This is a genomic window from Sphingomonas pseudosanguinis, assembly GCF_014196255.1.
Classification (GTDB): domain Bacteria; phylum Pseudomonadota; class Alphaproteobacteria; order Sphingomonadales; family Sphingomonadaceae; genus Sphingomonas; species Sphingomonas pseudosanguinis.
Map to the genome: position 1 here is coordinate 227,040 of NZ_JACIDH010000002.1, position 113,024 is coordinate 340,063.

The 113,024-nt window shown below is 66.2% G+C and carries 108 protein-coding genes and 1 tRNA gene (3 of these 109 running past the window's edge); 60 read left to right on the forward strand and 49 right to left on the reverse strand.

The window, feature by feature from the left end:
• On the reverse strand, positions 1-2 hold a 2-nt sliver of the coding sequence (locus GGR48_RS05145; protein ID WP_183950811.1) for a sensor histidine kinase. It extends 1,564 nt beyond the left edge of the window; a 2-nt sliver of its 1,566-nt coding sequence is all that appears in the window; only part of the start codon is in view: it crosses the left edge, with 2 bases visible at positions 1-2; the stop codon falls past the left edge of the window.
• Positions 1-678 carry the 5' portion of a response regulator transcription factor gene (locus GGR48_RS05150; protein ID WP_183950812.1) on the reverse strand. The gene continues 30 nt to the left of window position 1, outside the view, so only the first 678 of its 708 coding nucleotides appear in the window; its start codon is at positions 676-678; its stop codon lies beyond the left edge, outside the window. Before GGR48_RS05150 ends, GGR48_RS05145 begins: the two co-directional genes overlap by 32 nt.
• Before the next feature lie 205 nt (positions 679-883).
• Here GGR48_RS05150 and GGR48_RS05155 point away from each other — a divergent pair, with 205 nt between their 5' ends.
• Positions 884-2,491, forward strand: coding sequence for a phosphoenolpyruvate carboxykinase (locus GGR48_RS05155; RefSeq protein WP_183950813.1), 1,608 nt, complete (start codon positions 884-886; stop codon positions 2,489-2,491).
• Between the two features lie 137 nt (positions 2,492-2,628).
• Here GGR48_RS05155 and GGR48_RS05160 read toward each other — a convergent pair whose 3' ends face one another.
• Positions 2,629-3,078 carry an NfeD family protein gene (locus GGR48_RS05160; protein ID WP_183950814.1) on the reverse strand — a complete coding sequence of 150 codons (450 nt, stop codon included), beginning with the start codon at positions 3,076-3,078 and terminating at the stop codon, positions 2,629-2,631.
• Positions 3,075-4,052 (reverse strand): SPFH domain-containing protein, encoded by a 978-nt coding sequence (locus GGR48_RS05165; protein ID WP_183950978.1) that lies wholly within the window; start codon positions 4,050-4,052, stop codon positions 3,075-3,077. The genes GGR48_RS05160 and GGR48_RS05165 overlap by 4 nt, the downstream gene beginning before the upstream one ends.
• A 127-nt stretch (positions 4,053-4,179) precedes the next feature.
• On the opposite strand from GGR48_RS05165, the gene guaB reads away from it, so the two are divergent.
• From guaB to GGR48_RS05180, 3 genes are read left to right on the forward strand one after another with little or no spacing between them, the layout of a single operon-like run.
• Positions 4,180-5,637: an IMP dehydrogenase gene (gene guaB / locus GGR48_RS05170; protein ID WP_183950815.1), complete on the forward strand. Its 1,458-nt coding sequence runs from the start codon at positions 4,180-4,182 to the stop codon at positions 5,635-5,637.
• Positions 5,638-5,655: 18 nt separating this feature from the next.
• Positions 5,656-6,837 carry an RsmB/NOP family class I SAM-dependent RNA methyltransferase gene (locus tag GGR48_RS05175; RefSeq protein WP_183950816.1) on the forward strand — a complete coding sequence of 394 codons (1,182 nt, stop codon included), beginning with the start codon at positions 5,656-5,658 and terminating at the stop codon, positions 6,835-6,837.
• Positions 6,838-6,868: 31 nt separating this feature from the next.
• Positions 6,869-7,369 (forward strand): tetratricopeptide repeat protein, encoded by a 501-nt coding sequence (locus GGR48_RS05180; protein ID WP_183950817.1) that lies wholly within the window; start codon positions 6,869-6,871, stop codon positions 7,367-7,369.
• 203 nt (positions 7,370-7,572) lie between these two features.
• On the opposite strand, the gene rsmA is transcribed toward GGR48_RS05180, so the two are convergent.
• Genes rsmA through GGR48_RS05200 form a run of 4 tightly spaced genes read right to left on the reverse strand, consistent with a single transcriptional unit; the run spans position 7,573 to position 13,078 of the window.
• Positions 7,573-8,397, reverse strand: a complete 825-nt coding sequence (rsmA, locus tag GGR48_RS05185) for a 16S rRNA (adenine(1518)-N(6)/adenine(1519)-N(6))-dimethyltransferase RsmA (RefSeq protein ID WP_183950818.1) — start codon at positions 8,395-8,397, stop codon at positions 7,573-7,575.
• Between the two features lies 1 nt (position 8,398).
• Positions 8,399-9,400, reverse strand: coding sequence for a 4-hydroxythreonine-4-phosphate dehydrogenase PdxA (gene pdxA, locus GGR48_RS05190; protein WP_420854054.1), 1,002 nt, complete (start codon positions 9,398-9,400; stop codon positions 8,399-8,401).
• A gap of 8 nt (positions 9,401-9,408) precedes the next feature.
• Entirely contained in the window at positions 9,409-10,791 is a 1,383-nt protein-coding gene (locus tag GGR48_RS05195) for a peptidylprolyl isomerase (RefSeq protein ID WP_240455978.1), read from the reverse strand.
• Positions 10,792-10,849: 58 nt separating this feature from the next.
• Complete coding sequence (locus GGR48_RS05200) at positions 10,850-13,078, reverse strand: LPS-assembly protein LptD (protein ID WP_183950821.1); 2,229 nt, start codon at positions 13,076-13,078, stop codon at positions 10,850-10,852.
• Between the two features lie 180 nt (positions 13,079-13,258).
• On the opposite strand from GGR48_RS05200, the gene GGR48_RS05205 reads away from it, so the two are divergent.
• The 4 genes from GGR48_RS05205 to GGR48_RS05220 all read left to right on the forward strand — a co-directional run bounded on the left by GGR48_RS05205 (position 13,259) and on the right by GGR48_RS05220 (position 16,347).
• Positions 13,259-14,725, forward strand: coding sequence for a leucyl aminopeptidase (locus tag GGR48_RS05205; RefSeq protein ID WP_183950822.1), 1,467 nt, complete (start codon positions 13,259-13,261; stop codon positions 14,723-14,725).
• Positions 14,726-14,747: 22 nt separating this feature from the next.
• Complete coding sequence (locus tag GGR48_RS05210) at positions 14,748-15,188, forward strand: DNA polymerase III subunit chi (protein WP_183950823.1); 441 nt, start codon at positions 14,748-14,750, stop codon at positions 15,186-15,188.
• A gap of 218 nt (positions 15,189-15,406) precedes the next feature.
• Positions 15,407-15,829, forward strand: coding sequence for a nucleoside-diphosphate kinase (ndk, locus tag GGR48_RS05215; protein WP_007403624.1), 423 nt, complete (start codon positions 15,407-15,409; stop codon positions 15,827-15,829).
• Complete coding sequence (locus tag GGR48_RS05220) at positions 15,829-16,347, forward strand: GNAT family N-acetyltransferase (RefSeq protein ID WP_183950824.1); 519 nt, start codon at positions 15,829-15,831, stop codon at positions 16,345-16,347. Before ndk ends, GGR48_RS05220 begins: the two co-directional genes overlap by 1 nt.
• A gap of 10 nt (positions 16,348-16,357) precedes the next feature.
• Here the strand turns inward: GGR48_RS05220 and GGR48_RS05225 are convergent, their stop codons facing one another.
• The 4 genes from GGR48_RS05225 to purM are packed head-to-tail and all read right to left on the reverse strand — an operon-like array spanning position 16,358 to position 18,939.
• Positions 16,358-16,957, reverse strand: a complete 600-nt coding sequence (locus tag GGR48_RS05225; RefSeq protein WP_183950825.1) for a hypothetical protein — start codon at positions 16,955-16,957, stop codon at positions 16,358-16,360.
• Positions 16,954-17,241 carry an MmcQ/YjbR family DNA-binding protein gene (locus GGR48_RS05230; protein WP_183950826.1) on the reverse strand — a complete coding sequence of 96 codons (288 nt, stop codon included), beginning with the start codon at positions 17,239-17,241 and terminating at the stop codon, positions 16,954-16,956. The genes GGR48_RS05225 and GGR48_RS05230 overlap by 4 nt, the downstream gene beginning before the upstream one ends.
• On the reverse strand, positions 17,238-17,816 hold the full coding sequence (gene purN / locus GGR48_RS05235; RefSeq protein ID WP_183950827.1) for a phosphoribosylglycinamide formyltransferase: 579 nt from the start codon (positions 17,814-17,816) through the stop codon (positions 17,238-17,240). Before purN ends, GGR48_RS05230 begins: the two co-directional genes overlap by 4 nt.
• On the reverse strand, positions 17,806-18,939 hold the full coding sequence (purM, locus tag GGR48_RS05240) for a phosphoribosylformylglycinamidine cyclo-ligase (protein WP_183950828.1): 1,134 nt from the start codon (positions 18,937-18,939) through the stop codon (positions 17,806-17,808). The genes purN and purM overlap by 11 nt, the downstream gene beginning before the upstream one ends.
• A gap of 59 nt (positions 18,940-18,998) precedes the next feature.
• Between purM and GGR48_RS05245 the strand changes: the two genes are divergently transcribed.
• The 4 genes from GGR48_RS05245 to GGR48_RS05260 are packed head-to-tail and all read left to right on the forward strand — an operon-like array spanning position 18,999 to position 24,539.
• On the forward strand, positions 18,999-20,258 hold the full coding sequence (locus tag GGR48_RS05245; RefSeq protein WP_183950829.1) for a heavy-metal-associated domain-containing protein: 1,260 nt from the start codon (positions 18,999-19,001) through the stop codon (positions 20,256-20,258).
• Entirely contained in the window at positions 20,255-20,863 is a 609-nt protein-coding gene (locus GGR48_RS05250; RefSeq protein WP_183950830.1) for a P-loop NTPase family protein, read from the forward strand. The genes GGR48_RS05245 and GGR48_RS05250 overlap by 4 nt, the downstream gene beginning before the upstream one ends.
• Positions 20,864-20,883: 20 nt before the next feature.
• Positions 20,884-23,049 carry an RNA degradosome polyphosphate kinase gene (locus GGR48_RS05255; RefSeq protein ID WP_183950831.1) on the forward strand — a complete coding sequence of 722 codons (2,166 nt, stop codon included), beginning with the start codon at positions 20,884-20,886 and terminating at the stop codon, positions 23,047-23,049.
• Positions 23,050-23,066: 17 nt separating this feature from the next.
• Positions 23,067-24,539, forward strand: coding sequence for a Ppx/GppA family phosphatase (locus tag GGR48_RS05260; RefSeq protein ID WP_183950832.1), 1,473 nt, complete (start codon positions 23,067-23,069; stop codon positions 24,537-24,539).
• Here GGR48_RS05260 and GGR48_RS05265 read toward each other — a convergent pair.
• Positions 24,526-24,813, reverse strand: coding sequence for an I78 family peptidase inhibitor (locus tag GGR48_RS05265; RefSeq protein ID WP_183950833.1), 288 nt, complete (start codon positions 24,811-24,813; stop codon positions 24,526-24,528). The two genes, GGR48_RS05260 and GGR48_RS05265, sit on opposite strands and share 14 nt — an antisense overlap.
• On the reverse strand, positions 24,810-25,988 hold the full coding sequence (rnd, locus tag GGR48_RS05270; RefSeq protein WP_183950979.1) for a ribonuclease D: 1,179 nt from the start codon (positions 25,986-25,988) through the stop codon (positions 24,810-24,812). The genes GGR48_RS05265 and rnd overlap by 4 nt, the downstream gene beginning before the upstream one ends.
• A 168-nt stretch (positions 25,989-26,156) precedes the next feature.
• On the opposite strand from rnd, the gene aspS reads away from it, so the two are divergent.
• Positions 26,157-27,962, forward strand: a complete 1,806-nt coding sequence (gene aspS / locus GGR48_RS05275; protein ID WP_183950834.1) for an aspartate--tRNA ligase — start codon at positions 26,157-26,159, stop codon at positions 27,960-27,962.
• A 96-nt stretch (positions 27,963-28,058) separates the two neighbouring features.
• Here aspS and GGR48_RS05280 read toward each other — a convergent pair whose 3' ends face one another.
• Positions 28,059-28,715: a carbonic anhydrase gene (locus GGR48_RS05280; RefSeq protein WP_183950835.1), complete on the reverse strand. Its 657-nt coding sequence runs from the start codon at positions 28,713-28,715 to the stop codon at positions 28,059-28,061.
• 149 nt (positions 28,716-28,864) lie between these two features.
• Between GGR48_RS05280 and lipA the strand changes: the two genes are divergently transcribed.
• Together lipA and GGR48_RS05290 are read left to right on the forward strand one after the other, a co-directional pair.
• Positions 28,865-29,788, forward strand: coding sequence for a lipoyl synthase (gene lipA, locus GGR48_RS05285; RefSeq protein WP_183950836.1), 924 nt, complete (start codon positions 28,865-28,867; stop codon positions 29,786-29,788).
• A complete protein-coding gene (locus GGR48_RS05290; protein WP_183950837.1) occupies positions 29,788-30,246 on the forward strand; it encodes a type II toxin-antitoxin system RatA family toxin in 459 nt (152 codons plus the stop codon). Before lipA ends, GGR48_RS05290 begins: the two co-directional genes overlap by 1 nt.
• Here GGR48_RS05290 and GGR48_RS05295 read toward each other — a convergent pair.
• Genes GGR48_RS05295 through GGR48_RS05305 form a run of 3 tightly spaced genes read right to left on the reverse strand, consistent with a single transcriptional unit; the run spans position 30,207 to position 32,394 of the window.
• Positions 30,207-30,707, reverse strand: a complete 501-nt coding sequence (locus GGR48_RS05295; RefSeq protein WP_183950838.1) for a CinA family protein — start codon at positions 30,705-30,707, stop codon at positions 30,207-30,209. The two genes, GGR48_RS05290 and GGR48_RS05295, sit on opposite strands and share 40 nt — an antisense overlap.
• On the reverse strand, positions 30,707-31,237 hold the full coding sequence (locus GGR48_RS05300) for a hypothetical protein (protein ID WP_183950839.1): 531 nt from the start codon (positions 31,235-31,237) through the stop codon (positions 30,707-30,709). Before GGR48_RS05300 ends, GGR48_RS05295 begins: the two co-directional genes overlap by 1 nt.
• A complete protein-coding gene (locus tag GGR48_RS05305) occupies positions 31,234-32,394 on the reverse strand; it encodes a bifunctional 2-C-methyl-D-erythritol 4-phosphate cytidylyltransferase/2-C-methyl-D-erythritol 2,4-cyclodiphosphate synthase (RefSeq protein ID WP_183950840.1) in 1,161 nt (386 codons plus the stop codon). Before GGR48_RS05305 ends, GGR48_RS05300 begins: the two co-directional genes overlap by 4 nt.
• A 91-nt stretch (positions 32,395-32,485) precedes the next feature.
• Here GGR48_RS05305 and dusB point away from each other — a divergent pair, with 91 nt between their 5' ends.
• From dusB to hflX, 7 genes are all read left to right on the forward strand, one after another.
• Positions 32,486-33,487 (forward strand): tRNA dihydrouridine synthase DusB, encoded by a 1,002-nt coding sequence (dusB, locus tag GGR48_RS05310; RefSeq protein ID WP_183950841.1) that lies wholly within the window; start codon positions 32,486-32,488, stop codon positions 33,485-33,487.
• On the forward strand, positions 33,471-34,538 hold the full coding sequence (locus GGR48_RS05315) for a two-component system sensor histidine kinase NtrB (RefSeq protein ID WP_183950842.1): 1,068 nt from the start codon (positions 33,471-33,473) through the stop codon (positions 34,536-34,538). Before dusB ends, GGR48_RS05315 begins: the two co-directional genes overlap by 17 nt.
• Positions 34,535-35,992: a nitrogen regulation protein NR(I) gene (gene ntrC, locus GGR48_RS05320; RefSeq protein WP_183950843.1), complete on the forward strand. Its 1,458-nt coding sequence runs from the start codon at positions 34,535-34,537 to the stop codon at positions 35,990-35,992. The genes GGR48_RS05315 and ntrC overlap by 4 nt, the downstream gene beginning before the upstream one ends.
• A gap of 52 nt (positions 35,993-36,044) precedes the next feature.
• Entirely contained in the window at positions 36,045-38,291 is a 2,247-nt protein-coding gene (locus GGR48_RS05325) for a sensor histidine kinase NtrY-like (protein WP_240455976.1), read from the forward strand.
• Between the two features lie 6 nt (positions 38,292-38,297).
• Complete coding sequence (gene ntrX / locus GGR48_RS05330) at positions 38,298-39,674, forward strand: nitrogen assimilation response regulator NtrX (RefSeq protein WP_183950844.1); 1,377 nt, start codon at positions 38,298-38,300, stop codon at positions 39,672-39,674.
• 142 nt (positions 39,675-39,816) lie between these two features.
• A complete protein-coding gene (gene hfq / locus GGR48_RS05335) occupies positions 39,817-40,308 on the forward strand; it encodes an RNA chaperone Hfq (protein ID WP_240455975.1) in 492 nt (163 codons plus the stop codon).
• The gene (hflX, locus tag GGR48_RS05340; RefSeq protein WP_183950846.1) at positions 40,305-41,597 is read left to right on the forward strand and encodes a GTPase HflX; all 1,293 of its coding nucleotides are present in this window, start codon (positions 40,305-40,307) and stop codon (positions 41,595-41,597) included. The genes hfq and hflX overlap by 4 nt, the downstream gene beginning before the upstream one ends.
• Here hflX and mazG read toward each other — a convergent pair.
• The 10 genes from mazG to radA form a co-directional block, all read right to left on the reverse strand.
• Positions 41,578-42,315 (reverse strand): nucleoside triphosphate pyrophosphohydrolase, encoded by a 738-nt coding sequence (gene mazG, locus GGR48_RS05345; protein ID WP_183950847.1) that lies wholly within the window; start codon positions 42,313-42,315, stop codon positions 41,578-41,580. The two genes, hflX and mazG, sit on opposite strands and share 20 nt — an antisense overlap.
• Before the next feature lie 137 nt (positions 42,316-42,452).
• Positions 42,453-43,022, reverse strand: a complete 570-nt coding sequence (locus GGR48_RS05350) for a TIGR02281 family clan AA aspartic protease (protein WP_183950848.1) — start codon at positions 43,020-43,022, stop codon at positions 42,453-42,455.
• Positions 43,019-43,783: an MBL fold metallo-hydrolase gene (locus GGR48_RS05355; protein WP_183950849.1), complete on the reverse strand. Its 765-nt coding sequence runs from the start codon at positions 43,781-43,783 to the stop codon at positions 43,019-43,021. Before GGR48_RS05355 ends, GGR48_RS05350 begins: the two co-directional genes overlap by 4 nt.
• The gene (locus GGR48_RS05360) at positions 43,780-44,556 is read right to left on the reverse strand and encodes a TatD family hydrolase (RefSeq protein WP_183950850.1); all 777 of its coding nucleotides are present in this window, start codon (positions 44,554-44,556) and stop codon (positions 43,780-43,782) included. Before GGR48_RS05360 ends, GGR48_RS05355 begins: the two co-directional genes overlap by 4 nt.
• Entirely contained in the window at positions 44,556-46,112 is a 1,557-nt protein-coding gene (gene metG, locus GGR48_RS05365) for a methionine--tRNA ligase (protein ID WP_183950851.1), read from the reverse strand. The genes GGR48_RS05360 and metG overlap by 1 nt, the downstream gene beginning before the upstream one ends.
• 45 nt (positions 46,113-46,157) lie before the next feature.
• Positions 46,158-46,487 (reverse strand): DUF423 domain-containing protein, encoded by a 330-nt coding sequence (locus GGR48_RS05370; protein WP_183950852.1) that lies wholly within the window; start codon positions 46,485-46,487, stop codon positions 46,158-46,160.
• A gap of 2 nt (positions 46,488-46,489) precedes the next feature.
• Complete coding sequence (locus tag GGR48_RS05375; protein ID WP_183950853.1) at positions 46,490-48,241, reverse strand: cation:proton antiporter domain-containing protein; 1,752 nt, start codon at positions 48,239-48,241, stop codon at positions 46,490-46,492.
• Positions 48,241-48,681 (reverse strand): iron-sulfur cluster assembly scaffold protein, encoded by a 441-nt coding sequence (locus tag GGR48_RS05380; protein WP_183950854.1) that lies wholly within the window; start codon positions 48,679-48,681, stop codon positions 48,241-48,243. The genes GGR48_RS05375 and GGR48_RS05380 overlap by 1 nt, the downstream gene beginning before the upstream one ends.
• Complete coding sequence (locus tag GGR48_RS05385; RefSeq protein WP_240455974.1) at positions 48,678-49,232, reverse strand: CvpA family protein; 555 nt, start codon at positions 49,230-49,232, stop codon at positions 48,678-48,680. The genes GGR48_RS05380 and GGR48_RS05385 overlap by 4 nt, the downstream gene beginning before the upstream one ends.
• Positions 49,233-49,295: 63 nt before the next feature.
• The gene (gene radA / locus GGR48_RS05390; protein ID WP_183950856.1) at positions 49,296-50,669 is read right to left on the reverse strand and encodes a DNA repair protein RadA; all 1,374 of its coding nucleotides are present in this window, start codon (positions 50,667-50,669) and stop codon (positions 49,296-49,298) included.
• 97 nt (positions 50,670-50,766) lie between these two features.
• On the opposite strand from radA, the gene GGR48_RS05395 reads away from it, so the two are divergent.
• The gene (locus tag GGR48_RS05395; protein ID WP_183950857.1) at positions 50,767-51,912 is read left to right on the forward strand and encodes a glycosyltransferase family 4 protein; all 1,146 of its coding nucleotides are present in this window, start codon (positions 50,767-50,769) and stop codon (positions 51,910-51,912) included.
• A gap of 3 nt (positions 51,913-51,915) precedes the next feature.
• Here the strand turns inward: GGR48_RS05395 and GGR48_RS05400 are convergent, their stop codons facing one another.
• Positions 51,916-52,206: a DUF2218 domain-containing protein gene (locus GGR48_RS05400; protein WP_183950858.1), complete on the reverse strand. Its 291-nt coding sequence runs from the start codon at positions 52,204-52,206 to the stop codon at positions 51,916-51,918.
• Positions 52,203-52,799, reverse strand: coding sequence for a PadR family transcriptional regulator (locus GGR48_RS05405; protein WP_420854053.1), 597 nt, complete (start codon positions 52,797-52,799; stop codon positions 52,203-52,205). Before GGR48_RS05405 ends, GGR48_RS05400 begins: the two co-directional genes overlap by 4 nt.
• Before the next feature lie 117 nt (positions 52,800-52,916).
• Here GGR48_RS05405 and GGR48_RS05410 point away from each other — a divergent pair, with 117 nt between their 5' ends.
• From GGR48_RS05410 to GGR48_RS05470, 13 genes are all read left to right on the forward strand, one after another.
• Entirely contained in the window at positions 52,917-54,263 is a 1,347-nt protein-coding gene (locus GGR48_RS05410; RefSeq protein WP_183950859.1) for a replication-associated recombination protein A, read from the forward strand.
• On the forward strand, positions 54,244-55,107 hold the full coding sequence (locus GGR48_RS05415; RefSeq protein WP_420854052.1) for a hypothetical protein: 864 nt from the start codon (positions 54,244-54,246) through the stop codon (positions 55,105-55,107). The genes GGR48_RS05410 and GGR48_RS05415 overlap by 20 nt, the downstream gene beginning before the upstream one ends.
• 19 nt (positions 55,108-55,126) lie before the next feature.
• Positions 55,127-55,201 (forward strand) — tRNA-Thr (locus GGR48_RS05420).
• Between the two features lie 52 nt (positions 55,202-55,253).
• Positions 55,254-55,949 (forward strand): endonuclease/exonuclease/phosphatase family protein, encoded by a 696-nt coding sequence (locus GGR48_RS05425; protein ID WP_183950861.1) that lies wholly within the window; start codon positions 55,254-55,256, stop codon positions 55,947-55,949.
• Entirely contained in the window at positions 55,949-58,231 is a 2,283-nt protein-coding gene (locus GGR48_RS05430) for a patatin-like protein (RefSeq protein ID WP_183950862.1), read from the forward strand. The genes GGR48_RS05425 and GGR48_RS05430 overlap by 1 nt, the downstream gene beginning before the upstream one ends.
• A 101-nt stretch (positions 58,232-58,332) precedes the next feature.
• Positions 58,333-58,635: a lipopolysaccharide assembly protein LapA domain-containing protein gene (locus tag GGR48_RS05435; protein ID WP_183950863.1), complete on the forward strand. Its 303-nt coding sequence runs from the start codon at positions 58,333-58,335 to the stop codon at positions 58,633-58,635.
• A 4-nt stretch (positions 58,636-58,639) separates the two neighbouring features.
• Positions 58,640-59,314, forward strand: coding sequence for an orotidine-5'-phosphate decarboxylase (pyrF, locus tag GGR48_RS05440; RefSeq protein WP_183950864.1), 675 nt, complete (start codon positions 58,640-58,642; stop codon positions 59,312-59,314).
• Positions 59,315-59,349: 35 nt separating this feature from the next.
• Positions 59,350-59,991 (forward strand): phosphoribosylanthranilate isomerase, encoded by a 642-nt coding sequence (locus GGR48_RS05445; RefSeq protein WP_183950865.1) that lies wholly within the window; start codon positions 59,350-59,352, stop codon positions 59,989-59,991.
• Between the two features lie 48 nt (positions 59,992-60,039).
• Positions 60,040-61,272, forward strand: coding sequence for a tryptophan synthase subunit beta (trpB, locus tag GGR48_RS05450; protein ID WP_183950866.1), 1,233 nt, complete (start codon positions 60,040-60,042; stop codon positions 61,270-61,272).
• The gene (gene trpA / locus GGR48_RS05455) at positions 61,269-62,081 is read left to right on the forward strand and encodes a tryptophan synthase subunit alpha (protein WP_183950867.1); all 813 of its coding nucleotides are present in this window, start codon (positions 61,269-61,271) and stop codon (positions 62,079-62,081) included. Before trpB ends, trpA begins: the two co-directional genes overlap by 4 nt.
• Positions 62,078-62,932 (forward strand): acetyl-CoA carboxylase, carboxyltransferase subunit beta, encoded by an 855-nt coding sequence (gene accD, locus GGR48_RS05460; RefSeq protein ID WP_183950868.1) that lies wholly within the window; start codon positions 62,078-62,080, stop codon positions 62,930-62,932. The genes trpA and accD overlap by 4 nt, the downstream gene beginning before the upstream one ends.
• A gap of 85 nt (positions 62,933-63,017) precedes the next feature.
• On the forward strand, positions 63,018-64,337 hold the full coding sequence (locus GGR48_RS05465) for a bifunctional folylpolyglutamate synthase/dihydrofolate synthase (RefSeq protein WP_183950869.1): 1,320 nt from the start codon (positions 63,018-63,020) through the stop codon (positions 64,335-64,337).
• Positions 64,338-64,428: 91 nt separating this feature from the next.
• Entirely contained in the window at positions 64,429-64,857 is a 429-nt protein-coding gene (locus tag GGR48_RS05470) for a DUF6628 family protein (RefSeq protein WP_183950870.1), read from the forward strand.
• Here the strand turns inward: GGR48_RS05470 and GGR48_RS05475 are convergent.
• A complete protein-coding gene (locus GGR48_RS05475) occupies positions 64,847-66,175 on the reverse strand; it encodes an AmpG family muropeptide MFS transporter (protein ID WP_183950871.1) in 1,329 nt (442 codons plus the stop codon). The two genes, GGR48_RS05470 and GGR48_RS05475, sit on opposite strands and share 11 nt — an antisense overlap.
• Positions 66,176-66,241: 66 nt before the next feature.
• Positions 66,242-66,673 carry a response regulator gene (locus GGR48_RS05480; protein ID WP_183950872.1) on the reverse strand — a complete coding sequence of 144 codons (432 nt, stop codon included), beginning with the start codon at positions 66,671-66,673 and terminating at the stop codon, positions 66,242-66,244.
• A gap of 109 nt (positions 66,674-66,782) precedes the next feature.
• Here GGR48_RS05480 and GGR48_RS05485 point away from each other — a divergent pair, with 109 nt between their 5' ends.
• Positions 66,783-68,306 (forward strand): pseudouridine synthase, encoded by a 1,524-nt coding sequence (locus GGR48_RS05485; protein ID WP_183950873.1) that lies wholly within the window; start codon positions 66,783-66,785, stop codon positions 68,304-68,306.
• Positions 68,306-68,842, forward strand: a complete 537-nt coding sequence (gene rsmD / locus GGR48_RS05490; RefSeq protein ID WP_183950874.1) for a 16S rRNA (guanine(966)-N(2))-methyltransferase RsmD — start codon at positions 68,306-68,308, stop codon at positions 68,840-68,842. Before GGR48_RS05485 ends, rsmD begins: the two co-directional genes overlap by 1 nt.
• On the opposite strand, the gene GGR48_RS05495 is transcribed toward rsmD, so the two are convergent.
• The 3 genes from GGR48_RS05495 to GGR48_RS05505 form a co-directional block, all read right to left on the reverse strand.
• Positions 68,833-70,107, reverse strand: a complete 1,275-nt coding sequence (locus tag GGR48_RS05495) for an MFS transporter (RefSeq protein ID WP_183950875.1) — start codon at positions 70,105-70,107, stop codon at positions 68,833-68,835. The genes rsmD and GGR48_RS05495 overlap by 10 nt on opposite strands.
• A 62-nt stretch (positions 70,108-70,169) precedes the next feature.
• The gene (locus tag GGR48_RS05500; RefSeq protein WP_183950876.1) at positions 70,170-71,810 is read right to left on the reverse strand and encodes an inorganic phosphate transporter; all 1,641 of its coding nucleotides are present in this window, start codon (positions 71,808-71,810) and stop codon (positions 70,170-70,172) included.
• Between the two features lie 121 nt (positions 71,811-71,931).
• On the reverse strand, positions 71,932-72,255 hold the full coding sequence (locus GGR48_RS05505; protein WP_183950877.1) for a UrcA family protein: 324 nt from the start codon (positions 72,253-72,255) through the stop codon (positions 71,932-71,934).
• Positions 72,256-72,468: 213 nt separating this feature from the next.
• On the opposite strand from GGR48_RS05505, the gene GGR48_RS05510 reads away from it, so the two are divergent.
• Positions 72,469-74,766 (forward strand): ATP-dependent helicase, encoded by a 2,298-nt coding sequence (locus tag GGR48_RS05510; RefSeq protein WP_183950878.1) that lies wholly within the window; start codon positions 72,469-72,471, stop codon positions 74,764-74,766.
• Between the two features lie 86 nt (positions 74,767-74,852).
• Positions 74,853-75,446: a glycine zipper 2TM domain-containing protein gene (locus tag GGR48_RS05515; protein ID WP_240455973.1), complete on the forward strand. Its 594-nt coding sequence runs from the start codon at positions 74,853-74,855 to the stop codon at positions 75,444-75,446.
• A 65-nt stretch (positions 75,447-75,511) separates the two neighbouring features.
• On the opposite strand, the gene GGR48_RS05520 is transcribed toward GGR48_RS05515, so the two are convergent.
• Positions 75,512-75,871 carry a hypothetical protein gene (locus GGR48_RS05520; protein ID WP_420854050.1) on the reverse strand — a complete coding sequence of 120 codons (360 nt, stop codon included), beginning with the start codon at positions 75,869-75,871 and terminating at the stop codon, positions 75,512-75,514.
• 94 nt (positions 75,872-75,965) lie between these two features.
• A complete protein-coding gene (locus GGR48_RS05525; RefSeq protein ID WP_183950879.1) occupies positions 75,966-78,083 on the reverse strand; it encodes a prolyl oligopeptidase family serine peptidase in 2,118 nt (705 codons plus the stop codon).
• Between GGR48_RS05525 and GGR48_RS17915 the strand changes: the two genes are divergently transcribed.
• Both GGR48_RS17915 and GGR48_RS05530 read left to right on the forward strand, forming a co-directional pair.
• Entirely contained in the window at positions 78,031-78,171 is a 141-nt protein-coding gene (locus tag GGR48_RS17915; RefSeq protein ID WP_206362460.1) for a hypothetical protein, read from the forward strand. The genes GGR48_RS05525 and GGR48_RS17915 overlap by 53 nt on opposite strands.
• 99 nt (positions 78,172-78,270) lie before the next feature.
• Complete coding sequence (locus GGR48_RS05530) at positions 78,271-79,095, forward strand: alpha/beta fold hydrolase (RefSeq protein ID WP_183950880.1); 825 nt, start codon at positions 78,271-78,273, stop codon at positions 79,093-79,095.
• Between the two features lie 57 nt (positions 79,096-79,152).
• On the opposite strand, the gene GGR48_RS05535 is transcribed toward GGR48_RS05530, so the two are convergent.
• Together GGR48_RS05535 and eno are read right to left on the reverse strand one after the other, a co-directional pair.
• On the reverse strand, positions 79,153-79,467 hold the full coding sequence (locus tag GGR48_RS05535; protein ID WP_409786992.1) for an FtsB family cell division protein: 315 nt from the start codon (positions 79,465-79,467) through the stop codon (positions 79,153-79,155).
• A gap of 32 nt (positions 79,468-79,499) precedes the next feature.
• Positions 79,500-80,780, reverse strand: a complete 1,281-nt coding sequence (gene eno, locus GGR48_RS05540; protein ID WP_183950881.1) for a phosphopyruvate hydratase — start codon at positions 80,778-80,780, stop codon at positions 79,500-79,502.
• 160 nt (positions 80,781-80,940) lie between these two features.
• Between eno and GGR48_RS05545 the strand changes: the two genes are divergently transcribed.
• The 5 genes from GGR48_RS05545 (at position 80,941) to GGR48_RS05565 (ending at position 84,633) form a co-directional block, all read left to right on the forward strand.
• Positions 80,941-81,492: a hypothetical protein gene (locus GGR48_RS05545; protein WP_183950882.1), complete on the forward strand. Its 552-nt coding sequence runs from the start codon at positions 80,941-80,943 to the stop codon at positions 81,490-81,492.
• 5 nt (positions 81,493-81,497) lie between these two features.
• The gene (locus GGR48_RS05550; protein ID WP_183950883.1) at positions 81,498-81,842 is read left to right on the forward strand and encodes a phage holin family protein; all 345 of its coding nucleotides are present in this window, start codon (positions 81,498-81,500) and stop codon (positions 81,840-81,842) included.
• Positions 81,839-82,087, forward strand: a complete 249-nt coding sequence (locus tag GGR48_RS05555; protein WP_183950884.1) for a phosphatase — start codon at positions 81,839-81,841, stop codon at positions 82,085-82,087. Before GGR48_RS05550 ends, GGR48_RS05555 begins: the two co-directional genes overlap by 4 nt.
• A 55-nt stretch (positions 82,088-82,142) precedes the next feature.
• The gene (locus GGR48_RS05560) at positions 82,143-82,601 is read left to right on the forward strand and encodes a hypothetical protein (protein ID WP_240455972.1); all 459 of its coding nucleotides are present in this window, start codon (positions 82,143-82,145) and stop codon (positions 82,599-82,601) included.
• Between the two features lie 253 nt (positions 82,602-82,854).
• Positions 82,855-84,633, forward strand: a complete 1,779-nt coding sequence (locus GGR48_RS05565; protein ID WP_240455971.1) for a DUF885 domain-containing protein — start codon at positions 82,855-82,857, stop codon at positions 84,631-84,633.
• A 39-nt stretch (positions 84,634-84,672) separates the two neighbouring features.
• Here GGR48_RS05565 and GGR48_RS05570 read toward each other — a convergent pair whose 3' ends face one another.
• The 7 genes from GGR48_RS05570 to cyoA are packed head-to-tail and all read right to left on the reverse strand — an operon-like array spanning position 84,673 to position 91,423.
• The gene (locus tag GGR48_RS05570; RefSeq protein ID WP_183950985.1) at positions 84,673-85,206 is read right to left on the reverse strand and encodes a response regulator transcription factor; all 534 of its coding nucleotides are present in this window, start codon (positions 85,204-85,206) and stop codon (positions 84,673-84,675) included.
• Positions 85,206-86,516 (reverse strand): ATP-binding protein, encoded by a 1,311-nt coding sequence (locus GGR48_RS05575; protein WP_183950887.1) that lies wholly within the window; start codon positions 86,514-86,516, stop codon positions 85,206-85,208. The genes GGR48_RS05570 and GGR48_RS05575 overlap by 1 nt, the downstream gene beginning before the upstream one ends.
• On the reverse strand, positions 86,513-87,226 hold the full coding sequence (locus GGR48_RS05580) for an SURF1 family protein (RefSeq protein WP_183950888.1): 714 nt from the start codon (positions 87,224-87,226) through the stop codon (positions 86,513-86,515). The genes GGR48_RS05575 and GGR48_RS05580 overlap by 4 nt, the downstream gene beginning before the upstream one ends.
• Positions 87,226-87,633, reverse strand: a complete 408-nt coding sequence (gene cyoD / locus GGR48_RS05585; protein ID WP_183950889.1) for a cytochrome o ubiquinol oxidase subunit IV — start codon at positions 87,631-87,633, stop codon at positions 87,226-87,228. Before cyoD ends, GGR48_RS05580 begins: the two co-directional genes overlap by 1 nt.
• Complete coding sequence (cyoC, locus tag GGR48_RS05590; RefSeq protein WP_183950890.1) at positions 87,630-88,268, reverse strand: cytochrome o ubiquinol oxidase subunit III; 639 nt, start codon at positions 88,266-88,268, stop codon at positions 87,630-87,632. The genes cyoD and cyoC overlap by 4 nt, the downstream gene beginning before the upstream one ends.
• 3 nt (positions 88,269-88,271) lie before the next feature.
• The gene (cyoB, locus tag GGR48_RS05595; protein ID WP_183950891.1) at positions 88,272-90,266 is read right to left on the reverse strand and encodes a cytochrome o ubiquinol oxidase subunit I; all 1,995 of its coding nucleotides are present in this window, start codon (positions 90,264-90,266) and stop codon (positions 88,272-88,274) included.
• An 11-nt stretch (positions 90,267-90,277) separates the two neighbouring features.
• Positions 90,278-91,423 carry a ubiquinol oxidase subunit II gene (cyoA, locus tag GGR48_RS05600; RefSeq protein WP_183950986.1) on the reverse strand — a complete coding sequence of 382 codons (1,146 nt, stop codon included), beginning with the start codon at positions 91,421-91,423 and terminating at the stop codon, positions 90,278-90,280.
• Positions 91,424-91,661: 238 nt separating this feature from the next.
• Between cyoA and GGR48_RS05605 the strand changes: the two genes are divergently transcribed.
• From GGR48_RS05605 to GGR48_RS05615, 3 genes are all read left to right on the forward strand, one after another.
• Entirely contained in the window at positions 91,662-92,996 is a 1,335-nt protein-coding gene (locus GGR48_RS05605) for an MFS transporter (RefSeq protein ID WP_183950892.1), read from the forward strand.
• A 130-nt stretch (positions 92,997-93,126) separates the two neighbouring features.
• Positions 93,127-93,552, forward strand: coding sequence for a DUF2147 domain-containing protein (locus tag GGR48_RS05610; protein WP_240455970.1), 426 nt, complete (start codon positions 93,127-93,129; stop codon positions 93,550-93,552).
• 70 nt (positions 93,553-93,622) lie between these two features.
• Complete coding sequence (locus tag GGR48_RS05615) at positions 93,623-93,895, forward strand: DUF1488 family protein (RefSeq protein ID WP_183950893.1); 273 nt, start codon at positions 93,623-93,625, stop codon at positions 93,893-93,895.
• On the opposite strand, the gene GGR48_RS05620 is transcribed toward GGR48_RS05615, so the two are convergent.
• Together GGR48_RS05620 and GGR48_RS05625 are read right to left on the reverse strand one after the other, a co-directional pair.
• Positions 93,896-95,944: a hybrid sensor histidine kinase/response regulator gene (locus GGR48_RS05620; protein WP_183950894.1), complete on the reverse strand. Its 2,049-nt coding sequence runs from the start codon at positions 95,942-95,944 to the stop codon at positions 93,896-93,898.
• Positions 95,945-95,989: 45 nt separating this feature from the next.
• Complete coding sequence (locus tag GGR48_RS05625; RefSeq protein WP_183950895.1) at positions 95,990-97,795, reverse strand: glycoside hydrolase family 15 protein; 1,806 nt, start codon at positions 97,793-97,795, stop codon at positions 95,990-95,992.
• Positions 97,796-97,943: 148 nt separating this feature from the next.
• On the opposite strand from GGR48_RS05625, the gene GGR48_RS05630 reads away from it, so the two are divergent.
• From GGR48_RS05630 to GGR48_RS05675, 10 genes are all read left to right on the forward strand, one after another.
• Positions 97,944-99,077 (forward strand): Gfo/Idh/MocA family protein, encoded by a 1,134-nt coding sequence (locus tag GGR48_RS05630; protein WP_183950896.1) that lies wholly within the window; start codon positions 97,944-97,946, stop codon positions 99,075-99,077.
• 95 nt (positions 99,078-99,172) lie between these two features.
• Positions 99,173-99,433, forward strand: coding sequence for a DUF2934 domain-containing protein (locus GGR48_RS05635; RefSeq protein WP_183950897.1), 261 nt, complete (start codon positions 99,173-99,175; stop codon positions 99,431-99,433).
• Between the two features lie 105 nt (positions 99,434-99,538).
• Entirely contained in the window at positions 99,539-101,641 is a 2,103-nt protein-coding gene (gene glgX, locus GGR48_RS05640) for a glycogen debranching protein GlgX (RefSeq protein WP_183950898.1), read from the forward strand.
• Entirely contained in the window at positions 101,638-103,332 is a 1,695-nt protein-coding gene (gene treZ / locus GGR48_RS05645; RefSeq protein ID WP_183950899.1) for a malto-oligosyltrehalose trehalohydrolase, read from the forward strand. The genes glgX and treZ overlap by 4 nt, the downstream gene beginning before the upstream one ends.
• Entirely contained in the window at positions 103,329-105,224 is a 1,896-nt protein-coding gene (gene malQ / locus GGR48_RS05650) for a 4-alpha-glucanotransferase (RefSeq protein WP_183950900.1), read from the forward strand. Before treZ ends, malQ begins: the two co-directional genes overlap by 4 nt.
• Before the next feature lie 23 nt (positions 105,225-105,247).
• Complete coding sequence (treY, locus tag GGR48_RS05655; RefSeq protein ID WP_183950901.1) at positions 105,248-107,644, forward strand: malto-oligosyltrehalose synthase; 2,397 nt, start codon at positions 105,248-105,250, stop codon at positions 107,642-107,644.
• On the forward strand, positions 107,641-108,228 hold the full coding sequence (locus GGR48_RS05660; RefSeq protein ID WP_183950902.1) for a DNA-3-methyladenine glycosylase: 588 nt from the start codon (positions 107,641-107,643) through the stop codon (positions 108,226-108,228). The genes treY and GGR48_RS05660 overlap by 4 nt, the downstream gene beginning before the upstream one ends.
• A gap of 93 nt (positions 108,229-108,321) precedes the next feature.
• The gene (locus tag GGR48_RS05665) at positions 108,322-108,510 is read left to right on the forward strand and encodes a hypothetical protein (protein ID WP_183950903.1); all 189 of its coding nucleotides are present in this window, start codon (positions 108,322-108,324) and stop codon (positions 108,508-108,510) included.
• Positions 108,511-108,600: 90 nt separating this feature from the next.
• On the forward strand, positions 108,601-109,227 hold the full coding sequence (locus GGR48_RS05670; protein ID WP_183950904.1) for a retropepsin-like aspartic protease family protein: 627 nt from the start codon (positions 108,601-108,603) through the stop codon (positions 109,225-109,227).
• 86 nt (positions 109,228-109,313) lie between these two features.
• Positions 109,314-112,433 carry a response regulator gene (locus GGR48_RS05675; protein WP_240455969.1) on the forward strand — a complete coding sequence of 1,040 codons (3,120 nt, stop codon included), beginning with the start codon at positions 109,314-109,316 and terminating at the stop codon, positions 112,431-112,433.
• A 357-nt stretch (positions 112,434-112,790) separates the two neighbouring features.
• Here GGR48_RS05675 and GGR48_RS05680 read toward each other — a convergent pair whose 3' ends face one another.
• A protein-coding gene (locus tag GGR48_RS05680; RefSeq protein WP_183950905.1) for an ATP-binding protein crosses the window boundary here: on the reverse strand, positions 112,791-113,024 show its end. It continues 1,092 nt past the right edge of the window; only the last 234 of its 1,326 coding nucleotides appear in the window; its start codon lies beyond the right edge, outside the window — the gene reads right to left on this strand; it ends in the stop codon at positions 112,791-112,793.

Here is a 113,024-nt window from a genome sequence, read left to right on the forward strand (position 1 = left end):
ATAGAGCGTCTCGATGGCGTCGAACTCGGCGTCTACCTGGCGGAACTTGCGGCGCAGGCGCTTGATGTGGCTGTCGATCGTGCGATCGTCGACATAGATGTCGTCCTGATAGGCGGCATCCATCAACTGGTTGCGGGTGCGCACGATGCCGGGGCGCTGCGCCAGCGTTTCGAGGATCAGGAACTCAGTGACGGTCAGCGTGACCGGTTCCCCCTTCCACGTCACCTTGTGCCGCGCCGGGTCCATCGCCAGCTGCCCCCGGCTGAGCGGCCCCTGCGTCTCCGCGGTGGGCGCGCCGGGCATCTGGCTGCTTCCTTCCGAGCGACGCAGGATGGCGCGGATGCGTGCGATCAGCAGGCGCTGGGAAAAGGGCTTGGCGATATAATCGTCCGCACCCATCGCCAGGCCGAGCGCCTCGTCGAGCTCGTCGTCCTTGCTGGTCAGGAAGATGACCGGGATCTGGCTCTTCTCGCGCAGCCGGCGGAGCAGTTCCAGCCCGTCCATGCGCGGCATCTTGATGTCGAAGATCGCCAGGTCGGGCGGATTGTCGATCAGCGCCTTCAGCGCGGCTTCGCCATCGGCATAGATACGGGTCAGAAACCCCTCCGCCTGAAGCGCGATGGAGACGGAGGTCAGGATGTTGCGGTCGTCATCGACCAACGCGATCGTCGCGGTCATGCGGGGGACTTTCCGGGCAAGCGATCGGCCATGGCCCTCGGTTAGGCCAAAGCGGGACACGGCTCAACCGTCTTCGCATGACGAGGTGTTTGACGTGTTAAACGTTTCGGCTAATAGGCGATCCAGCGCATACGTATTCACATGCGATAACAAGGGCGTCACGCGGCTCGACCCACGGGCGCCAAGGGGAATGAGGACGCTTCAGATGAACGAACGGATTCCGGAAATCGGCCTTGAGGCACAGGGGATCGAAACCCGCGCCACGTTGCACTGGAACCTCGTCACCGCGCGGTTGATCGAGACGGCGGTGGCGCGCGGCGAAGGCAAGCTCTCCGCCGATGGCCCGCTGGTTGTCGAGACGGGCGAGCATACCGGTCGTTCAGCGCAGGACAAGTTCATGGTCCGCGACGACGAGACCCGCGACACCGTCTGGTGGGGCAAGACCAACAAGCCGATGAGCCCGGACGATTTCGCCGCGTTGAAGGCCGATTTCTTCGCAGCACTCGGCCAGAAGGAAGACCTGTTCGTTCAGGACCTGTACGGTGGCTCGCAGCCCGAGCACCGCGTCCGCGTTCGCGTCGTGACCGAGTTCGCCTGGCATAACCTGTTCATCCGCACGATGCTCGTCCGTCCCGAAGAGCATGAGCTGCGCAAGTTCGCCGCCGAATACACCATCATCGATCTGCCCAGCTTCCGCGCCGACCCCGCACGCCATGGTTGCCGCTCGTCGACGGTGATCGCGGTCAACATGACCGAGAAGCTGATCCTGATCGGCGGCACGCGCTATGCCGGTGAGATGAAGAAGTCGGTCTTCGGCCTGCTCAACTATCTGCTGCCAACTACCGGCGTGATGCCGATGCACTGTTCGGCGAATATGGGCGCGGACGGTTCGACCGCAGTGTTCTTCGGCCTGTCGGGCACCGGTAAGACCACCCTGTCGGCCGATGCCAGTCGCACGCTGATCGGCGACGACGAGCATGGCTGGTCGGATACGGCGGTCTTCAACTTCGAGGGCGGCTGCTACGCCAAGATGATCCGCCTGTCGCCCGAGGCCGAGCCGGAAATCTTCGCGACGACCAAGCGCTTCGGCACCGTCCTCGAGAATGTGGTCATGGACCCGGTCACCCGCCAGCTCGACCTGAACGACAACAGCCTGGCCGAGAACAGCCGGGGTGCCTATCCGATCGACTTCATCCCCAATGCGTCGAAGGACAATATGGGGGGCGTGCCGCGCAATATCGTGATGCTGACCGCCGACGCCTATGGCATCCTGCCGCCGATCGCGAAGCTGACGCCCGAGCAAGCGATGTATCACTTCCTGTCGGGCTATACCGCACGCGTCGCGGGCACCGAGATCGGCGTGACCGAGCCGGATGCGACCTTCTCGACCTGCTTCGGTGCGCCGTTCATGCCGCGTCATCCGTCGGTCTATGGCAATCTGCTGAAGGAACGCATCGCCAAGGGCGGCGTCGATTGCTGGCTGGTCAACACCGGCTGGACCGGCGGCAAGTACGGCGTCGGCAACCGTATGCCGATCAAGGCGACCCGCGCGCTGCTCAACGCCGCGCTCGACGGCAGCCTGAACCAGGTCGAGTTCCGCACCGACCCGAATTTCGGTTTCCAGGTGCCGGTCTCTGTGCCGGGCGTCGACGGGGCGATCCTGAACCCGCGCGATACCTGGGCCGACAAGGCGGCCTATGACGCGACGGCGGCCAAGCTGGTCGACCTGTTCAACGAGAATTTCAAGCAGTTCGCCGAGCATGTCGACGAGGGCGTCCGCGCGGCGGCGCCCAAGGTGACGGTCGCGGCATAACGCTGACTGAGGGAAAGCGTTCTGGGGAGGGCGCTTTCCCTTGGCCTTCGACTACGCTCAGGCTGAACGGGGTTGGTACATAGCCCTACAATCCGTTCAGCCTGAGCGAAGTCGAAGGCCACGCCCCAACGTCAGCCTCAATCCGACAGAGGCTCGACCAGCAACACCCCATTATCGACATGCGCGACCCGCAACCGGGTCCCCGCTTCGGCATCCGCCCCCCGCACCGGCCATTCGCCATCGCCCAGCCTTGCGCGCCCCTCGCCACCGACGATCGGCATCGTCACCGTGACCACCTGCCCGCCCAAGCGGCGCACCGGCTCGTTCAGGACGGGCGCATCGCTGTCGACCGGGAAATCGCGATACCAGCGCCGCCCGATGACGACGCACACGATGCTCCAGACCGCGAATTCGACAAGCTGGAGCACCGGCGGCAGATCGGGGATCGCCCAGACGGTCAGCGCCGTCACACCCGCCGCGACCGCCAGGAAGATCAGGAAGACCCCCGGTACGAACAGCTCGGCGATGCCCAGCGCCAGTCCCCCGGCCAGCCACAGCGCGGCGGGATCGAGATCGCCGATCGTCACGAACCGGACTGGTCGAACGGCCCCGGCTTGGTGGTGGCGCGGGGTGTGGTGACGGTGCCGGATTTGTGGGAGGCCAGCGCGTCCTTGGCCAGTTCGCCGATGCCGCCGAGCGTGCCGATCAACTGCGTCGCCTCGACCGGGAACAGGATGGTCTTGGCGTTGGGGCTGGTCGCGAACTTGCCGACCGCCTCGACATATTTCTGCGCGACGAAATAGTTGATCGCCTGCGTGCCCCCTTGCGCGATGGCATCGGACACGACGCGAGTCGCCTTGGCTTCCGCCTCGGCCGCACGCTCGCGCGCTTCGGAGTCGCGATAGGCCGACTCGCGCCGCCCCTCGGCCTCCAGGATGCGGGCCTGCTTCTGTCCCTCGGCGCGCAGGATTTCCGAGGCGCGCGACCCTTCGGCCTCGAGGATGTTCGCACGCTTCTCACGCTCGGCCTTCATCTGGCGCGCCATGGCGTTGACGATGTCGACCGGCGGCCGGATGTCCTTGATTTCGACACGGGTGATCTTCACGCCCCAGGGCGTCGTCGCATGATCGACGACATTCAGCAGCCGCGCGTTGATCTCGTCACGCTTGGACAGCGTCTCGTCGAGGTCCATCGAACCCATGACCGTGCGCAGGTTGGTAGTCACCAGGTTCAGCAACGCGACATAGAGGTCCGACACCTCATAGGCCGCCTTGGGTGCATCCAGCACCTGGAAGAAGACGACCCCGTCGGTCGAGATCATCGCATTGTCCTTGGTGATGATCTCCTGCCCCGGAATGTCGATCACCTGCTCCATCATGTTCACGCGGCGGCCGACACGGTAGAAAAAGGCGGGATAGAAATTGAAGCCGGGCACGGCGGTGCCGGTGTAGCGGCCGAAATGCTCGATGGTGTATTGATAGCCCTGACGGACGATCTTGATCGACATCATCAGATATAACAGCACCAGCAGCACGGCCAGCGCGGCGACGATCAAACCCATCGACATCTCTCCCAATCCATCGATCCGGAACGATCCTAGCATGGCGGTGCAGCAAGGGCCTAGCGGGAACGGCTTGCTTTGGTTACATGGCCCGCCACTTGTTCCCTCCGCAGGATTTGGCAGCCCCATGGATATCCGCCTCGGCCTCACCTTCGACGACGTGCTCCTCATACCCCAGGAGTCCGACGTTCTGCCGAGCAGCGCGGACACGCGCACGCAACTCACCCGCTCGATCGCGCTCAACATCCCCGTTCTGTCGGCGGCGATGGACACGGTGACCGAGGCCGACATGGCGATCGTCATGGCGCAGCTGGGCGGCATGGGCGTGCTCCACCGCAACCTGACCGTCGAACAGCAGGTCGCCGCGGTCCGTCAGGTCAAGCGGTTCGAAAGCGGCATGGTCGTCAACCCGATCACCATCTCGCCGACCGCGACCCTGTCGGAGGCGCAGGCGCTGATGGCGCGGCACCGGATCAGCGGCATTCCCGTCGTCGAATTCGACGGTCGCCTGGTCGGCATCCTGACCAACCGCGACGTGCGCTTCGCCGAAAATCCGAACCAGCCCGTATCCGAGCTGATGACGCATGAAAATCTGGCGACGGTGAAGGTCGGCGTCGGTCAGGACGAGGCGCGTCGCCTGCTCCACGCGCGCCGGATCGAAAAGCTGCTGGTCGTCGATGACAGCTATCGCTGCGTCGGCCTGATCACGGTCAAGGACATCGAAAAGGCCGTCACCTATCCGTCCGCGACCAAGGATGCCGCCGGCCGCCTGCGCGTCGCCGCCGCCTCGACGGTCGGCGAGAAGGGCTTCGAGCGGACCCGCGCGTTGATCGAAGCGGACGTCGACTGCGTCATCATCGATACCGCCCATGGTCACAACCGCGACGTGGCGCGTGCGGTCGAGGCGGCCAAGAAGCTGTCCGACACCGTCCAGGTGATCGCCGGCAATGTCGCGACCGCCGCCGCCACCCGCGCGCTGATCGATGCGGGCGCGGATGCGGTGAAGGTCGGCATCGGGCCGGGGTCTATCTGCACCACGCGCGTCGTCGCGGGCGTCGGCGTGCCGCAGCTGACCGCCGTGATGGACTGCGCCGAGGAAGGCTGGAAGGCCGGTGTGCCGGTTATCGCCGATGGCGGTCTGCGCACCTCGGGCGACTTGGCCAAGGCGCTGGCCGCCGGTGCCGGCGCGTGCATGGTCGGCTCGCTGCTGGCGGGGACCGAGGAGGCACCGGGCGAGACGTTCCTGTATCAGGGCCGCGCGTACAAGTCGTATCGCGGCATGGGCTCGGTCGGCGCGATGGGTCGTGGTTCGGCGGACCGCTATTTCCAGGGCGACATCAAGGATCAGATGAAGCTGGTGCCCGAGGGCATCGAGGGTCAGGTCGCCTATAAGGGGCCGGCGCGCGACGTCATTCATCAGCTGGTCGGCGGCATCAAGGCGGCGATGGGCTATACCGGCTCGGCGACGCTGAAGGATCTGCGCGAGCGGGCGCAGTTCGTGCAGATCACTGGTGCGGGTCTGAAGGAAAGCCACGTCCATGACGTGACGATCACGCGGGAAGCGCCCAATTATCCGACCCGCTGATCCAACGGACATCCGTTCATGACGCCCGCTGCCCGCACCCAGGCGGCGATCGAGTTGCTCGACGCCATTATCGCCTCCGCTGCGGCGGGCGGCGCGGCCGCCGACACGCTGATCGCCCGCTATTTCGCGACGCGCCGCTATGCCGGATCGAAGGACCGGCGTGCGGTGCGCGAGCTGGTCTATGCCGCCATCCGCCATGCCGGCCCCGTGCCGGCGAGCGGGCGGGCGGCGGTGCTGACGCTCGCCGACAGCGATACTGCGCTGGCGGACAGTTTCGACGGGTCGACCCACGGGCCGGCTCCGATCGAGCCGGCGGAACCGCGTGCGGCGGGCGGTGTCGCGCCAGCCTGGCTGGTGGAGGCGCTCGACCGCTCAGGGCTGACCGAAGCGCAACAGGCGGCGCTTATCGACCGCGCGCCGCTCGACATACGGGTGAACAGCCTGGCGACCACGCGGGAGGCGGTGCTGGCCGAATGGTCCGACGCCGTACCGACGCCGCGAGCGCCCCTCGGGCTGCGGCTGCCCACCGGTACGCCGGTCGAACAATCGGAGCTCTACCGCGCCGGATTGATCGAGGTGCAGGACGAGGGCAGCCAGCTCGTCGGTGCGGCGCTGGCAGCAAAGCCGGGCGAGTGGCTGGTCGATCTTTGCGCAGGGGCGGGCGGCAAGACGTTGCAGATCGGCGCGGCCATGGACAATCGTGGCGCGCTGCTGGCCTGCGACATCGACCGCGCGCGGCTTCAGCGCTTGGCCCCGCGCGCCGAGCGTGCCGGGGTGACGATCGTCGAAAGCCGGTTGCTCAATCCGGGACGCGAGCGCGAGATGCTGGCCGACTGGGCGGGCAAGGCCGATGGCGTGCTGATCGATGCGCCCTGTTCCGGAACCGGCACCTGGCGGCGCAACCCGGAGGCGCGCTGGCGGCTGACCCCCGATCGGCTCGACCGTTTGCGCGCCATGCAGGCGCAGGTGTTGTCGGTGGGTGCCGGACTGGTGAAGCCCGGCGGCCGGATGGTCTACATCGTCTGCTCGCTGCTCGACGCGGAAGGTCGCGATCAGGTCGACGCCTTTCTGGCGGCTAACCGGGCTTGGTCGGTGGAAACGCCGACCGTGGGTACGCCGCATGGCGCCGGGCATCGGCTCGACCCGGCCACGCATGGCACCGACGGGTTTTTTGTCGCCTGCCTCCGGGCGCCATGCTAGCGTTCACCCAGTGCCCAGTCCGGAGTTCCTCATGCGTTTGACGTCCATGGCCGCCGCGGCCGCGCTGGCGGTGGTTTCCGTTTCGACCTCGCTCAGCGGACAGCGCCCCGATACCCAGATCGACGCGCGTTCGATGCAGTTGCTGGAACAGGGCCGGGCGCAAAAGGCCGCCGGCAATCTCGACGGCGCGACCGATACGCTGGAGACGGCGGTCACGGTCGATCCGCGTAACCGTGCTGCCTTCATCCTGCTCGCCGAAGTAGCCGGCGCGCGTGGTTTGCCGGGCAAGGCGATCCGGCTGTATCGCGAAGCCCTGCTGCTCGACCCCAATGACCTGCGCGCGCTGCGGGGTCAGGGCGAGGCGCTGGTCCAGCGTGGCGCCGTGGCGCTCGCCAAGGACAATCTGACGAAGATCAAGACCCTGTGCAAACAGGACTGCGCCGACGCGACCGCGCTCGCCGCCGTCATCGCCAAGGGGCCGCCGCCGGTGACGACCGCGCAGGTGGAAACGAAGGTGCCGGCGAAAAACTGAGAGCGGGCGGTGTCGGGGAAATTCCCCCCACCTCCGTTCAGCCTGAGCGAAGTCGAAGGCCACGCTTTACCATTGCGGCCAAGTATGGCGGAGCGGCGCTGACATCCCTTGGCCTTCGAATTCGCTCAGGCCGAACGAAGGTGGGGAAGCGGGTCGGTCACATTATTCGCGTGAGCGACGGCCAACGCCTCCCCGATCGATGGTTACCCCAACGCCCGTGCCAGGGCGACGAACTCCGCGACCGACAAGGTCTCCGCCCGACGTGCGGGGTCGATGCCGATCGACTCCAACGCCTCGACGGCACCCGCAACCGGCTTCAGGCTCTGGCGCAGCATCTTGCGGCGCTGGCCAAAGGCGGCGGCGGTCAACCGCTCCAGCGTCCGGAAGCTGACGCCCTCGGGTGCCGGCGCGGGCGTGATATGCACGACCGCCGACATGACCTTGGGCGGCGGCGTGAAGGCCGAGCGGTGGACCGGCATCGCGATCCGCGCCTGGCTGCGCCACTGGGTCAGGACCGCCAGCCGGCCATAGGCGGACTGGTCGGGCGCAGCGACGATCCGCTCGGCGACTTCCTTCTGGAACATCAGCGTGCAGGATTTCCACCAGGGCAACCACGCCCCGGACAACCAGCCGACGAGCAGCGGCGTGCCGACATTATAGGGCAGATTGGAGACGATGTGCGGCTGTCCCTCGAACAGCTCGGGCGCATTGATCCGCAGGGCGTCGCCCTCGATTACCCGCAACCGCCCCGGAAAGGCGTCGGACAATTCGGCCAATGCCGGGATGCAGCGCCGGTCACGCTCGATCGCGGTGACGCGACCGCCGGCCATCAGCAGCGCGCGCGTCAGGCCGCCCGGACCGGGGCCGATCTCCAGCACCTCCTGATCGGCCAGGTCGCCCGGAATGGCGGCGATGCGCGCGAGTAGCTGTCCGTCGAACAGGAAATTCTGGCCAAGCGACTTGGAGGCCGACAGGCCATGGCGCGCGATGACCTCCCGCAAGGGGGGCAGGGGCGTGACAGGGTCCATGTCAGTTCGCCAGCGCGGCCCGGCGACGCGCGGCGTCCCCCGCCATGGCGATCGCGGCGATCATCGCACCGGGATGCGCTTGGTCCTGCCCTGCGATACCGAAGGCGGTGCCGTGATCGGGTGAGGTGCGGACGATCGGCAGACCCAGCGTGATATTGACCCCCTCGTCGAAATGCAGCGTCTTGATGGGGATCAGCGCTTGGTCGTGATAGCAGCAGAGCACCGCGTCATAGGCGGTGCGCGCACGCGGGTGGAACAGCGTGTCGGCCGCGAAGGGCCCGGTCGCATCGATCCCCTCCGCACGCAGCTGCGCGATGGCGGGTTCGATCAACTCGATCTCCTCGCGCCCGATCGCGCCGCTTTCGCCGGCATGGGGGTTGAGCCCGGCAAAGGCCAGGCGCGGTGTGGTGATCCCGAAATTGCGGCACAGACCCCGCGCCGTCGCGCGGCCCTTGGCTACGATCAGTTCGACCGACAACAGGCCCGATACCGCCGCCAGCGGAACATGGGTGGTGATCGGCACGACGCGCAGGGACGGCCCGGCCAGCATCATCACCGCATTGGCGCCCGCGACACCGCAGCGCTCGGCGACGAATTCGGTCTGGCCGGGATGGGTGAAGCCGATATCGTAAAGCTGCGCCTTGCTGACCGGCCCCGTGACCAGCGCCGATGCCGCATCCGACCGGACGAGGCCGACCGCCAGTTCCAGCGCATGGAGCGCACACCGCGCGCCCTCGACATCGGGCTGGCCCGGCGTGATCTCGCCGGCATCGTCGACCGACAGGATCGGCAGCGCCTGGTCGAAGACCGACACCGCCGCACCGATGTCGCTCACCCGCGCGGTCGGGCCGTTCCATACCCTCTCGATCGCGCGGGCGTCGCCCACCGCGATGAAGGGGGGCAGCTGGGCGTCATGCCGTGCGGCCCAGGCCTTGGCGATGATCTCCGGCCCGATACCGGCGGGATCGCCCATCGAGATCGCCAGAGGCCAGGTCATGGTCATCGCGTCGCTCACCGATACTCGATGACCGCGTCACGGCGGAGATCGCGCATCTTCTGATTGGCGCGCAGATTGACCCGCTGCTGCTCGACCTGGTTCTGGATCTGGTCGCTGGTCGGCAGGTTGCCCGAACGCGGTTCCTCGCGGTCGCACAGCACCAGCGAGCGGACGCCCTGTTCCGGCGAGCCGAAGGGCGGCGTCGCCTGGCCGATCTGCATCTTCAGCAGAATTTCCTGGAGCGGGGCGGGCAACTGGCGGATCGTGACCTGATCATTGTCGACCACTTCCGCCTTCAGCGTCGTCGCCACGCGCTGCACATCGCCGCAGCCGCGAATGGCCTGGGTCGCCTTGGCGAAGTCGGCCGCGCGCGCGGTCGCCTGCGCCTGGGTGGTGCCGGCGGGGAACTTGATCGTCAGCTGCTTGAGCGACAGGCGCGAATCGCGCGGGTCGGCGGTCAGCACCTGACGCTTGTCGGTCAGGTACAGGATCGAGAAGCCGCCCGGAATCTGGATCGGGCCGGCGACCTGGCCGACCTGCATCGACTGCACCGCCGCCTGCAGCTCGGGGGGCAACTGCGCGCCGCGTACCCAGCCCAGATCGCCGTTCACCGCGCGCGTCGACGCCTCGGAAAAGCTGCGCGCGAAATATTCGAAGGGCTGCTGACCCTTCTGGATCTCGGCGATGATCTGGCGCGCATTGGCGAAGACCTGCTGCTGCGTGGCTTCGTTGGCGGAGAGGAAGATTTCCTTGAGGTTATATTCCTCGGTGCCCTTCGCCGCTTCCAGACGGGCGCGGATGGCGTTCACCTCTTCGTCGCCGACATTGACGTACGGCTCGACCCGCTTGCGCAGATAGCGCGCCCAGGCCAGCTCGCCCTCGATCTGGCGGCGCATCGAGCGATCCGACGATCCCGCGTCGCGCAGGAAGGCGCTCATCTGCTTCGGCATCTTGCCGAACTGCTGCGAGAAGCGGGCATAGGCCTGATCGATCTCGGGCGCGGTCACCGTGATCTCGGCGGTCTTGGCCTCCTGGATCTGTAGCGTCTCGTCGATCAGCTGGCGCAGGATCTGCATCCGCAGACGATCGCGATCCTCGGGCGACAGCTTGGTCACGTTGTTCAGCGCCATGGCCAGCGCCATGCGCTGGTCCAGGTCGGTGCCGGTCAGCACCGTGTCGTTGACGATCGCGGTCGGCTTGCGAACATTGGGGTCCAGCTTGCCGAACAGCTGAAGATTGGACGGAATGTTCAACCCGCCGGTTTCGGGCACCGTCTGATCGGCCACCGTCTGCGCCACCGCACCCGCCGCGACCGCCGCCAGCATCATGGCGGCCGCCCCGCGGAAGAAACGGCCCTTGTTACGAATGTCCTGCTTCACCGTGTTTGTGATCCTCATCACGCCTGCATGGGGCGCGTAACCGTCGCGATATGGGTCGAGCATGCTGAATAGGGGCTTAGCGACCGAGATTGGTGAACGCCAGCGTCAACAGGAAGCTGTTGCCCGCGCGCGCGTCGCCGGTGTTCACGTAATCGCGCCGCCAGGTAAAGCCCAGGCGAAGGCAATCATCTTCATATTGCACGCCCACCCGGTGGCGGATCGGATCGAAACCATCGGACAGCGACAGCGAATCTTCGGACCGATCGGTCAGATCGACGACCGTCGACCCGAAGGCCGACCAGAAGCGCGCGAACTGCACGCGGCCGGTCAGCCGGATTTCCTCGCGGTCCTGCAAATCCTCGATCGAGGTGAAGATGTTGCGGTTCAACCGGATATAGCCCGCCTGGACATAGGTCGCGCGCGAACCGACCGTCGCGTCGATCTCGTTGCGGCGTATCGCGAAACTGTCCTTGTCGATCCGGAAGCGGTGGGTCAGCGAGACGAAATCGCGGAACCGCACCTCGGTACGCCCGACGATGTCCGACCAGCGATCCGACAGACCGGTGCCCGGATAGAGGATCGTCGGTCGGTCGTTCAGGCGGAAGCTCTGCCCCACCAGCGTATCGACGGTGAAACCGGGTAGCGTCAGCGCCCATTGCGCGCCGTACGTGATGCGCGTCGAATCCTCGAACCGGTCATAGCCGGGGAAGCGATTGAGCGCGAAGAGGTTGGAGTCCTCCAAGTCGACGGCGCGCGCATCCTCGTTGGGGATTTCGATGTTGCGGATCTTAGGGCTGGCGACGATCTGAACGCGCGGGGTGAAGCGCTGGGTGCCGCCCCACAATTCGCCGACGAACGGCCATTTCACATCGACCGCCAGCGCCCCGATCGCGCGGCCCTGAAAGCCCTCCAGTCCCTGATAGACCAAAGGCGTCGAGACGATGTTGTTGGAATTATAGGCATCGCCGCGCGCATAGGCGGTGAAGGTCACCTCCTGGCCCCAATTGGTCAGGCGACGCAGGTCCCAGCGCATGCTGGCAAAGGCGCGCTGCGTATCCTGTCCCTCGGTCCGGCTGATGGCGAGCGTATTGAGCTGCATCTCGAACTTGCCGCCGAGCAGGCCGTCGTCGAAGCGGCGGCGATAGTCGATCTCTGGCAAGGCGATCGGCTGCTGACCCTGGGGATCGTTGACGCGTAGCGTCTGCACGTACCAGCCGTTGATCGCGAAATAGCTGTTCTGGTCGATCCGTTCCAGGCTGGCGGTGGTGCGCAGCCGGTCGTCGCGCGAAATATCGTAGCGGCGCAGGAAGGTGCGGTCGGTCGTCAGGCGAAGCGATCCCGACAGACTCCATTCGGGCGAGAACTGGAACCGCCCGACACCGTCCAAATAGCCGCGAAACGCCTGGGTCGTGTCGGTCGGGTTCAGCGTGTTCAGGTCGTCGCTGCGCCGGCTGGCGGTCGCATAGCCCGTGATCCGATAGGCGCCGAGCGAATTCAGCGCTTCATATTGCGCCTCCATCATCGGCAGCACGGCGGTGAAGACGTGCGGCGTCACGGTCACGCCGCGATTGGGGGCGAGCCGCCAATAATAGGGAACCGCCACCTCGACGCCGTTGACGCGGTCGAGCCGGATGTCGGGCGTCAGGAAACCGCTGTCACCGCCCGAGCCGATCGGCGCCGACAGGCGGGGCAGGGGGATGCTGGGCAGGCCGAACAGGTTGAGCCGCGCGCCATTGAAATAGACGCGCTCGCGATCGGGACGATACGTGACGCGGACCGCCGTGATCTTCCACGACGGCTCCTTGGGGCAGCCCTCCGACGTCTCGACCGCGCAAGGGGTATAGGCGGCGCGTTCCAGGTTGACCGTGCCATCGGCCTGTCGCGTGCCCCGATCGGCGGCCAGGCGGCCGCCCTGCTCCAGCACGACCAGCATATTGTCGACCATGCCGTCCTTCAGCGAATCGGTCAGCTCGATCTGGTCGCCGTAAGCGATGTCGCCCTGCGGGTTGGTCACCGCAATGTTGCCGGTCGCCAGCACCTTGCCCGTCTTGCGGTTCCAGGTGACCTTGTCGGCGCGCAGCCGCTCACCCTGGCGGTTCATGCGGACATCGCCGGTCGCGGTCACGATATCGGCGTTGATGTCATATTCCAGCTGCCCGGCGCTGAACTTCACCTGATCGGGGTCCTCGGGCGCGGGGCCGTCGGCGGGCGGCGGCGACACGGGCCGGTCCTGCAGGTCCTGACCGAATACGGGCTGGGCTGCGAGAAGAGCGAGGGGCAGCGCGCTGCCGGTCAAAAGGGTCATTCGCAACACGATGATACCAGATCCGTCCTTGCCGACATGATGAAAGCCTCCCCCCGGCAGGGTGACGGCGCGAATGGTCCGCCTATCGCATCACCGGCCCTTCGCTGCAATCGCGTGCTTGCCACGCCCGTCCCAGCGCCTAGATGGTAGCAACAGTTATTTGTTCATCAGGGGTTTCCCATGCAGATCGCCTTCACCTCCACCGTCGATGCCGGCGATGTCTTCGTCCTTCCCGTTGCGAAGGGAAGCAAGGACTTCGGTCAAGCCGGCGGAGCGGACATGGTCTCGCTCGCGCTGGCGGCGGCGGAGGCCAACCGGTTCAAGGGCGATGCCGGCAGCAGCGTCGAGCTGTTCGTGCCGTTCGACGGGAGGGCGCGGCGCATCCTGATGCTGGGCGTGGGTGACGGGACCGAGGCGGACTGGCGCAAGGCGGGCGGCGCGCTGACCGCCAAGCTGTTGACGACCGCCTCCTCGGCGTCGCTCGTGCTGACCGGTCTGGGGACCAAGCCCTCGGCGGCGGCCGTGGCCGCCTTTGCCGGTGCGGCGGTCCAGCGCGGCTGGCGCCACGACGTCTATCGCACCAAGCTGCCCGAGGCATCCAAGCCCATGCTGACGCGTGTCGCGATCGTCGATGCGGGTGCCGAGGCGGAAGCCGCTTATGCCGCGATCCACGCGGTCAATGGCGGTCTGGAACTGACCCGTACGCTCGTGTCCGAGCCGCCGAACAAGCTCTACCCCGAAACCTTCGTCGAGCGCGTCCTGAACGACGTCGAGGGCCTGGGTCTGGAAGTCACCGTGCTCGACGAGGCGCAGATGCGCGATCTGGGCATGGGCGCGCTTCTGGGTGTCAGCCAGGGGTCGGTGCGTGAAGGACGCCTGCTCGTCCTGAAGTGGAATGGCGGTGCGGCCGATGCGGAAACGCTGGCGCTGGTCGGCAAGGGCGTGACCTTTGACACCGGCGGCATCTCGATCAAGCCGGCGGCCGGCATGGAGGACATGAAGTGGGACATGGGCGGTGCCGGTGCGGTCGCGGGTGCGATGAAGGCGATCGCCGCGCGCAAGGCCAAGGCCAATGTCGTCGGCGTCATGGGCCTGGTCGAGAACATGCCCGACGGCAATGCCCAGCGCCCCGGTGACGTCGTCACCTCGATGTCGGGCCAGACCATCGAGGTCATCAACACCGACGCCGAGGGCCGTCTGGTCCTGTGCGATGCGCTGACCTGGGTCCAGAAGACGCATGCGCCCTCGACCATCGTCGATCTCGCCACGCTGACCGGCGCGATGATCATCAGCCTGGGTAACGAGCATGGCGGCCTGTTCGCCAATGACGATTCGTTGGCCGACGCGCTGCTTGCGGCGGGCAAGGCGACCGACGAGAAGCTGTGGCGCTTCCCGCTGTCCGATGCCTATGACAAGCTGATCGACAGCCAGATCGCCGACATGAAGAATGTCGGTCCGCGCGGCGGCGGCTCGATTACGGCGGCGCAGTTCCTGAAGCGCTATATCAATGACGGGGTCGCCTGGGCGCATCTCGACATCGCCGGCATGGTCTGGTCGGACAAGCCGGGCGTCAACCACGACAAGGGCGCGACCGGTTACGGTGTGCGCCTGCTCGACCGGTTCGTCGCGGACCGGTTCGAGGCCTGATCGACAAGCGGGAGCGGCGCCGATGCAGGTCGACTTCTATCATCTGACCATGGCGCCGCTCGACCGGTTGCTGCCCGTCATCGCCGATCGCGTGATGGCCGGCGGCGGCCGCCTGCTGATCGTCAGCGGCGATGCCGACCAGCGCGCCGCGCTCGACCGGCAACTCTGGATGGTGCCGGCGGACGGTTTCCTGCCCCACGCCCAGGCGGGGGAGGGGAACGATGGCATCCAGCCGATCCTGATCGCGGCCGATGTGCAGCCGACGAACGGCGCACGCCATGTCGCGCTGGCGGACGGCCAGTGGCGTGACGAGGCGCTGAGCTTCGAGCGCGCCTTCCACTTCTTCGATGGTGACCGCATTGCCGAGGCCCGCGCGGCATGGCGTGCGCTGGCCGACCGCGAGGGCGTCGAGCGCCGATACTGGAAGCAGAACGACCAGGGCCGCTGGGAACAGGCGGCCTGACAGTCCTCCCCGGCACGGGGAGGGGGACCAGCGAAGCTGGTGGAGGGGGTTCTCCACTAAGGACATTCCTTGCGGGACACCCCCTCCGTCAGACCTCCGGCCTGCTACCTCCCCGTGTCGGGGGGATCGATCTCCATAAGACATTGCATTGCTTCCCCGCCCCGACTAGGGCGACGCCACTTCCAGCCAACCATTATTTCAGGAGCTGCGTGACCATCATGGCCGCGAACCGTACTTTTTCGATCATCAAGCCCGACGCCACCCGCCGCAACCTGACCGGTGCCGTCACCAAGATGCTGGAGGAAGCCGGCCTGCGCGTCGTCGCCTCGAAGCGCATCCAGATGACCCGCGAGCAGGCCGAAGGCTTCTATGCGGTCCACAAGGAGCGCCCCTTCTTCAACGATCTGGTCGAGTTCATGATCTCGGGTCCGGTCGTCGTGCAGGTGCTGGAGGGCGAGAACGCCATGCAGCGCAACCGCGACATCATGGGCGCGACCAACCCCGCGAACGCCGAGCCGGGCACGATCCGCAAGGAACTGGCCGAGTCGATCGAAGCCAACACCGTCCATGGTTCGGACTCGGACGAGAATGCCGAGATCGAGATCGCCTATTTCTTCAAGCCCGAAGAAATCGTCGGCTGATGATCTGGCGGCTGCGACGCGCGGAGCCGGGCGATGGTCCGGCGCTGTCGCTCGTCGCAGCCGCCAGTTTCCTCGAGACATTTGCCGGGATCATCGCTGGTTCCGACATGGTGCGCCACTGCACCCTGAATAGTTCCCCCGACAAGTTCGAGACGTGGATCGCCGACGCAAAGAGCGTCGCCACCCTGGCCGAACATTCCGATGGCGCAGCGCCCGTCGGTTATACGCTGCTCGTGCCGCCCGATCTGCCGGTTCCGACCGATGGCCACGACATCGAACTTCGCCGCATCTATGCCCTATCGCTAACGCGCGGCACCGGCCTTGGCCACAAGTTGATGGCCCGGGCGATCGACGATGCGCGTGCGATGGGAAAGCGCCGGATGCTGCTCGGCGTGCTGGGCATCAACGCGCAGGCGCGTGCCTTCTACGAGCGGGAGGGCTTCACCCTTGCCGGCGAACGGCAGTTTCGGGTCGGCGGTACCGTCTATAATGACGTGGTGTACGGCCGGGCGCTGTAAACGCCCAGGCTCAGGGCTGCCTGGCCGTCCAGGCGGCGTCGAGCTTCGCGACCGTCCCATTGCGATCGCGGAGCCTTAGCCCCTCCAATCGCAACGTCCGCCCGCGCAACAGCCGGCCATGGGTGCTCCAAATGAGATCATACAGGCCGCTGACCGTCCGGGCGCTATCGCCGTCCCAGTAGCGGGTGGTGATCAGTACAGGCAGACGGCCTTCCCGCGTATCGGCCTGTCCATCGGTCAGTGCCAGCATCGGGCCGGCAATGGGGTCGGCGTCGATCACGGGATCACCGACCGGCGCCTGCCTGGCGATCCCCGACTTGGTCGGGAACGCGATCACGACATCCTGGATGTCATGGTTCGGGTCACGCAGGGTCAGGCGGCGGCCATCGCCCTCGACCGTGGCGGCCAGGTCCAGCCGACCGCGCTCGTGCCGCTGGGCGCTGGCGGAGGCGGCCTTATCGGCGGCTTCGCTGCGCCGCTGGGACCAGTTGAGATAGAGGGTCAGCGAGGCGACGATCAGGCCCGCGACCGCCACGAACTCCGCCAGGGTCAGCAGCCGGCGGCGCGACTTGGCGCGCTCGGCGGCCTCGTCGCCCGCCGTTCCGCTCATCGCCCGCCGGCCTCCAGCAATTCGGTCGGCGCGACCAGTTCCCAGCTTCGCGCGATCCGGTCCTCGATCAACGTCCAGTCGAGGTCGCCGGACAGCGCGATATCGCTCCAGCGGGGTGGATTGCCCTCATCGGCGACACAGAGCTGCAGCGCCGACCCGTCACGGCTCATGCGGGCGAACGGCTCGCCCTCGACCAGGAAACGGGTTTGGCCATCGGCGTCGTCCTCGGTCGTGCCGGGCAGTAGCAGGGCGATGTCGCGGATGCGGGAGAGGGTATCGGTCATCGACGCACGAACTCCGTCAGGACTTGGGGGTAGAGTCGGTGTTCCTCAACGAGCACGCGCGCCGCGAGTGCCGTGGCATCGTCACCCGGCAGGATCGGCACCTCGGCCTGGCCCAGCACCTCGCCGTCATCCAGCTCCTCGGTGACGATATGCACCGAGCAGCCCGCCTTCGCGTCACCCGCCGCGATCGCGCGGGCATGGGTGTCCAGCCCCTTGTAGAGTGGGAGCAGCGACGGGTGGATATTGACGATACGCCCCCGCCACCGCGCGACGAAATCGCCCGACAACAGCCGCATATAGCCGGCCAGTGCGATCACCTCGACACCCGCACTGCGCAGCGCCTGATCGATCGCGGCCTCATAGGCTGGCTTGCCGATCCCCTTGGGCGACAAGGCGAAGGTCGCGATCCCCTGTTCGGCCGCCCAGGCCAGCCCCGCCGCCTCGGGCTTGTCCGAGGCGACGAGTGCGACGTCATAGCCGGCATCGGCCGCACGCGACGCCGCGACCAGCGATTGCATGTTGGAGCCGCGGCCGGAAATCAGGATACCGACCTTCGCCCGGCCGTCAGGCCGCATGGGTCGCGGTCCAGTCCGCCTTGGCGCTCCAGGTGCCGGCCGATCCCTTGACGGTGCAGCCGCGCTCGCCCGCCTTGATGCGGCCGATGGTCACGACCGTCTCGCCCGCTTCGGTCAGGGTGGCGGCGACGGCTTCTGCCTGATCGGCGGCCACGACGACGGCCATGCCGATGCCGCAGTTGAAGGTGCGTGCCATTTCCTCGGGCTCGATCCCGCCCTGCGCTTGCAGGAAGGCCATCAAACGCGGCTGTTCCCAGCCATCGGCGTCGACCACCGCATGCGCACCCTTGGGCAGGACGCGCGGGATGTTTTCGAGCAGGCCGCCGCCGGTAATGTGCGCCAGGCCCTTGATCGTCCCCGCCTTGATCGACGGCAGCAACGCGCGGACATAGATCCGAGTCGGCGCCATCAGCGCCTCGATCAGCAGACGCTCCTGATCGAACAGCGCCGGGCGATCGAGCTTCCAGCCCTTGTCCGCCGCCAGACGACGCACCAGCGAGAAGCCGTTGGAATGGACGCCCGACGACGCCAGACCCAGGATCACGTCGCCCTCGCCGATGTCGGCACCGGTCAGCACCTGATCCCGCTCGACGGCACCCACGCAGAAGCCGGCGAGGTCGTAATCACCGGATGCGTACATGCCCGGCATTTCGGCGGTCTCGCCACCGATCAGCGCGCAGCCCGCGATGCGGCAGCCCTCGGCGATCGAGGCGATCACCCGCTCGGGCACATCGCCCTCCAGCTTGGCTGTGGCGTAATAATCGAGGAAAAACAGCGGCTCGGCGCCCTGCACGATCAGGTCGTTGGCGCACATCGCGACCAGGTCGATGCCAACGCCGTCATGGCGGTCATGCTCGATCGCCAGCTTCAGCTTGGTGCCGACGCCGTCATTGGCCGCGACCAGCAGCGGATCGGTGAAGCCCGCCGCCTTCAGGTCAAAGAAACCGCCGAAACCGCCCAGATCGGCATCGGCGCCCGGCCGGCGCGTCGCCTTGGCGAGCGGGCCGATCGCACGGACCAGGGCATTGCCCGCCGCGATCGAAACGCCGGCATCGGCATAGGTGTAGGACGTGCCGGATTCGGCGGGCGACGAGGGGGCGGACGGCGTGCTGTTGTCGGTCATGTTTGCCCGTTAGCTATATCGCGCTTGGATTTCCACGCCTGCTTCGCCAAAAGGCCGCGATGCGTTTGCGATTGCCCCATCGAATGATCGGTCTCGCCGCCCTGGCCGGGGTCGGTGTCGGGGCCAGCGCGGTTCTGGCCCAGATCGAGGGGCAGGATCGCGGTGTCATGCCGATCGACAGCGGCAGCGCCTATGAGGTCTCGGGCGTCACCGTCGACGTCGCGGGCAAGACGGCGGAGGCCGCCCGGCTGGGCGGCTGGCGGATCGCACAGCGCAAGGGCTGGTCGATGCTGGCGCAGCGGCTGGGCCGCAGCGGCGTCGGCGCGTCGGACGGCCTGCTCGACTCGCTGGTGACCGGCATCGTCGTGGAGAAGGAGCAGATCGGCCCCACACGCTATGTCGCACGGCTGGGCGTGCTGTTCGACCGCGCACGGGCCGCCTCGGTGCTGGGCGTGTCGGCCTATGCCGATCGCTCGCCGCCGATGCTGGTGATGCCGTTGCAGGTGTCGGGCGGCGTGTCGCAGATGTTCGAGACCCGGACGCCCTGGCAGCAGGCCTGGGCACGCTTCCGCACCGGCAACAGCACGATCGATTATATCCGCCCCTCAGGAACCGGTGCCGACCCGCTGCTCCTGAATGCCGGGCAGATCGGACGACGCTCGCGTGGCTGGTGGCGCTCCATCCTCGACCAATATGGCGCGTCGGACATCCTGATCCCCGTCGTACGCCTGCATCGCCAATGGCCGGGTGGCCCGGTGATCGGGGTGTTCGAGGCACGGCATGGACCGGACAATGTCCTGATCGGGTCATTGACCCTGCGAGTCGGCAGCACCGAAGGATTGGGCCAGTTGCTCGATACCGGCGCGGCCCGGCTCGATTCGCTTTATCAGCGCGCACTCGCCAGCGGCGTGCTGCGTGGCGATCCGACGCTTGCCCCGCCGCCCAAGCCGCAGGTCGAGATCGCCCCCGACGACAGCAATACGGGCGAGGAGCCGATCGAGGGTCTCGACTCCGCCATCGCCGCGACGGGGGCCGGAATCGCGGTGACGCTGCAATATGACGCGCCCAGCGCCAGCGCCGTCGCCAATGTCGAAAGCCTGGTGCGCGGCATCCCCGGCGTGGTGCGGGCGGGCACGACCAGCCTGGCGGTCGGGGGTGTCTCGTTGATGAGCGTGACCTATGACGGCGACCCGGACCAGCTTCGCCGCGCGCTGGAGCAGCGCGGTTTTCAGGTGTCGGGCGCCGGCACCATCTTGCGCGTGCGGCGTGCGGCCTTGCCCGCGCCGACGCCCCCTACGGATACTGCGACGACCGGATGAACCAGATGGCGCTTCCGCTGCAATGGCCAGCGGACCCTCGATCGGATGCCTTCCTGCTGACCGACTCCAACCGGCTGGCGGCGCGGATGCTGGACCAGTGGGAAAACTGGCCGACCATGGCCGCCATCCTGACGGGGCCGCGCAAGTCCGGCCGGTCGCTGCTGGCGCGCATCTTCGCGGCGCGCAGCGGCGGCACGATCATCGACGATGCCGAGCGCGTGCCCGAGGTGCAGATTTTCCACGCCTGGAACACCGCGCAGGCCGAACGGCGGCCGTTGCTGATCGTCGCCGATGCCGCCCCGCCGCGCTGGGCCGTGAAGCTGCCCGACCTGCGCTCGCGTCTGGCCAATAGCAGCCTTGGCGAGATCGGCCCGCCCGACGACGAGTTGGTCGCGGCACTGTTCGAGCATCTGTTCGAGCGGCGGGGCCTGGATGCGCGGCCCGATCTGATCGAGTGGCTGACGCTGCGTGTCGAGCGCAGTCACCTTTCTGTCATCCGCGCAGTCGATATGCTCGACCAGGGGGCGATGGAACGGCGCGCGCGTTTGTCCATTGCTCTTGCACGATCCACCCTGATCACGGCCGGCCTCCTCGCCGAGCCCTGAACGCAGTCCGAGCGAGAAATATGACCCGTCCCGCCCATATCGCGCAAATGTCCGAGCCGGACGACGATCATTTCACGCCGAACCGCAGCGAGCGCTATTTCAACCGCGAACTCTCCTGGCTGGCGTTCAATCGCCGCGTGCTGGAGGAGGCGTGCAATTCGGCGCATCCGCTGCTCGAACGGCTGCGCTTCCTGTCGATCTCGGGGTCGAACCTCGATGAATTCTTCATGGTGCGCGTCGCCGGGTTGAAGGGACAACAAGCGCAGGATGTCGAGCAGCGCTCGGTCGACGGACTGACGCCCGGGCAGCAGCTGAACGGCATCGTTGCCGAGGCCGACCGGCTGATGGCCAGCCAGCAGGAGGTGTGGGGTGACCTGCGCAACCTGCTCGACGAGGCGGGCATCTTCGTCCTGCGCCGAGATGCGATCGATGCGGAGGCCAATAGCTGGCTCGAAACCCATGTCCGCGAGCAGATTTTCCCGATCCTGACGCCCCAGGCGCTCGACCCCGCGCATCCCTTTCCGTTCATTCCCAACAAGGGTCTGTCGATGATCTTCGACCTGACCCGCGTGTCGGATCAGGAGCCGATTCGCGAACTGGTGATGATCCCCGCCACCATGCCGCGTTTCGTGCGGTTGCCGGGCGAGGGCGCGCGCTATGTCTCGATCGAGACGATCCTGCGCCGCTTCTCGGGGCTGCTCTTCCCCGGCTATATCGTCAACGGCGCGGCGACCTTCCGCGTGCTGCGCGACAGCGACATCGAGATCGAGGAGGAGGCGGAGGATCTGGTCCGCTATTTCGCCAACGCGATCAAGCGGCGTCGGCGCGGGCGGGTGATCCGGCTGGAGCTGGAAACCGGCATGCCCGACGAGCTGGCCGACGTGCTGCGCGACGAACTGGGCGGCAGCGACGCGATCATCACCGAGAGCGGCAATCTGCTTGGCATCGGCGACCTCGACATGCTGGTCGACGAGGATCGCCCCGACCTGAAATTCCCACCCTATTCCCCGCGCTTTCCCGAACGAATCCGGGAGTTTGCCGGCGATTGCTTCGCCGCGATCAAAGCCAAGGACATCGTCGTCCATCACCCGTACGAGACGTTCGAGGTGGTCATCGCCTTCCTGAAACAGGCGGCGGCCGACCCCGATGTCGTGGCGATCAAGCAGACGCTCTACCGCGCCGGCAAACAGTCGGCGATCATCAACGCGCTGATCGCGGCGGCGGAGGCCGGCAAGTCGGTGACGGCGATCGTCGAACTCAAGGCTCGCTTCGACGAGGAGCAGAACCTCTATTGGGCCTCGGCGCTGGAGCGCGCCGGCGTGCAGGTCGTCTATGGCTTCATCGATTGGAAGACGCACGCCAAGGTGTCGATGGTCGTCCGGCGCGAGGGCAGCGATTTCCGCACTTACTGCCATTTCGGCACGGGCAATTATCACCCGATCACCGCGCGCATCTATACCGACCTTAGCTTCTTCACCGCCGATCCGCTGCTCGGGCGCGATGCGGCGCAGATGTTCAACTACATCACCGGCTATGTCGAACCGGTGGCGATGAACCATGTCAGCCTGTCGCCACGCGACCTGCGCCACAATCTGATGGCGCTGATCGACGCCGAGATCGCGCATGCCCGCGCAGGTCGTACGGGCAGCCTGTGGGCCAAGGTCAATTCGCTGGTCGACCCGCTGGTGATCGAGAAGCTCTACGAGGCGAGCGGCGCCGGCGTCGAGATCGACCTGATCGTACGCGGCATCTGCTGCCTGCGGCCGGGCGTGCCGGGCATGTCGGAAAATATCCGGGTCAAGTCGGTCGTCGGCCGCTTCCTCGAACACAGCCGCATCTGGGCGTTCGGGAACGGCAAGGCCTTGCCCCATGATTCGGCCAAGGTCTTCATCTCCTCGGCGGACTGGATGCCGCGCAACTTCGACCGCCGGGTCGAATATATGCTGCCCATCCTCAACCCGACCGTGCACGACCAGATCCTGGACCAGGTGATGGTCGCCAATCTGCTCGACAATGAACAAAGCTGGGAACTGGAGTCGGATGGCAGCTATGTCCGCGATCAGCCCGGCGACCGCCCCTTCAACCTGCATCGGTATTTCATGACCAATCCCTCGCTTTCGGGGCGCGGTGCCGCGCTCGATACCAGCAAGGCGGTGCCGACCCTGTCGCTGCGCCGGCAGAAGTGACGGGCGAAGGCTGAACCATGGCAGGAACGCACGCGCCGCGCATGGCGATCATCGACATCGGCTCGAACTCGGTCCGGCTAGTCGTCTATCAGGGGCCGCCGCGCCTGCCGGCGACGCTCTTCAACGAGAAGGTCATGGCGGGCCTCGGGCGCGGTCTGGCTGCGACCGGTGCGATCGATCCGGTCGCGCTCGGCAAGGCGCAGGTGGCGCTCGCCCGGTTCGCCAGTCTTGCGCGCGAGATGGGTGTGGAGACGCTGCGCACCGTGGCGACCGCGGCGGTGCGCGATGCGGCCAATGGCGGTGAGCTGATCGCCTGCGCCGAATCGCTGGGCCTCAAGGTCGAACTGCTATCGGGCGAGCAGGAAGCCAAGGGGGCGGGGGAGGGCGTGTTGTCGGCCATCCCCGACGCCGATGGCATTGTCGGCGATCTGGGCGGCGGCAGCCTGGAGCTGGTGCGCGTCCGTGACGGTCAGGTCGAGGACCGGGTGTCCTTTCCGCTGGGCGTGCTGCGCATCCCGGCGCTGCGCGAACGCGGCGGCAAGACGTTCGAGCGGCATATCGCCCGCCTGATCGAGGAGGCCGGTTGGGAAGGACGCGGGCGAGGCCTGCCCTTCTATCTGGTCGGCGGATCATGGCGCGCGCTGGCGCGGCTGGACATGACGCTGGCCGGCTATCCGTTGCCCATCATCCACCACTATGAGCTGACGCCGACCGACATATTGCGGCTGTCACGCACGATCCCGCACCTCAGCAAGGCACGCCTGCGCGAGGTGAAGGGTCTATCGTCCAGCCGCGCCGCCACGCTGGGCGATGCCACGGCGCTGCTCAGCGTCCTGCTCAAGCATCTGGGTAGCAGCACGACGGTCGTCTCGGCCTATGGCCTGCGCGAGGGCCTGCTCTATGGCGGGTTGGATGCCAAGACGCGCGCGCTCGACCCGCTGATCGTCGCGGCGCGGGAGGAAGGACGACTGCTCGGCCGCTTCCCCGAACATGGCGATCTGCTCGAAAGCTGGACCGCGCCGCTGTTCAACGGTGAGGCGGCGGCCGAGGCACGGCTGCGGCACGCGGCCTGTCTGCTGGCCGATGTCGGCTGGCGCGCCAATCCGGAATTTCGCTCAGAGCGGGGGGTGGAGATCGCGCTGCACGGCAATTGGGTCGGTATCGATGCGGTCGGCCGCGCGATGCTGGCGCAGGCGCTGCACACCAGCCTGGGCGGCGGATTAGACGTACCCGCACCTTTGGCCGAACTGGCGAGCCCGGCGCAGTTGAAGCTGGCGACCAGTTGGGGCCTGGCGGTCCGGTTGGGGCAGCGACTGAGCGGAGGACTGGCCGGACCGCTGGAACGGAGCGGACTGGTGATCGACGAGTCGACGCTTGGCCTGGCGATGCGCGAAGAGGATCGCGGCTTTTACGGCGAAGCGGTGGAGCGCCGCCATGCGGCGCTGGCCACCGCCATGGGGCGGACGCCGGTTCGGCTCAGCCGCACTTGATCCTGACGACCCGGCCGGCCGCATCGGTTTCGATGTTCAGCCGGTCGGTGCGATAGTCCATCATCACCGCGTCGCCCGGCGCGATCACGCGGATCGTGCGGGCGCCGGTGCGCTTCAGCGTCGGTGCCCGCATCGCCTCGGTCCAAGGCTTGCCGACCAGATCGGCGACCCGCGTCTCACCGCAACCGATCAGGTCGGATACCTCTTCCGGCTTGGCGGTGGCGGTGCAGGCCATGAGCGGCAGCAACGCCACGATCGTCAGCACTCGGATCATGCCGGTTCGTCCTCGGTCCGCACCATCTTAAGCTTGCCGTTTTTGACGACGAAGCCGGTGCGGCCTTCGACCAGATCGAGCGCGTCGCGGCCGAACTGTTCGAAGCGCCAGCCGTCGAGCACCGCCAGGCCGCTGCGGACGCCCGCCGCCAGCATCTCCAGATCGTCCGAGCGGGCGAGCAGACGCGGCGCGACGTCGATGTCGCGCGCGCGGATCTTGAGAAGCAGCTTGAGGAGATCGGCGACCAGCGCACCTTCGCGGCCCAGCCCCGGCTTGCGGTCGTCGCGCGCGGGGAGTTCGTCGGCGTCGAGCGGGGTCGCCGTCTCCAGCGCATCCATCAGACGTCCGCCGATGTCGTTGCTCGCCCAGGTCGCGGACAGGCCGCGTACCTTGGCCAGATCGGCCTGCTTGCGCGGCGGATGCCCGGCCAGATCGGCGAGCGTCTCGTCCTTGACGATGCGGCCACGCGGCAAGTCCTTCGCCTGGGCCTCCAGCTCGCGCCAGCGCGCCAGCGCCTTCATCCGGCCGAGCATGTCGGGCTTGCGCCCCGACACGCGCACCCGCTTCCAGGCCGAGTCCGGGTCGTTGGCATAATGTTCGGGATCGGCCAGCCGCTCCATCTCCTGGTCCAGCCACGCGCCGCGCCCGGTCTTGCGCAGCCGCTCCAGCATCCGGGGGAAGATCGCCGACAAATGGGTCACGTCGCCGATCGCATAATCGACCTGCCGCTGGTCGAGCGGACGGCGCGACCAGTCGGTGAAGCGCGCACCCTTGTCGACCTGGATACCCAGCCAGCTGTCGACCAGATTGGAATAGCCGATCTGCTCGCCCTGACCCAGCGCCATCGCCGCGATCTGCGTGTCGAACAGCGGGTGCGGGGTCTTGCCGGTCAGATTGTAGATGATCTCGATATCCTGGCCGCCGGCATGAAAGACCTTCAGCACCTCGTCATTGTTGACCAGCAGGTCGAGCAGCGGCGTCATGTCCAGGCCGGGGGCCTTGGGATCGATCGCGGCGGCTTCCTGCGTATCGGCGATCTGGATCAGGCACAGCTCGGGCCAATAGGTGCTTTCGCGCATGAATTCGGTATCGACCGTGATGAAGTCGGCCTGGGACAGGCGGGCGCAAAGATTGGCGAGCGTGGCGCTGTCGGTAATCAACGGATGGACGTGCATCATCCGCACATAGCGCCGTGCTCGCGCCTTGACAAAGAAGAACACGACCCCGTTACGATCGGATGCGCTTTCCCCGATCCCCGGGTCTGTCGGTACATATTGATTGACAAAACCGGGGTGGGCGGGGAAGCGGCAGCACTTTCATCAGACGTTCGGAAGAATGCCCCCATGCACGCCTATCGTACTCACACCTGCGCCGCGCTGACCGCCGAAGCGGTCGGCCAGACGGTCCGCCTCTCGGGCTGGGTCCATCGCAAGCGCGATCATGGCGGCGTGCTGTTCGTCGATCTGCGCGATCACTATGGCATCACCCAGATCGTCGCCGACAGCGACACGCCCGCGCTCGCCATTCTGGAAAGCGTCCGCGTTGAGTCGGTCGTGACCATCGACGGCGTGGTGAAGGCCCGCTCGGCCGGCACCGTGAACGCCAACCTGGCAACCGGCGAGATCGAGGTGTTCGCGCGCGGCGCGACCGTGCTGTCGGCCGCCGAGGAGCTGCCGATGCCGGTGGCGGGCGAGCAGGAATATCCCGAAGACATTCGCCTGCGCTATCGCTTCCTCGACCTGCGCCGGGACACGCTGCACGCCAATATCGTGCGCCGCACCCAGGTGATCTCGGACATGCGGCGTCGCATGGAGACGGCAGGCTTCACCGAATATTCGACCCCGATCCTGACCGCCTCGTCGCCGGAAGGTGCGCGTGACTTCCTGGTGCCCAGCCGCATCCATCCGGGTAAGTTCTACGCGCTGCCGCAGGCGCCACAGCAATATAAGCAACTGCTGATGGTCGCTGGCTTCGACCGTTATTTCCAGATCGCGCCCTGTTTCCGAGACGAAGACCCGCGCGCCGACCGCCTGCCGGGCGAGTTCTATCAGCTCGACCTGGAGATGAGCTTCGTCACCCAGGAAGAGGTGTGGGAGACGATGGAGCCGGTGATCGGTGGCATCTTCGAGAAGTTCGCCGATGGCCGCACCGTCACGCCCGTAGGTGAGTTCCCGCGCATTCCGTACTCGGAGTCGATGCTGAAGTACGGCAACGACAAGCCCGACCTGCGCAACCCGTTGATCATCACCGATGTCTCGGAGCATTTCACGACCTCGGGCTTCGGCCTGTTCGAGAAGATCGTCGGCTCGGGCGGCGTCGTCCGCGCGATCCCCGCGCCCAAGACCGCCGAGAAGAGCCGCAAGTTCTTCGACGAGATGAACGAATGGGCACGCGCCGAGGGTCATGCGGGCCTGGGCTATGTCACCCGCAAGGGCGGCGAGTTCGGCGGTCCGATCGCCAAGAACCATGGCACCGAGGGTATGGAAGCGCTCTACGCCGCGCTCGGCCTCGGCCCCGATGACGGCCTGTTTTTCGCGGCGGGCAAGGTCGAGGCGGCGGCCAAGCTGGCTGGGCTCGCACGTACCCGCGTCGCCGAGCAGCTTGGCCTGATCGAGGAAGGCGCGTTCCGCCTGTGCTGGATCGTCGACTTCCCCTTCTACGAATGGGATGAGGACGAGAAGAAGGTCGAGTTCGCCCACAACCCCTTCTCGATGCCGCAGGGTGGCATGGAAGCGCTCACCTCCGCCGATCCGCTGTCGCTCAAGGCGTATCAATATGATCTGGTCTGCAACGGCTTCGAAATCGCGTCGGGCTCGATCCGCAACCAGAGCCCCGAACTGATGGTCGCCGCGTTCGAGAAGGTCGGCCTATCGAAGGCGGATGTCGAGGAGCGCTTCGGCGGGCTCTATCGCGCGTTCCAGTACGGCGCCCCGCCGCATGGTGGCATGGCCGCCGGTGTCGACCGTATCGTTATGCTGATCTGCGGTGCGCAGAACCTTCGCGAAATCTCGCTGTTCCCGATGAACCAGCGTGCCGAGGACCTGCTGATGGGCGCGCCCAGCCTGCCCAGCAACAAGCAGATGCGCGAGCTGTCGCTGCGTTCGACCGCGGAAGCGAAGAAGGATGTGGATCAGGTCGTCGCTGGCTGACCTGGTCATTCAGGGCAAATAAAAGGGCGGGCGCCGAATGCGGCGTCCGCCCTTTTTTACGTCTCGAGTCCGGGTCGGGGACCCGGACCGAGTTCCTTACGCTGCAGCCAGGGCCGGGGCGGCGGGCTTGAACTCGCCATTCTCGTCCATCAGGTGCAGCACGCCATCGGCGATCGCGAAATAGGCGCCGCGCAGCGTCAGCTTGCCCGCATCCTCACGCTTGGTGACGAAGGGGAAGGTGCGCAGATTGGCAATCGAGGTGCGGACCGATTCCAGCTCCATCTCACGCATCGCGTCGGCATCGGCGCCGTCGCCGTGCTTGGCGATGACTTTTTCGCGTGCATCGTCCAGCAGGCTCACCCAGTCGGAGACGAAGCCACCTTCACCCTGCGGCGCATGGGCAAACCCTTGCGTCAGCGCAGCCTTGCAGCCGCCACAAGCGCCGTGACCCATGACGACGACGTCCGTTACTTCCAGCTGCGTCACCGCGAATTCCAGAGCGGCCGACACGCCGTGATGACCGCCACCGGTCTCGAACGGAGGGACGAGGTTGGCGACGTTGCGGACGACGAAGATTTCGCCGGGCAGCGTGTCGAAAATCTGCGCCGGATCGACGCGGCTGTCCGAGCACGCGATGACCATGACCTTGGGGCTCTGCCCTTCCTTCAACTCGGCCCAGCGGTCGCGCTGGCGACGCCAATCGGACGTCCGAAAGCGCTGATAGCCATCCACGAGGTCGTTAAAGTCGGTCATTGCTCTCTCTTATCCAGTTATGGAAACGGCGTTGTAACGCTGGAACCGGACAGGGCCATGTCGGTTCCATATCAAAGTATGTCCGACGCGGACGGGCGCGACATCGGCAGGCATTGTGTCCGGCCCGGTGCGTCGCTATTTCGCAACCCATGAACGAGTTGACACCGTTGGCCGCGCCGGTGCGCGCACGCAAGCCCGATTGGATTCGCGTCAAGGCGCCGACGAGCGCAGGCTTCGCCGCCACGCGCGAACTGATGCGCGCGAAGAGCCTGACGACCGTGTGCGAAGAGGCCGCGTGCCCCAATATCGGTGAATGCTGGTCGAAGAAGCATGCGACCGTCATGATCCTGGGCGACACCTGCACCCGGGCCTGCGCCTTCTGCAACGTCAAGACCGGTATGCCGCGCAAGGTCGATGCGATGGAGCCGCAGAACGTCGCCGACGCCGCCGCGCAGATGGGGCTCAACCATATCGTCGTCACCTCGGTCGACCGCGATGATCTGCCCGATGGCGGCGCGTCGCAATTCGTGAAGGTGATCCAGGCGCTGCGCCGGACCACCCCGAACACGACGATCGAAATCCTGACGCCGGATTTCCGCAACAAGGCGCAGGCCGCGATCGAGTCGATCGTCGAGGCGCGCCCGGACGTCTATAACCACAACCTAGAGACGGTGCCCCGGCTCTATCCGACGATCCGCCCCGGCGCGCGCTATTATGCGTCGCTGCGTCTGCTCGAAAGCGTGAAGCGCCACGATCCGTCGATCTTCACCAAGTCGGGTATCATGCTGGGCCTGGGTGAAGAGCGGCTGGAGGTCCATCAGGTGATGGACGACATGCGCTCGGCCGACATCGATTTCCTGACCATGGGCCAGTATCTCCAGCCGACGCCGCGCCATGCCAAGGTGGCCGAGTTCGTCACGCCCAAGGCGTTCGACGCCTATGCCGCGATCGCGCGGGCCAAGGGCTTCCTGCTCGTCGCCAGCTCGCCGCTGACCCGCTCCAGCTATCATGCCGGCGACGATTTCGAGCGGCTGCGTGCCGCGCGTGAGGCGAAGCTGGCGACCGCGCGCTGATGCCCAAGCATAGCGAGACACGGCATCTGCCCTATACGCCGGAGCAGATGTTCGATCTGGTCGCCGACGTCGCCCGCTACCCGGAGTTTCTGCCCTGGGTGTCGGCGATGCGTGTGCGTTCGAATTCGGACACCGAGACGGTCGCCGACATGATCGTCGGCTTCAAGGGGCTGCGCGAGACCTTCACCAGCCGGGTCACCAAGGCCCGGCCGGAGGCGATCGACGTCGAATATCTCGACGGGCCTTTGAAGTATCTGCGCAACAACTGGCGCTTCCGTCCCGAGGAACAGGGATGCGCGGTCGACTTCACCGTCGACTTCGCATTCAAGAACCGGGTGTTCGAGATGCTGGCGGGGCAGGTGTTCGGCACCGCGCTGCGCCGCATGATCGGCGCGTTCGAGGACCGCGCCGCCAAGCTTTACGGCAAGAGCAGCCCCAGCGCCAACAGCGCCGCCTGAAGCCGGATGCCGCCCCGGCCGATGTCGCCGAATTCGTGACGCTCGGCCTTGATGTCCTCGGGGTCGCCGCCGCGCAGCGCCTGGGCGAAGACGACGGTCCCGACCGGCTTCTTCGGGGTGCCGCCACCGGGACCGGCGACGCCGGTGATCGCGACGGCGATGTCCGCCTCGCTCGCCGCCAGTGCACCCTGCGCCATCGCCCAGGCGGTCGCGGTGGAGACGGCGCCGAAGGTCTCGATCAGCTCGGAATTGACCTTCAACAGGTCGATCTTCGCCTTGTTGGAATAGGTGACGAAGCCCGCCTCGACGACATCCGACGATCCCGGAATCTCGGTCAGCGCGGCCGACACCAGTCCCCCGGTGCAGCTTTCGGCCAGCGCGACACGGCGGCCGATGGCGCGGTTGGCGGTGACCACGCGCTCGGCGAGCGCGATCAGGTCATTGGGAAGTAGCACGTCCATCAGCGGGTTCCGATCGGGCAAAGCGGCAGGTCGGGCACGGCCACCTGCCGGCCGCGCGCCTTCTCGCTTTTCAGATATTGAAGCGCGGTGACGACCACCGACGCCATGTTGCGCGGGGGCAGGGGGGCAAGCTGCGTCGCCAGCCGGTCGATCACGCCGCAATCCTCCAGCCCGATCCGCCCGACAATGAACGGCACCAGCAGCGAGGTCAGCAGCGGCCGGGCGAAATCGGATTGCAGCAGCGTGTCGACCGTCGGGTCGGACAGCATGACGATCGCCGCCCGCGCTGCCGGCCAAGCCTGCTCAGCGGCCGTCTCATATTTCGCGATCAGCGTGCCGTTGCCCCGGATCAGGCTATTCGCGGGCAAGTGCGCGGCACACACCCGACCGGTCTCACGCAGAATGTCCGGCATCGCGACCAGCGTCATTGCCTCGGCCTCGGGCGCGGTGATGCAGGCGCGCTGCTGCGCCATCGCGGCTTCCGGCACCGCCAGACCGATCAGCGCCAGCGCGAGACCCAGCCGCTTCATGCCTGTGCTCCACCCGGCAGGCGTACCGTGGCGACGGCCTGGGTCGCGATGCCTTCGCCGCGTCCGGTAAAGCCCAGTCGTTCGGTCGTCGTCGCCTTCAGGCTGACGCGGCTCTGGTCGATCTGGAGCAGTTCGGCGATCCGCGCGACCATGGCGGCGCGGTGCGGGCCGATCTTGGGCGCTTCGCAGATGATGGTCAGGTCGACGAAATCGATCCGCCCACCCTTGTCGGCGATCAGCTTGGCGGCGTGTTGCAGGAACTGGCCCGACTCGGCACCCTTCCATTGCGGATCGCTGGGCGGGAAATGCGTACCGATGTCACCGGCGGCAATGGTGCCCAGCAGCGCGTCGGTCAGCGCATGGAGCGCGACATCGGCGTCGCTATGCCCCGACAGGCCCTGATGATGCGGGATTAGGACGCCGCCGAGCCACAGTTCCTCGCCATCCTCCAGCCGGTGCACGTCGAACCCCATGGCGGTGCGTGTTTCCCATGCCAGTCGCATGTCGGCGCCGGCCATGTCGTCGGGATAGGTGATCTTTTCGAGCATGGCATCGCCCTGCACCAAAGCGACGCGCCCGCCAAGCCGTCGCACCATCTGCGCGTCGTCCGTGGCTTCCGCTTCGGCGGGCCAGGCGGCATGGGCGGCTATGACGGCCTGCATATGAAAGCCCTGCGGCGTCTGCACGCGAACCACGCCGTCACGCGGTACGATCTCCCCCAGCACGTCGTCGGCGTTGCGCGCCAGCGTGTCCGCCACCGCGAGCACCGGCATGGCACCATCCGCCGACGCCAAGCCCGCGAGCACCCGGTCGATGACGTCATGCGACAGGAATGGACGCGCGGCGTCATGGATCAGGACCTTGGTCACGCCCTCCAGCGCCAATTGGCGAAGTCCCTTGGCCACCGACTCGCGGCGGCTGGCACCGCCGGGTGCGACCTGTGCGTCGGGCAGCAAGGATCGGGCTACATCGATCTGATCCGCCGCCACCATCGTCAGCACGGTGGATATGGCCGGATGGGTGCGTAGCGCCTCATGGCTCCAGGCCAGCATCGGGCGTCCGCCCAGATCGCGGAACTGCTTCGGCACGCCGCCGCCCATGCGGGTGCCGCCACCCGCTGCGACGATCAGGGCGGCGATCTTTTCCATCTGGCTCATGCGCTCCGCCTAGCGACTTTTGGCCGGGGTCGGCAACATTGCCTTTTCCGGCGATTCGGACTAAATGGCTGCTCATTTTTCAGGCAGTTTTATGCGTAACCTCGCTCCTATCCAGGTCGGTCCGGTGACGATCGACAGCCCCGTCGTTCTGGCGCCGATGACCGGCGTGACCGACATGCCGTTCCGCACGCTCGTCCGGCGCTATGGCTCCGGTCTGAACGTCACGGAGATGATCGCCAGCCAGGCGGCGATCCGCGAGACCCGCCAGTCGATCCAGAAGGCCGCCTGGCATCCGCTGGAGGAGCCGGTGTCGATGCAGCTGGTCGGCTGCACCCCCTATGAAATGGGGGAGGCGGCAAAGCTGAACGCCGATCGCGGTGCGGCGATCATCGACATCAACATGGGCTGTCCGGTGCGCAAGGTCGTCAATGGCGACGCCGGCTCGGCGCTGATGCGCGACCTGAAGCTGGCCTCCGCCATCATCGAGGCGACGGTGAAGGCCGTGGACGTGCCCGTCACGCTGAAGATGCGGATGGGCTGGTGCCATGACAGCCTGAACGCCCCCGAATTGTCGCGCATCGCCGAAGACATCGGGGTCAAGATGATCACGGTCCATGGCCGCACCCGCAATCAGATGTACAAGGGCTCGGCCGACTGGGCGTTCATTCGCAACGTCAAGGATGCGGTCAGCATCCCCGTCATCGCCAATGGCGACATCTGCTCGCTCGACGATGCCGATGCGGCGCTGGACCAGTCGGGCGCGGACGGGGTGATGATCGGACGCGGCGCCTATGGCCGGCCCTGGCTGCTGGGGCAGGTGATGCACTGGTTCGCCACCGGCGAGCGGCTGGACGATCCGACGCTCGAAGAACAATATCGCGCGGTCACAGAACATTATGACGCAATGCTCGACCATTATGGCACCGAGACCGGCGTCAACATGGCGCGCAAGCATATCGGCTGGTACACGCGCGGCCTGCACGGCTCGGCCGAGTTCCGCAACACGGTGAACAAGGAGCCGAACGCGGATCGCGTCAAGGCGATGCTGTACGACTTCTACATGCCGCAGATCGAGCTTGCCGCTGCCGCCTGAGCCTGCGCGCCACGGCCGACCCGGCTTCGCGGCGCTGTTCGCCGCCTTGCCGGTCGCCGTGGTCGTGGTCGATCCCGACGATCGCATCGTCCATGCCAATGGCCTGGCCGAGCAGTTGCTCAACCTGTCTGAGCGGCTGATGATCGGCCAGCCCTTGGACGCCATCCTGCCCCCGCCCGAGGCGCCGCGCAGCCGCGATGGCCATGGCTTTGCGATCTATGACACGGTCATCGCGACGCCGCATGGGCCAAAGATCCGCGTCGACTTCGTCGAGGCGCAAATCCCCGACCATCCCGGCTGGCGAGCGATCACACTGCACAGCGCGGGACCATCGCGCCGGCTGGGCCATGCCTCCGACCGGGGGGCGGGTGCCCGCGCGGCGGTGGGGGCGGCGGCCATGCTGGCGCACGAAATCAAGAACCCGCTGTCGGGTATCCGGGGCGCCGCCCAGCTTCTCAATGGCGGCGAGTTGACCACCCTGATCACCACCGAGGTCGACCGGATCGCCGCGCTGATCGACCGGATGCAGGACTTTAGCGACACGCGGCCGTTGCCGCTGGCCGCCGAAAATATCTACCCCTTGCTCGCCCATGCGCGCGGCGTGGCGCTCGCCGGTTTCGCGCGCGGGATCGAGATCGAGGAGCGTTTCGACCCCTCGCTGCCCCCGGCTTGGATCAATCGCGACGCGCTGCTCCAGATCGTCATCAACCTGCTGAAGAACGCGCGTGAGGCGGTGCGCCAGGAGCGTACTCCACGTATCGTACTGACCACCGCCTATCGCCACGGCATGTCGGTCAGCATTGGCGGGGGGCAGGAGCGGCTGCCGCTGCCGATCGAGATTTGCATCATCGACAATGGTCCGGGTGCACCGCCCGACATCGTCGATCATCTGTTCGACCCGTTCGTCTCCGGTCGTCGCGAGGGGCAGGGGCTTGGCCTTGCGCTCGTCGACAAGCTGGCGCGCGACATGAACGGGATCATCCAATATGCCAGGGAAGGTTCGCCCGAAATGACCGTGCTGCGTCTGCTGCTGCCCAGGGCCCGCGCATGAGCCATGTTCTGGTCGTCGACGACGACGCCGCCATCCGCACCGTCGTCGGACAGGCGCTGCGCCGCGCCGGTCATGAGGTCACCGTGGTCGAGACGCTGGCGCGGCTGGACCGCCTGCTCGCGAGCGGCGCACCCGATGTGCTGGTTACCGATGTCATCCTGCCCGATGGCGATGGGATCGACCATATCCGGGGGGTGGCCGAGCGTTTCCCCGCGTTGCCGATCATCATACTGTCGGCGCAGAACACGCTGACCACGGCGGTGAGAGCGGCGGAGGTGGGCGCCTATGAATATCTGCCCAAGCCGTTCGACCTCGATGCCCTGACCAATGCGGTCGCCGGCGCGCTGGCGCGGGGTGGCGTGCTGGTCGAGGACGGCTTGGGTGAGGACGACCGCGCCCTGCCGCTGATCGGCCGGTCGCAGGCGATGCAGAGCGTGTACCGCGTCATCGCGCGCGTGGTCGCGACCGACCTGACCGTGCTCATCTCCGGCGAGTCGGGCACCGGCAAGGAGCTGGTGGCGCGCGCGATCCACGATCTGGGGCCGAGGCGCTCGGCACCCTTCGTCGCGATCAACATGGCGGCGATCCCGCGCGAACTGATCGAGGCCGAACTGTTCGGCCATGAACGTGGTGCCTTCACGGGCGCAGCGCAGCGCAATGCCGGCCGCTTCGAGCAAGCCTCGGGCGGCACGCTGTTCCTCGACGAAATCGGCGACATGCCGATGGAGGCGCAGACCCGCCTGCTCCGCGTGCTCCAGTCGGGCGAATTCACGACGGTCGGTGGAGCGCGGACGATCCGGACCGATGTCCGCATCGTCGCTGCCACCAATCGCGACCTGAGCCAGCAGGTGGCGTCGGGCCAGTTTCGCGAGGACCTGTTCTACCGGCTGAACGTCGTGCCGATCGCGCTGCCCGCGCTTCGCGAGCGGCGACAGGATATTCCACTGCTCGCCCGGCACTTTCTCGAGAATGCCGCTGCACAGGGCCTGCCCCGGCGCAAGATCGACGCACAGGCGCTCGACGTGCTGGTCGTCCACGATTGGCCGGGCAATGTCCGCGAGCTGGAAAATCTGATGCGCCGGCTCGCGGTGCTGGCGCGCGACGAAGTGATCGACGCCGAAGCGGTCCGGACGATGCTGGGCGAAGCCGCGCTGAGCGGGGCGACGGCGGGGGGCGGCCGGGCAGCGGTGCCGGATCTGGCGGCCGCGGTCCGAAGCTATCTGGCGCGGCTGGCGATCGAACGGCCCGGCCTGCTGGATGACGGGACCCTCTATGACCGGGTCATCGGCGAGGTCGAGCGCCCCTTGATCGAAGCGATGCTCGCCCGCCACGGCGGCAATCAATTGCGGACCGCACGCGCGATGGGCATCAATCGCAATACGCTGCGCAAAAGGCTCGATAGTCTGAACATTTCGACGTCCGGCGACGATGAAGCAGCCGATCCGGCCGTGTGATTTTTATGGATTGTGGCTTGCAGGTCACGCTCGACGTTGTACGATTGCAACGATGTTGGCCTTTCTGAAGCCTGCTGATTTCGATGAGACGCCGCAGTCACGCTTCGCGGTGACCCCGGCAATTGAGATTGCGGTCATCATTGGCGCATTGACGATCGCCATCGGCACCTACGCCTATATCGCCAGCCGGCATGAGGCGCAGGGTCTGATCGCTCCTCCGGTTATGGCCGGCCTGTTGGCCCTCAACCTAGTACCCGGCGTCCTTCTGCTCATGCTGCTCGGTCGACGCGTGGCGAAGCGGCGCGCGGCCCAGTCCGCCGTTGGTGGGGGCGGGCGGCTGCATGTCAGGCTGGTCGCGCTGTTTTCGCTGACGGCCAGCGTGCCGATCCTGCTGACCGTCGTGACGGCGTCGGTCCTGTTCCAGGACTCGGCCGAATTCTGGATTTCGGACCGCGCGCGCAAGGCCTTTGGCGATGCGATGAACATCGCGCGTCAGTCGCAGCAACAGATCATCGATCGCTGGGTGAAGACGGCGGACGCGATGTCCGGCGACCTCAGCAACAGCCTGCCCGCCCTGCGCGAGGACCGCGAGGCGTTTCATGCCTATTTCGGGCAACAGACGCTGGTGCGCGAACTGGAGGAGGCGGTGCTCTTCTCCTATGACCCGAAGCAGGGTTTCAAATTCTACGACTATATCCTGCCACCGGCCGACTCGACGTTCCGCGAGTTGGTGAGCCCCGACATGATCCAGCAGGCGATGCGGACCAACCGGCCAGAGGTCGGTATCAACGAGCAGCGCGTCTGGGTCGTCCGCCCCTTGCCCAACGCCAACGGCATCATGCTGTATGTCGGGACAAGTGTGAACGCCAAGTTCCTGAGCGGACAGCATTTCGCTGCCGAGGATGTGGTCCAGGACTATCGCGCATTGCAGGGGCGTGCACGGTCGTTGCAGCTCAAGTTCAACCTCGTCCTCTTCGCCATCGCCATGCTGATCGTCGGCATCGCGGTCTGGATCGCGCTGACGGTCGCGGATCGTCTGGTGCGTCCGGTCGGCGAGCTGGTCGACGCTGCGCGGCGGATTTCCGGTGGCGACCTGACGGCGCGCGTTCCCGATCCCCGGACCCGCGACGAGGTCGGAACGCTGGCCCATGCCTTCAACCAGATGACCGGGCAGCTGGAGCAGCAGAATACCGAACTGGTCACCGCCAATGCGCAACTCAACAATCGCCGTGCCCTGATCGAGGCAGTCATGGCCGGTGTCTCGGCCGGTGTCGTCGCGGTCGGGCGGGACCGGTGCGTGCGCATGGCGAATAACTCGGCGGACCTGCTTCTGGGCGCGGACGAGGAAGGGCTGATCGGCCACAAGCTCGGCGAAGTGGCCCCAGAACTTGACGAGTTGCTCGACCAGGGCCGGCGCGAGGCGACGGTGCAGGTGGCGCTCCACGGTGACATGCGGACGCTGGCGGTGCGGATCGCCCAGACCGCCGATGGCCCGATCCTGACCTTCGACGACATCACCCAGCAGTTGCTTGATCAGCGGCGCGCGGCCTGGTCCGACGTCGCCCGGCGTATCGCGCATGAGATCAAGAACCCGCTGACGCCGATCCAGCTCGCGGCCGAGCGCCTGCAACGGCGCTATGGCAAGGTCATCGATCCGCAGGACGAGACCTTCGGTCGCCTGACCGAGACGATCGTCCGACAGGTCGGCGACCTGCGCCGGATGGTCGACGAATTCTCCTCTTTCGCACGCATGCCCAAGCCCGTCTTCCGCGAAGAGGCGATCGCCGACATCTGCGCCCAGGCGATGTTCCTGCACGAGGTCGCGCACCCCGAGATTGCGTTCGAGCTGGAGCAGGACGATCCCGTTCCCTCGCTGGTCTGCGATCGACGGCAGATGAGCCAGGCGCTGACCAACATCGTCAAGAACGCGGTTGAGGCGATCGAGGCGCGGCCCGAAGGTGCGAAGGGTGGCAAGGTCGCGATGACGGTCGGCCAGCAGGCGAGCATGGTGACGATCACCGTGACCGACAACGGCATCGGCCTGCCGCCCGAGCGCGATCGCATCATCGAACCCTATATGACGACGCGCGCGCGGGGCACGGGGTTGGGCCTCGCCATCGTCAACAAGATCATCGAGGAACATGCCGGCACGATCGGCTTTTCCGACAATCCGACTGGCGGCACGATCGTGTCGATGATGTTCGATGCCGGCGCCCTGGCGGCGCTGGACCAGGGGGGCGCCGAACCTGAGCTGGCCGGGGAGGGCCAACTCACCGCTTTGACTCGTACCCGGACGTAAAAGATCATGGCTTTGGACATTCTCGTCGTCGACGACGAACTCGATATTCGCGAACTGGTCGCGGGCGTGCTGGAGGACGAAGGCTATGACGCCCGGGTCGCGGCTGACAGCGACTCGGCGCTCGAAGCCGTTGCGGTCCGGCGGCCGTCACTCGTCCTGCTCGATGTCTGGTTGCAGGGGTCGAAGCTCGACGGGCTGGAACTGCTCGACGAGATCAAGCGGCGCGATCCGTCGATCCCGGTGCTGGTTATCTCCGGCCATGGCAATCTCGACACCGCCGTCGCGGCGATCCGCAAGGGTGCGGCGGACTTTATCGAAAAGCCGTTCGAGGCCGAACGCCTGCTGCTGATGGTCGCCCGCGCGACCGAGACCGAGCGGTTGCGGCGCGAGAACGCCTCGCTGCGGGCGAGCGCGGGGCGCGAGACCGACCTGACCGGATCGTCCAATGCGATCAACGGCATCCGCGCGACGCTGAAGCGGGTCGCGGCGACCGGCAGCCGGGTGCTCATCATGGGCGCGGCCGGTGTCGGCAAGGAAGTCGCGGCGCGGCTTCTCCACGGCTGGAGCAATCGCGCTGATGCGCCCTTCGTCGTGGTCAGCGCGGCGCGCATGACGCCCGAGCGGGTCGAGGAGGAATTGTTCGGCGTCGAGGAGGGCGGCGACCTCGTCCGTACCGGCCTGCTGGAGCAGGCGCATGGCGGTACGCTGTTCCTCGACGAGATCGCGGACATGCCGATCGCAACCCAGGCACGTATCCTGCGTGTCCTGACCGACCAGAGCTTCACCCGCGTCGGCGGCACTCGCGTGGTCAAGGTGGACGTCCGCGTCGTCTCGGCGACCGCGCGCGACCTGACCCAGGAGATCGCCGAGGGCCGGTTCCGCGAGGATCTGTATTATCGGCTGAACGTAGTGCCAGTGACGATCCCGTCGCTGGCCGAGCGGAGCGAGGACATACCGGCGCTGGTCGAGCATTTCATGGCGCATTATGCGGTGGAGCGCCGGGTCCGTACCCCCGAGATCGCCCCCGACGCGATGGTCGCGATGCAATCCTATGACTGGCCGGGCAATGTCCGCCAGTTGCGCAACGTCGTCGAGCGGACGATCATCCTGGCGCCGGGCGATCGGATCGGCCGGATCGACCTCGACCTGTTGCCGGCCGAAGTGCTGGGCGAGGGGGCGGATATGGGCGGGGGCGGCGCGACCGCCATCATGGGGGCGCCGTTGCGGGAAGCCCGTGAGAGCTTCGAACGCGAATATCTCCGCATCCAGATCCGACGCTTCTCGGGCAACATCTCACGCACCGCCAGCTTCATCGGAATGGAGCGCTCCGCCCTCCACCGCAAGCTGAAGCTGCTTGGGATCAGCGAGACGCGCGAGGAATGATCGCCTGCCCGGCCGCGCGACCTCTGGACGAATGGCCCCCCAATCCATAGATAACGGACGCGTCCGGCGCACGGGCGCGGTTCCGACGCCGGGAAACGGCGCAACTCGCGGGCACGGACCCGCCAAGAACAAGGGCTTTTCCATGGCCGACAAATCGGGTTCGCTGCAGGACCTCTTTCTGAATGCGCTGCGCCGTTCCAAGGCGCCCGTCACGATGTTCCTCGTCAAGGGTGTGAAGCTTCAGGGCATCGTCACCTGGTTCGACAATTTCTCCGTCTTGCTGCGCCGTGATGGCCAGTCCCAGCTGATCTACAAGCATGCCATCTCCACGATCATGCCGTCGGGGCCGCTCGACGTCGCCGCGATCGTCGATGGCGTGAACGAGCATCAGAAGAAGCAGCCGCTGCTCCAGGAAATCTTCCTGAACGCGGTGCGCAAGTCCGAAGACCCCGTCACCATGTTCCTGATCAACGGCGTCATGCTGCAGGGGCAGATTGCGGGCTTTGACCTGTTCTGCATGCTGCTCCAGCGCGAGGGCATGGCGCAGCTCGTCTACAAGCACGCCGTCTCGACCATTCAGCCGGCACGCCCGCTGAATCTGGCCGAAGAGCAAGCGGGATCGGCCGAGGATTGAGCACCGGATTTGATCGCGACCGCGGGGAATTCACCCGCGGCGCTCGCACCGTCATCGTCCTGCCCGATCAGGGCGACGCCGCCCGCGATGCCGAGGCGCGGCTGGACGAAACCGCCGGTCTCGCCATGGCGATCGGGTTGGACGTCGTCGAACGGATCGCCCTCAAGGTCCGTTCGCCCAAGCCCGCGACCCTGATCGGCAGCGGTCAGGTCGAGCAGGTCGCACAACAGGTCCGGATGGAGGAAGCGCAGCTCGTCGTGTTCGACGGGTCGCTGACACCGGTCCAGCAGCGCAATCTGGAAACCGCGCTCGAAGCCAAGGTGATCGACCGTACCGGCCTGATCCTCGAAATTTTCGGCGAGCGGGCTGCGACGGCAGAAGGGCGGTTGCAGGTCGAACTGGCGCATCTGGATTACCAGGCCGGCCGTCTCGTGCGCAGCTGGACCCACCTCGAGCGTCAGCGCGGCGGCTTCGGCTTCCTGGGCGGTCCGGGTGAAACCCAGATCGAGGCTGACCGTCGGATGATCCGGGATCGCATGGCGCGACTGCGTCGTGAACTCGAGCAGGTCAGCCGCACGCGCGGCCTTCATCGCGATCGACGGCAGCGCGCGCCTTGGCCGGTGATCGCGCTGGTCGGCTATACCAACGCCGGGAAGTCTACGCTTTTCAATCGTTTGACCGGCGCTCATGTCATGGCGAAGGATTTGCTGTTCGCCACGCTCGACCCGACGCTGCGACAGGTGCAGTTGCCTGGCATCGACAAGGCGATCCTGTCCGACACGGTGGGTTTCGTCTCCGATCTGCCGACGCAGCTGGTGGCCGCGTTCAAGGCGACGTTGGAGGAAGTGGTGTCGGCCGATCTGCTGATCCATGTCCGTGACATCGCCCATCCGGACAGCGAAGCGCAGCGCGCCGATGTCGAGGCGGTGCTGACTGAGATCGGCGTCGACCCCGAAACCCCGCGTTTCGAGGCGTGGAACAAGATCGACCTGATCGAGGGCGAGCGGCGCGAGGACGTTCTCGTCGAGGCCGCGCGTCGACCCAATATCGTTGCCGTATCCGCGATGAGCGGGGAGGGGATTGATGATCTGGTCGAGCAAGTCGCGGCGGCACTGACCTCAGGCCATCGCCGCTATTGGATCACGCTCGACGTCGCGGATGGGGCGGGGGCCGCGTGGCTCCATGCCCATGGCGAGGTGCTGGATCAGGTCATTGAGGGCGACCAAGCGACCTATGAGGTCCGCCTGTCCGAGCCCGATTACGAGCGGTTCAACCGTCGCGGTGCTTGACGCGCTGCCATAGGGCTTCCTTCGCATCGAGGTCGAGTGCGGCGAATCCTTCGCCACCCTCGGCCTCCATCGCGCGAAAGCGGCGTTCGAACTTGCGGTTGCCAGCACGTAGCGCGGCCTCGGCGTCAACGCTGTGATGCCTCGCCCAATTGACGACGGCGAAGAGCAGGTCGCCGAATTCCTCCTCCAGCGTGTCGGGGCCGGCCTCGGCGATCTCCTGCAATTCCTCGTCGATCTTGGCACGCGAGCCGCTCGGGTCGGGCCAGTCGAAGCCCACCCGGGCTGCCCGCTTTTGCAGCTTTTCCGCCCGCATCAGCGCCGGCAGGCCGAGCGCCACGCCATCAAGCGTCCCGCCGGCCGCCTTGGCGCGGCGTTCCTCGGCCTTGATCTGCTCCCATAGATGATGGCCGCCCTCGGCGGTGTCGCCGAAAATGTGCGGATGACGTCGCTCCATCTTGTCGCTGATCGCGGTGACCACGTCGGCGAACGTGAAATGCCCGGTGTCTTCAGCGATTTGCGCGTGAAAGACGACCTGTAATAGCAAGTCGCCGAGTTCGTCCTTCAGCTCCGCCATATCGCCGCGTGCGATCGCGTCCGCGACCTCGTGCGCTTCCTCGATAGTGTAGGGCGCAATGCTCTCGAAGCTTTGGGCGACATCCCATTCACAACCCGTGGCGGGATCTCGAAGTCGCTTCATGATGGCGAGCAGACGCTCCATCGCTTGTTTTCCTTGCTGCACATGGCGCGTTCGCCCAAATCGCGATGGCATTTAGCAAGGGGGTTGGCGGGATGCCAGCCGCGCAACATCTTCAGCCTTAAGGTCGATAATACATATTATGTAAAATGAGGGCTCAGCTAGGGGTTCAGAACGAGCACCCCTCGCTCGACCCGCCATGCTTTCAGCCGATCCAAGACATTCATGCCGATCACATCCTGATCCCCGAACGCTGGCGACGAAATGGCGCCGACATCCGTCATCGTGATCGAACCGATGGTGAGTGTCGGAATGGTCGTATGCTGCGCCAGCACCGATCCGTTGGCGGTGTCGATCATGCGCGGAAACGGACTTTCCTCCAGATCGAGTCCGGCGGCTTTCGCCGTCGCGGTGGAAAGCGCGGTGGTCGTGGCGCCGCTGTCGATCAGCATTCGACGCTCGATACCGTTGATGCGGACATTGGCCCAGAAATGGCCATCCTCCGCCATTAAGATACGGGCGCTTCCCTGGATGGCATCGCGGCGGCCGATAAGGTCGGAAAACCGGTCTCGCTGGGCGATGACCAGATACCCCGCCGCGAAGATCGCCACCCAAATCAGCGCCATCCTGGCCGCCTGGCCTAGCGGTATCCGCCGTGCGGCCAAAGCGCTGAGCGGCAACAGCAGGATCAGGCCGTAATAGACGAAGTCCATGACCCGATCGGTCGTCATGGAACAAGTTCCATCCCGTCATAGCCAGGCTCGACATGATCGGGCAGTTCGCGCTGCAACGTGGCATAGTCCATCGACTGGTCCATATGAATCAGCACGCTGCGCTTCGGCTTGAGCGCGTCGATCCAGCCGAGGACTGCCGGCAAGTCGGCATGGGCCGGATGCGGATGGCGGCGAAGCGCATCGGCGATCCAGATGTCGACGCCTTCATACAACGCGGCCATATCCGGGGTTAAGTCGTGGAAATCCGTAGCATAGCCAATGGATTTACCATCGCATTCGAAGCGAAGCCCGGCCGATGTGATGCGGCCATGGGGCTGGTCGACCGACCGTATGCGAATGTCCCCGATCGTCAGATCGTCGTCAAAGGCGGTCATCGTCGCGGTGGGCGGATAGCCGGTCTTGCCATGGAAGACATAGGCGAAACGGCTTTGCAGCGAGTCCGCCGTCTTCGGCCGCGCATAGCCCGCTACGGGTCGCCCGAGCGCGTGATAGATTTGCCGCAAATCGTCGATGCCATGACAGTGATCGGCATGATCATGCGTCCAGATCACCGCATCGACGGTCCCGACCTCGGCGGCGAGCAACTGCTCGCGCATATCGGGACCGGTGTCGATCAGGATACGGACGCCGTCATGCTCGACGAGCGCGGCTTGGCGCATGCGACGATTGCGCGTTTCCCGGGGGTCACAGGCACCCCAGTCATTCCCGATCCGGGGTACGCCCGACGACGTGCCACACCCCAGAATACGGATTTTCATGCGCGCGTCTTCGCGAACAGCCGGTGGAAATTCTCCGCCGTCACCCGGGTCAGCGTCTCGACGCTTTCACCGCGCAACTCGGCCAGGAATTTGGCGGTGTCCGCGACGAAGGCCGGCTCGCCCGTCTTGCCACGATGCGGCACGGGCGCAAGGAACGGCGCGTCGGTCTCGACCAGCAAACGATCGAGCGGAAGGCGGGCGGCCGTGTCCTGCAAGTCCTTCGCGTTCTTGAACGTCACGATACCCGAAATGGATATATAAAAGCCTAACGCCAGGGCCTTATCGGCAAAATCTCCGCTGGCGGTGAAGCAGTGGATGACGCCTGGATAGGCCCCCTTCCCCATCTCCTCGGCCAGGATCGCGGCGGTATCCGCCTCGGCATCGCGCGTATGGACGACCAGCGGCAGGCCGGTCTCCCGGCAGGCGGCGATGTGGGCGCGAAAGCTCGCCTGCTGCCGGGCGCGGTCGCTATGGTCATAGTAATAGTCGAGGCCGCTCTCGCCGATACCGACGACGCGCGGATGCTGCGCACATTCGATCAGCTTGGCGGTGTCGATATGCGGATGCGCATCCGCCTCATGCGGGTGGATGCCCACCGTCGCCCAGACATCGGCCTCGCGCTCGGCGGTCGCGATGACTGCATCCCATTCGCTTTCGCGCGTGGCGATGTTGAGCATCGCGGTGACGCCGCGTTCCCGCGCACGCGCCAGGATCGCCGGCTGATCCTCGGCCAGCCCCTTGTAATTCAGGTGGCAATGGCTGTCGGCGAGCATCAGGCGTCGGCCTCCGCCGGCACTTCCAGGCGCGGGAAGGCAGGCGTCGGAGGTGACAGGGGAACGCCCTGCCCTGCCCGACGCGCATACCAGCCGTCATCGTCGATCGCGGCATGATCGCGTTCCTCGGCACCCAGCGTGTCGAGCACCTGTCCGGCGCCGCGCGGCGTGACCGGCAGGATCGCAATGGCCAGCATGCGGATCGCACGAACGAGCGTGCCGAGCACCGCATGCATCCGCTCCGGATCGGTCTTGCGCAGCGACCAGGGGGCCTGCACGTCGATATACTGGTTGCAGGCATAGACGCCGCGCATCCATGCCTCGATCCCCTGGCTGAGCGCCAGATCGTCGAACGCAGTCTTCAGCCCGGCGCAGGCGACCACCACCTCTTCGATCAGCATCGCATCGGCCGGATCGCTGCGCCCCGCCTCGGGCAGCGCGCCGCCCAGATTTTTGGCGATGAAGGACAAGGTGCGCTGGGCAAGATTGCCGAAGCTGTTGGCCAGTTCCGCATTGACGCGCGTCACGATCGCCTCGGCCGAATAGGAGCCGTCCTGGCCGAAGCTGACTTCCCGCAGGAAGAAGTAACGCAGGGCATCGACGCCGAATGCATCGGCCAGCCCCATCGGATCGACGACATTGCCGACCGACTTCGACATCTTCTCGCCCCGGTGAAGCAGGAAGCCGTGGCCGAACACCGACTGTGGCAGTGGCAGATCGGCCGACATCAGGAAGGCGGGCCAATAGACGGTGTGGAAGCGGACGATGTCCTTGCCGATCAGGTGCAGGTTGGCGGGCCAGAAGCGCGCCAGCTCGCTGTCCTTGTTCGGATAGCCGGTGCCGGTCAGATAGTTGGTCAGCGCGTCGACCCAGACATACATGACATGGCCGGGGCTGTCGGGGACCGGCACGCCCCAGTCGAAGCTGGTACGCGACACCGACAGGTCGGACAGCCCGCCCTCGACGAAGCGCATCACCTCGTTGCGGCGGCTTTCTGGACGGATGAAGTCCGGATTGTCGCGGTACAGGTCGAGCAAAGGCTGCTGGTACTTGGACAGACGGAAGAACCAAGTCTCCTCGGCGGTCCACTCGACGGGCGTGCCCTGCGGCGACAGCTTGGTGCCGTCTTCGCCGATGGTCAGTTCGCTCTCGTCGTAAAAGGCTTCGTCGCGGACCGAATACCAGCCTTCGTAGCGATCGAGGTACAGATCGCCCTTGTCCTGCATCGCCTTCCAGATCGCCTGGCTGGCGGCATAGTGATCGGCGTCGACCGTGCGGATGAAGCGGTCGTACGAAATATCAAGACGGTCTGCCATCACATGGAAATGGCTGGACATTTCGTCGGCGAACGCGCGCGTCGAGATGCCGCGCGCGCGCGCCGCCTGCGCCATTTTCAGGCCATGTTCGTCGGTGCCCGTCTGGAACAGCACATCGCGTCCCGCCTGACGCTGGAACCGGGCGATGACGTCGGCGGCCACCATTTCATAGGCATGGCCGATATGCGGGCGGCCATTGGGATAGTGGATTGCGGTGGTGATATAGAATGGATCGGCCATGGCCGGTCCCTAAAGCATCGTTTCGCGCAGGTGAAGCCCGGCCTTTCAGCCGCGCAAACCCCAGGCGAGCCACAGCCAGCCGAGGATCAGGATGCTGCCGCCGATCGGCGTGATCGCCCCGAACCAGCGCGGCGCGCCCAGGGCCATCGCATAGAGCGTGCCCGCGAAGATCGCGCTGCCGATGACGAAGGCCCAGCCGGGGCCACGCGCGTCCCATTTGAGCGCAACGAGTGCCGCGACGGCATGGATCAACTGATACTGCCCGCCGGTGCGCAGCCATTCGACCGCCGCCCCCTCGGCGCGGTGGGCGCCGAACGCCCCGGCGGCGATCGCGATCGCGCCCGACAGCGCCGCCAGAACCGCCAATATCCCCATATTCAGTCCTTTCGCGCGTCCTGCGTGATGATCCGGTCGCTGGCGGCATGCAAGTCGCCGCTTTCCAGCTGGGCGGCAAGCCGCTCCTTGTCGCGGGTGCGATACATGAACTCGATCCGGTCGATCTCGACGCGGTCGATCTTCAGGCTGCCCATGGCGAGCCGTGCCATCTTGACCGCCGACTCCAGCACTTCGCGGACGATATAGGCGGCGGGGCCGCCCTTGAGACGCAGCACGGCGCGGCGATCGAAGGCGCGGACCAGGATCGTCGCCTGGGGAAAGGCGGTGTGGACACTCTCTAGGAAATCCAGCGTGATCTGGTCGTCGTCGAGGCAGAACAGGATCAGCTCTGCCTCCGCCGCACCCGCCTGCCGCAGCAGGTCGAGCCGGGTGCCGTCGCCATAATAGACCTTGGCGCCGAATTCGGCGGCGATATCGATCATCTCGATATCGCGGTCGATCAGCGTGACCGGAATGTCGCTGGCGATCAGCATCTGCGCAACCGTCTGGCCGAAGCGGCCATAGCCGACGATCAGCGCGTTGGCGCCGTCGGTCATCGGCCCCTCGCGCTCGTCGCTGCCGCGCGTGATGATCGGTTCCTCGCGGATGCCCCGGGTCGCGCGCATCAGGAACGGCGTGGTCGCCATCGACAGGGTGATGATCGCCCCGAACAAGCTCGCCGCCTCGGGCGCGATCAGATAGCCGGCCTGCGCCTGGGCGAAGAGGACGAAGCCGAACTCGCCGCCCTGGCTCATCAACACGCCCAGCGCGAAGGCCGAGCGCCACTTCATCTTGAAGGCCATGCCGATCAGCGCGATGACCAGCGTCTTGGTCGCGATCAGCGCCAGCGCCATCGTCGCAACGAACAGCGGCCGCTCGGCGATCGCGGGCAGGTTCAGCATCATGCCGACCGCCAGGAAGAACAGGCCGAGCAGGATCGAGCGGAACGGCTCGACATCGGCCTCCAGTTCGTGGCGATAGGGACTGTCGGCCAACATCACGCCCGCGATGAACGCCCCCAACGCGGTCGACAGGCCGAGCAGTTCCATCACCGCCGCGCTGGCGATGACGGTGAACAGGCCCGCGAAGACGAACATCTCGCGCTCGCCCATATTGCCGATCAGGCGGAACAGCGGACGCAGCAGGAAGCGCCCCGCGACGATCAGGCCGACGATCGCTCCTACCGTCTCCAACGCCAAGATCCATCCCGGCGGCCCGGCATGATCGGCCGGATTGCGCGACATGGCCGCGACGATGGTGATCAGCGGGACGATCGACAGGTCCTGGAACAACAGGATGGAGAAGGCCCGCTCGCCAAAGGGCGTGCGCAGCCGGCCCGAGGATTGCAGCATCGGCAGGACCTGCGCCGTCGACGACAGCGCGAGCGGCAGGCCGAGCGCCAGTGCGGCCTCGATCGAGAAATGCGCGAGCAGCACGATGCCGCTGATCGCCAGCCCGCAAGCGACGACCTGGATCAGGCCGAGACCGAAAATCTCATGCTTCATCCGCCACAACCGTGCCGGGTTCAACTCGAGCCCGACGATGAACAGAAGGAGCGTGATGCCGATCTCGGCAATGCCCAGCTTCGACTCGGCGTCGCCGACCAGCCCCAGCACATGCGGACCGACCACGGCACCCGCGACCAGATAGCCCAGCGTCGCACCCAGCCCGATACGGCGGAAGATCAGGACGAAGACAAGCCCGAAACCGAGCAGGATCGCCCCGTCGCGCAGTAGCGATACCTCTTCGTGCATCAGCGGGCAGCCTCGGCGAGCGCGGCGTCTTCTGCCGCCTGCGCCGCCGCCTCGAACGCCAGTCGGATCGAGGGATGGCGGGCGGTGTAGGGCAAGGCCGGGGCGAACACGTCGATGCCGGGCCAGTCGGGTGCGGCCCCCTCGCCCGTGGCAAGCCACTCGGTCAGCCGGTCTCGCATCGCGGCCAGTTCGATCGCGTCGCGTCCTACCACATGGTTCGCCAGCAGGGCGGCGGAGGCCTGCCCCAACGCGCAGGCGCGGACGAGCATGCCGATCTCGGCGACGCGACCCTCGGCATCCAGATTGACGTCCACCGTGACCCGACTGCCGCAGACCGGTGAGCGTCGCTCGACGCTGGCCATCGGATCGGTCAGGCGCTGGTCATGCGGGATGGCCGTCGTCAGCCGCAGGATCTCGGCATTGTAGAGGGGGGCGTTCATGATCGGCTCTCGCTGGCATTGTCTGCGGGTGGCGTCGGCGCGCCGAAGACGGGAAGGCCCCGCCGCCGCCGATCGACGAAATCGGCGATCCCGGCGCTGGTGGCGTTCAACAGCTTGTAGGTGCGGCTCTTGACCATCCATTCGGGCCGCCGCGCGGGGCCGCCGCCGACGGTGTCGACCATCAGCGCGACGACCAGGAAGATCAGGCTCGACAGGATCAGCCCCTTCAGCGCGCCGAAGCCGAAGCCCAGCGCGCGGTCGATCGGCCCGAGCACCGAGGTACGTGTCCGCGCGCCGATCGCCCGCGCCACGATCCGCCCGCCCAGATAGGTGACGCCGACGATGATCGCGAAGGCCAGCACGGCCGCGCCCGAGACGGTGCCGACGATACCGGTCAGCGATTGGGCAAGCGGGATATGGAACAGCTTGAGCGCGGCGACGATCGCGACCCAGGCGAAAAGCGCCAGCACTTCGGTGACGAAGCCGCGCACAAAGCCCTGAACGGCCGCACCGAACACCGCGATGAGGACGAGAATATCGAGCGCCGTCAACTTCCTACCCAACTCCCCTGCCGGTCGCACGAAAATGGGCGACGGGGCGACATTGCGTCTTCGCTACCCCCGGCCCAGCATATGGTCAACGAACTCGGCCAGCGTGCGGAAGCCCGTCATCGCCAAGCCTCCCTCGTCGCTGGCCATGGCGCGCGGGACCATCGCCTTCTCGAACCCCAGCTTTCCCGCCTCCTTCAGCCGGAGCGGACCATGCGCCACCGACCGGATTTCGCCCGACAGCGCGATTTCGCCGAACACGATCGCATTGGCGGATACCGGCCGTTCGGACAAAGCGGAGATCAACGCCGCCGCGACGGCCAGATCGGCGGCGGGGTCTTGGACGCGGTAGCCGCCCGCGATGTTGAGATAGACCTCCGCCGACGAGAAGCTGAGGCCGCAGCGCGCCTCCAGCACCGCCAGGATCATCGCGAGGCGGCCGGTGTCCCAACCGACAACCGCCCGGCGCGGCGTCGCGCCCGAGGCCAGCCGGACGGTCAGCGCCTGGATTTCGACCAGTACGGGCCGCGTCCCCTCCAGCGCAGGGAATACGGTGGCGCCGGTCACGCCCTCCTCGCGATTGGTCAGGAACAGCGAGGAGGGATTGCCGACCTCGGTCAGCCCCTCGGTCTGCATCGCGAAGACGCCGATCTCGTCGGTCCCGCCGAAGCGGTTCTTGATCGCGCGCAGGATGCGGTATTGGTGACTGCGCTCCCCCTCGAAGGCCAGCACCGTGTCGACCATATGTTCGAGCACGCGGGGGCCTGCGATCGAGCCGTCCTTGGTGACATGGCCGACGAGCACGACGGCGGTGCCGCGCTCCTTGGCGAAGCGGATCAGTTCCTGTCCCGAGGCGCGGACCTGGCTGACCGTGCCCGGCGCGCCTTCGATCAGGTCGGAATGCATCGTCTGGATCGAGTCGATGATCAGGAGCGCCGGCGGCGTGCCGATCGAGAGGGTGGTCAGGATATCGCGCACCGAGGTCGCCGCCGCCAGCCGCACCGGCGCCTGCCCAAGTCCCAGCCGCCGGGCGCGCAGACGCACCTGATCCGCCGCTTCCTCGCCCGAGACATAGGCGACAGGCTTGCCCGCCATGGCGAGCTTGGCCGCCGCCTGCAGCAGCAGCGTCGACTTGCCGATGCCGGGATCGCCGCCGATCAGCGTCGCCGAGCCTTCGACGAACCCGCCACCCAGCGCCCGATCCAGCTCGGCGATGCCGGTCGCCATCCGGTCGGGCAGCGGGATGTCGGCGTCGAGCCCGACCAGTTGGATCGCTCGCCCACCCCCTTGCAGATTATGCTTGGCGGCGAAGGGCGTCAGCTGCACCGGCGCCTCTTCCAGCATGGTGTTCCATTCGGAACAGTCGGGACATTGCCCCTGCCACCGCGAGGACACCGAGCCGCAGGACTGGCAGACATAGCGCTTCTGAATCTTGGCCATGCCAATCCTCTAGCGGGTGCGGAACGAAAATGGAACATGCGGCGTGGCGCGGGCGGGAGTGGTCATCGTGCGGCCGCGCGGCTATGGGGCGGGTTCCATGACCCCAGACAATTTCCGTGTCGCGCTGTTCAGCGGCAACTACAACTACACGCGCGACGGCGCGAACCAGAGCTTGAACCTGCTGGTCGGCCATCTGCTCGATCGCGGGGTGGCGGTGCGCGTCTATTCGCCGACGTCGAAGACGCCGGCCTTTCCGCCGGTGGGCGATCTGGTCGATGTCCCGTCCATCCCGATGCCGTTCCGCGCGGACTATAAGCTGGCACGGGGCCTGCCGGCATCGGTGCGCGCCGATCTGGAGGCTTTCGCGCCCAATATCGTCCATGTCTCGGCGCCGGAGTTTCTGGGCCATGCGGCGGTGCGCTGGGCACGGGACAAGGGTGTCGCTTCGCTCGCATCGGTGCACACGCGGTTCGAGACCTATCCGGCCTATTATCATCTCGGCTTTCTGGAGCCGGCGATCATCCGGTTGCTGACCCGCTTCTATAACAAGTTCGACCGTATCGTCGCGCCCAGCCCCAGCATGATCGACCTGCTGCGCGGATGGGGGGTGACGCCGCCGATGGGCATCTGGTCGCGCGGCATCGATCATGACCGCTTCCAGCCCTCACGCCGCAGCCTGGAGTGGCGGCGGTCGTCGGGTATCGGTGACGATGACGTGGCGATCGGCTTCCTCGGCCGGTTGGTCAAGGAAAAGGGGCTGGACGTCTTTGCCGAGGTGCTGGCCGAGTTGCGTCGGCGCGGCGTGCCCCACAAGGTGCTGGTCGTCGGCAAGGGACCGGCAAAGGACTGGTTCGCGCGTGCCACCCCCGACGCCATTTTCGCGGGCTATCAGACCGGCGACGATCTCGGTCGTGCGGTTGCGTCGATGGACATCTTCTTCAACCCCAGCGTCACCGAAACCTTCGGCAACGTCACGACCGAGGCGATGGCGGCCGGCGTGCCCGTCGTCGCGGCGAATGCGACCGGGGCGATGGATCTGGTCGCGGACGGCGAAACCGGTTTCCTGGTCTCGCCGCGCGACATCACGGGCTATGCCGACGCGCTGGAGCGGATCGCGACCGACGCCGCGCTGCGTCGCCGGTTCAGCGACGCAGGGCAGGCCCGCGTCGCCGATTACCGGTGGGACAAGGTCAACGAAACGGTCATCGACACCTATCGCGCGATGTTCGCCGACCGCGCCTGAGCCTCAGCCCTTTCGCCAGTCGAAGGTCAACGGCGCTTCGCGAAAGGCGAAGCGATCGAGATGGCTGGCGACGACCTCGCGCATCCGCGCCACGTCCTCGCCTTCGGGGACGTGCAGGACGATGTCGAGCGTTTCGCTGTCCGCCCGCATCTCCAGCTTCGATCCGTTGGGAAAGGCGATCGTCCCCTCCTCAGGGGTGAAGACGACATCCATCTTGTGGCTCCAATGCTTGGCCAGCTGCTGAAGGTAGCGGCTGGCGGACAGGGTCGGAACCCGGGCGACGGATACATTCATTTCAACCGCTCCACTTTCTGCGCCAGGTCGTCGATCATCGCCGCGACCTGATGAACCATCTCCTGCGAGGCGTCGCCGCCGCCGAACCGTTCCATGACGGCCATTTTAAGACCGCTCATCGCCCGGCGGATCGGTGCGGCGTCCGCGCGCTGTCGGTGTTCACCCAGCGCCTGAAGCCGGGCCAGCAGCGCCGCGACACGGTCCGCATGCTCGGACAGATGGGCTTGTCCGGCCTCCGTTACGGCGAACCGCTTCTTGGCCCCCTCCGACTGCTGCTCCTCGATAAAGCCCATCTCGTCGAGCAGCGTGATGGTCGGATAGATGACCCCGGGGCTGGGCACATAAGCGCCGCCGCTCAGCGCTTCGATGGCGCGGATCAGGTCGTAGCCGTGCCGAGGTTCGTCGGCGATCAGCTTGAGCAGGACGAGCCGCAACTCGCCGCCGTCGAACATGCGGCCACGCCGGCCGCCACCGGGGCCGCGCCGCATGCCAAAATCGTGACCGAAAGGCCCTTCCATCTCGGCCGGGCCGAACGACCAAAAGCCTTTGGGATGATGGCCCATGCCACCCAAGGGATGATGATGTCGCATCATGATGCTCCTATACAAGATAGCATCAAGATATATCGCATACGCCTGCCGTCAAGATGTTTTAAGATATATCTTTGAATGGGAGATGACGATGCGGGTTCGCCTGCTTACATGCGGAGCATGGCCGATCTGTTCGCGGGGATGGACCCCGCCCCCACCGCCGCCGCCCGGCATGCCGACAATGCGCCGCTGGCGGACCGTCTCCGCCCCGAACGGCTGGAGGATGTCGTCGGGCAGGACCATCTGACCGGCCCAGAAGGCGCGATCGGGCGGATGGTCGCGGCGGGGCGGCTGTCGTCGATGATCCTGTGGGGGCCGCCCGGAACCGGCAAGACGACCATCGCGCGATTGCTCGCGGCCGAGGTGGGGCTGCGGTTCGCGGCGATCTCCGCCGTGTTTTCCGGTGTCGCCGACCTGAAAAAGGTGTTCGCCGAGGCGCGCGACCATGCTCGTGCCGGCCAGCGCACCTTGTTGTTCGTGGATGAGATCCACCGCTTCAACCGCGCGCAGCAGGACGGCTTCCTGCCCTTCGTCGAGGACGGCACGGTGACGCTGGTCGGTGCGACGACCGAAAATCCGTCCTTCGAACTCAACGCCGCCTTGCTCAGCCGCGCACAGGTGCTGATCCTCCACCGTCTCGGGCAGAGCGCGCTCGACCAGCTGCTGACGCGCGCCGAAGCGGAGATGGAGCGCCCCCTCCCCCTGCAGCAGGCCGCGCGTGACGCATTGATCGCGAGCGCGGACGGCGACGGACGGTTCCTGCTCAACCAGGCCGAGACGCTGTTTTCGATCGACCTGCCCGAACCCCTCGACGCCGCCGGCCTGTCGGCGCTGCTGCAACGGCGGGTCGCGGTGTATGACAAGGACCGCGAGGGGCATTACAATCTCATCTCCGCGCTGCACAAATCGATCCGGGGGTCCGATCCGCAGGCGGCGCTCTACTACCTCGCGCGGATGCTGACCGCCGGCGAAGAGCCGCTCTACGTGCTCCGCCGGCTGACCCGCGCCGCGATCGAGGACATCGGCCTCGCCGATCCGCAGGCGTTGACCCAGTGCCTGGCGGCCAAGGATGCCTATGATTTCCTGGGCTCGCCCGAGGGGGAATTGGCGATCGTCCAAGCCTGTCTCTATTGCGCGACCGCGCCCAAGTCGAACGCGGCCTATATGGCGCAGAAGCGGGCGTGGCGGACCGCGAAGGAAACCGGCTCGCTGATGCCGCCGGCCAATATCCTGAACGCCCCGACCAAGCTGATGAAGCAGATCGGCTATGGTGAGGGTTATCAATACGACCATGACGCTGACGGCGGCTTTTCGGGGGCGAATTATTGGCCCGACGACCTGCCGCCGCAGGGCTTTTACGAGCCGTCCGGACGCGGCCTCGAAAAGCGGATTGCCGAGCGGATGGCATGGTGGGACGAGCGACGACGCGCGATCCAGGCGGCAGGCGATGATGACGGCCGGTCCTGATCGCTTTTCGGGCTTTGTCGCGATCGACTGGTCGGGCGCGCAGGGCGTGTCGCACAAGGGCATCGCGATGGCGCATTGTGCGGCCGGGACGGCGGCGCCTACGCTGATAGCGCCGCCGGGGCGCGCCTGGTCGCGTCAAGGCGTCGCCGATTGGTTGCTGGAACGCGCGGACGAGCCGCTGTTGATCGGGTTCGATTTCAGCTTCTCCGCGCCCTTTATCGAACGCGGCGCGCATCTGCCCGGTGATCGGCCCACCCCTGATGCCCACGCGCTCTGGACCCATGTCGAGCAAAGCTGCGACGACCCCGATCTGGGCGCACGCAGCTTTCTGGAGGCGCGGCGCGGGCGGCATTTCTATTTCGGGGCGGCCGACGGGCGGAAGGCGGACTTCCTTCACTGGCGACGCTGCGAGGTCGCCGGGGGCGGCGCACGCAAGCCCTCGACCGTCTATGACGCGATCGGTGCGTCGCAGGTCGCCAAGGCCAGCTTTGCCGGAATGCGGCTGCTTCACCGACTGGATGGCCGGATCGCGGTCTGGCCCTTCGATCCCGTGCCGTCGCGCGGCGCGGTCGTAGTGGAAATCTACACCGCGATCGCCGCGCGCGATGCGGGGCGTCCGCGTGGGCGAAGCAAGATGCGCGGTGCCGGCGCGCTGGATGCCGCCTTGTCACAATTGGGCAGCCAAGCGCATCGGCCCCTGCCCGCCTATGACGATCACAGCACCGACGCGATCCTGACCTCCGCCTGGCTGCGTACCGTGGCGGCGCGCGACGATCTTTGGCACCCGCCGGGCCTGACAGCGCAGATCGCGCAAACGGAGGGCTGGACCTTTGGCGTCGCTTGACGCTAGGGGGATCGCCAACGCCGGATTAGCACAGCGGTAGTGCAGCGGTTTTGTAAACCGAAGGTCGGGGGTTCGATCCCCTCATCCGGCACCATGACCTTATCACAGGTGGCACCAAAAGCCCGTCGCTGCGTTTCAGTGGCGGAATGATCAAGGTCGCCAGCTACAATATCCGCAAAGGCATCGGCGCCGACCGGCGGCGCAACCCCGACCGCATCCTCGACGTGCTGCGCGAGGTCGATGCCGATGTCATTGCGCTCCAAGAGGCCGACCGACGCTTCGGCGAGCGCGAGGGCGTGCTGCCGCTCCACCTGATCGAGGAGCATAGCGACTGGAAGCCGATCATTTACGGCATGAAGGCGCGCTCGCTGGGCTGGCACGGCAATACGATGCTGGTCCGCAAATCGACCCGTGTGCTCGATTTTGAGGTCATACACCTGCCCTCGCTGGAGCCGCGCGGTGCGGTGATGGCCGATCTAAGCATCGATGACGGTGTCCTGCGGGTCGTGGGCATGCATCTCGACCTGTCGGGCCTGTGGCGGCGGCGGCAGGCGGGGGCGATCCTGTCGCATCTCGGCTCCTGCCTTCACCAGCATTCGACGGTGATGATGGGCGACCTGAACGAATGGACGCGCGGCGCGGGATGCCTGCGCGATTTCGCGCGGGACTTCACCTTCGCCGATACGGGGCCCAGCTTTCACGCCCGCCGGCCGATCGGGCGGCTCGACCGGATCATGGTGTCGTCCGATCTGCGGGTCGAGGCATGCGGCGTTCACGCCTCCGCCACGTCGCGCAAGGCATCGGATCATCTGCCCATCTGGGCGATGATCGGGCGGCATTGATGCGCGAGAAGGAACTGCGGCTGGCGCTGGTCTGCTATGGCGGGATCAGCCTGGCGGTCTACATGCACGGCATCACCAAGGAGATCTGGCGGGTCGTCCGCGCCAGTCGTGCCTCGCATGAGGGCGACGCGCCCGCCTCCACGGTCGATGCGGTCTATCACGATCTGCTCGACGAGATGGCGGCGCGCGGCGAGGTTCGCGTCCGGGTGCTGGCCGACATCATCGCAGGCGCCAGTGCCGGCGGGATCAACGGCATCTTTCTGGGGCAGGCGCTCTCGACCGGTCAGTCGCTCGATCCGCTGACCGATCTCTGGCTGGAGGCCGCGGACATCGAATCACTGATCGCCCCCGAAGCGGCCCCGACCTCGCGCTTCTCCAAAGTCTGGGCCATGCCCATCGCCTGGATGGCGGCGGGGCGCAGCGGTGAGAAGATCGCGGCGCTCGATGACGACACGCGCGAGGAGGTGCGACGCAAGGTCGGCCATCTGGTCCGCTCGCGCTGGTTCGAGCCACCCTTCGCCGCCGATGACTTTACCCTGCGTCTGCTCGAAGCCTTCGACCGGATGGCGGCGGCACCGGCGGGCAAGCGATTATTGCCGCCCGGCCAGCCGCTCGACCTGTTCGTCACCGTTACCGACTTCACCGGCCAGCCCCAGCGCCTGCGGCTCCATTCGCCGGGTGAGGTGGTCGAGACCGAACATCGCATGGTCGTCGACTTCACCGACAGCGGCGATGGCTCGCTGGCCGAGGTCCCCGAACTGGTGTTCGCGGCGCGTGCGACGTCCAGCTTTCCGGGTGCCTTCCCGCCCTTCACGGTCGGCGAACTCGACCGGGTGCTGGCGACACGGGAACAGGATTGGGAGGGGCGTGACGCCTTTCTTCGCCGGGTCCTGCCCCGCCACCACGCGGCGGGCGCGGCCGACAAGGCGGTGCTGATCGACGGGTCGGTGCTGGTCAACGCGCCCTTCCGCCCTGCCATCGACGCGCTGGGTAGGCGTCCCGCCCGGCGGCAGGTCGATCGCCGCTTCGTCTATATCGATCCCTTCCCCGGCATGCATTTCCGCCTGCCCGGCGGCGGCGGCCATCCCGGCTTCTTCCAGACAATCATCGGCGCGGTCAGCGAATTACCGCGTCAACAACCGATCCGCGACAATCTGGAGGCGATCGCCGCGCGTTCCGGCCGGATCGACCGGATGCAGGCCATCGTCGCTGCCATCCGCGAAGAGGTGGAGCATGAGATCGAACAGTTGTTCGGCGGCACCTTCTTCCTCGACCGCCCGACCGCCGCGCGACTGGCATCCTGGCGGGTCCGCGCCCAGGCTGCCGCCGCAACCAAGGCGGGGTTCAGCTATGCCGCCTATGGCCATTTAAAGCTCGCCAATGTCATCGATGCGATGGCCACGCTCTTCGCCGAGGCCGCTGGCGACGATGGCCAGCAGCGTCGCGTTCGACTGCGCGCGCTGATCGAGCGCACCATTGCGGCCTGCAGTCTGGCGGGCGACGCGATCAGCTTTACCGGCGGCTCCAGCACAGGTGCTCGGGATTTCCTGCGCGCGTTCGACCTGGGCTATCGCATCCGCCGGTTGCGCCATCTGGCCCGGCGTCTGACCGAATTGGAAGCGGACCATAGCGAAGCCGAACTGACCCCGATCCGCGACGCGCTCTACGAATCCCTCGCCGCCTTTCTGGAGCGCCAGCATGGCACCGCCCATGTCGCGTTGGCGGAGGACATACAGGCGGCCCGGGACGACGGTGCCGCATTGCTGGATGGGCTGGAGGCCCGGCTCGATCTGGTCCGGCTGGACGGCGAAACCGATGCGCGGCTGGCGACCGCCTTTGCCGGCCTGCCCCGCGCCGCACGGCGTGCGCTGCTGCTCACCTATCTGGGCTTTCCCTATTTCGACGTCGCCACGCTGCCGCTGCTCCAGGGCGAGGGGCTCGACGAGTTCGACCCCATCAAGGTCGACCGCATCGCCCCCGACGACGCCACCGCGATCCGTAGCGGTGGGGCCGAAGCGACGTTGAAGGGCATCCAGTTCCTGACCTTCGGCGCCTTCTTCAGCCGCAGCTACCGCGAGAATGACTATCTCTGGGGGCGCCTGCATGGGGCCGAGCGGATGATCGACATCACCGTCTCCACCCTGCCCGCCAATATCCGTCTGAAGCCCGGCCGGGTCGCCGCCTTCAAGCGGCGCGCCTTCCTGGCGATCCTCGACGAAGAGGAACCCCGGCTAACCGCCATCGCCCCCCTGATCGCCTCGCTTCGCCAAGAGATTGGCTGAAGGCTGGTCATGCCTGATCAACACCGCTAGACCCCGCCCGGCAAGCGATGCCAGGCCGTCCCACAAGGGCGATGCCCGGTTCGGATCACGCGGAGACGACCATGCAGTTCCTGAAAATGCTGTTCTGGTGCCTGCTCGCCTTTCTGGCGGCGGCCTTTACGCTGGGGAACTGGACGACGGTGCCGATCCGGCTGGTCGGCGGGTTGGTGGCGGACGTCAATCTGCCGTTGCTGCTGTTCCTGACCTTCCTCCTCGGCCTGATCCCGACGCTGATCTGGCAGCATGCCGCGCGCTGGCGCCTGCGTCAGCGGCTGAGCGCCACCGAGCGGGCACTGGCCGCCGCCACGGCGGATACGGCGCCGCTGTCGGGCACTGCCCTTACCACCACCCAACCGACGGTCTGAGCCGATGAGCAATCGCATCTATGTCGCGATCGACACCCCCGATCTGGCGCGCGCGCAAGCGCTGGCCCAGAAGGTGCGCCATCATGTCGGCGGCCTGAAGCTGGGCCTCGAATTCTTCTGCGCCCACGGCGCGGGCGGCGTGCGCGAGATGGCGCAGATCGGGCTGCCTGTCTTTCTCGACCTGAAGCTGCACGACATCCCCAATACCGTCGCCAAGGCGGTGCAGTCGCTCAGCCCGCTCGCACCCGCCATCCTGACCGTCCATGCCAGCGGCGGCCGCGCCATGCTGGAGGATGCCAAGGCGGCGGCACCGACCGGGACCAAGGTGGTGGCCGTCACGATGCTGACCAGCCTCGACGCCTCCGACCTGTCGGACACCGGCGTCGTCGGCACGCCCGCCGATCATGTCCGGCGTCTCGCCGACCTGGCGGCGGAAGCGGGAATCGACGGTATCGTCTGCTCCGGCGAAGAGGTGGCGGCCGTTCGGAAAGCCTGGCCCAAGGGCTTCTTCGTCGTCCCCGGCGTGCGTCCGGCGGACGGCGTCATCGGCGACCAGAAGCGCGTGGTCACCCCGCGTGCGGCGGTCGATGCCGGTGCCTCGATCCTGGTCATCGGCCGTCCGATCACCCAGGCCGAAGACCCCGACGCGGCGGCACGCGCGATCGCCGCCACGCTCTGACCCGTTTTTCGACTCCTCCCATTCGGGAAACGACCATGTCCACGACGACCAAGATCTGCGGCTTGACGACGCCCGCCACGCTCGACGCTGCGCTGGGCGGGGGGGCGAGCCATGTCGGCTTCGTCTTCTTTCCGGCGTCCCCCCGGCATCTGACCTTCGACGCGGCGGCGGGTCTGGCGGGCCGCGTGCCCGATCATGTCCAGCGGGTCGGCGTCTTCGTCGATCCCGACGACCAGTTGCTGGAGGCGGCGGTGCGTGCCGGGATGCTGGACGCGATCCAGCTCCACCGCACCGCCCCCGCCCGTGTCGCCGCGATCCGTGCGAAGTTCGACCGGGAGGTCTGGGCGGCGGTTGCGATCAAGCTGCGCGGCGATGTCGAGAAGGCGCGCGACTATGCCGGTGCCGCCACGCTGATCCTCTACGACGCCAAGACGCCCGATGAGGCGTCGTTGCCCGGCGGCATGGGGCTGCGCTTCGACTGGAGCCTGCTCGACGGGGTTCGCCATCCGCTGCGCTGGGCGCTGTCGGGTGGCCTCGACGCCGGCAATGTCGGCGAGGCGATCCGCCGCACCGGCGCGCCATTAGTCGATGTGTCGTCGGGTGTCGAAAGCGCGCCGGGCGTCAAGGATATGGACAAGATCGCAGGCTTCCTTAAAGCCGTTGCGACAAATCAGTGACAGGATCGTTTGCAGGGGTCGCCTCTGCAAATGCCCAAGGGAAGTGACATGAACGCCCCCAATTCCTTCCGCGCCCAGCCCGACGAGCGGGGCCATTTCGGTGACTATGGCGGCCGTTACGTCGCCGAGACGCTGATGCCGCTCATCCTCGACCTGGAACGCGAATATCGCGCGGCGCAGGTCGACCCGGCGTTCAAGGCCGAGTTCGACGACCTGATGACCCATTATGTCGGGCGGCCTAGCCCGATGTATTATGCCGAGCGCATGACGGAGACGCTCCGCGCCAGCGCGCCCGAGGGCAAGGGGCCGAAGGTCTATTTCAAGCGCGAGGAGCTGAACCACACCGGCGCGCACAAGATCAACAACTGCATCGGCCAGATCCTGCTCGCCAAGCGGATGGGCAAGACGCGGATCATCGCCGAGACGGGCGCGGGCCAGCACGGCGTCGCGACCGCCACCGTCGCCGCGCGCTTCGGCCTGCCCTGCACCATCTTCATGGGTGCCCGCGACATCGAGCGTCAGGCGCCCAACGTCTTCCGCATGCGGTTGCTGGGGGCCGAAGTCCGTCCCGTGACCTCGGGCGCGCAGACGCTGAAGGATGCGATGAACGAGGCGCTGCGCGACTGGGTCGCCAATGTCCACGACACCTTCTACATCATCGGCACGGCGGCCGGTCCGCATCCCTATCCGGAGATGGTTCGCGATTTCCAGTCGGTCATCGGCACCGAGTCGAAGGCGCAGATCATGGAGGCCGAGGGGCGTCTCCCCGACCTGCTGATCGCCTCGGTCGGCGGCGGATCGAATGCGATCGGCCTGTTCCATCCGTTCCTCGACGATGCCGGCGTCGCCATGCTGGGCATCGAGGCGGCGGGCCATGGCCTGAACACCACCCAGCATGCCGCCAGCCTGACCGGCGGCAAGCCCGGCATCCTTCACGGCAACAAGACCTATCTGTTGCAGGACGAGGACGGCCAGATCGCCGAGGCGCATTCGATCTCGGCGGGGCTCGACTATCCGGGCATCGGGCCCGAGCATAGCTGGCTGAACGATACCGGCCGTGTCGTCTATGAGGGCGTAACCGATACCGAGGCGCTCGACGCTTTCCAGCTCTGCTGCAAGGTCGAGGGGATCATTCCCGCGCTCGAATGCAGCCACGCGCTCGTCGGCCTGATCCGCCGCGCGCCGCTGATGAACCGCGACCAGATCGTGCTCGTCAATATTTCGGGCCGTGGGGACAAGGACATCTTCACCGTCGCCGACGCCCTGGGAGCCAAGATGTGAGCCGCATCGCCGATACCTTTGCCCGTTGCGCACAGGCCGGTCGCGCGGCGCTGGTCACCTTCGTGACCGCCGGTGACCCGACGCCGCGCGATACCGCCGCGATCCTCGACGCATTGGTCGCGGGCGGCGCGGACGTGATCGAGCTGGGCATGCCCTTCACCGATCCTATGGCCGATGGTCCCGCCATCCAGAAGGCCAATATCCGCAGCCTGGGCGCCGGCACGCGCACCGCCGATGTGCTCGCCATCGCCAGCGCGTTTCGGGCGCGCCATCCGGACGTGCCGCTGGTCCTGATGGGCTATGCCAATCCGATGACGGTGCGCGGCCCCGAATGGTTCGCGACGGCCGCCGCCGCCGCGGGGATCGACGGCGTGATCTGCGTCGACGTGCCGGCCGAGGAAGACGACGCACTGGGCGCGGCGCTCCGCGAGAAGGGTGTCGCCTCGATCCGTCTTGCCACGCCGACCAGCGATGCCGCGCGCCTGCCGACGATTTTGACGGGCGCCGATGGTTTCCTCTATTATGTCTCGGTCGCAGGCATCACCGGACAGCAACAGGCCGCGCAGGCGTCGATCGAGGACGCGGTGGCGCGGTTGAAGGCAGCGACGCCCCTGCCCGTCGCGGTCGGCTTCGGTGTCCGCACGCCCGAGCAGGCGGCGGCGATCGGCCGCGTCGCGGACGGCGTCGTCGTCGGCTCGGCGATCGTCGATCTGGTCGGCGAGCACGGTGTGAACGCGGCAGCGCCGGTGCGCGCCTATATTGAAACTCTGTCGTCGGCGCTGGCCGACGCCCGCAAGGAACTCGCATGAGCTGGCTCAACAGCGTCCGCAACGTCATCCCCTTCGTCGTCAAGAAGGAGACGCCCGACAATCTCTGGCACAAGTGCAAGGGATGCGGGCAGATGGTCTTCACCAAGGAACTGGAAGACAATCTGAACGTCTGCCCGAAATGCGATCATCATGACCGCATCGGGCCGAAGGCGCGTTTCCGCCACCTGCTGGACGAAGGCAGCTGTTCCGAGCTTCCCGCGCCCAAGGTGCCCGAGGACCCGCTGAAGTTCCGCGATTCCAAGCGCTATGCCGACCGGCTGAAGGCCGCGCGCACCAACGCGGCGGAGACCGATGCATTGGTCAACGCGCGCGGCACGATCCTGGGCAACAAGGTCGTCGTCGGCGTGCAGGACTTCGCGTTCATGGGCGGCTCGATGGGGCTGGCCGTGGGTGAGGCGTTCGTGCGCGGCGTCGAGGCGGCGATTGCTGACAAGTGCCCCTATGTCATCTTCACCGCATCGGGCGGCGCGCGCATGCAGGAGGGTATTCTCAGCCTGATGCAGATGCCGCGCACGACCGTCGCCATCCAGATGCTGCACGACGCCGGCTTGCCCTATATCGTCGTGCTGACCGACCCGACCTCGGGCGGCGTGATGGCGGCCTATGCGATGCTGGGCGATGTCCAGATCGCCGAGCCGAAGGCGACGCTGGCCTTTACCGGCCGCCGCGTGATCGAGAGCACCATTCGCGAGAAGCTGCCGGACGACTTCCAGACCTCGGAATATTATCTCGACCACGGCATGCTGGACATGGTCGTCCACCGCCGCGACCTGCGCGAGCGTCTGGCGACCGTCATCGGCTATCTGACGGCGTCGCGCCAGGCCGCCTGACCCGTCGCCTTTTCCAGACGATCGCATTAGAGGGGCGGGCCGAGAGGTCCGCCTCTTTTCCGTTCCGCCCCTGAAAGCTCGGTCAATGCCCGATCACGCCCGTTCCCAAGACCCGGCCGTTCAGGCGCAGCTCGACCGGTTATGGTCGCTGTCGCCCGGGGCCGACGTGCTGGGGCTGGAACGGATCACGCGGCTGCTCGATCGGCTGGGCAATCCGCAGGACCATATGCCGCCGGTCTTCCATGTCGCGGGAACCAACGGCAAGGGCTCGACCTGCGCCTTCCTTCGCGCGGCACTCGAAGCGGCGGGACATGATGTCCATGTCTATTCCAGCCCGCACCTCGTACGGTTCAACGAGCGTATCCGCATCGCCGGACGTCTGATCGACGATGCGGCACTCGCCGCGTCGCTCGACGAGGTGCTCGGCCATGCCGAGGGGATCGGCGCCAGCTTCTTCGAGGTAACGACGGCGGCGGCCTTCCTGGCCTTTGCGCGGCATCCGGCGGCGGCGACGATCATCGAGGTAGGACTCGGCGGGCGGCTGGATGCGACCAATATCCTGCGCACGCCCGCCATATGCGGGATCGCGGCGCTGGGGATAGATCACGAGGCATTTCTGGGGCGCAGCCTGACCGGTATCGCACGCGAGAAGGCCGGGATCGCCAAGCCGGGCGTGCCGCTGGTCACGATGGACTATGCGCAGCCTCTGCGCGAGGCGATCGCACGGGTCGCCGACGCCGCAGGAGCGCCGGTACTCCCACGCGGTCAAGCGTGGCATAGCGAGACGCGGCGGAACCACGTCACCTACCGGGATGTGCTGGGGGCGATTACCCTGCCCCGCCCGACGCTGGTCGGCTCGCACCAATCCCGCAACCTGGCGCTCGCCGTCGCGATGCTCCGGCACCAGTCCGCCCTGACCATCCCGACCGAGGCGTTGCAGGCCGCTGCCCGCCAGGCGCATTGGCCCGCCCGGATGCAGGCGCTGAGCGACGGGCCGTTGACACGGCATCTTCCGGCGGGGAGCCAATGCTGGCTCGACGGGGCGCACAACCCCTCGGCGGCCATTCCGGTCGCCCGGACGATGGCGACCTGGCGCGCGCAGGGACCATCGGCGCTGGTATTGGGTATGCTGTCGAACAAGGAGGCCGGTCCCGTCCTCAGCCGGCTCGGAGCGATGGTCGAGCTGGTCGTCACGCTCCCCGTGCCGCACCACGCCTGCCATGCGCCGGAGCACCTCGCAGAGCAGGCGCGCGCGCTGGGCTATCACGCGGTTTCCGCCCAGACGCCTGCCGAAGCGCTCGACCAGGTCGCGGCGCATTTCGGCCGCCCCGCGAACGTCCTCATCGCCGGATCGCTTTATCTGGCAGGGCAGGTGCTCGAGGAGAATGACGAGCTGCCGCAATGATGCGACGAGGCGCACACCCGACACCCATTATTTGCGATTGACTATCAATAGCGTCGGTTTAGCATGAGCGGGCAATCACGGAGTCCCGCCGATGGCCGAAACCACCACGCTCGCCGCTGCCCTGCCCCATACGCTGCCGGCCTGCCCCCATGCCCGGATCGCGCTGTTCGCCATCCGCCGGATGGGCGCGCATGGTCTGTCGGATGCGCGCGCGGCGCACACGCTGTTCACCGTCTTCGGACAGGATTTCCGGCGTCCGTTGATCCTGATGCGGACGCTGATGGCGGATCTGGCGGCGCACGCTTCGGGTCAGATCGCGATCGCGCCCTGCTGCTGCGGGCGGATGACGGCGGCCGAGGCGGCGCTGATGACGATCCTGGCGCAAATGGAGGTCGCGCCCGACAAGGCGCGTTTTCTGATGAGCGATCTGCTCGGCGTCCGGCGGATCGACGGCGTGCTGGCCAGCGCCGCCGCCGTCAGCGCGGCCTTTGCCGATGAAGGGCGTCCGATCAGCTTTTGACGGACGCGCCGCTGCGGGCGTCGCCTTCGCCAGCGATGCCCGCGCTGCCGATCGAACGATCGACCAGTCCCGAACGGGCCATCCACCAGAACAGGATGACGCCGGGCAGCGCCACGACAGTGGTCAACAGATAGAAGTCGACATAACCGAAACGTTCGACCAGCGCCCCGGCGGTCGTACCGCTGAGGATACGTCCCACCACGCTCGCCGCCGCCGAGATCATCGCATATTGCGCGGCGGTGAAGCGCAGGTCGGTCAGCGCGGAGAAATAGGCGACGACGGTCACGCCGCCGATGCCGCTGGCGAAATTCTCGAACCCGATGGCACCGGCCATGCCCAAATTGGAATGCCCCGCCGCCGCCAGCCCGGCAAAGGACAGGTTCGACACCGCCATCAGGATCAGGCTGATGATGACCGAGCGCTTCATCCCCAATCGCGCATAGAGCACGCCGCCGACGAACACGCCGATCAGCAAGGCCCAGAAACCGACGCCGACATCATACAGCGCGATCTCATCCTTGCTGAAGCCCAGATCATTGAAGAGCAGCCGGAAGGTGAGGTTGGCGAGCGTATCGCCGATCTTGTGGACCAAAATGAAGGCCAGCACGATCGCGGCCCCCTGACGCCGAAAGAACTCGGCGAACGGGCCGACGATCGCGCGGATCACGCCTTCGCTCGGGCGCTTGGCAGTGATCTCGCTGTGCCGTGCCGGCTCGCCCATGATGAGCGCCGTCAGTACGGCCGGCAGCGCGAAGGCGCAGCTGACCAGATAGGCGACGCTCCACCCGGCACGCGTCGCGATGACGAGCGAGAGCGAGGCGACCAGAGCCGACCCGATCCGCCAGCCATATTGGCCCATGCCGGCGCCCACGCCCAGCTGGCGCGGCTCGAGCAGTTCGATGCGATAGGCATCGATGACGATGTCGAAGGTCGCACCCGCCACCCCCAGCGCGATCGCCGCCATCGCGGTCTGCGCGAGCGACACGCGCGGATCGGACAATCCCAACCCGGCCGCCGCCAGACAGACGAAGACCGCGATGACCAGCAGCCACGACACGCGCTGCCCCATGCGATGAAGCAGCGGGATCTTTACCCCTTCGACGATCCAGGCCCAGAGCCATTTGAAATTATAGGCCAGGATCACCAGTGCGAAGGCGGTGACGCTCTTCTTCTCGATCCCCGCTTCCGCCAATCGGCTGGACAGCGTGGCGTTGATCATGGTCAGCGGAAAGGCCGAGGATATGCCCAGCGCCAGCGAGGCGAGCGGGGCCGGCTCGATATAGGGCCGAACGCCATCCACCCACCGACCACTCGCCATATTCCGTCCCGCTCCAGCGCAAAGACGCGACCGTAAAGGCCTTCGTCCCCGGGAGCAATGTCGCGATCAGGCGCCGGCGAACAGGCGAAAGCCGGACGGCAGGCGGCTCGGCGCCTTGCCGGTCCGCTTCTCCTCGACGGCCGCGATCGCGCCGAGCAGATCGCGCGGACCATAGGGCTTCATCAGCACGCCCTCGGCCAGCCCGTCCGCCTCGGGGGGCAACGTACCGGTCAGGAACAGGACCGGAATGTCGCGGTTGCGCGCGGCCCGTGCGACGTCCAATCCGCTACCATCGGCCAGGCGGACATCGGCGAGGACGAGATCGATGGCGCTATCGCCTTCGATCAGGGCCACCGCCTTGCTGACCCTGTCGACGGTCGCCACGACCTCGAACTCCGCATCGGTCAGGACATGTTCCGTGTCGAACGCGACCAGGGGTTCGTCTTCGACCACCAACAGCCTGACGAGCTGCCGCTTCTTTCGCCCGAAGAGTCTCATTCCGTTCTCGGTCCGTTTTGCCCACCTGCGTTAAAGTCGTAACGCTCCGCCTCGACGAAACGACGCAAACATTTTCCTTTGGTCCATACCCTATGTATCAGGGCGCAATATGACATCAGAACACCGTATCGCAAAGCTGTTGGCAAGGGCGGGCGTCGCCTCGCGCCGGGAGATCGAGCGCATGATCGCCGAGGGGCGCATCGCCCTGAACGGCACGACCATCGAGACGCCGGCGACGCTGCTGACCACTATCGACGGGATCACCGTCGATGGCGAGCCGGTCGCCGCGCCCGAGCCGACGCGGCTCTTCCTTTACAACAAGCCCACCGGCCTGCTGGTCACGGAACATGATCCCATGGGCCGGCCGACCATCTATGACCGTCTGCCCGAGGGGCTGCCCCGGTTGATGCCGGTCGGTCGGCTCGACCTGAATACCGAGGGGTTGTTGCTGCTGACCACCGATGGCGGCTTCAAGCGCCAGTTGGAACTGCCGGCGACCGGTGTCGAGCGCACCTATCGTGCGCGCGCTTACGGCGACATCACGCAGGCGCAGCTGGAGGAGCTGATCCACGGTATCGAGATCGACGGCATCCGCTATGGCCAGATCGACGCCAATCTGGAGCGGCGGACCGGCGCCAATGTCTGGATCGAGTTGACGCTGCGCGAGGGCAAGAACCGCGAAGTGCGCCGCGTGCTCGAACATCTAGGGCTGCAGGTCAGCCGATTGATCCGCCTGCGCTACGGCCCCTTCGTGCTCGACGAACTGCCGGTCGGGGAGATCGGCGAGGTCAAGGGTGCGCAGATCGTCGAGTTCCGCAAGACCCTGCTGGGCGGTATCCCCGCCGATGCGGTTCGCCCGACGCCACGGGCCGGTTTCCGAACACCGCCAGCCACCGTCAAGCCCGACCGTGCCGCCCGCCCCGCGCGCATCGACGGCGAGGCGCGCACGCCTCGCGATGCCAAGCCGCGCGGCGCTGGTCCGGCTGCCAGCCGTGCCCGGCCCGGCGCGGCGCGCAGCAATGATCGCCCGGAACGCCCATCGCGCGACGAGCGGTCCTTCCGCGGCGCTCGACCGACCGATGGTGATCGGCCGCAGCGTGGGGAACGCCCGTTTCACGCTCGGTCCGATGCGGGACCCTCGGGCCGCGCCGATCGCGATGACCGGCCGGCGCGTGGCGAGCGTCCGTTCCGCACGCGATCGGATGGCGCAACACCGAACCATGGTGGCCGTGACGATCGGCCCGCGCGCGGCGGAGGTTCTTTCCGTCCGCGTTCCGACGCGGGATCGTCGCGCCGTGCGGACCGCGAAGAGCGTCCGGCACACGGGGATCGTCCGTTCCGCGCCCGATCCGACGGCGCGGCATCCGGCCGAGAGGCGCGCGCCGAGCGTCCTGCCGGTGGCGAACGGTCTTTTCGTCCACGTACGGACTCGGCTTCCTCGGGACGTGGATCGCGTGACGATCGCCCCGCCCGGACGGACCGGTCGACACGGGGCGACCGTCCGACGGGCGACCGTCCATCGCGGGGGCCGCGCAATTCGCCGGGAGGCAATGGCCGCCCTTCCGGTGGCGGACGTAATGGTCGTCCCGGCGGCGGTGGATCGCGCCCCGGTCGGCCGGGAGGCAATCGCTGATGCGTGTCATCGCCGGAGAATGGCGGGGCCGTCCGCTGGTCGCGCCCAAGGGTGAGGTCACCCGCCCGACCGCCGACCGAACGCGCGAGGCGCTGTTCTCGATGCTGACCGCGCGGCTTGGCGCGTTCGACGGGCTGGCGGTCGGCGATTTCTTCGCCGGCTCGGGGGCGCTTGGGATCGAGGCTTTGTCGCGCGGAGCCGCGTCCTGCCTGTTCGTCGAGCAGGACCGCAATGCGCTCGACGCGCTGCGGGCCAATCTCGACAAGCTGGGTGCCAAGGGTGACGTCCGTGCGACCTCGGTGATGGCGCTCGGGCCGGCGCGCCAGCCGCTCGACATCATCCTGATGGACCCGCCCTATGGCACGGGCGCGGGCAGCGTCGCGCTCGACAAGCTGGCGCGGCTGGGCTGGATCGGTCCGGCGACCTGGATCAGTATCGAGACCGCCAAACAGGAAGAGGTGGACGTCGATGGCTTCGTCGTCGACACCTCGCGCGTGCATGGCAAGGCGCGGCTGACCCTGCTCCGTCAGGGCTGAGCGAGCCGCCGACCGCGCATCAGCCCCAGACCCGCCAGGCTCAGCAGCCCGGCGGCGACGAGATACGCGCCGACCCAGTTCAATCCGCCGCGCTCGGTCAGAGCTTGCGCGGCGATCGGCGCCAACGCGCCGCCGATGATCCCGCCCAGATTGAACGTCATCGATACACCCGTATAGCGCACCCCCGCCGGGAACAGCGCGGGCAACCAGCCTCCCAGCGGGCCATAGGCGAAACCCATCACGAACAGCGCGGCGGCCAGCCAGACGAAGACGACGCCGAGCGATCCCGATCCCAGCATCGGCCCCATCGCCAGTCCGATCAACACGCATCCGGCAAAGCCGATCGCCAGCATCATGGGTGCACCACGCCGATCCGCCATGACGCTGGACACAATGACGCCCGCCGCCAGGAACAGGATGGCGACAAGCTGAACGCCCAGAAACGCCTCGCGTGGATAGCCGAGCGTGCTGGTGCCATATCCGAGTGCGAAGGCGGTCGCGAGGTAGAAGATCGCAAAACAGGCGATGACCCCACCGGTGCCGGCGAGCAGCGCACGGCCATGGCCGCTCAATAGGGTGGCGATCGGCACGCGCGGCAACGCCTCCGCCTTCTTGGCTTCGGCGAAATCGGGCGTCTCAGTCAGGCGAAGACGAACCCATAGCCCCAGCAGGACCAGCACCGAACTCGCCAGAAACGGCAGTCGCCAGCCCCAGGCGCGGAACTGGTCATCGGTCAGCAGCAGCCCCAGGATCAGGAAAAAGCCATTGGCCAGGATGAACCCGACCGGCGCGCCCAGCGGCGGGAACATGCCCCAGGTGTTGCGCCGACCCGGCGGCGCGTTCTCGACCGCGAGCAGCGCGGCCCCGCCCCATTCGCCGCCAAGACCCAGCCCCTGCCCCAGTCGCGCCAGGCACAGCAGCAGCGGCGCGATCCAGCCGGCCTGCGCATAAGTCGGCAGAAAGGCGATCGCGACGGTCGAACCGCCCATCAGCAACAGGCTGGCGACCAGCGTCGACTTGCGCCCCACCCGATCGCCGAAATGCCCGAACGCGACCGCGCCGACCGGCCGGGCGATGAAGGCGAGGCCGAAGCTGGCATAGGACAGCAGCAATTGCGCCGTGGGCGACGACGACGGAAAGAAGAGCGGCCCGAAGACGAGCGCCGCCGCCGTCGCATAGATATAGAAATCGTAGAACTCGACGGCCGTGCCGGTCAGGCTGGCGAGCAGGATATGGCGGTGCGAGGGTGGTACGGCACGGGTCATGCCCCCGCTGTGGCAGAAGCCAAATGCCGCCGTAAAGACCTATCGATCCTCCGAACGCCGGCTCAGCCCGCCAGTCCTGCGACCAGCTTCAGTAGCAGCCAGTATAGCGATCCCGACAAGAGCATAGCGACCGGCAACGTCAGCACCCAGGCGAGCGCCATGTTACGGACCGTCCGCCCCTGTAACCCCGCGCCATTGGCGACCGAGGCGCCGGCGACGCCGGACGACAGGATATGGGTCGTCGATACCGGCGCACCGAACCGCTCCGCCAGCAGGATCGTCGCCGCCGCCATCAATTCGGCCGACGCACCCATGCCATAGGTCAGGTGCGTCTTGCCGATCCGCTCGCCCACCGTCACCACGATCCGCCGCCAGCCGACCATGGTGCCCAGACCCAGCGCCAGCGCGACCGTCACCTTCACCCAGAGCGGAATATAGCGAGTGCCGCGCTCGAGCTGCCCCGCATAGGCATTCAGCGAGTCGATCTCGGCCGCGGTGAAGCGGCTCTTGGCCCCTTCGTCCTTCGTCACCATCCGGGTGGAGTCGAGGACCAGATACATGTCGTTGCGCAGATTGGGCACGATCGCGGCGGGCACGCGGCTGAGCGCACCGTAATTGGCGATCCGATCGCCGATGTCGTGCGACAGGGTCGACAGGCCTTCATAGACCTGCGGCGTATTGATTTTCTTGGTCCGCACCCCCTCGACGACGGCGGCGCGTGCGCGGTCGAGCGGAAGCGCAAACCCGGTGCCATGCGCGGCATAGGCGGCCGAGGCGACGTCGGCGCTCCGGACGAAGGCGGGCATCGCGCTTTCGGGCAAGGTGCGGTTGAGCGCATAGGCGGTCGGCGCGCAGCCGATCAGGATCAGCATGATCAGGCCCATGCCCTTCTGCCCGTCATTGCCGCCATGCGCGAAGCTGACCGCCGTGCAGGTGAAGATCAGCAGCGCGCGAATGCCGCGCGGCGGCCGCGCATTCCCTTCGGGCTCGCGGTACAGCCGCTCGTCCTTCAGGAATCGCTTCATGACGAGCAGCAGCATCAACGCGCCGACAAAGCCGATCAGCGGGCTGAAGAGCAGCGCCGACAGCACCTTGCGAACCTGCGCCATGTCGACGCCCGACACACCCGAGGCGCTCGACAGCAACTGGTTGGCGAGCCCGACGCCCAGGATCGATCCAATCAGCGCATGGCTCGACGAATTGGGCAGACCCACCGCCCAGGTCGCGAGATTCCACAGGATCGCCGCAAGCAGCAGGGCGAAGATCATCGCGAAGCCGCCGGCGGAGCCGACATGCAGCATCAGGTCGATGGGCAGCAGCGTGATGATCGAATAGGCGACCGCGCCGCTCGACAGCATCACGCCCAGGAAATTGAAGAAGCCCGACCAGACGACCGCCAGCGGGGCGGGCATCGAATGGGTGTAGATGACGGTCGCGACCGCGTTGGCCGTATCGTGGAAACCGTTCACGAACTCGAAGCCCAGCGCGATCAGCAGCGCGAGACCCAGAAAGGCGAAGACACCCATCGCCATCGGCTCGCCCACATTGGCGGTGTCGGTGGCGATGCTATAGCCGGCATAGGCCAGGCCACCGACCAGCAGGGCGGTGAAGACCCAGCGCCCCGACGGGTGGAGACCCGCGTCGAGCCTAGGTCCACGAACGCGGGATTCGGACTCCCCACCGGCAAGCGCATATGGTGTCATGATGGAAGCTCGTTGCGCCTGTGACGTGACATTTTCATGACGCGGATCGGCGGCCGCACGCGCCATCAACCAGAAATGGGACGGTCGGCACAGGCACGACCGTCCCATGTTCGCGACGGTGTCAGCGAGTGCTGGCGAGCATGACCGGCGCGTTGGTCAGCGCGGCGACCTTCACCGCGCTGTCGGCCCGCATTTCGGCGCGGCAGCGCGTGATGTCGCCGTTGATCCGCAGGTCGCGGGTCATGTGGCCACAAGCGATGGCGGCGGCACGACGCAGACGGGCGTCGAGCATCGCGCGATGCTCGGGCTTGCGCAGGTCGAGGTCGCGGTGGCGGACCGTGGCGGTGACGGTCTCCCGCGTCTGCGCCTGGGCGGGCGCGGCGGACATCAGGACGGCGGGCACGAGAATAGACGCCGCAAAAGCGGCGGACATGAACTTGGTCATCGGAAATCTCCTGCAACGGATCATGCCCGTCACGGCGACGTGAGCCGTTCGTTACGGCCCCGTCGCTCGTCGGCACGCCGGCTCGATAGCCGCGCCCCAAGTCGGTTTCGCGACGCCCGCGCGACAATGGCGTGACGAGTCCCATTCCGGATCAAACTGCGCGAATGACAGCCGATGGTTGCCCCGGCGGCAAACGTTCCCTAACTGTTCGCGATGACCGCCATCACTCCCGAAGCGCCCGCAAATCTGGCCGATTACCCCTATTTGCGGACACTGAATCCCGCACAGCGCGAGGCGGTGCTGACCACCGATGGTCCGGTGCTGGTCCTGGCGGGGGCGGGCACGGGCAAGACGGCGGCGCTGACCGCGCGGCTCGCGCATCTGCTCTACACCCGCAAGGCCTGGCCGTCGGAGATCCTGTCGGTGACATTCACCAACAAGGCCGCGCGCGAAATGCGCGAGCGCGTCGGCCGGCTGGTCGGCGATGCGGTCGAGGGGATGCCGTGGCTGGGCACCTTCCACGCGATCGGTGCCAAGATGCTGCGCCGCCATGCCGAACTGGTCGGGCTGCAATCCAACTTCACCATCCTCGACACCGATGACCAGCTCCGGTTGCTCAAGCAGCTGATCGTCGCGGCGGACATCGACGAGAAGCGCTTTCCCGCGCGTGCGCTCGGCGGCCTGATCGACGAGTGGAAGAACAAGGGGCTGATCCCGGCGGATATCGATGCCGGCGAGGCCGAACGCTACGCCAATGGCCGGGGGGCCGAGCTGTACCGCCAATATCAGGAACGGCTGCGCAGCGTGAACGCCTGCGACTTCGGCGATCTGTTGCTCCACATGCTGACCATCCTGAAGACGCATCGCGACGTGCTGGAGCATTATCAGCAGCGTTTCCGCTACATCATGGTCGACGAGTATCAGGACACCAACAGCGTCCAGTATCTGTGGCTGCGGCTGCTGGCGCAGGCGCGCAAGAATATCGCCTGTGTCGGTGACGACGACCAGTCCATCTATTCCTGGCGCGGCGCGCAGGTGGAAAATATCCTGCGCTTCGAGCGTGATTTCCCGGGCGCGAAGGTCATCCGGCTGGAGCAGAATTATCGTTCCACGCCGCATATCCTGGGGGCCGCATCGGGCGTGATCGCCAACAATGGCGGGCGGCTTGGCAAGACCCTGTGGACCGAACTGGACGTGGGTGAGAAGGTCCGCGTGCTCGGCGTCTGGGACGGGCCGGAGGAGGCGCGGCGCGTCGGCGAGGAGATCGAGGCGGCGCGGCGGTCGGGCACCTCCTACGGCGACATCGCCATTCTCGTCCGCGCCCAGCACCAGACGCGCGAATTCGAAGACCGCTTCATCGCGATCGGCCTGCCCTATCGGATCGTCGGCGGCTTCCGCTTCTACGAGCGTGCCGAGATCCGCGATGCGCTGGCCTATCTGCGCGTCGTCAACCAGCCGTCCGACGATCTGGCGTTCGAGCGGATCGTCAACGTCCCCAAGCGCGGCTTGGGCGACAAGGCGCTGGCCAAGATCCATCAGTTGGCGCGTGCCGAGGGCATGCCGCTGACCATCGCCGCCGCGCGCATCCTGGATACCGACGAGCTGACGCCGCAGGCGCGGCGCAGCCTGGGCAATCTGATCGGCGACATCGCCCGTTGGCGCGATATGGCCGGCGATCTGCCCCATGCCGAGCTGGCGCGGCAGATGCTGGACGAGAGCGGCTATACCGCCATGTACCAGAATGAGAAATCGGCCGAGGCGGCGGGGCGTCTGGAAAACCTGTCCGAACTCGTCCGCGCGATGGAGGATTACGACTCGCTTGGCGCGTTCCTGGAGCATGTCTCGCTGGTGATGGACCGCGACGGCGATCGGCGCGAACCCGAAGTGACGATCATGACGATCCACGCCGCCAAGGGGCTGGAATTCGACACCGTGTTCCTGGCCGGCTGGGAAGAGGGACTGTTCCCCTCGCAGCGTGCGATCGACGAGGGCGGCACGCGCAGCCTGGAGGAGGAGCGGCGGCTCGCCTATGTCGCGATCACGCGGGCACGGCGAAAGGCAATCATCCTCCACGCGGCCAATCGGCGCATCTATGGCCAATGGACCTCCAGCCTGCCCAGCCGCTTCGTCGGGGAATTGCCGGCCGAGCATATCGAGAGCGAAACCAGTATGACCGGCGGCGAAAGCCTGTGGCGCGCCAACTGGTCGGAGCATGCCGATCCCTTCGCCAATGTCGGGCGGGGGACCGGGCGTGGTCCGGGGTGGCAGCGGGCGGCGGCCGGCCAGACCGCCGTACCGACACGCCCCGTGCGCGTCGTCGAGTCGCGCGCGCCGTCGGTCGGGCTGGGACAGAAGGGCCGCGACGATCTGACGGTCGGCGACCGGGTGTTCCACCAGAAGTTCGGCTATGGCGCGATCGCGGCGATCGAGGGCAACAAGCTGGAGATCGATTTCGAACAGGCGGGGCGCAAGCGGGTGATGGACAGCTTCGTCACCAAAAGCGTCGCCTGACCCTCAGCACCGTTCAGGAACCATATCGATTCGTGGCCGTATCGGTCTGGCCTGCCCGATCGTGCGGGCGCTGGAGGAAAAGATCGATGGGCTTTCGTCGCCTGGCCATCGCGACAGTCGCCACCGCCGTTACCATGACCGCCCTGCCCGCATCGGCGCAGACCGCCGCAGACGAGGCACGGTTCCGGGCGGCGCAGGCGCGTTTCGACCGGGAATATCAGATTTACCGGCAGGAAGTGGATCGGTATCAGGCGGAGCGCGGCCGGGGTTATTCGGATGCGGGTCCGGGCTATGACGATGGCTATCGCCCTGCCCCGCCGCCCCCGCCCCCGCCGCCAGCGGCCGGCCCCGGCGGCTACCGCGTAGCACCACCTGTCCCGGCGGACGGCTATGGCCCTGACGATCAGCCCTATTATGATCCGGTCGGCGATTACCGCGATGGGCCGCAATATCGCGAGCGCGTCCTACAGCCGCAGGACCGCGTCTATGCCGGGACCGATGGCCGCTATTATTGCCGGCGGTCGGACGGTACCACCGGCCTGATCATCGGGGGGGCGGCCGGCGGCGTGCTTGGCAATCTGGTCGGGGGCCGCAGCAGCACCATCGCCACCCTATTGGGGGCCGCCGGCGGCGCGCTGGCCGGGCGTTCGATCGACCAGAACCAAGTGCGCTGCCGTTGATTAGCCAGCCGGAGCCATCAGTGCCGACGCATTGATGGCTCCGGCCCGACCGCCGATCGGGCTAATCAGGCCGGCTCGACCATCATCAACGCGACGTTGCGATATTTCTCGGCATCGCGTTCGAACAGCGTGCTGAGCGCGAAACGGCGCGGGGTCAGGCGGAGTGCGCCCAGGCCCGCCAGCTTGAACGTGCCCATCTTTTCCTCGCGTGGCGGCTTGCCGTCCCGCTCGACAGTGGTCGCATCGACGTAAAGCTCGTCGTGGCGGGTGTAGATCACATGAGGCGCCAGCACCACTTCGCCGCGATTATACATGGCGGAGACGGCCTGCATCTTCACGATGGCCTCGAAAATGATGGCGGGAGCGCCCGCCGCCGGCTCAGCCGGACGGCGCTCGGTCGTCGACATATCGGTCATGCCCTGCATTTGCCCATCCTACCGCAACGCAGCAAGAACAATATTGTCCCATAGGGCAAGCGGCAAATGCCGGATGCGCCGTAACGCACCCGGCATCGCCACGTCAGCGCTTCGGCTGGTCCATCAGCTTCTGCGCGAAATAGACCATCTGCTGCGCACTCAGCCGCGCGCCCTGCGCGATGTCGGCATCGCCCGAATGGCCACCGGCCGTATCCTCATAGAAGAGATACGGGATGCCATATTCGGACAAGCGCGCGGCGAACTTGCGCGCATGCTGCGGCCCGACACGGTCGTCCTTGGTCGTGGTCCAGATATAGGGCTCAGGGTAGGCCACGCCCTTGCGGATATTCGCATAGGGCGAGATCTTGCGCAGGAAGGCCGCCTCCTCGGGCACGTCGACCGACCCATATTCGTCCTTCCACGAGTCGCCGGCGGCGATCTTCTGATAGCGGACCATGTCGAGCAGCGGCACCTGGATCGTCACCGCCTTCCACAGCTCGGGATGCTGGGTCAGCTCGACGCCCATCAGCAGTCCGCCGTTCGAGCCGCCATAGATGCCCAGCTTTTGCGGATTGGTGATCTTGCGGGTGAACAGGTCCTTCGCAACCGAAGCGAAGTCGTCATAGATGATCTGACGCTTCGTCTTGCGGCCCGCGTCATGCCATTTCGGCCCGAACTCGCCGCCGCCACGGATATTGGCAAGGACATAGGCCCCGCCCCGCTCAGTCCAGATCTTGCCGGTCGAGCCGAGATAGGTCGGCAGGCGCGCGATCTCGAACCCGCCATAGGCGGTCATCAGCGTCGGCGTGGTGCCGTCCAGCGTCGCGCCCTTGGGCAGGACGACGAAATACGGGATTTTCGTGCCGTCGGTGGAGGTCGCCTCATATTGATGGACGGTCGTCCCCGCCGCATCGAAGCGCGCGGGCAGCGTTTTCAGCACCTGCGGCGTGGCCGGCTGGCCAGCATCGAAGCGCGACAGCACGGTCGGCGTGGTGAAGCCTGCGGTCGACAGATAGACGATGTTCGACCGGTCGCTGGTGCTGACCACGTCGACCGCCATATTGTCCGGCACCTGCACGGCAGTCGCGGTCCAGCCATTGGCGCCCGGCGTGAAGACGCTCGCCCGGCCACGGACATTGTCGATATAGGTTACGACGACACGGTCCTTGGTCGTCGAGACGCCCTCGACCGCCTGCCGATCGGTCGGCGTGAACAGCGCGCGCGGCGTGATCCGCCCCGCCTCCAGTTCAGTCAGCGGTGCCCAGACGACCGAGCCCGCCGGATGCTCGCCCCAGGCATCACTGGTCTGGAAGACCACGCGGCCATCGACCATGCCCGACGGGAAGGCGCGCGCGGGCATCGCGATCGGCTTGGCCCCGCCCGCCGGCGTCCAAAACAGCTTGTCGCCGCCAAAGAAGGTCTTGCGCCGCTCGATCACGACGGCGCGGTTGCCCTTCGCATCGGTCAGCACGCCGGCATAGGTGCCCAGCTCGTCGGTCGGCGCCCCCCGGAAGACCTCGGTCGCCTGCGTCAGCGGCTGGCCGCGCTTCACCATCTTCACCACGAACGGGTAGCTCGACTTGGTCAGCGTGCCCTCACCCCAGTCGCGGCTGACGAGCAGCGTGTCCTTGTCCAGCCAGGCCGCGCCCTGCTTGGAGGTCGACAGGCGGAAGCCGTTGGGGACGAACGCCCCCGTCTCCATGTCGAATTCGCGATATTCGATCGCGTCCTCGCCGCCCTCCGACAGGGCGATCAGGCACAGCCGATCCTCGGGGCTGAGGCAGGTCAACCCCTTCCAGACCCACTTCTTGCCCTCCGCCTTGCTCAGCGCATCGAGGTCGAGCAGCGTCGTCCAGCGGGGATTGGCCGAGGCGTAATCGGCCTCGCTCGTCCAGCGCCAAATGCCCTGCGGATGATCGGAGTCGCGCCAGAAATTGACAATCCGGCCATAAAGCTGGCCGGGCATCGGGATGCGATCCTTGGCCGAGGCGATGGCCAGCGCCTCCTGGTAGAAGGTCTGATAGCGCGGGTCGTTCTGCAGGCGGGGCAGCGTCTTGGCATTCTCCGCCTCGACCCAGGCGAGCGCCTTGGCGCCGTCCTTGTCCTCCAGCCAGATATAGGGGTCGTTCTCCGTCACTGTATTCACCTGGGCCATTGCCGTTCCCATCATGAGCTGGCTGGCGAGCATCGATCCCGCCAACATCAACCGCCATCCCCGCATGTATCGAAGCTCCTTGGATCGTGAATGGCGCGAATGTGACTTCATCACGCGCCGCTGGCAATGCACCACGTCAGCCTTGTTGACGTGATGCGCGCCCGCGTGCGCCCTGTGCAGGCGTGGCGGGAACGGAACGGGCCATGGCCGCGCCCGTTCAGGCTGTTCCTTTCCCGATATGTCAGGAAATACCATGCCTTATCTGAAAACCCGCGACGGTACGGATATCTATGTCAAGGACTGGGGCGAAGGCCGCCCCGTCGTATTGTTGCATGGCTGGCCGCTGTCGGCGGACATGTGGGACGCGCAGATGATGGCCCTGGCCGAGGCGGGCTTCCGTGCCATCGCCTATGACCGGCGCGGCTTCGGTCGGTCGGGTCAGCCCTGGTCGGGCTATGATTATGACACGCTGGCCGACGATCTCGCCGATGTGCTGGAGGCGACGGGCGCTCGGGACGCGGCGGTCTTCGGCTTCTCGATGGGCGGTGGCGAGGTCGCGCGCTATATGAGCCGGCATGACGGCAAGGGCGTCGTCGCGGCCGGCCTGATCGCCTCGGTCGTACCCTATATGGCCAAGACCCCGGACAATCCCGATGGCACCGAGCAGTCGGTCTTCGACCAGATCACGCAGGGGTTGAAGGACGACCGTGCGCATTTCCTGCGCCACACCTTCTTCAAGCAGTTCTTCGGTGTCGGCTATATCTCCAGCCCGATCAGCGAGGAGATACTCGACTGGGCGACCAGCGTGGCGATGCAGGCCGGCCTCAAGCCGACCCTGGCATGCGCGGAGTCGTTCAGCCAGACCGACTTCCGCCCCGATCTTGCGGCGTTCCGCGTGCCGACGCTGGTCATCCACGGCACGGCCGACCAGACGGTGCCGATCGATGCCGCCGGTCGTGCGGCAGCGGCCGGGATCGCACAGTCCCAGCTCGTGGAATATGACGGCGCGCCGCATGGCCTGAACGTCACGCATAGCGATCGGCTGACCAGCGACATCCTGACCTTCCTGGGTCGCTGATACGGAAAGGGGGCGGCCTTCCCTCGGAAAGCCGCCCCTTTCAATAGGTTGCCGCAATTACTTCAGCGGGACGATCACCTCATCGGGATGGGCGACATTCAGTTCCTTGCGGACCATTTCGTCCACCATGTCCGGATTGGCGTGATCCGGGTCGAGAAGCGCGACGCGGTTTTTCAGAACCGTCCGCTTCTTGTCGAGCTGGGCATATTCATGCTCCCGCTTCACCAACTGGCGCTGATACTCGCCGTAAGCGAGCAGGCCGTTACGTCCCAGCACCGCATAGGCGCCGAAGAACGCGACGATCGTCAGGCCAAGCGCGGGCAAAGCGGCCCGCCGCATGGTGCGAATGAAAGGCGACGGCTTCTTGGTCACGGAACCCATTTTCGTACCGACGCCCTTCGATTTCAAGCGCGGATGAGAATATCGCGACCGGCATAGCGCGCCGAGTCACCCAGCTCTTCCTCGATACGGATCAGCTGGTTGTACTTGGCGAGCCGGTCCGACCGCGCGAGGCTGCCCGTCTTGATCTGGCCGCAGTTGGTGGCGACCGCCAGATCGGCGATGGTGGCGTCCTCGGTTTCGCCCGAACGGTGCGACATAACGGCGGTGTAGCGCGAACGCTGCGCCAGCGACACAGCCTCCAGCGTCTCGGTCAGCGTGCCGATCTGGTTGACCTTGACCAACAGCGAGTTGGCGTAGCCGCCGTCGATGCCCTGCTTCAGCCGCTTGGGGTTAGTGACGAACAGATCGTCGCCGACCAGCTGCACCTTGTCGCCGATCATGTCGGTCAGAGCCTTCCAGCCTTCCCAATCGTCCTCGGCCATGCCGTCCTCGATCGACAGGATCGGGTACTGGCGGGTCAGGTTGGCGAGATACTCAGCCATCTCATGGCTCGACAGGATCTTGCCCTCGCCCGAGATATTGTATTTGCCGTCCTTGAAGAACTCGGTCGCGGCGCAGTCGAGCGCGATCATGACGTCGTCGCCCGGCTTGTACCCGGCCTTCTCGACCGAGGCCATGATGAAGTCGAGCGCTTCGGTGGTCGAGGCGATGTTGGGGGCAAAGCCGCCCTCGTCACCCACGCCGGTCGCCAGACCCTTTTCGTGCAGCGCCTTCTTCAGCGTGTGGAAGATTTCCGAGCCGCAGCGGACGGCTTCCATGATGTTCGCCGCACCGACCGGCATGATCATGAATTCCTGGAAATCGATCGGGTTATCGGCATGTTCGCCGCCATTGATGATGTTCATCATCGGCACGGGCAGCAGATGCGCCGAAACGCCCCCGACATACTTATACAGCGGCAGGCCGCGCGCTTCGGCCGCTGCCTTGGCCGCCGCGAGGCTGACGCCCAGGATCGCGTTCGCACCCAGCCGGCCCTTGTTCTCGGTGCCGTCCAGCTCGATCATCGCGCGGTCGAGATCGGCCTGATCCTCGGCATCTATGCCCAGGATCTTGTCGGTGATCTCGTCATTGACCGCCTCGACCGCCGCCTCGACGCCCTTGCCCATCCATCGGCTCTTGTCGCCGTCGCGCTTCTCGACCGCCTCATGCGCGCCGGTCGACGCGCCCGAGGGCACAGCGGCACGGCCGAAGCTGCCGTCTTCGAGCAGCACGTCGACTTCGACGGTGGGGTTACCCCGGCTGTCCAGGATTTGACGCGCGTGGATGTCGATGATTGCGGTCACGTAACGATGCTCCTACATCAGCCTTGAAGGTCTCGGCCGCGCTCTATCGTGTGACCACGCGAAGGGCAATTGCGGGAAAAGCATGGAACCGTGCTTCCGTCGCCGGGGTTAAGAGGCGAACTGCCCGGTCCGCCGGGCCAAGAAGGAAAGGGATTGTCCCATGGCCGATACCGACAACACGTTTCCCCCGCAGCATGACACGACGCCGAATTTCGGCGGCCATGGCGGCGTCGCCCCTGAGGTCGCGGCGCCCACCGCATCCTTCGGCATCGGCAACAGCGCGACGCAGACCGCCACGGCGGACACGAAGGCTTCGACCATTTCCGACGCCAAGCAGACAGTGAAGGACGGGGCCGGCAAGTTCCAACAGCAGGCGGTCGACAAGGTCTATGCGCTGGCCGGCGACGGCAAGGCGAAGGCCGGCTCGGCGCTGGATCAGGTCGCCCAGCTGCTCAACGATGCGGCGGGTCAGGTCGATGAGAAGCTCGGCCAGCAATATGGCCAATATGCCCGCTCGGCGGCGGATGCGGTGAATTCCTTCTCCGGTTCGATCAAGGATAAGGATGTCGAGGAACTGCTCGACGACGCACGCGCCTTCGTGGCGAAGAGCCCGGCGATCGCCGTCGGGATCGCGGCAGCACTCGGCTTTGTCGTGGCCCGCGTGGTCCAGTCGGGTCTTGAGGGCCACGCGTCGGACAACGCCGCAGCGTGACCCGCGTGACCGCCCCCCTTTCGGCGACGTCGCCGGAACCGGAGACCCTGACCTCGCTGGTCTCGCAGCTGGTCGATGACGGCCGGTCGTTCATCGCGGCAGAGATCGACCTGGCGAAGGCGCGGGCGTCCGACAAGGTCTCGCGCTATCGCAGCGCGGCGACGTTCTTTGCCATCGCCGGCGTGCTGGCGCTGGCCGCGTTGATCGCGTTCCTTGTCGGCCTGATCATGGCGTTGGCGCCGTTGGTGGGGCCGCTGGGATCGACCTTGATCGTGGTCGGCGCGGTGCTGCTGATCGCCGGTATCCTGGCGATGGTCGGCAAGTCGCGTTTGTCGGGAGGGCAGGCATGACCGTCTCCGAAGCCGAACTGCGGGCCGCCGAGGCGCGTGAGCGGATGAACCAGACGGCCGCACGCATCCAGGCGCGGTTGGAGCCGCAGGCCCTGGCCGCGCAGGCCAAGGAAGTCAGCCTGTCCGCCGCCAAGTCGGGGATCGACAGCGCCAGGAACAACCCCGCTGCCGTCGCCGGTGGCGTGGCAGTGCTGGGATTGTTCCTCAATCGTCGGCGGATCGCCCGCCTGTTCAAGCGCAAGTGATTTGGCCTGCCGACCGGCAAATCAAGGTCGGCAATAGTCCAGGAGGATGACCGCAATGACCATCGAAACCACGCACACCACGCTCGACGCCGATCAGCAGAATGGTCGCATCCGCGAAACGCTGGCGCAGGGCCGCGAGACCGCGTCGCACGCCCTTCACGACGCCAAGGAAAAGGCCGCTGACGTCGCGCACAAGACCGCGCAGACGATCGAAGCCAATCCGCTCGGCATTCTGGTCGGCGGTCTGGCGGTCGGCGTCCTCGCCGGCGCGCTGATCCCGCGCAGCGCCCGCGAAAAGGAAGTCCTCGCCCCGCTCGGCAAGAAGCTTGGTGAGACGGTCCGTCAGGCGGCGCAGGCCGCCCGCGAGACGGGCCTGCGCGAACTGGAGGAGGCCGGCCTGACCAAGGGCGCGGCGAAGGACCGTGCGAAGTCGTTGTTGGACGACGTCGTCAAGGTCGCGAGCAATGCCGGTTCGGCCGCCGCCAAGGCTGCGACCAACAAGTCGACCATCTAAATCGAGATGGCGTTTGACGCTGACGGGCGCTGAACGCGAACCGTTTCAAAAAGCCCCCTCATCGTCCCGCCGGGATGCTGCGGGGGCTTTTTTCGTGCCCGCTCCATCGGACAATCACCGGTGGATAAGCGTTTACCGCTGCTTGCGGGGTGATCGGCAGGTTTCTACCAATAGGTCTTCTCTGACCGAACGGGAAATCCGCTTGCGCCTTCTGCCTCTCGCTGCCCTGCTCTCCTCCCTGTCGCTTCCCGCCATGACCGCGCCGGTTTTGGCCCAGGCCCTGCCTCCCGCTCCGCCCCAGCCGGGTGACGGCCCCGAAGACGCGCGGCTCAAGCGGCTTTTCCATGAGAGCGACGAAGCCAGCCTCGCGCGCAATCCGATCAACGGCATCTTCCGGGGGGATATGCGCCGCGCCGATCAGGTCGGCGATTTTTTTTCCGACCGCTATATCGCGGCCGAACGCGCGGCCGCGCAAAAGGATATGGCGGAGCTGGGTCGGATTGACCGTGCCAAGCTGACCCCGACCGATCAGATCGCCTATGACGTATTCCGCAACCAGACCGAGATGTCGCTAAAAGGTCTGGACCCGGCCATCGTCGCGCTGACGATCGTGCGGCCGATGGATCATTTCTATGGCATCCAGACCTTCTATCCCGAATTCGCTTCGGGTCAGGGCGCCGCACCTTTCAATACGGTGGTCGATTACGAGAACAACCTGAAGCGCAACGTCGAATATGCCCGGCTGCTCGACGAAGCGATCGGTCGCTTTCGACAGGGTATGAAGAGCGGCGTCGTCCAGCCCAAGCTGGTCGTTCGCAACATGATCACGCAGTTCGACAATCTGCTGGCGGGCAAGCCGGAGGAGTCGACCTTCTATGCGCCGGTCAAGAAATTTCCCGCCGCCATTCCGGCCGCCGACCGCACCCGGCTGACCGCCGCCTATGCGACGCAGATCCGCGACGTGATTATCCCCGCCCAGCGCCGGATGCGCGATTTCCTCGCCACGACCTATCTGCCCGCCGCGCGCGACAGCGTCGGCCTGTCGGGCATGCCGGGCGGTGCGAAGCTCTATGCCTATCTCATTGAGCAGAACACGACGCTGCCGCTTCAGGCCGAGGCGGTCCACCAGCTCGGTCTGTCGGAGGTCGCGCGCATCCTGAAGGCGATGGAGGTCCAGAAGCAGGCGGTCGGCTTTAAGGGCAGCCTGCCCGAATTCTTCACCTTCCTGCGCACCGATACGCAGTTCCAGCCCAAATCGGCGCAGCAGCTGCGTGAAGGCTATGAAGCGATCGGCCGCCGTGTCGATGCGCGTATCCGCGAGCAATTCTCGCTGATCCCGAAGACCGCGCTCGAAATCCGGCCCGTCCCCGCCTTCAAGGAAAAGACCGACGCCGGCGGCTCCTATCAGGGCGGCACGCCTGATGGCTCACGGCCGGGTGCCTTCTATTACAATACCTATGACCTGCCGTCGCGCTACATGTGGGAGATGGAGACGCTGTATCTGCACGAAGCGGTGCCGGGCCATCATTTCCAGATCAGCCTGGCGCAGGAGAATGCCGCGCTGCCCGCCTTCATGCGCTTCGGCGGCAATACCGCCTATGCGGAAGGCTGGGCGCTCTATGCCGAGACGCTGTGGCCCGAACTGGGCATGGAGACCGATCCCTATCAGCGGATGGGCGGGCTGAATGACGAGATGCTGCGCGCGATGCGGCTGGTCGTCGACACCGGCATCCATGCCAAGGGTTGGACCCGCGATCAGGCGATCGACTATATGCTCGTCAATTCGCCGATGGCGCGGACCGACGCGACCGCCGAGGTCGAGCGCTATATCGCCATTCCGGGCCAGGCGCTGGCCTATAAGATCGGTCAGCTGACGATCAGCCGGGTGAAGGCGAAAGCGCAGGCCGAACTGGGTGCCAAGTTCGATCCGCGCCGCTTCCACGCCGAAATCCTCGATACCGGCGCACTGCCGATGCCGGTGCTGGAGCAGAAGATCGACGCGTGGATCGCGGCCGAAAAGCGCCGCGCCTGAACGCGCATGGGAGGGGCCGGCCGGCCTCTCCCTCAAGCGTCAGGGAACGTGACGTTTTTCCAGTTTCCGCGCGAGCGTGCGGCGGTGCATCCCCAGCCGCCGTGCGGTTTCCGAGATGTTGAAGTTGGTGTCGGCCAGCGTCTCGTTGATCCGCTCCCACTCCAGCGTCTTGATGGAACTGGGCCGGTCGGTGATCGCCGTCGTCGCATCGCCGCTCGCCTTGTGAAAGGCAGCCTCGATGTCGTCGGTGTTGGACGGCTTGGCGAGATAATGGCAGGCCCCCAGCTTGATCGCCTCCACCGCCGTGGCGATGCTGGCGAAGCCGGTCAGCACGACGATCAGCATTTCGGGATCATGCGCGTGCAGTGTCTGAACACAGGCGAGGCCCGAGGCTTGCCCGAGTTTCAGGTCGACGACCGCGTAACGCGGGGTCATCTCCGCCAGGACCGCGATCAGCGCATCGGGGCTGTTGGCGACGCGGACGTCATAGCCGCGCCGCTCGAACGACCGCTGGAGCGTGCGGGCGAAGGTGTCGTCATCCTCGACAATTATCAGCGAGCGCTCGCCGTCCATCATCTCTTCCGATCCGTCATGCCGATCATACCCAGAGGTAGGGTCAACGTCACCGTCGCGCCACCCTCGGGCCGGTTCTTCGCCTCGATGCGACCGCCCAGCTTGCGCACGACGCTCGACACCAGGAACAGGCCCACGCCATGCCCCTCGCCCTTCGTCGATTGCTGCGGCCGACCGACCTGCGCCAGCGTTGCGGGGGTGAAGCCGGGGCCGCGATCGGAAACCCGGATCGCCACCGTATCCCCCTCGCGCGTCACGCTCAGCCCGACGCCGCGCGGCGATGCCTCGGCGGCATTGTCGAGCACGTTCCAGACCGCCTGCTTGATCGCCGGGTCCGAGACGATCGGGGCATCGTCCTCGGTCCGAGTATAGTCGAACGGGACCTGGGCATGGGTTGCGCGCCATTCGCCGACGATGGCGTCGATGAACAGGCCGACCTCCGACTGCTCGGCCGCCTCGCCACGTGGCTCGCCGGCCGATTGCAGGATGCGGGTGACGATCGCCTTGCAGCGCTGGACCTCCGCCTGCATCTCGGCGATCTCGCCCATCAGTTCGGCATCGTCGCGCAGGCGGGGCATGCGGCGCCAGTCGCTGAGGATCACCGACAGGCTGGCGAGCGGCGTACCCAGTTCGTGCGCCGCGCCCGAGGCGAGCAGGCCCATGCGGACGATATGATCCTCCTCGGAGGCCTGTTGTCGGAAGTCGGCGATGCGTGCCGCGTTCTGGCGGAGATTCTCGCTGATCCGCGTGACGAACAGGATCAGCAACCCCGCGACGATCGCGAAGCCCAGCCAATTGCCCAGCGTATGCAGCCCGGCAATGTCCCCGAACAACCAGGGAGGAAAGGCCAGTGGGCGATGGTGCAACGACAACAGTCCGAAGCAGATGCCGGTGATCCCGGCCAGGGCCCAGGCGGACCATGTCTCGAGCAGGACCGCGCCGAGCACGACCTGGATCAAATAGAGCGAGATGAACGGATTGGTCGCGCCGCCCGACAGGAACAGCTGCAGCGTCAGCGTGCCGACGTCGAACATCAGCGCGAACAGCAGCTCGGTATTGGTGATGCGGTGGAAGCGGAGCCGGAAATGGCTCAGCAGGTTGATCGCGACCGCCATCGCCAGGACGCCCATCATCGCGGCGATGGGCAGTTGCACCCCCATGACGCGATTGACGAACAGGATCGTCACCAGCTGGCCCGCCACCGCCATCCAGCGCAGATGGATGAGCTGGCGCATATTGGCGGTGCCGGCGGTCGCATCGGGTTCGCGCGGCCGGACGGTGAACGGCAGATAGGGCGGCGCTGCGGTCATCGCTCGCGGCCGGGCCGCCACACGATGACCAACCCGACGACCGTCAGGATCGCCAGCCCGAACCAGGTCAGCGCATAGGACAAATGGCTGTTGCGGAAGCTGACGACGGTCAGCCCCCCGACGGGATAACCGCCGGGGTTCGGCGTGGCATCGGCATCGATGAAATAGGGAGCGACGGGGCCAAGCTCCTTGGCGGTGGCGATGGCCGCCACGTCGCGCGAATACCAGCGATCGGCGGCGGGATCGTTCGAGCGCAGGAAGCCGCCGCCCGGTTCGCTGACCCGCACCAGCCCGGTGACCGTGACGGGGCCGGAGGGGCGATCATGATCCGCCCGCTTTTCCGCCGGGACATAGCCGCGATTGACGAGGATGGTGAAGCGCGGGCCGACCAGCGGCGTCATGACCCAATAGCCCGGCCCACGCTCGGTCACGGCCTGAACAAAGGTTTCGCGGTCGTTACGGAACGTGCCTCGTACGGTCACGCGGCGATAGACATCGGCCGAACTGGCTGTCGGGGGGGCTGCGACCGGCGGGGCGTCAAGCCGCGCATTCACCGTCGCGATCAGATCGAGCTTCCAGAGGCGGCGATGAAGCTGCCACACGCCCAGGGAAATGAAGCCCGCGATCAGCGCCAGGCCGATCGCGGTCAGGATGACCGGCATCAGCGGCGAGCGGTCCCGCCGCCCGCCTCCGATGCCCGTCCCGGCCATTACATGCCGCCGCCCATTTGGGCGGCCATGTCCGGCATCATGTTGGTGTTCATGTGATACATGACCCAGATCGATCCGCTCAGCGTGATGACGACCAGCACGGCGGTAAACACCAGCGCCATCATCGTCCAGCCGCCTTCCGACTTGGTGTTCATGTGCAGGAAGAAGATCATGTGGACGACGATCTGCACGAACGCCAGCGCCATGATGACCAGCGCGGTCGTCTGGGTATCACCCAGGCCGCCGGTCATCACCGCCCAGAACGGGATCGCGGTCAGGATCACCGATAGCACGAACCCGATCATGTAGCCCTTCATCGAGCCGTGACCATGGGTGTCGCCATGCGAATGGAGGTCGTGGTCCAGGTTGGCGTGATCGCCATGACCATGGGGAGGATGAGCGCTCAACGGAGAACTCCCAGCAGATAGACAAAGGTGAAGACACCGATCCAGACGACGTCCAGGAAGTGCCAGAACATCGACAGGCACATCAGGCGGCGCTTGTTCGCCTCCAGCAGGCCGAAGCGGCCGACCTGCACCATCAGCGTGACCAGCCAGATGATGCCGAAGGTAACGTGCAGACCGTGCGTGCCGACCAGCGTGAAGAAGGACGACAGGAAAGCCGAACGCTGCGGCGTCGCACCCTCATGGATGAGATTGGCGAATTCGTAGAGTTCGATCGACAGGAAGGCGAGACCGAACAGGCCGGTGATCGCCAGCCAGATCTGCACCTGCGCCTTCTGGTTCTTCTCCATCGCGATCATGGCGAAGCCATAGGTGATCGACGACAGCAGCAGCATCGAGGTGTTGAGCGCGACGAGCGGGAGTTCGAAAATCTCCCGCGGCGTCGGCCCGCCGGCGTAGCTGGTGCCGAGCACGCCGTAGGTGGCGAACAGGATCGCGAAGATGAGGCAGTCGCTCATCAGATACATCCAGAAGCCGATGGCGGTCGAGCCACCGGATTCGTGATGATGATCCTCGTCCTCGACCAGATAATAGGTCGGGTTCTTGGCCGGATCGGCGCTCAGAACATCAGTCGACATGGATCAGGCTCCCTGCCCGAGCAGACGACGCCGCTCGTTTTCCGTTGCCACGACCTCATCGACGGGGATGTAGTAATCGCGGTCATAATTGAACGTGTGCCAGATGGCGACGACGATGACACCGATCAGGCCGAAGGCAGCGAGCCACCACATGTACCAGATCATGCCGAAGCCGGCAGCGGTCGACAGTGCGGCGATGATCACGCCGGTGCCCGTGTTCTTGGGCATGTGGATCGGACGATAGCCCTCCACCGGCGCCTGTGCCTTCTTGTCCTTCATGTCGTACCAGGCATCCAGTTCGTGGATGACGGGCGTGAAGGCGAAGTTGTACTGCGGCGGCGGCGACGAGGTCGCCCATTCCAGCGTGCGGCCGTCCCAGGGATCGCCGGTCACGTCGCGCAGCTCTTCCTTCTTCCAGATCGACACGCCGATCTGAACCAGGAAGGCACCGATACCGCCCGCGATCATCAGCGCACCGAACAGCGCGACGATGAAGAGGGGCTGGAGCGACGGGTCCTCGAAGTGGTGCAGACGACGGGTCACGCCCATGAAGCCCAGGATGTAGAGCGGCGTGAAGGCGACCCAGAAGCCGATGACCCACAGCCAGAACGACACCTTGCCCCAGAACTCGTTGAGCTTGAACCCGAAGGCCTTGGGCCACCAGTAGTTGATCGCGGCAAAGGCACCGAACAGCACGCCACCGATGATCACGTTGTGGAAGTGCGCGATCAGGAACAGCGAGTTGTGCAGCACGAAGTCGGCGGGCGGAACGGCCAGCAGAACGCCGGTCATGCCACCGATGGTGAAGGTCAGCATGAACGCGATGGTCCACATCATCGGCAGTTCGAACCGGATGCGCCCCTTGTACATGGTGAACAGCCAGTTGAAGATCTTCGCCCCCGTCGGGATCGAGATCACCATGGTGGTGATGCCGAAGAACGAGTTGACGCTGGCGCCCGAACCCATGGTGAAGAAGTGGTGCAGCCATACCAGGTACGACAGGATCGTGATCACGATCGTGGCGTAGACCATCGAGGTATAGCCGAACAGACGCTTGCCCGAGAAGGTCGAGGTGACTTCCGAGAACACGCCGAACAGCGGCAGGATCAGGATGTAGACCTCCGGGTGGCCCCAGATCCAGATCAGGTTCACGTACATCATCGGGTTGCCGCCGAGATTGTTCGTGAAGAAATTGGTGCCGACATAACGGTCGAGCGACAGCAGGACGAGCGTGGCGGTCAGCACGGGGAAGCTGGCGACGATCAGGACGTTCGCGCACAGCGAGGTCCAGCAGAACACCGGCAGCTTCATCATGGTCATGCCCGGCGCGCGCATCTTGATGATGGTCGCGATCAGGTTGATGCCCGACAGGGTCGTACCGACGCCGGCCACCTGAAGTGCCCAGATATAATAGTCGACACCGACATCCGGACTGAAGTCCAGCTCCGACAGCGGCGGGAAGGCCAGCCAGCCGGTCCGCGCGAACTCACCGATGAACAGCGAGGCCATCACCAGCACCACACCGCCCGCGGTCATCCAGAAGCTCAGATTGTTGAGATACGGGAAGGACACGTCGCGCGCGCCGATCTGGAGCGGGATGATATAGTTCATCAGGCCGGTGATGATCGGCATCGCCACGAAGAAGATCATGATGACGCCGTGGGCGGTGAACACCTGATCATAGTGGTGCGAATTCAGGAAGCCCTGATTGTCGCCGAACGCGATCGCCTGCTGCCCGCGCATCATCAGCGCGTCGGCAAAGCCGCGCAGCAGCATCACGATGCCCAGGATCATGTACATGATGCCGATGCGCTTGTGGTCGACCGTGGTGAACCACTCCTTCCAGAGATAGCCCCACAGCTTGAACTTGGTGATGAGCGCCAGCACCGCGAGACCGCCGACCGCGACACCCAGGAAGGTGCCGACGACGATGGGCTCGTGGATCGGTAGCGATTCGAACGACAGGCGTCCGAAAATGGTCTTTAATGTCTGATCCATGATGGCGTGCCTCAGCCGCGACCCGCACCGGCATGACCTAGGGTCTGCGGGCCGGGGGTCTGCGGGATGGAAAGGAAGGACATACGGCGGTTCTTCATGTCACCCGGCTGCTGCACGCCGTTCGACGGCAGCGGCTCCTTGCTCTGGTGCGGCGAGGTCTGGATTTCCTCGGGCGACTTTTCGAGCGCACCCTTGGTCCGCTCACCGTGCATCGGGCCGGTATTGTTGACGGGCGGATTGCCCTCGCCGACCTTCATCTCATGCGGGTCGCCGCCACCGGTCATCCGGTCGTGCATCATCACGTCGGACATGCAGGGCGTGTTCTCGGCGACGCAGCGATTGACGACGCGGTCGAACAGGCCGTTCTGCACGCCGCTGAAATACATGGCGGGCACATATTCGCTCGGCTTTTCGACGGTCAGGAACGACGCGCGGGTCAGCGGACCCTGGCCCTTGCCCTGCCCGGCCTGCGAGCTGCGGACCTTTTCGACCCACTGGTCGAAACCGCTCGACTGCATGGCATAGACGGGGAAGTGCATGCCCGAGAAGCCCGCGCCGCTATAGTGCGACGACAGCCCCTTGAACGTGCCCTCGCGGTTCAGCGCCGCGTGCAGCCTCGTCTCCATGCCGGGCATGGTGTAGATCATGCCGGCCATCGCGGGGATGTAGAAGGCGTTCATCACCGAGGTGCCGGTCAGGCGGAACTCAACCGGACGGTCGACCGGCAGCGCCAGTTCGTTGACCGTGGCGATGCCCTGTTCGGGCAGGATGAACAGCCATTTCCAGTCGAGCGCGACTACCTGCACCTGCAGCGGCTTGACGCTCGCCGCCACCGGCTGGCCGGGGGCGGTCCGCTCGATCGGGCGATAGGGGTCGAGCAGATGGGTGCTCGTCCAGGTCACCGCACCCAGACAGATGATGATCAGCAGCGGCGCCGACCAGATGACCAGCTCCAGCATGGTGGAGTGGTCGAACTCCGGATCATATTCGGCGTCCGTATTGCTCTTGCGATAGCGCCACGCGAACAGCACCGTCAGCGCCATCACCGGAATGATGATGAGCAGCATCAGGGCCGTCGCGATCAGCACCAGATCGCGTTGCTGCACGGCGACGTCACCGGCAGGGTTGAGCACGACCGCGTCGCATCCCCCCAGCATGGCCAGGAGGGGCAAGGCGGCCCAGCGAAGAGGGCGCAGGCGCGCAAGGCTCGACGAATGAGACATATGGCATGGGCCGCTACGCCTTTGCTGCACCTGCGCACATTGGACAGTTTGTCCAATCCCCGCCGGCCGGGGAATGGCGCATAGGCGCAGCACAATGGCGGTTCTGCGCGGTCATTTTGCGCCGCAACCGAACCGCTGACAGGAACATGCAAGAAGTCAGGACTGGCAGCCGATGAGCGCAGAGTTAACCGCATCGACCTCGACGCCCCTTGAGCGGGACGCGCGGCTGGTCAATGCCCGCGATCCGCACCATGTCGCGCCGGGCGATATCGCCATCGGCGTCATCATCGGGCGTACCTCGGAATTTTTCGACTTCTTCGTGTACGCCATCGCCTCGGTGCTGGTGTTCCCGTCGCTGATCTTCCCCTATGTCGATGCGCTGACCGGCACGATCTATTCGTTCGCGCTGTTCTCGCTGGCGTTCATCGCGCGGCCGATCGGCACCTTTATCTTCATGGCGGTCGACCGCAATCTGGGCCGCGGGGTCAAGCTGACCATCGCATTGTTCCTGCTCGGCGGTTCGACCATGGCGATCGCCTTCCTGCCCGGTTATGCACAGATCGGCACGTCGGCGGCGGTGCTGCTGGGCATTTTCCGCATCATGCAGGGCCTGGCGCTGGGCGGCGCCTGGGACGGCCTGCCCTCGCTGCTGTCGCTGAACGCGCCGGAGCGTCGTCGCGGCTGGTATGCGATGATCCCGCAGCTGGGCGCACCGCTCGGCCTGCTGGTCGCCAACGGCCTGTTCGCCTTCTTCCTGACGACGCTCAGCACCGCCGATTTCCTCGACTGGGGCTGGCGCTATCCGTTCTTCGTGGCGTTCGCGATCAATGTCGTGGCGCTCTTCGCCCGGCTTCGCATCGTCGCGACCCCGGAATTCCAGCGCATGTTCGAGAGCCGCGAGCTTCAACCCGCGCCGGTCGGCGAGACACTGCGCACCGAAGGTCGCACCGTCATCCTCGGCGCCTTCGCGCCGCTCGCCAGCTTCGCGATGTTCCACATCGTGACCGTGTTCCCGCTGTCCTGGGTCGTCCTGTTCAACAAGGAACAGCCGCAGGACTTCATGATGATCGAGATCATCGGCAGCATCGTCGGCGTTCTCGCCATCCTGGCGTCGGGCAAGATCGCCGACCGCGTCGGCCGCCGCACGCTGCTGGGCTTCTCCGCCGCCGCGATCGCGGCTTATGCGGGCTTCGCGCCGCAGCTGCTCGACAATGGTGGCACCGGTGAGACGATCTACATCGTGCTGGGCTTCCTGCTACTCGGCCTGGGCTTCGGCCAGTCGTCGGGCGTTATCAACTCGGGCTTCTCGCCGCTGCGTCGCTATACGGGTGCGGCGATCACGTCCGACCTCGCCTGGCTGATCGGTGCGGGCTTCGCGCCGCTGGCCGCGCTGCTGCTGTCGAGCAATTTCGGCCTGTTGTCGGTCGGCGCCTATCTGCTGTCGGGTGCGGTCTGCACGCTGGCAGCGCTGGGCATCAACAAGGAGCTGGCGAAGCGCTCGGCCTGAGCGGACGCCCGCTATCGCGAACGAAGCGGCCGGCGGGGCGACTCGCCGGCCGTTTTGTTTCTGTTCACCGCCATTCCTACATGGGCGATGCAAAGCCCTGTGTCGGGCAGCGGTAACGGGAGACGAGATGATGAACGCAAAGCCATGGATGGCCAGGGCCGTGATCGGCGCGATGGCCCTGGGGGCGGCAGGCACCGCCGATGCGCGGGTGCCGGCGGGCGTTTGGGCCAATCCCTCCAACAGCGTCCAGGTACGTTTCGCTCCGTGCGGACGCGGTCAGGATGCCCAGCTAATGTGCGGCACGGTCATCTGGGCCAATGAACAGGCCAAGGCCGATGCGGCGCGCGGCGGATCGGATCGCTTGGTCGGCACGCGGCTGTTCACCGATTTCGAGGAGGAAGAGCCCGGGCGCTGGGCCGGAACCGTCTTCATCCCCGACATCGGCCGCGAGGTCGAAGGCACCATCACCCAGGTCGATGCGAAGACGCTGGTCGGCGAAGGCTGTCTGTTCGGCGGGCTGGGCTGTCGCCAGCAGCGCTGGCGGCGGGTCAAATAAGCGACGGACGCGGGAACCCTGGGCGGCTTTCCGCGTCCCCGATGTCGCAATCGCATGAGAAAGGACGATCATGGCGGACGACGCGTTGACGGTGGTGAAGGGTACGCTGGAGGATAATGTCGCCGACAAGCAGGTCGAGTTCGTCGGCGAGATCGAAGGCGAGGAATATCAGTTCGCCGTCCAGTATGACGTCCTCGAAGCGCTGAGCGGCGACGTGCCCGACGACGACGCCCTGGAGCTGTTCGAACGCTATTCGGACGACATCCTAGAGGCGGCGCTGACCGCGCTCGGCCGCGATATGGAGCAGTCGCTGGTCGTCGTCAGCGAGAATGATCTCGACTGATCAGCCGCCGAACAGGCGATCGATCTGCTGCGCAAGCTCGGCGAGGGTATAGGGCTTGCGCAGCAGGGCGAAGCCATGGCTGCCCTCGTCGGCGATCACCTGGCTATAGCCGCTGGTCAGCAGGATCCGCAGGTCCGGATATGTCCGGGCGATGTCGTGGGCGAAGTCGATGCCGGACTGGCCGGGCATCATGACATCCGAGAAGACGAGGTCGAAGCGGGCGGCATCAGCCTTCAGCTCCTCCATCGCCATCGCGGCGTTGGTGGCGATCACCGTGCGACAGCCCAGCGTCCGTAGCGCCTCCACGGCGAATTGACCCACCTCGATATTGTCCTCGACGATCAGGACGCAGAGGTCCGATCGCTTGGCCATGTCGATCGCGCGCAGCCCGTTGTCGACGCTGGGCTGGCCATGGCTTTGCGGCAGGATCAGCGTGAAGGTCGCGCCCTGTCCCGGCTGGCTGACGACCCGGACGTCGCCGCCGGATTGGCGCGCGAAGCCGAACACCTGGCTCAGCCCCAGCCCGGTGCCCGCACCCAGTTGCTTGGTGGTGAAGAAGGGCTCGAAAATCTGTTCGAGCCGGTCGGCCGGGATGCCCTCTCCGGTATCCGTGATGGCGATGTGCACCTGATCCGTCCCGTACGGACCGATGGCGGGTGCGATGCGGATGGTCAGCGTCCCCTGCCCCGCCATCGCGTCCCGCGCGTTGACCGCCATGTTGACGATGGCGGTGTCGAGCTGGCTGCGATCGACATGGGCGAAGCACGGTATTTCGGGCTGTTCGATGACGAGCCTGATGCCCGGGCCCGACAGGGTATGAATCATGTCGGTCAGGGTCAGGATGCTGGCGCCGACATCGATGATCTCGGGCGTCAGCGGTTGCCGCCGCGCGAACGCCAGCAGCTGCGCGGTCAATTTGGCGGCGCGGTCGGCGGCATCGGCGATGGCATTGATCTGACGCTGGCGGCGTTCGGCCGAGAAATCGTCGCGGCGGAGCAGATCGATCGAGCCGCGAATGACGGTGAGCAGATTGTTGAAGTCATGCGCGACCCCACCGGTCAACTGGCCGATCGCTTCCAGCTTTTGCGCCTGACGCAATTGCTCTTCGGTCTGGCGCAGCGCGTCCTCGGCCGCCTTTTGCTGGGTGATGTGGCGACCGACCGCGAACACCTCGCAACCATGGGCGGCGCCGACCCAGGAGATCCATTCGTGATGGCCGTCGGCATGACGCATCCGCACTTCGTTGCGCGCCACGCGGCCCTCCAGCGACCGCGACAGCGCCCGCTGCGCGACGGGCAGGTCGTCGTCATGGATGAAATCCATGATCGAAACACCGAGCAGCGCCTCGGCACCATAGCCCAACAGATCACGCCATGCGGGATTGGCCCGGTGGATGCGCCCATCCTGATCGACCACGGTCAGAAGGTCGGGGGAGACATCCCACATCCGGTCGCGCTCGGCGGTCCGCTCGACGACACGCTGTTCGAGGGTGACGTTGAGCGCGCGCAACTCCTCCAGCGCGTCGGACAATTGCGCCTGGCTGTCGTGCAGCGCCGCATCGGCCACCACACGCGCCGTCGTCTCGTTGGTGAAGATGAACAGGCCGGCCACCCCACCCATCGCATCGAGGACGCGCGAATAGGAAAAGGTCCAATAGGTCAGCGCTTCGCCCCGGTCGGTGCCGAGCTTCCAGGGCAGGTCGACGAAACGCTGCGTCCGCCCGGCCAGCGCATCGTCGATGATCGGCCGCGCCTGATCCAGCGCCTCGGCCCAGACCTCGTCGAACCTTGCGCCCATCGCCCAGGACAGGCGGGGGCCGAGCAGCGGGAAATAGGTCTCATTGAAGAAGAAATGCAGGTCCGGCCCCCAGGCCAGGATCATCGACTCCGGCGAGTTCAGAACCAGGCTCAGCGCGATGCGAAAGGCGTCGGGCCATGTTTCAGGCGGACCGAAGGGGTGATCGGTCCAGTCCCGATCGAGGATCAGTTGCGTGGCCGCGCCGCCCCCTTCGAGGAATGCCAATTGCGGGGGGAGCTTTTCGGCCGTCATCGGCCGGCTGTTAGCAATGTGCGGAACGCTCCGCCACCGATGGCGTCACAATTCCTCCCCGCACAGCGTCACAGCGGCCTGGATGACCGCCAGATGGGTCAGGCCTTGCGGCATGTTGCCCAGATAATGCCCGGTTTCCGGATCGATCATCTCGGCATAGAGCCCGGCGCCCCGGCTATCGAGGGCCTCGGTCGCGGCATCGAACGCCGCCTGCGCGGCCTCCTGCTGCCCCAGCAGCGCGCGTGCCTCGATCATCCAGAAGGTGCAGGCGAGGAAGCAGGCCTCCTCCTTGTCGACGCCCGAATAGCGATAATGGAACGCCCCCTTGCCCAGTTCGCGGTCGATCGCATCCAGCGTCCGCGCGAGACGGTCCTGCCCGTCGAACCGAAAGCGGACCGCCAGCGCGAGACTGGCGTCGAGCGCGTCGCTGTCCGGATGCATCAGATAGGCGCCGCGTTCCTCCGACCAGCAATGTTCGCCGATCCATGCCTCCACCCGGTCGCGCTCGCGCGCCCAGCGGTCGCGGCAGGTCGTCGGGATCTGCCCCTGATCCGCCAGCTCGACCGCGCGCGCCAGCGCCTGCCAGCAGCTGATCTTCGACATGGTATAGTGGCGTTCCTCGGGCAGTTCCCAGATGCCGGCATCGGGCTGTCGCCAGCGGTCGGCGCAGGCATCCGCCAGATGCGACAGTGTCTCGGCGCTGGCACCATCGAGGAAATTGCCGCAGGCGACGAACCGGCTCGCCGTCTCGAAAATGTCGCCGTAAATGCCGTGCTGGTGCTGTCCGCCGGCCAGATTGCCGACCCTGACGGGGCGCGACTGGCGATAGCCGCTGACCGCGATCTCCTTTTCGGGCGGCACCGGTTCGCCGTTCAACGTGTAACAGACCTGCGGCTCCGCCTCCCCCAGCCGCTTGAGCAGCCAGGTAAAGGCCGCCTTGGCCTCGGCATGAGCGGCGATGCGCAGGAACGCCTTGATCGTATAGCCGGCATCGCGGACCCAGGCATAACGATAGTCGTAATTCTTGGACCCGCCGATCCCTTCCGGAAGCGAGGTCGTCGCCGCCGCCGTGATCGCGCCGGTCGGCGAGTAGAGCAGCAGCTTCAATGCCAGTGCGTTGCGCAGCACCCGGTCGCGCTGCGCGTCGGGGACCTTCAGCCGTTCGGCCCATTGCCGCCATTCGGCATCCGACAGGTCGATCCGCTCGTCGATCTGCTCGATGTCCTGACAGACCAGCGGTTCGTCCTCTCCAGCGATGATCGCGATCCGCGCCCGGTCGCCGGGGCCGACATTGGCATGGGCGGTGACCAGCCCGTCCTCGACGCTATCGATCGTCACATGCCCACAGTGGCGGAACACGCCCAGCACCCGGTCGACATGGAAGACATTGTGCCCGCCGGCCGGCGCGAAATAGGGGCTGACCGTATCCGCCCGCCGACTGAAACGCAGCGTGATGGCGAAGCGGACGAAGCCGTCCAGCCCCTCCACCCGCCGCGCCAGCTCCGCCCAGGGCAGCCGCCCGGCGGTGCCGCTGTTCAGCGACTCGACCAGCTTGGCGCGGCCCGAGGCAGTGGTGAACACCGTTTCCAGCACATTGCTGCTTGGTCGATAGCGGCGCTCGACGGTGAACGGCTCGACCGGCGTGATCGAAAAGCTCCCCCCACGCTCGCCGTCCAGCAACCGGTCGAACAGGGGCGGCGAGTCCATATTGGGAACACACCACCAGTCGATCGCGCCGTCCGCGCCGCTGAGCGCGACGCTGCGCCCGTCGCCCAGCGCCGCGTAATTTTCCAGGTCGAGAAAGCCGTCGGCGTCGGGGAGCGGATCGGGATGCTGGTCGGGCAATGTCACGAGGGCGCGCGCTCCGCTTTAGGGATCGTGATCCAGGTTATCGTCCTGAAACTTGCGCAGACAACTCATCAAAAGGTCGAAGTCTCCGTGGGACCTTCCTGAGTTTTGCGCGTTGCAGCAGCCGTTAAGAAGACATCGGAGCAATAGGATGAGCCTGGCATCGGCACTTGGATTCGGCACGAAGAAGGTCCGCTATGCGGTCGTGGGTGCCGGCGATATCACCCAGTCGGCGATGCTTCCGGGCATCAAGCATACCGGCAATTCCGAACTGACCGCCATCGTCACGGGCGACGCAGAGAAGGGCAGCGCGCTGGCCGCGAAATACGGTGTCGAGCATGTCTATTCCTATAACGAGTTCGACAAGCTGCTGACCGCCGGCGTCTGCGATGCGATCTATCTGGCGACGCCCAACTGGCGTCACGCCGAATTCGCCATCCCCGCGCTGGAGGCCGGCATCCATGTGCTGTGCGAAAAGCCGCTGGAGATTTCGGTCGAGAAATCGCGTGCGATCCAGGATGCCGAGAAGCGGTCCAGCGCCAAGCTGATGACTGCCTATCGCCTGCATTTCGAACCGGGCACGCTCGCCGCGATCGAGAAGATCCGCAACGGCGAACTGGGCGAACTGGTCGCGTTCACCTCCTGCTTCGGCCAAAAGCTCGATCCCGACAATCACCGCGCCAAGCACGGGCTGGAGGCCGGGCCGCTGTTCGACATGGCACCCTATCCGATCAACGCCATCCGCTATCTCTTCGGGGCCGAGCCCGTCGCGGTCGAAAGCGCGGTCGCGACGCGCCAGCCCAGCGCAGGTCTCGGCGATCTGGACGATACCTTCGCGGTGGTGCTGCGCATGCCGGGCGACCGGCTGGCGAGCTTCACCGTCAGCTATGCGATGAACAATGTCGACAGCCTGATCATCGCGGGCATGAAGGGGTCGATCCATATGAGCCCGGCCTATGGCTTCCAGTCGGGAATCGAGCACAATCTGACCATCGGTGACAAGCAGACCCACGAGACGTTCAAGCACACCGACCAGTTCGGCGGCGAGATGCGTTATTTCTCGGACTGCATCCTGAACGACCGCGATCCGGAGCCCGATGCCGAGGAAGGCCTGTCCGACCTCCGCGTGATCGAAGGCATCATGAAGGCGATGGAGACCAAGAGCCGGGTCGAGCTGCCCCCCTTCACCCGCACCCGCCGGATCGACACCGAAAGCCAGCGCCAGACCCTGTCGGCCGTCAGCGCCCCCGAGCCGGTCAAGGCCAAGTCGCCCACCGGTTCGTGATTGATGCCGATCAGGCGATTTTTACGGGAGCGGAACGACCCCATCAATCGTTAGGCTGGCGATGACATACATCATGTCACGACAGGGAGAAGACGGTGGATCAACGGGAAGAGCAGCTTCGCCAACGTGCCTATGACATCTGGCAGGCCGAGGGCGAACCACATGGCCGCGATCGCGACCATTGGGAACTGGCTGAACGGCAGTTGCGCGAAACAGGCGAGGCGGAGGAGCCGACGACGGCGGACGCCGAGGTCAAACCGGCTCCCGCCCGCCGCAAGGCCGCTCCCGCGACGATCCAGGATGATGGGGTCACCGTGAAACCAAAGACCAGAAAGCCGCGCGCCAGCAAGGCCTGACCCATCGCCCGGATGGCGACCTCCCACCAGCCATCCGGGCGATTACCGCACATTTCGAACTTCAACCACGCATGGTCTTCCACCGACTTTTGCCGGAGATGTCACTTGACCGCATTGCCCGATCGGATTCTTGCCGGCTCGCCCCATCCGCTGGGGGCGACGTTCGATGGCGAAGGGGTGAATTTCGCCGTCTTTTCGGCCAATGCCGACCGGATCGAACTATGCCTGTTCGACGCCAACGGGAAGCGCGAGCTGAAGCGCTTCACGCTGCCCGAATGCACCGACGAGGTGTGGCACGGCTATCTGCCCGATGTCGGCCCCGGGCTCCTCTATGGCTACCGCGCGCATGGTCCCTATGAGCCGGAGGCGGGGCACCGCTTCAATCCGAACAAGCTGCTGCTAGACCCCTATGCGCGCAAGCTGTTCGGCGAGATCAAGTGGACCGATGCGCTGCACGGCTATCAGATCCGGTCCAAGAAGGAGGATCTGAGCTTCGACAAGCGCGACAGCGCCGCCGCCATGCCCAAGGCGGTGGTCGTCGACGACCATTTCGACTGGTCGCGCGACGTGAAGCCCAACACGCCCTGGTCCGAAACCGTCATCTATGAAGCGCACGTCAAGGGGCTGACCAAGCTGATGGAACTGGTGCCGCCGCGCGAACGGGGCACCTATGCCGGGCTCGGCCATCCGGCGGTCATCAAGCATCTGAAGCGCATCGGCGTTACAGCGATCGAACTGCTGCCGATCCACAGCTTCACCCAGGACCGTTTCCTGCAGGAAAAGGGCCTGCGCAATTACTGGGGCTATAACACGCTCGGCTTCTTCGCCCCCGAACAGGCCTATTTCGCGACCGACACCCAGGACGAACTGCGCCGCGCGGTGCACCGCCTGCACAAGGCGGGGATCGAGGTGATACTCGACGTCGTCTACAACCATACCTGCGAAGGGTCGGAGAAAGGCCCGACGCTGTCCTGGCGCGGGTTGGACAATGCCAGCTATTACCGGCTGGTCCAGGATCAGCCGCGCTATACGATCAACGACACCGGCACCGGCAACACGCTGAACCTGTCCAAGGCGCGCGTGATCCAGATGGTGGCGGACTCGCTGCGTTACTGGGCGACCAGCTTCGGCATCGACGGCTTCCGTTTCGACCTGGGGCTGACGCTGGGTCGCGAAGCAGATGGCTTCGATCCCGGCGCGGCCTTTTTCGACGTGCTGCGTCAGGACCCCGTGCTCGGCCGGTTGAAGCTGCTGACCGAGCCATGGGATGTCGGCCCCGGCGGTTATGAGCTGGGCAATTTCCCGCCCGGCTTTTCGGAATGGAACGACAAGTATCGCGACACAGTGCGCAAATACTGGCGCGGCGATCCCGGCCAGCGGGGCGATCTCGCCGCGCGCCTGTCGGGGTCCGGCGACCTGTTCGACCGGCGCGCCCGGCGTCCCTGGGCCAGTCTCAACATGCTCGCCGCGCATGACGGCTACACGCTGGCCGATACGGTCATGTACGAACAGCGCCACAACGAGGCGAACAAGGAAGACAATCGCGACGGCCATTCCGAGAACTACTCGCGCAACTGGGGCGCGGAGGGGCCGACCGACGACGAGAATATCAAGGCGGCACGCGGCCGCGTGATGCGGTCGATGATGACGACGCTGATGGCCTCGCTCGGTACGCCGATGATCGTCGCCGGCGACGAGTTCGGCCGGACCCAGCATGGCAACAACAACGCCTATTGCCAGGATAACGAGATCAGCTGGCTCGACTGGAACGCCGCCGCGTCCGAGGACGGCGAGGCGATGATCGCCTTCACCGCGCGGCTCGCCGAACTGCGCCGCCGCTATCAGGTATTGCGCGCACCGCACTTCCTTTACGGCCAGGACACGCCGGGCCAGGGCGTCAATGACATCGAATGGTGGGACGAGCGGGGCAATCAGCTCAGCGCGGATGACTGGAACAACCCTGAAGGTCGCGCCCTGATGATGCGCCGCGCGAGCAAGACCGAGGACGACCGGATCGAGGCGGTGTCGCTGTTGCTCAACGCCTCGGCCGATCCGATCACCTTCACCCTGCCCCCGCCCCATAACGACCGCACCGTCCTGATCGACAGCGCCAAGCCGGAACAGGGCGAGATCGCGATCGGCGATACCTATGAGGTCGGCCCGCAAAGCGCCGTCCTGATCACCTGGCATGATGCGATCGCGTCATGACGCACTGGGGACCCGAACTGAGGGATGACGGCACGACGCGGTTCCGGCTCTGGGCGCCGGACCGCGATGCCGTCACCCTCGAAATCGACGGCGGTGTGTCCGTGCCGATGTCGCGCAGCGAGGATGGCTGGTTCGTCGTCGACGCCGCTGCGGGTGCTGGCACCCGCTACCGGTTCCGCTTGGACGCGGACCTGGCGGTGCCCGATCCGGCGTCGCGGTTGCAATCGGGCGGCGTCCATGGCTGGAGCGTCGTGCTCGACCACGCCTTTGCCTGGAGCGCGACCGAATGGCGCGGGCGGCCGTGGGAAGAGACGGTACTGCTGGAGGTCCATGCGGGAACGCTGGGCGGTTTTGCCGGTATTCGCGACCGGCTGGCGGGCATGGCGGCAGCTGGGATCACTGCGATCGAGCTGATGCCGGTCAACGCCTTCGGCGGGACCCGCAACTGGGGCTATGACGGCGTGCTGCCCTATGCCGTCGCCGAAAGCTATGGCTCGCCGGCGGAATTGAAGACGCTGGTCGATACCGCGCACATGCTCGGCATCTCGGTCTTCCTCGATGTGGTCTATAATCATTTCGGACCGGACGGGAATTATCTGAACGCCTATGCCGGCGCCTTCTTCCACAAGGATGTCCATACCCCCTGGGGCGGCGCAGTCGCGGTCGATGCCGATCCGGTGCACCGCTTCTTCGTCGACAACGCGCTGATGTGGCTGCGCGATTATCGCATCGACGGGCTGCGCTTCGACGCCGTCCATGCGATCGCCAAAGACGGCTTTCTCGACCGGATGGCGCACGAAATTCGCCAGGCGCTGCCCGAACGGCATGTGCATCTGGTCTTGGAAAACGAAAAGAACGACGCTGAACGGTTGACGCCCGAACGCTATGACGCGCAGTGGAATGACGACTTCCACAATGTTTTGCACGTCCTGCTGACCGGTGAGACGAGCGCCTATTATGGCGACTTCGCCGATCGTCCGGCCGAGCGGCTGGCCCGGTGTCTGAAGGAAGGCTTCATCTATCAGGGTGAAGGCTCGGCCAACCACGACGGGGCGACGCGAGGCAAACCGTCGGGCCATCTGCCCAGCACCGCCTTCGTCGCCTTTCTCCAGAACCATGACCAGGTCGGCAACCGGGCGATGGGCGAGCGGCTGATCCGGCTGACCGATCGCGAGCGGCTGCGGGCGGCGACCGCCCTGTTGCTGCTGGGGCCGCAAATCCCGTTGTTGTTCATGGGTGAGGACGAAGGCAGCGACAGCCCCTTCCTGTTCTTCACCGACTTTCACGACGACCTCGCCGACGCCGTCCGAGAGGGCCGGCGCAAGGAATTCGCGAAGTTCGAGGCCTTTGCCGACGAAGCGGCGCGCGAACGCATACCCGATCCCAACGCCAAGGCGACCTTCGATGCCTCGATCCCCCAGCCCGGCCCCGAGGCGGGCGAATGGCGCGCGCTGTACCGCGAATTGCTGATGCTGCGGCAGGTGCATATCGTGCCCCGTCTGAAGGGCGCCATCGGCATCGCGGCGGAGGCGACCGGCGCGGCGGCGGTCAAGGCGCGCTGGCGGATGGCCGATGGCGCGACGCTCACCATCCATATCGATCTGGGCGACACCCCCGCCCCGCGCGGCGCCGAGGAGGGCACGTTGATCCACCGCGAAGGCGATCGCTTCGCCGCCTGGATCGCGCCATGAGCGATCTGCACGATCGCGCCGAGGCGGCCGGGCTGATCCGCCAGTGGCAGGATGCCAAGGGCGAGGACCAAATCGTCTCCGACGAAGCGCTGGAAGCCATTCTCGCCTGCCTCGACGACGATGCCATAGAGGAGCGCTTCGTGTCGGCCGATATGGGCGGCATCGTTGTGCTGCCGTCAGGTTGGCGGACCGGGCCGGCCGAATTGCGGCTCGAAAGCGGAGACATTCGTCCGGTCACCCTTTCTGAGGATGACGATCGCGTCTGCCTGACCGGCATAGCCATGCCCGGCTACCACCACCTTCGGCAGGACGATCGTGAACTGACGGTCGCCATCGCTCCGTTGCGCTGTCCTTCCCCACCGGCGGGGCGGCATTGGGGAAGTGCCGTCCAGATTCCGTCATTGCGAGAGGGCCACGGCGCCTATGGCGATTTCGCCAGCCTCGCCCAAGCGGCCGCGACGCTGGGCCGCGCCGGTGCCGCAGCCGTCGCGATCAGCCCGGTCCATGCGCTGTTCCCGGCCGACGCCAGCCGGTTCAGCCCCTATGCGCCGTCCAGCCGGCTGTTCCGCAACGCATGGCTGGCGCCCGCCGATGAGCCGGTGACCGAAGCCGAGGAACTGATCGACTGGAGCACCGCCGCACCCGATCGGATGCGCGACCTGCGCATCGTCTATGACCGGCTGTCCGATGCCGACCGCGCGACTTTTGCCGAATGGCGCGAAGCGCAAGGCGAACGGCTGCAGGCGCAGGCGGTCTTCGATGCGTTGCACAGCTATTTCCTGGCTCGGAACGGCGCGAGCGGGTGGCGGCAATGGCCCGACGAATTTCATGATCCGACGGGCGAGGCCGTGCGCGAGTTCGTTGCGGATCATGCGGATGCGGTCGCCTTCCATGCCTTTGCCCAGTGGCACGCCGATAGGGGATTGGCGCGGGCGGCGGATGCCGCACGAGACGCGAGCATGGCGATCGGCCTGATCGCCGACCTCGCCATCGGCGTGGCCGGTGACGGCGCCGACAGCTGGAGCAGGCCGCAGGACGTGCTGACCGGCCTGTCGATCGGCGCGCCGCCTGATCCGCTCGGTCCCGATGGTCAGAATTGGGGTATCACCGCGCTGTCGCCCTTCGCGCTGCGTCGGCAGGGTTTCGCGTCCTTCATCGGCACGCTGCGCGCAATCCTGGCGCATGCGGGCGGGGTACGGATCGACCATGCGCTGGGCCTGGGGCGGCTATGGGTCATTCCCGAAGGGCGGACGGCGGATCAGGGCGCGTATCTGACCATGCCATTCGATCACATGCTGCGCATCCTGAAGATCGAAGCGCACCGCGCCAATGACGGGCGCGGCGCGATCGTGATCGGTGAGGATCTGGGCACCGTCCCGCCCGGCTTTCGCGACGTGATGGCCGATGCCGGGATGCTGGGCATGCGGGTCCTACCCTTCGAACGCGATGCGGAGGGCGACTTCGTTCCGTCCCAAGACTGGTCCGCCGACGCCATCGCGATGACCGCCACGCATGACATCGCCACGGTCGCCGGTTGGTGGCAGGGCCGCGATCTGGAATGGCGCGCGAAGATCGCCGGCAAGTCCGTCTCCTCCGATCAGCAGGATGAACGGGCCGACGAGCGGTCGCGGCTGTGGGACAAGATCGGCGATGGTCCGATGCCACAAGAGGCCGCCCCCGTCGTCGACGCGGCCATCGCGGCGGTCGCATCCTCCCCCTGCCCGCTCGCGATCATCCCCGCCGAGGACCTTCTCGGCCTGGTCGAGCAGCCCAATCTGCCCGGCACCATCAACGAGCATCCCAACTGGCGCCGCCGCCTGCCCGACACGCTGGACGCAGCGTTCGCCGACCCGGTGGTCGCCACCCGCATCGCCACGCTCAACGCCCGCTGACCCTTTATCGAAGGACGCCGTCCATGACGCCGCGCGCCACCTATCGCTTTCAGTTTCACAAGGACTTTCCCTTCGCCCAGGCCGAGGCGTTGCTGCCCTATCTCGATCGGCTCGGGATCAGTCACGTCTATGCCTCGCCGATCACCACGGCGGCGGCGGGTTCGACGCACGGTTATGACGTGATCGACCCCACCCGGATCAATCCCGAGCTGGGTGGCGAGGCGGCGTTCCGTTCGCTTGCCGAAGCGGCGCGGGCGCGCGGCATGGGTGTCATCATCGACATCGTACCCAATCACATGGGCGTCGCCGGCGGGGGCAATCGCTGGTGGAACGACGTGCTGACCCATGGGCCGGACAGCGCCTATGCCAAGTTCTTCGACATCGACTGGTCGCGAAAGCTCGTCCTGCCGATCCTGGGAGCACCACTGTCTGAAACGCTCGCCGATGGACAGATCGCGGTCGAACGTCAGAACGACCGCGCCGAGATCGTCGCTTATGGCGAGCATCGCCTGCCGATCCGCGACGAGGATCAGGCGGACGCGGAGACCACACCAATCGCAGCATTACTGGAGCGACAGCATTACCGCTTGGCCTCGTGGCGCGTGTCCAATGACGAACTCAACTGGCGGCGTTTCTTCACGATCAACGAGCTGGCCGGCCTGCGGGTCGAGGACGACGCGGTGTTCGAGGAAACCCACGCGCTCTATTTCCGCCTCTATGCCGAGGGCCTGATCGACGGTGTGCGGATCGATCATGTCGACGGGCTGACCGACCCGGTCGGCTATTGCCGCAAGCTGCGCGCCCGGTTCGACGCCATCCCGCGCGAGGACGGCAACCGAGCCTATATCGTTATCGAGAAAATCCTCGCCGCCGACGAGCCGATGGGCACCGATTGGGGTATCGACGGCACCAGCGGCTACGACTTCATGGAGGAGGTATCCGCCCTGCTCCACGCCCCCGAGGGCACGCGGCCACTTGCCGACCTGTGGGCGCAGATCAGCGGTCGGTCCGCCGATTTCGCGCCGGAGGAGTTGCAGGCACGGCAGGACCTGCTCGCCTGGCAGTTCGCGGGCCAGTTAGAGGGATGCGTCGCGTCGTTCGCGGCCCTGACGGCATCCGCGCCCGACCTCGACGGCGCGATCACGACGCCGATGCTTCGTCGGGCGATCGAGCGCCTGCTCTGGGTATTTCCGGTGTACCGCACCTACGGTCCCGACGCGCCGGAGTCCGATGGGGCGATCCGTCAGCAGGCGCGCGACCGGGTCGAGCGGTTCATTCCGCCGGGTGAGGCCTTTGTCGTCGATCAGGTGCTGACCTGGTTGTCGGGCGACGGCCCCGGCGACACGGCGCTGCGCGCGGAGGCGGTGCGCCGCTTCCAGCAATTGTCGGCACCGATCGCGGCCAAGGCGGTGGAGGACACCGCCTTCTACCGGCACGGCGTCCTGCTCTCGCGCAACGATGTCGGCTTCGACGCCGGCCGCATGAGCCTGCCCATCGCGGAGTTTCATGACCGGATGATCGGCCGCGCCGAACGCTTCCCGCGTGCGATGCTGACCACCGCGACCCATGATCACAAACGCGGCGAGGATGTCCGCGCCCGGCTCGCGGTGCTGAGCGCCATGCCCGACGAATGGCGCGCGATAGTGGAACGCTGGCGGACCGAGACGTTGGGACTGTCCGAGGGCGTCGATCCGGCCGACTGGTACATGCTGATCCAGACGCTGGTCGGGGCGTGGCCGGGATCGGACGCGGCCGAGGACTTTGTCGAGCGGGTCGCCGCCTGGCAGGAAAAGGCGTTGCGCGAAGGCAAGCTGCGGTCGTCCTGGGAGCAGCCGGACACCGACTATGAAGAGCGCTGCAACGCACTGGCCAAGACGCTGATCATCGGCAGCGAAGGCCGTGCCTTTCGCGAAGGTCTGTCCTCATTGTTGAAGGCCATTGCACCCGCTGCGACCGCGAACACGCTGGCACAACTGGGTTTGCGCTACACCGTGCCAGGTGTCCCCGACTGCTATCAGGGAACGGAATTGGCCGATCTGAGCCTGGTCGATCCGGATAATCGCCGGCCGGTCGACTATCCCGCGCGGGAAGCCGCGCTTGCGGGTGGCCGCGACGCCAAGATGGCGTTGCTCGCCGGGCTGCTGGCCGCGCGGCGCGAGCACCCGGCGCTGTTCGAAGAAGGCGATTACCAACCCCTCGCCGTCACGGGCCATGGCAAGGACCGCGTCCTCGCCTTTCGCCGGACGCACGAAGGCGCGGTGTTGACCGTCGTCGTCGGGTTGCGGCTGTGGCCGTTACTCACCGAGGGCAACCGGATCGATTGGCGCGATACGCGGGTCATGATCGATGACGAGCCACACCCCGTCGCCGAAATGCTGGCTGATGGCAGTTTCTGGCATCGGATCGACCTCACCTCGTGAGGGCATTGCCGCCCGACTTCTACACGCAGGATGTGGATCAGGTCGCGCGCGGTCTGATCGGTGCGACCTTGCGGTGCGAGGGCGTCGGCGGCGTGATCGTCGAGACCGAGGCCTATGACGCCGCCGACCCGGCATCGCATAGTTTTGCGGGCAGGACCGCGCGCAATGCGGCGATGTTCGGCCCCGTCGGGCATGCCTATGTCTATCGAATCTACGGGCTGCATCATTGCCTCAACATCGTGTGCGGCGTGCCGGGAAGCGCCGTGCTGATCCGCGCGATCGAACCGCGTCATGGCATCGAGCGGATGCGTGAGCGGCGGGGCATGGCGATGCGCGAGCGGGACCTGTGCGCCGGGCCGGGGCGTTTGTGCCAAGCGCTGGGCATCGATCTTGCCTGTGACGGTGCCACCCTCACCCAGCCCCCGTTCGAATTGGAACGACCGGTCGTCATGCCGCCCATCGTCATCGGGCCGCGTATCGGCATCACCCGCGCCGCCGATCGCCCGCGCCGCTTCGGATGGGCCGGCTCGCCCTGGCTCAGCAAAGCGTTTTCGACTAATTCTTCCGCGTCGCAGCAAGAATAATCGATCATCGCGCCGCGTTGCAGCACCTAATTTTCTTGAACTGCGATGAAATTCTCGCGAGCCTCGTCTTCACAATAAAAAGGGGACGAGTCGATGGAGTGGATCAAGGTCCTGGCGATCATCGCCATGGTCTACGGCGTTTGGGCGGCCTATCGCTCGCTGGGCGCGCCTGTTCAATATGAAGGCAATCGCTATTTCCGTCAGCCCGATGGAAGTTTTCGGCGCTGGTATGGCGGCCGCAAATTCTCCGCCGCGGAATTGGGACGGACCGAGCAGGCCTGATCCCCCTGGTCAGCATGGGTAAATATTGCCGGCGGTAAAGCTCTGGCCTGCCATCCGTTTTCCGGGTGGCGCGAGAGGATGACGCTTTCCATGTCCGCCGTGTCCGGCATTCCCACGCCCCTGCTGATTCTTGTGGCGGCGATCATCGTCGCCGGCATCGTCGCGCGGCGCGTACCCGTCTTGCGGGTGGCGATCAGCATCGTGACCTGGGTCGTGCTGGGCGGACTCGTCCTGAGCCTCGTCCATCAGCGCGAACAGTTCGATCCCTATATCCAGCGCGCGATGCAGGTCCTGAATTTGCAGGATCAGAATGTCGTCGGCGACACGGTGCGCATCCGCATGTCGCCCGACGGCCATTTCTGGGCGCGCGTGTCGGTCGACGGCGTCACCCGCCGGATGCTGGTCGATAGCGGCGCGACGCTGACCGCGCTGTCCGTCGGCAGCGCGCAGGCGGCGGGCCTCGATCCGCGCACGCCGGTCATGCCGGTCGTCCTCAACACCGCCAACGGCATGGTCCGGGCACAGACCGCCAGGGTCGAGACGCTCAAGCTGGGTACCATCCGCGCGTACGATCTGCCCGTCGTCGTCTCACCCGCATTCGGTGAGACTGACATATTAGGCATGAACTTCCTCTCCCGCCTCAAAAGCTGGCGAGTCGAGGGGCGGACGCTGATCCTGGAGCCGCATCACCCCAAGGCGGAGAATGCGCAGAGCTGAAGAAGTTGTGGAAACCCGGCGCAATTCGAGACGTATCAATGAATGAGCAATTGACTTGATGGTATAGCTTACCCATGCGTCAACCCATGAGCACTCCCCTGTCGCGAATGCTGTCGCTTCCCGCGCAGCTCGACCGATATGTCGCCCAGGCCCTCGAAGATGGCCGCTATCCCGATGAGCAGGCGATGGTCGTCGCCGCGCTGGAACGGCTGCGCGACGAGGGTGCCGCGCTGACCGCCGAGCATTGGCTGGTCGGCGGCGGCGAATGCGGCCATCGCGTGCGGGATTTCGACTGGTCCCGGACCTCGCTCGGCCCGACCGACGGCTGGTGCTCGCCGCTGCGCACCACCGTCGCCAACATCGTCCATTCGCCGATCGCCAAGGTCCTGATGTGGGGACCGGATCATGTGATGATCTACAACGACGCCTACCGCGCCATCGCCGGTGAGCGTCATCCGGCCGCCTTTGGCGGTCTGGTGCCCCAGGTGTGGCCCGAAATCTGGGACTGGAACCGCAGCATCCTGGAGCGAGGTTTCGCCGGTGAGGACATCGCCTATCGCGATCAGCCCCTGCTCGTCACGCGTGCGGGCCAGCAGCAGGAGGTCGTGTTCGACCTCTACTACACCCCCATCTACCTCGATCGCGGCGGCGTTGGCGGCGTGATGTGCACCGTCGTCGAGAATACCGGCCGGGTCGCGGCCGAGCGGCGGCTGGCCAAGAGCGAGGCCGAGCTGCGGGTGATCACCGACTCGCTGCCCGTGCTGGTGGCGTTCGTCGATCGCGAGGAGCGATACCGGTTCGCCAACGACTATTATCGCGAATTCCTGGGCATCGACCCGCAGTCGATCCTGGGCTGCCGGATCAGCGACGTCCTAACCGAGTCCGACTACGCTGAGCGCAGGCCGCTGATCGACCGCGCGCTGGCCGGTGAAACCGTGGTGGCCGACGTCAGCCTGCAGCATCGCGACGGCACCAGCCGCCGGGCCGAAACACGCTATATCCCGCGCCAGGATGAAAGCGGTGAGATCATCGGCTTCCACATCCTGGTCTTCGATGTCGATGACCGGATGCGCCATGCCGAGGAGGTCGAGCGCAGCAACCGTCGCTTCCGTACCGCCATGGACGCGGTGCACGGCGTGTTGTGGACCAACAGCGCCGATGGCCGCATGGTCGGGGAACAACCCGGCTGGGCCGCCATCACCGGCCAGAGCTACGATGAGTATCAGGGTTTCGGCTGGTCGAACGCGGTCCATCCCGACGACACCGAAGCCTCGGTCGTGGCCTGGAACGCGGCGGTCGCGGCCAAGTCGATGTTCATCCACGAGCATCGCGTCCGCCGCCATGATGGCGAGTGGCGCACCTTCGCCATTCGAGGGCTGCCGATCCTCGGGCAGGACGGCGAGCTGATCGAATGGGTCGGCGTCCATACCGACATCACCGAACAGCGTGCCGCCGAACAGGCGCTGCGCGACCAGGCCGACGTTCTGGCCCGCCAGGTCCGCCACCGCGAGCGGGCCGAGGCCCAGCTCCGCCAGCTGAACGAGACGCTGGAAAACCGCGTCATCGAGGAGATCAACGAACGCCGTCAGGCCGAGCGCGCCTTGGCGCAGGCGCAGAAGATGGAGACGATCGGCAAGCTGACCGGCGGCGTCGCGCATGATTTCAACAATCTGCTGCAGGTCGTGTCGGGCAATCTCCAGCTGCTGGGCAAGGACGTGGCGGGCAATCAGCGCGCGGAGCAGCGCGTCGCCAATGCCATGGCGGGCGTGTCGCGCGGGTCGAAGCTGGCCGCCCAGCTGCTCGCCTTCGGTCGGCGTCAGGCGCTGGAGCCCAAGGTCGTCAACGTCACCCGCTTCGTCCAGGGCATGGACGATATGCTGCGCCGCGCAATCGGCGAGGGCGTCGAGATCGAGACGATCGTCGGCGGTGGCCTGTGGAACACCTTCATCGATCCCGCGCAGATCGAGAATGCGCTGCTGAACCTGGCCATCAACGCGCGCGACGCGATGAACGGTCAGGGCAAGCTGACCATCGAGCTGGGCAACGCGCATCTCGACGACGAATATGCGCGCACCCATGAAGAGGTGGCGGCGGGCCAATATGTCATGCTGGCCGTGTCCGACACGGGTTCGGGCATGAGTCCCGAGATCATCGAAAAGGTCTTCGAGCCCTTCTTCTCGACCAAGAGCGAGGGCAAGGGATCGGGTCTTGGCCTGTCGATGGTCTATGGTTTCGTCAAACAGTCGGGCGGCCATGTGAAGATCTATTCCGAGGTCGATCACGGCACGACGATCAAGCTGTACCTGCCCCGCGCGCTGGAAGCCGAGGATGTCGAGGTCGCGGTCGATACCGGCCCGATTTCCGGCGGCACCGAAACCGTGTTGGTGGTCGAGGACGATGCCGAGGTTCGCGCAACCGTGGTCGAGCTGCTGTCCGATCTGGGCTACCGCGTGTTGAAGGCGGTTGACGCGCAAAGTGCGCTCAACGTCATTGAAAGCGGTATCCCGATCGACATGCTGTTCACCGATGTCGTTATGCCCGGCACGCTGAAGAGCCCGGAGCTGGCGCGCAAGGCGCGGGAGCGACTGCCCGACATCGCGGTGCTGTTCACCTCGGGCTATACCGAGAACTCGATCGTCCATGGCGGCCGGCTCGACAAGGGTGTCGAGCTGTTGTCCAAGCCCTATACACGCGAGGCGCTGGCACGGAAATTCCGTCATGTGCTGGCCAATCAGCGGCAACGGCGGATGTCGACCGAGAATATCGCCTCGACATCGCGCCCTTTGCCGTCCGAGCCGACCCAGCCGGTGACGGTCGCGCAACCTTTGCATGATGGCCGGACGATCCTGCTGGTCGAGGACGACGATCTGATCCGCGCCAACACGGCGGAGACGTTGCAGGATGCCGGCTTCGTCGTGGTCCATGCGGTGACCGCCGAAGAGGCGATGACCGCGCTTCAGACCGCGCAGATCGACGTGCTGGTGACCGATATCAATCTGCCGGGCGAGTCGGGTGTCGAACTCGCCGGACGGGCGCGACAGCTGCGGCCGGGGCTCTCGATCGTGTTCGCGACGGGGGATGGCGGCATGGCGGCCGATGCGGCGGATATGGATGCCGCGCTGCTGACCAAGCCCTATTCGGCGGCGCAGCTGGTCAATGCGGTGCAGGGACGTCTGCAGGTATCGGAACAGGCGATCCAGCCATAAGGCCGGACCGCCTGCTCCTTTCGAACGGGACCATGCCGGAGGGGTTCGGCAGCGGGTCCCGGAACGAAAGCGGTTAGCGGGCCTTCCAGCCCTCGATGGCGGCGAAGGTGATGATCACCGCCAGGACCAGCAAGGCACCCTGCAATTCCAGAGCGGACAAATCGAACTCCATCGTCATCGGTCTATCTCCCGAATGGGGTCGGCCGGGCGACGACGTCCGGCCGATCGGCATTGAAGATGGGGCGGTAGGGCGTTTCCCGGTGGCACTCGTTCAGAGGGCCGTGGGAGAAACCTTTCCCGTCTCAACCAACGATATAGATGACGATCTTTGCTGCCGTGCAGCGACTGCGTGACAAATCATGTCCGACAGTTGGGAAGGGTGATTTCGGCGCACAGCCCCCCTTCCGGCCGGTTGGACAGCTTCAACTGCCCTCCCTCGGCCGCGACCACGCGCGACACGATCGACAGCCCCAGACCAAAGCCCACCGTATCCCGGCTTCGCGCCGCATCCAGCCGGACGAAGGGTTCGAGCACCAGTTCGAGCGAATCCTCGGGGATGCCGGGGCCGTCATCCTCGACGCGGATGTGAAC

What these genes read in the sequence shown, in the direction of transcription:
- GGR48_RS05155 (WP_183950813.1), top strand. Translation starts at nt 884, where the DNA reads ATGAACGAACGGATTCCGGAAATCGGCCTTGAGGCACAGGGGATCGAA.
- GGR48_RS05165 (WP_183950978.1), bottom strand. Translation starts at nt 4,052, where the DNA reads ATGGGTTTGATCGTCGCCGCGCTGGCCGTGCTGCTGGTGCTGTTATAT.
- guaB (WP_183950815.1), top strand. Translation starts at nt 4,180, where the DNA reads ATGGATATCCGCCTCGGCCTCACCTTCGACGACGTGCTCCTCATACCC.
- GGR48_RS05175 (WP_183950816.1), top strand. Translation starts at nt 5,656, where the DNA reads ATGACGCCCGCTGCCCGCACCCAGGCGGCGATCGAGTTGCTCGACGCC.
- GGR48_RS05180 (WP_183950817.1), top strand. Translation starts at nt 6,869, where the DNA reads ATGCGTTTGACGTCCATGGCCGCCGCGGCCGCGCTGGCGGTGGTTTCC.
- rsmA (WP_183950818.1), bottom strand. Translation starts at nt 8,397, where the DNA reads ATGGACCCTGTCACGCCCCTGCCCCCCTTGCGGGAGGTCATCGCGCGC.
- pdxA (WP_420854054.1), bottom strand. Translation starts at nt 9,400, where the DNA reads ATGACCATGACCTGGCCTCTGGCGATCTCGATGGGCGATCCCGCCGGT.
- GGR48_RS05195 (WP_240455978.1), bottom strand. Translation starts at nt 10,791, where the DNA reads ATGAGGATCACAAACACGGTGAAGCAGGACATTCGTAACAAGGGCCGT.
- GGR48_RS05200 (WP_183950821.1), bottom strand. Translation starts at nt 13,078, where the DNA reads ATGACCCTTTTGACCGGCAGCGCGCTGCCCCTCGCTCTTCTCGCAGCC.
- GGR48_RS05205 (WP_183950822.1), top strand. Translation starts at nt 13,259, where the DNA reads ATGCAGATCGCCTTCACCTCCACCGTCGATGCCGGCGATGTCTTCGTC.
- GGR48_RS05210 (WP_183950823.1), top strand. Translation starts at nt 14,748, where the DNA reads ATGCAGGTCGACTTCTATCATCTGACCATGGCGCCGCTCGACCGGTTG.
- ndk (WP_007403624.1), top strand. Translation starts at nt 15,407, where the DNA reads ATGGCCGCGAACCGTACTTTTTCGATCATCAAGCCCGACGCCACCCGC.
- GGR48_RS05220 (WP_183950824.1), top strand. Translation starts at nt 15,829, where the DNA reads ATGATCTGGCGGCTGCGACGCGCGGAGCCGGGCGATGGTCCGGCGCTG.
- GGR48_RS05225 (WP_183950825.1), bottom strand. Translation starts at nt 16,957, where the DNA reads ATGAGCGGAACGGCGGGCGACGAGGCCGCCGAGCGCGCCAAGTCGCGC.
- GGR48_RS05230 (WP_183950826.1), bottom strand. Translation starts at nt 17,241, where the DNA reads ATGACCGATACCCTCTCCCGCATCCGCGACATCGCCCTGCTACTGCCC.
- purN (WP_183950827.1), bottom strand. Translation starts at nt 17,816, where the DNA reads ATGCGGCCTGACGGCCGGGCGAAGGTCGGTATCCTGATTTCCGGCCGC.
- purM (WP_183950828.1), bottom strand. Translation starts at nt 18,939, where the DNA reads ATGACCGACAACAGCACGCCGTCCGCCCCCTCGTCGCCCGCCGAATCC.
- GGR48_RS05245 (WP_183950829.1), top strand. Translation starts at nt 18,999, where the DNA reads ATGCGTTTGCGATTGCCCCATCGAATGATCGGTCTCGCCGCCCTGGCC.
- GGR48_RS05250 (WP_183950830.1), top strand. Translation starts at nt 20,255, where the DNA reads ATGAACCAGATGGCGCTTCCGCTGCAATGGCCAGCGGACCCTCGATCG.
- GGR48_RS05255 (WP_183950831.1), top strand. Translation starts at nt 20,884, where the DNA reads ATGACCCGTCCCGCCCATATCGCGCAAATGTCCGAGCCGGACGACGAT.
- GGR48_RS05260 (WP_183950832.1), top strand. Translation starts at nt 23,067, where the DNA reads ATGGCAGGAACGCACGCGCCGCGCATGGCGATCATCGACATCGGCTCG.
- GGR48_RS05265 (WP_183950833.1), bottom strand. Translation starts at nt 24,813, where the DNA reads ATGATCCGAGTGCTGACGATCGTGGCGTTGCTGCCGCTCATGGCCTGC.
- rnd (WP_183950979.1), bottom strand. Translation starts at nt 25,988, where the DNA reads ATGCACGTCCATCCGTTGATTACCGACAGCGCCACGCTCGCCAATCTT.
- aspS (WP_183950834.1), top strand. Translation starts at nt 26,157, where the DNA reads ATGCACGCCTATCGTACTCACACCTGCGCCGCGCTGACCGCCGAAGCG.
- GGR48_RS05280 (WP_183950835.1), bottom strand. Translation starts at nt 28,715, where the DNA reads ATGACCGACTTTAACGACCTCGTGGATGGCTATCAGCGCTTTCGGACG.
- lipA (WP_183950836.1), top strand. Translation starts at nt 28,865, where the DNA reads ATGAACGAGTTGACACCGTTGGCCGCGCCGGTGCGCGCACGCAAGCCC.
- GGR48_RS05290 (WP_183950837.1), top strand. Translation starts at nt 29,788, where the DNA reads ATGCCCAAGCATAGCGAGACACGGCATCTGCCCTATACGCCGGAGCAG.
- GGR48_RS05295 (WP_183950838.1), bottom strand. Translation starts at nt 30,707, where the DNA reads ATGGACGTGCTACTTCCCAATGACCTGATCGCGCTCGCCGAGCGCGTG.
- GGR48_RS05300 (WP_183950839.1), bottom strand. Translation starts at nt 31,237, where the DNA reads ATGAAGCGGCTGGGTCTCGCGCTGGCGCTGATCGGTCTGGCGGTGCCG.
- GGR48_RS05305 (WP_183950840.1), bottom strand. Translation starts at nt 32,394, where the DNA reads ATGAGCCAGATGGAAAAGATCGCCGCCCTGATCGTCGCAGCGGGTGGC.
- dusB (WP_183950841.1), top strand. Translation starts at nt 32,486, where the DNA reads ATGCGTAACCTCGCTCCTATCCAGGTCGGTCCGGTGACGATCGACAGC.
- ntrC (WP_183950843.1), top strand. Translation starts at nt 34,535, where the DNA reads ATGAGCCATGTTCTGGTCGTCGACGACGACGCCGCCATCCGCACCGTC.
- GGR48_RS05325 (WP_240455976.1), top strand. Translation starts at nt 36,045, where the DNA reads ATGTTGGCCTTTCTGAAGCCTGCTGATTTCGATGAGACGCCGCAGTCA.
- ntrX (WP_183950844.1), top strand. Translation starts at nt 38,298, where the DNA reads ATGGCTTTGGACATTCTCGTCGTCGACGACGAACTCGATATTCGCGAA.
- hfq (WP_240455975.1), top strand. Translation starts at nt 39,817, where the DNA reads ATGGCCGACAAATCGGGTTCGCTGCAGGACCTCTTTCTGAATGCGCTG.
- mazG (WP_183950847.1), bottom strand. Translation starts at nt 42,315, where the DNA reads ATGGAGCGTCTGCTCGCCATCATGAAGCGACTTCGAGATCCCGCCACG.
- GGR48_RS05350 (WP_183950848.1), bottom strand. Translation starts at nt 43,022, where the DNA reads ATGACGACCGATCGGGTCATGGACTTCGTCTATTACGGCCTGATCCTG.
- GGR48_RS05355 (WP_183950849.1), bottom strand. Translation starts at nt 43,783, where the DNA reads ATGAAAATCCGTATTCTGGGGTGTGGCACGTCGTCGGGCGTACCCCGG.
- GGR48_RS05360 (WP_183950850.1), bottom strand. Translation starts at nt 44,556, where the DNA reads ATGCTCGCCGACAGCCATTGCCACCTGAATTACAAGGGGCTGGCCGAG.
- metG (WP_183950851.1), bottom strand. Translation starts at nt 46,112, where the DNA reads ATGGCCGATCCATTCTATATCACCACCGCAATCCACTATCCCAATGGC.
- GGR48_RS05370 (WP_183950852.1), bottom strand. Translation starts at nt 46,487, where the DNA reads ATGGGGATATTGGCGGTTCTGGCGGCGCTGTCGGGCGCGATCGCGATC.
- GGR48_RS05375 (WP_183950853.1), bottom strand. Translation starts at nt 48,241, where the DNA reads ATGCACGAAGAGGTATCGCTACTGCGCGACGGGGCGATCCTGCTCGGT.
- GGR48_RS05380 (WP_183950854.1), bottom strand. Translation starts at nt 48,681, where the DNA reads ATGAACGCCCCCCTCTACAATGCCGAGATCCTGCGGCTGACGACGGCC.
- radA (WP_183950856.1), bottom strand. Translation starts at nt 50,669, where the DNA reads ATGGCCAAGATTCAGAAGCGCTATGTCTGCCAGTCCTGCGGCTCGGTG.
- GGR48_RS05395 (WP_183950857.1), top strand. Translation starts at nt 50,767, where the DNA reads ATGACCCCAGACAATTTCCGTGTCGCGCTGTTCAGCGGCAACTACAAC.
- GGR48_RS05400 (WP_183950858.1), bottom strand. Translation starts at nt 52,206, where the DNA reads ATGAATGTATCCGTCGCCCGGGTTCCGACCCTGTCCGCCAGCCGCTAC.
- GGR48_RS05405 (WP_420854053.1), bottom strand. Translation starts at nt 52,799, where the DNA reads ATGATGCGACATCATCATCCCTTGGGTGGCATGGGCCATCATCCCAAA.
- GGR48_RS05410 (WP_183950859.1), top strand. Translation starts at nt 52,917, where the DNA reads ATGGCCGATCTGTTCGCGGGGATGGACCCCGCCCCCACCGCCGCCGCC.
- GGR48_RS05415 (WP_420854052.1), top strand. Translation starts at nt 54,244, where the DNA reads ATGATGACGGCCGGTCCTGATCGCTTTTCGGGCTTTGTCGCGATCGAC.
- GGR48_RS05425 (WP_183950861.1), top strand. Translation starts at nt 55,254, where the DNA reads ATGATCAAGGTCGCCAGCTACAATATCCGCAAAGGCATCGGCGCCGAC.
- GGR48_RS05430 (WP_183950862.1), top strand. Translation starts at nt 55,949, where the DNA reads ATGCGCGAGAAGGAACTGCGGCTGGCGCTGGTCTGCTATGGCGGGATC.
- GGR48_RS05435 (WP_183950863.1), top strand. Translation starts at nt 58,333, where the DNA reads ATGCAGTTCCTGAAAATGCTGTTCTGGTGCCTGCTCGCCTTTCTGGCG.
- pyrF (WP_183950864.1), top strand. Translation starts at nt 58,640, where the DNA reads ATGAGCAATCGCATCTATGTCGCGATCGACACCCCCGATCTGGCGCGC.
- GGR48_RS05445 (WP_183950865.1), top strand. Translation starts at nt 59,350, where the DNA reads ATGTCCACGACGACCAAGATCTGCGGCTTGACGACGCCCGCCACGCTC.
- trpB (WP_183950866.1), top strand. Translation starts at nt 60,040, where the DNA reads ATGAACGCCCCCAATTCCTTCCGCGCCCAGCCCGACGAGCGGGGCCAT.
- accD (WP_183950868.1), top strand. Translation starts at nt 62,078, where the DNA reads ATGAGCTGGCTCAACAGCGTCCGCAACGTCATCCCCTTCGTCGTCAAG.
- GGR48_RS05465 (WP_183950869.1), top strand. Translation starts at nt 63,018, where the DNA reads ATGCCCGATCACGCCCGTTCCCAAGACCCGGCCGTTCAGGCGCAGCTC.
- GGR48_RS05470 (WP_183950870.1), top strand. Translation starts at nt 64,429, where the DNA reads ATGGCCGAAACCACCACGCTCGCCGCTGCCCTGCCCCATACGCTGCCG.
- GGR48_RS05475 (WP_183950871.1), bottom strand. Translation starts at nt 66,175, where the DNA reads ATGGCGAGTGGTCGGTGGGTGGATGGCGTTCGGCCCTATATCGAGCCG.
- GGR48_RS05480 (WP_183950872.1), bottom strand. Translation starts at nt 66,673, where the DNA reads ATGAGACTCTTCGGGCGAAAGAAGCGGCAGCTCGTCAGGCTGTTGGTG.
- GGR48_RS05485 (WP_183950873.1), top strand. Translation starts at nt 66,783, where the DNA reads ATGACATCAGAACACCGTATCGCAAAGCTGTTGGCAAGGGCGGGCGTC.
- rsmD (WP_183950874.1), top strand. Translation starts at nt 68,306, where the DNA reads ATGCGTGTCATCGCCGGAGAATGGCGGGGCCGTCCGCTGGTCGCGCCC.
- GGR48_RS05495 (WP_183950875.1), bottom strand. Translation starts at nt 70,107, where the DNA reads ATGACCCGTGCCGTACCACCCTCGCACCGCCATATCCTGCTCGCCAGC.
- GGR48_RS05500 (WP_183950876.1), bottom strand. Translation starts at nt 71,810, where the DNA reads ATGACACCATATGCGCTTGCCGGTGGGGAGTCCGAATCCCGCGTTCGT.
- GGR48_RS05505 (WP_183950877.1), bottom strand. Translation starts at nt 72,255, where the DNA reads ATGACCAAGTTCATGTCCGCCGCTTTTGCGGCGTCTATTCTCGTGCCC.
- GGR48_RS05510 (WP_183950878.1), top strand. Translation starts at nt 72,469, where the DNA reads ATGACCGCCATCACTCCCGAAGCGCCCGCAAATCTGGCCGATTACCCC.
- GGR48_RS05515 (WP_240455973.1), top strand. Translation starts at nt 74,853, where the DNA reads ATGGGCTTTCGTCGCCTGGCCATCGCGACAGTCGCCACCGCCGTTACC.
- GGR48_RS05520 (WP_420854050.1), bottom strand. Translation starts at nt 75,871, where the DNA reads ATGCAGGGCATGACCGATATGTCGACGACCGAGCGCCGTCCGGCTGAG.
- GGR48_RS17915 (WP_206362460.1), top strand. Translation starts at nt 78,031, where the DNA reads ATGAGCTGGCTGGCGAGCATCGATCCCGCCAACATCAACCGCCATCCC.
- GGR48_RS05525 (WP_183950879.1), bottom strand. Translation starts at nt 78,083, where the DNA reads ATGCGGGGATGGCGGTTGATGTTGGCGGGATCGATGCTCGCCAGCCAG.
- GGR48_RS05530 (WP_183950880.1), top strand. Translation starts at nt 78,271, where the DNA reads ATGCCTTATCTGAAAACCCGCGACGGTACGGATATCTATGTCAAGGAC.
- GGR48_RS05545 (WP_183950882.1), top strand. Translation starts at nt 80,941, where the DNA reads ATGGCCGATACCGACAACACGTTTCCCCCGCAGCATGACACGACGCCG.
- GGR48_RS05555 (WP_183950884.1), top strand. Translation starts at nt 81,839, where the DNA reads ATGACCGTCTCCGAAGCCGAACTGCGGGCCGCCGAGGCGCGTGAGCGG.
- GGR48_RS05560 (WP_240455972.1), top strand. Translation starts at nt 82,143, where the DNA reads ATGACCATCGAAACCACGCACACCACGCTCGACGCCGATCAGCAGAAT.
- GGR48_RS05565 (WP_240455971.1), top strand. Translation starts at nt 82,855, where the DNA reads ATGACCGCGCCGGTTTTGGCCCAGGCCCTGCCTCCCGCTCCGCCCCAG.
- GGR48_RS05570 (WP_183950985.1), bottom strand. Translation starts at nt 85,206, where the DNA reads ATGGACGGCGAGCGCTCGCTGATAATTGTCGAGGATGACGACACCTTC.
- GGR48_RS05575 (WP_183950887.1), bottom strand. Translation starts at nt 86,516, where the DNA reads ATGACCGCAGCGCCGCCCTATCTGCCGTTCACCGTCCGGCCGCGCGAA.
- GGR48_RS05580 (WP_183950888.1), bottom strand. Translation starts at nt 87,226, where the DNA reads ATGGCCGGGACGGGCATCGGAGGCGGGCGGCGGGACCGCTCGCCGCTG.
- cyoC (WP_183950890.1), bottom strand. Translation starts at nt 88,268, where the DNA reads ATGTCGACTGATGTTCTGAGCGCCGATCCGGCCAAGAACCCGACCTAT.
- cyoB (WP_183950891.1), bottom strand. Translation starts at nt 90,266, where the DNA reads ATGGATCAGACATTAAAGACCATTTTCGGACGCCTGTCGTTCGAATCG.
- cyoA (WP_183950986.1), bottom strand. Translation starts at nt 91,423, where the DNA reads ATGCTGGGGGGATGCGACGCGGTCGTGCTCAACCCTGCCGGTGACGTC.
- GGR48_RS05605 (WP_183950892.1), top strand. Translation starts at nt 91,662, where the DNA reads ATGAGCGCAGAGTTAACCGCATCGACCTCGACGCCCCTTGAGCGGGAC.
- GGR48_RS05610 (WP_240455970.1), top strand. Translation starts at nt 93,127, where the DNA reads ATGAACGCAAAGCCATGGATGGCCAGGGCCGTGATCGGCGCGATGGCC.
- GGR48_RS05615 (WP_183950893.1), top strand. Translation starts at nt 93,623, where the DNA reads ATGGCGGACGACGCGTTGACGGTGGTGAAGGGTACGCTGGAGGATAAT.
- GGR48_RS05620 (WP_183950894.1), bottom strand. Translation starts at nt 95,944, where the DNA reads ATGACGGCCGAAAAGCTCCCCCCGCAATTGGCATTCCTCGAAGGGGGC.
- GGR48_RS05630 (WP_183950896.1), top strand. Translation starts at nt 97,944, where the DNA reads ATGAGCCTGGCATCGGCACTTGGATTCGGCACGAAGAAGGTCCGCTAT.
- treZ (WP_183950899.1), top strand. Translation starts at nt 101,638, where the DNA reads ATGACGCACTGGGGACCCGAACTGAGGGATGACGGCACGACGCGGTTC.
- malQ (WP_183950900.1), top strand. Translation starts at nt 103,329, where the DNA reads ATGAGCGATCTGCACGATCGCGCCGAGGCGGCCGGGCTGATCCGCCAG.
- treY (WP_183950901.1), top strand. Translation starts at nt 105,248, where the DNA reads ATGACGCCGCGCGCCACCTATCGCTTTCAGTTTCACAAGGACTTTCCC.
- GGR48_RS05665 (WP_183950903.1), top strand. Translation starts at nt 108,322, where the DNA reads ATGGAGTGGATCAAGGTCCTGGCGATCATCGCCATGGTCTACGGCGTT.
- GGR48_RS05670 (WP_183950904.1), top strand. Translation starts at nt 108,601, where the DNA reads ATGTCCGCCGTGTCCGGCATTCCCACGCCCCTGCTGATTCTTGTGGCG.
- GGR48_RS05675 (WP_240455969.1), top strand. Translation starts at nt 109,314, where the DNA reads ATGAGCACTCCCCTGTCGCGAATGCTGTCGCTTCCCGCGCAGCTCGAC.